The sequence below is a fragment of the Modicisalibacter ilicicola DSM 19980 genome (assembly GCF_900128925.1).
GTDB lineage: Bacteria > Pseudomonadota > Gammaproteobacteria > Pseudomonadales > Halomonadaceae > Modicisalibacter > Modicisalibacter ilicicola.
Genome location: NZ_FQUJ01000014.1, coordinates 1 through 109,227, shown reverse-complemented (window position 1 = coordinate 109,227; position 109,227 = coordinate 1). Strand labels below are relative to the sequence as shown.

100 protein-coding genes are annotated in these 109,227 nt (G+C 64.9%); 55 read left to right on the top strand and 45 right to left on the bottom strand.

The annotated features are described in order from the left end of the window. The first annotated feature begins 362 nt into the window (after nucleotides 1-362). The 4 genes from BUA41_RS14960 to BUA41_RS14945 are packed head-to-tail and all read left to right on the top strand — an operon-like array spanning nucleotide 363 to nucleotide 3,764. Nucleotides 363-1,241: an urea carboxylase-associated family protein gene (locus tag BUA41_RS14960; protein ID WP_072824288.1), complete on the top strand. Its 879-nt coding sequence runs from the start codon at nucleotides 363-365 to the stop codon at nucleotides 1,239-1,241. A gap of 11 nt (nucleotides 1,242-1,252) precedes the next feature. Beyond that, a complete protein-coding gene (locus BUA41_RS14955; protein WP_072824311.1) occupies nucleotides 1,253-2,020 on the top strand; it encodes a 5-oxoprolinase subunit PxpA in 768 nt (255 codons plus the stop codon). Continuing rightward, nucleotides 2,017-2,808, top strand: coding sequence for a 5-oxoprolinase subunit B family protein (locus BUA41_RS14950; RefSeq protein WP_217652832.1), 792 nt, complete (start codon nucleotides 2,017-2,019; stop codon nucleotides 2,806-2,808). Before BUA41_RS14955 ends, BUA41_RS14950 begins: the two co-directional genes overlap by 4 nt. Beyond that, nucleotides 2,805-3,764: a 5-oxoprolinase subunit C family protein gene (locus BUA41_RS14945; protein ID WP_072824286.1), complete on the top strand. Its 960-nt coding sequence runs from the start codon at nucleotides 2,805-2,807 to the stop codon at nucleotides 3,762-3,764. The genes BUA41_RS14950 and BUA41_RS14945 overlap by 4 nt, the downstream gene beginning before the upstream one ends. 22 nt (nucleotides 3,765-3,786) lie before the next feature. Here BUA41_RS14945 and BUA41_RS14940 read toward each other — a convergent pair whose 3' ends face one another. Both BUA41_RS14940 and BUA41_RS14935 read right to left on the bottom strand, forming a co-directional pair. Further along, nucleotides 3,787-5,004 carry an MFS transporter gene (locus BUA41_RS14940; protein WP_072824307.1) on the bottom strand — a complete coding sequence of 406 codons (1,218 nt, stop codon included), beginning with the start codon at nucleotides 5,002-5,004 and terminating at the stop codon, nucleotides 3,787-3,789. A gap of 6 nt (nucleotides 5,005-5,010) precedes the next feature. Beyond that, nucleotides 5,011-5,514, bottom strand: a complete 504-nt coding sequence (locus BUA41_RS14935) for a hypothetical protein (protein WP_072824285.1) — start codon at nucleotides 5,512-5,514, stop codon at nucleotides 5,011-5,013. Nucleotides 5,515-5,742: 228 nt separating this feature from the next. Between BUA41_RS14935 and fliD the strand changes: the two genes are divergently transcribed. The 23 genes from fliD to BUA41_RS14815 all read left to right on the top strand — a co-directional run bounded on the left by fliD (nucleotide 5,743) and on the right by BUA41_RS14815 (nucleotide 30,438). Further along, the gene (gene fliD / locus BUA41_RS14930) at nucleotides 5,743-7,119 is read left to right on the top strand and encodes a flagellar filament capping protein FliD (protein WP_072824284.1); all 1,377 of its coding nucleotides are present in this window, start codon (nucleotides 5,743-5,745) and stop codon (nucleotides 7,117-7,119) included. Between the two features lie 11 nt (nucleotides 7,120-7,130). Beyond that, nucleotides 7,131-7,514, top strand: a complete 384-nt coding sequence (gene fliS / locus BUA41_RS14925; RefSeq protein ID WP_175546989.1) for a flagellar export chaperone FliS — start codon at nucleotides 7,131-7,133, stop codon at nucleotides 7,512-7,514. A 57-nt stretch (nucleotides 7,515-7,571) separates the two neighbouring features. After that, nucleotides 7,572-7,892: a flagellar protein FliT gene (locus BUA41_RS14920; RefSeq protein ID WP_245791932.1), complete on the top strand. Its 321-nt coding sequence runs from the start codon at nucleotides 7,572-7,574 to the stop codon at nucleotides 7,890-7,892. Then, nucleotides 7,889-9,037, top strand: coding sequence for a flagellar hook-length control protein FliK (locus tag BUA41_RS14915; protein ID WP_072824281.1), 1,149 nt, complete (start codon nucleotides 7,889-7,891; stop codon nucleotides 9,035-9,037). The genes BUA41_RS14920 and BUA41_RS14915 overlap by 4 nt, the downstream gene beginning before the upstream one ends. Further along, nucleotides 9,034-9,318 carry an EscU/YscU/HrcU family type III secretion system export apparatus switch protein gene (locus BUA41_RS14910; RefSeq protein ID WP_072824280.1) on the top strand — a complete coding sequence of 95 codons (285 nt, stop codon included), beginning with the start codon at nucleotides 9,034-9,036 and terminating at the stop codon, nucleotides 9,316-9,318. The genes BUA41_RS14915 and BUA41_RS14910 overlap by 4 nt, the downstream gene beginning before the upstream one ends. Nucleotides 9,319-9,648: 330 nt before the next feature. Next, nucleotides 9,649-9,978, top strand: a complete 330-nt coding sequence (gene flhD, locus BUA41_RS14905; RefSeq protein ID WP_072824279.1) for a flagellar transcriptional regulator FlhD — start codon at nucleotides 9,649-9,651, stop codon at nucleotides 9,976-9,978. Nucleotides 9,979-9,981: 3 nt separating this feature from the next. Beyond that, entirely contained in the window at nucleotides 9,982-10,578 is a 597-nt protein-coding gene (gene flhC, locus BUA41_RS14900) for a flagellar transcriptional regulator FlhC (RefSeq protein WP_072824278.1), read from the top strand. 194 nt (nucleotides 10,579-10,772) lie between these two features. Next, on the top strand, nucleotides 10,773-11,645 hold the full coding sequence (gene motA, locus BUA41_RS14895) for a flagellar motor stator protein MotA (protein WP_072824277.1): 873 nt from the start codon (nucleotides 10,773-10,775) through the stop codon (nucleotides 11,643-11,645). Further along, nucleotides 11,642-12,604, top strand: coding sequence for a flagellar motor protein MotB (gene motB, locus BUA41_RS14890; RefSeq protein ID WP_072824275.1), 963 nt, complete (start codon nucleotides 11,642-11,644; stop codon nucleotides 12,602-12,604). The genes motA and motB overlap by 4 nt, the downstream gene beginning before the upstream one ends. 3 nt (nucleotides 12,605-12,607) lie before the next feature. Beyond that, nucleotides 12,608-14,821, top strand: coding sequence for a chemotaxis protein CheA (gene cheA, locus BUA41_RS14885; RefSeq protein ID WP_072824273.1), 2,214 nt, complete (start codon nucleotides 12,608-12,610; stop codon nucleotides 14,819-14,821). Then, on the top strand, nucleotides 14,818-15,336 hold the full coding sequence (locus tag BUA41_RS14880) for a chemotaxis protein CheW (protein WP_072824271.1): 519 nt from the start codon (nucleotides 14,818-14,820) through the stop codon (nucleotides 15,334-15,336). The genes cheA and BUA41_RS14880 overlap by 4 nt, the downstream gene beginning before the upstream one ends. A 321-nt stretch (nucleotides 15,337-15,657) precedes the next feature. Next, the gene (locus BUA41_RS14875) at nucleotides 15,658-17,829 is read left to right on the top strand and encodes a methyl-accepting chemotaxis protein (protein ID WP_072824269.1); all 2,172 of its coding nucleotides are present in this window, start codon (nucleotides 15,658-15,660) and stop codon (nucleotides 17,827-17,829) included. A gap of 98 nt (nucleotides 17,830-17,927) precedes the next feature. Further along, nucleotides 17,928-18,752, top strand: coding sequence for a CheR family methyltransferase (locus tag BUA41_RS14870; protein ID WP_245791935.1), 825 nt, complete (start codon nucleotides 17,928-17,930; stop codon nucleotides 18,750-18,752). A 64-nt stretch (nucleotides 18,753-18,816) separates the two neighbouring features. Beyond that, a complete protein-coding gene (locus BUA41_RS14865; RefSeq protein WP_072824267.1) occupies nucleotides 18,817-19,878 on the top strand; it encodes a protein-glutamate methylesterase/protein-glutamine glutaminase in 1,062 nt (353 codons plus the stop codon). 45 nt (nucleotides 19,879-19,923) lie between these two features. After that, nucleotides 19,924-21,657 carry a methyl-accepting chemotaxis protein gene (locus tag BUA41_RS14860; protein WP_072824265.1) on the top strand — a complete coding sequence of 578 codons (1,734 nt, stop codon included), beginning with the start codon at nucleotides 19,924-19,926 and terminating at the stop codon, nucleotides 21,655-21,657. Nucleotides 21,658-21,702: 45 nt separating this feature from the next. Continuing rightward, a complete protein-coding gene (cheY, locus tag BUA41_RS14855; protein WP_072824263.1) occupies nucleotides 21,703-22,092 on the top strand; it encodes a chemotaxis response regulator CheY in 390 nt (129 codons plus the stop codon). Nucleotides 22,093-22,111: 19 nt separating this feature from the next. After that, complete coding sequence (gene cheZ, locus BUA41_RS14850; protein ID WP_072824261.1) at nucleotides 22,112-22,777, top strand: protein phosphatase CheZ; 666 nt, start codon at nucleotides 22,112-22,114, stop codon at nucleotides 22,775-22,777. Nucleotides 22,778-22,968: 191 nt separating this feature from the next. Beyond that, nucleotides 22,969-24,132, top strand: a complete 1,164-nt coding sequence (flhB, locus tag BUA41_RS14845) for a flagellar biosynthesis protein FlhB (protein WP_072824259.1) — start codon at nucleotides 22,969-22,971, stop codon at nucleotides 24,130-24,132. Then, a complete protein-coding gene (gene flhA / locus BUA41_RS14840; RefSeq protein WP_072824257.1) occupies nucleotides 24,129-26,210 on the top strand; it encodes a flagellar biosynthesis protein FlhA in 2,082 nt (693 codons plus the stop codon). Before flhB ends, flhA begins: the two co-directional genes overlap by 4 nt. After that, a complete protein-coding gene (flhF, locus tag BUA41_RS14835) occupies nucleotides 26,210-28,531 on the top strand; it encodes a flagellar biosynthesis GTPase FlhF (RefSeq protein ID WP_072824255.1) in 2,322 nt (773 codons plus the stop codon). The genes flhA and flhF overlap by 1 nt, the downstream gene beginning before the upstream one ends. Next, nucleotides 28,528-29,022: a hypothetical protein gene (locus BUA41_RS14830; RefSeq protein WP_139249143.1), complete on the top strand. Its 495-nt coding sequence runs from the start codon at nucleotides 28,528-28,530 to the stop codon at nucleotides 29,020-29,022. Before flhF ends, BUA41_RS14830 begins: the two co-directional genes overlap by 4 nt. Then, nucleotides 29,019-29,456: a flagellar protein FlhE gene (locus tag BUA41_RS14825; protein WP_072824251.1), complete on the top strand. Its 438-nt coding sequence runs from the start codon at nucleotides 29,019-29,021 to the stop codon at nucleotides 29,454-29,456. Before BUA41_RS14830 ends, BUA41_RS14825 begins: the two co-directional genes overlap by 4 nt. A gap of 280 nt (nucleotides 29,457-29,736) precedes the next feature. Continuing rightward, the gene (locus tag BUA41_RS14815) at nucleotides 29,737-30,438 is read left to right on the top strand and encodes an RNA polymerase sigma factor FliA (RefSeq protein ID WP_072824247.1); all 702 of its coding nucleotides are present in this window, start codon (nucleotides 29,737-29,739) and stop codon (nucleotides 30,436-30,438) included. 9 nt (nucleotides 30,439-30,447) lie between these two features. On the opposite strand, the gene fhuF is transcribed toward BUA41_RS14815, so the two are convergent. From fhuF to BUA41_RS14745, 14 genes are all read right to left on the bottom strand, one after another. Beyond that, nucleotides 30,448-31,218 carry a siderophore-iron reductase FhuF gene (gene fhuF, locus BUA41_RS14810; protein ID WP_072824303.1) on the bottom strand — a complete coding sequence of 257 codons (771 nt, stop codon included), beginning with the start codon at nucleotides 31,216-31,218 and terminating at the stop codon, nucleotides 30,448-30,450. A 186-nt stretch (nucleotides 31,219-31,404) separates the two neighbouring features. Next, on the bottom strand, nucleotides 31,405-33,528 hold the full coding sequence (locus tag BUA41_RS14805) for a TonB-dependent receptor (protein ID WP_072824245.1): 2,124 nt from the start codon (nucleotides 33,526-33,528) through the stop codon (nucleotides 31,405-31,407). Between the two features lie 123 nt (nucleotides 33,529-33,651). Continuing rightward, on the bottom strand, nucleotides 33,652-35,628 hold the full coding sequence (gene fhuB, locus BUA41_RS14800; protein WP_084671666.1) for a Fe(3+)-hydroxamate ABC transporter permease FhuB: 1,977 nt from the start codon (nucleotides 35,626-35,628) through the stop codon (nucleotides 33,652-33,654). Continuing rightward, nucleotides 35,621-36,571 (bottom strand): ABC transporter substrate-binding protein, encoded by a 951-nt coding sequence (locus BUA41_RS14795; RefSeq protein WP_084671651.1) that lies wholly within the window; start codon nucleotides 36,569-36,571, stop codon nucleotides 35,621-35,623. Before BUA41_RS14795 ends, fhuB begins: the two co-directional genes overlap by 8 nt. Nucleotides 36,572-36,600: 29 nt before the next feature. Beyond that, nucleotides 36,601-37,368 carry an ATP-binding cassette domain-containing protein gene (locus tag BUA41_RS14790; protein ID WP_072824241.1) on the bottom strand — a complete coding sequence of 256 codons (768 nt, stop codon included), beginning with the start codon at nucleotides 37,366-37,368 and terminating at the stop codon, nucleotides 36,601-36,603. 25 nt (nucleotides 37,369-37,393) lie between these two features. Further along, entirely contained in the window at nucleotides 37,394-38,179 is a 786-nt protein-coding gene (locus BUA41_RS14785) for an energy transducer TonB (RefSeq protein WP_072824239.1), read from the bottom strand. Next, entirely contained in the window at nucleotides 38,176-38,583 is a 408-nt protein-coding gene (locus BUA41_RS14780) for an ExbD/TolR family protein (RefSeq protein WP_072824237.1), read from the bottom strand. The genes BUA41_RS14785 and BUA41_RS14780 overlap by 4 nt, the downstream gene beginning before the upstream one ends. Then, nucleotides 38,576-39,133 (bottom strand): MotA/TolQ/ExbB proton channel family protein, encoded by a 558-nt coding sequence (locus tag BUA41_RS14775; RefSeq protein ID WP_072824235.1) that lies wholly within the window; start codon nucleotides 39,131-39,133, stop codon nucleotides 38,576-38,578. The genes BUA41_RS14780 and BUA41_RS14775 overlap by 8 nt, the downstream gene beginning before the upstream one ends. Continuing rightward, complete coding sequence (locus BUA41_RS14770; protein ID WP_072824233.1) at nucleotides 39,114-40,487, bottom strand: MotA/TolQ/ExbB proton channel family protein; 1,374 nt, start codon at nucleotides 40,485-40,487, stop codon at nucleotides 39,114-39,116. Before BUA41_RS14770 ends, BUA41_RS14775 begins: the two co-directional genes overlap by 20 nt. Further along, nucleotides 40,484-41,260: a DUF3450 domain-containing protein gene (locus BUA41_RS14765; RefSeq protein ID WP_245791931.1), complete on the bottom strand. Its 777-nt coding sequence runs from the start codon at nucleotides 41,258-41,260 to the stop codon at nucleotides 40,484-40,486. Before BUA41_RS14765 ends, BUA41_RS14770 begins: the two co-directional genes overlap by 4 nt. 179 nt (nucleotides 41,261-41,439) lie before the next feature. Beyond that, a complete protein-coding gene (locus tag BUA41_RS14760; protein WP_072824231.1) occupies nucleotides 41,440-42,756 on the bottom strand; it encodes a DEAD/DEAH box helicase in 1,317 nt (438 codons plus the stop codon). Nucleotides 42,757-42,933: 177 nt separating this feature from the next. Continuing rightward, complete coding sequence (locus BUA41_RS14755) at nucleotides 42,934-43,527, bottom strand: PqiC family protein (RefSeq protein ID WP_072824229.1); 594 nt, start codon at nucleotides 43,525-43,527, stop codon at nucleotides 42,934-42,936. Nucleotides 43,528-43,568: 41 nt separating this feature from the next. Beyond that, nucleotides 43,569-45,209 carry an intermembrane transport protein PqiB gene (pqiB, locus tag BUA41_RS14750; protein WP_072824227.1) on the bottom strand — a complete coding sequence of 547 codons (1,641 nt, stop codon included), beginning with the start codon at nucleotides 45,207-45,209 and terminating at the stop codon, nucleotides 43,569-43,571. Next, nucleotides 45,202-46,512, bottom strand: a complete 1,311-nt coding sequence (locus tag BUA41_RS14745; RefSeq protein WP_072824297.1) for a paraquat-inducible protein A — start codon at nucleotides 46,510-46,512, stop codon at nucleotides 45,202-45,204. The genes pqiB and BUA41_RS14745 overlap by 8 nt, the downstream gene beginning before the upstream one ends. A 272-nt stretch (nucleotides 46,513-46,784) precedes the next feature. Between BUA41_RS14745 and BUA41_RS14740 the strand changes: the two genes are divergently transcribed. From BUA41_RS14740 to BUA41_RS14715, 6 genes are all read left to right on the top strand, one after another. Then, the gene (locus BUA41_RS14740; protein WP_072824225.1) at nucleotides 46,785-47,765 is read left to right on the top strand and encodes a calcium/sodium antiporter; all 981 of its coding nucleotides are present in this window, start codon (nucleotides 46,785-46,787) and stop codon (nucleotides 47,763-47,765) included. 164 nt (nucleotides 47,766-47,929) lie between these two features. Then, complete coding sequence (locus tag BUA41_RS14735; RefSeq protein ID WP_072824223.1) at nucleotides 47,930-49,336, top strand: cytochrome ubiquinol oxidase subunit I; 1,407 nt, start codon at nucleotides 47,930-47,932, stop codon at nucleotides 49,334-49,336. Between the two features lie 3 nt (nucleotides 49,337-49,339). Next, complete coding sequence (cydB, locus tag BUA41_RS14730; protein ID WP_072824221.1) at nucleotides 49,340-50,341, top strand: cytochrome d ubiquinol oxidase subunit II; 1,002 nt, start codon at nucleotides 49,340-49,342, stop codon at nucleotides 50,339-50,341. Between the two features lie 163 nt (nucleotides 50,342-50,504). After that, nucleotides 50,505-52,220 carry a thiol reductant ABC exporter subunit CydD gene (gene cydD, locus BUA41_RS14725; RefSeq protein WP_072824219.1) on the top strand — a complete coding sequence of 572 codons (1,716 nt, stop codon included), beginning with the start codon at nucleotides 50,505-50,507 and terminating at the stop codon, nucleotides 52,218-52,220. Then, a complete protein-coding gene (gene cydC / locus BUA41_RS14720; RefSeq protein ID WP_072824217.1) occupies nucleotides 52,207-53,937 on the top strand; it encodes a thiol reductant ABC exporter subunit CydC in 1,731 nt (576 codons plus the stop codon). The genes cydD and cydC overlap by 14 nt, the downstream gene beginning before the upstream one ends. A 25-nt stretch (nucleotides 53,938-53,962) precedes the next feature. Beyond that, nucleotides 53,963-54,958: an adenosine deaminase gene (locus BUA41_RS14715; protein ID WP_072824215.1), complete on the top strand. Its 996-nt coding sequence runs from the start codon at nucleotides 53,963-53,965 to the stop codon at nucleotides 54,956-54,958. Nucleotides 54,959-54,987: 29 nt separating this feature from the next. Here BUA41_RS14715 and guaD read toward each other — a convergent pair whose 3' ends face one another. Genes guaD through xdhA form a run of 4 tightly spaced genes read right to left on the bottom strand, consistent with a single transcriptional unit; the run spans nucleotide 54,988 to nucleotide 61,105 of the window. Further along, the gene (guaD, locus tag BUA41_RS14710) at nucleotides 54,988-56,298 is read right to left on the bottom strand and encodes a guanine deaminase (RefSeq protein WP_072824295.1); all 1,311 of its coding nucleotides are present in this window, start codon (nucleotides 56,296-56,298) and stop codon (nucleotides 54,988-54,990) included. Next, complete coding sequence (xdhC, locus tag BUA41_RS14705) at nucleotides 56,298-57,194, bottom strand: xanthine dehydrogenase accessory protein XdhC (protein WP_072824213.1); 897 nt, start codon at nucleotides 57,192-57,194, stop codon at nucleotides 56,298-56,300. Before xdhC ends, guaD begins: the two co-directional genes overlap by 1 nt. Next, nucleotides 57,181-59,640 carry a xanthine dehydrogenase molybdopterin binding subunit gene (gene xdhB / locus BUA41_RS14700; RefSeq protein WP_072824211.1) on the bottom strand — a complete coding sequence of 820 codons (2,460 nt, stop codon included), beginning with the start codon at nucleotides 59,638-59,640 and terminating at the stop codon, nucleotides 57,181-57,183. Before xdhB ends, xdhC begins: the two co-directional genes overlap by 14 nt. After that, nucleotides 59,624-61,105: a xanthine dehydrogenase small subunit gene (xdhA, locus tag BUA41_RS14695; RefSeq protein WP_072824209.1), complete on the bottom strand. Its 1,482-nt coding sequence runs from the start codon at nucleotides 61,103-61,105 to the stop codon at nucleotides 59,624-59,626. Before xdhA ends, xdhB begins: the two co-directional genes overlap by 17 nt. 160 nt (nucleotides 61,106-61,265) lie before the next feature. On the opposite strand from xdhA, the gene BUA41_RS14690 reads away from it, so the two are divergent. After that, a complete protein-coding gene (locus BUA41_RS14690) occupies nucleotides 61,266-61,904 on the top strand; it encodes a TetR/AcrR family transcriptional regulator (protein ID WP_072824207.1) in 639 nt (212 codons plus the stop codon). A 216-nt stretch (nucleotides 61,905-62,120) separates the two neighbouring features. Then, the gene (locus tag BUA41_RS14685) at nucleotides 62,121-62,672 is read left to right on the top strand and encodes a YceB family lipoprotein (protein ID WP_072824205.1); all 552 of its coding nucleotides are present in this window, start codon (nucleotides 62,121-62,123) and stop codon (nucleotides 62,670-62,672) included. Nucleotides 62,673-62,679: 7 nt separating this feature from the next. Here BUA41_RS14685 and BUA41_RS14680 read toward each other — a convergent pair whose 3' ends face one another. The 15 genes from BUA41_RS14680 to BUA41_RS14610 form a co-directional block, all read right to left on the bottom strand. Then, entirely contained in the window at nucleotides 62,680-63,336 is a 657-nt protein-coding gene (locus BUA41_RS14680) for a L,D-transpeptidase family protein (RefSeq protein WP_175546988.1), read from the bottom strand. Nucleotides 63,337-63,487: 151 nt separating this feature from the next. Next, complete coding sequence (locus tag BUA41_RS14675; protein WP_072824201.1) at nucleotides 63,488-63,751, bottom strand: cytochrome C oxidase subunit IV family protein; 264 nt, start codon at nucleotides 63,749-63,751, stop codon at nucleotides 63,488-63,490. Nucleotides 63,752-63,762: 11 nt separating this feature from the next. After that, a complete protein-coding gene (locus BUA41_RS14670) occupies nucleotides 63,763-64,437 on the bottom strand; it encodes a cytochrome c oxidase subunit 3 (protein ID WP_217652831.1) in 675 nt (224 codons plus the stop codon). Continuing rightward, nucleotides 64,400-66,028 carry a cytochrome c oxidase subunit I gene (gene ctaD, locus BUA41_RS14665; protein WP_072824199.1) on the bottom strand — a complete coding sequence of 543 codons (1,629 nt, stop codon included), beginning with the start codon at nucleotides 66,026-66,028 and terminating at the stop codon, nucleotides 64,400-64,402. The genes BUA41_RS14670 and ctaD overlap by 38 nt, the downstream gene beginning before the upstream one ends. Then, nucleotides 66,025-67,068, bottom strand: coding sequence for a cytochrome c oxidase subunit II (coxB, locus tag BUA41_RS14660; protein WP_072824197.1), 1,044 nt, complete (start codon nucleotides 67,066-67,068; stop codon nucleotides 66,025-66,027). The genes ctaD and coxB overlap by 4 nt, the downstream gene beginning before the upstream one ends. Next, nucleotides 67,065-67,856, bottom strand: coding sequence for an SCO family protein (locus BUA41_RS14655; RefSeq protein ID WP_072824195.1), 792 nt, complete (start codon nucleotides 67,854-67,856; stop codon nucleotides 67,065-67,067). Before BUA41_RS14655 ends, coxB begins: the two co-directional genes overlap by 4 nt. Then, nucleotides 67,853-68,293 (bottom strand): hypothetical protein, encoded by a 441-nt coding sequence (locus BUA41_RS14650; RefSeq protein WP_072824192.1) that lies wholly within the window; start codon nucleotides 68,291-68,293, stop codon nucleotides 67,853-67,855. The genes BUA41_RS14655 and BUA41_RS14650 overlap by 4 nt, the downstream gene beginning before the upstream one ends. Continuing rightward, nucleotides 68,280-69,377, bottom strand: coding sequence for a hypothetical protein (locus tag BUA41_RS14645; RefSeq protein WP_072824190.1), 1,098 nt, complete (start codon nucleotides 69,375-69,377; stop codon nucleotides 68,280-68,282). The genes BUA41_RS14650 and BUA41_RS14645 overlap by 14 nt, the downstream gene beginning before the upstream one ends. Beyond that, complete coding sequence (locus tag BUA41_RS14640) at nucleotides 69,377-69,931, bottom strand: c-type cytochrome (protein WP_072824188.1); 555 nt, start codon at nucleotides 69,929-69,931, stop codon at nucleotides 69,377-69,379. The genes BUA41_RS14645 and BUA41_RS14640 overlap by 1 nt, the downstream gene beginning before the upstream one ends. Beyond that, the gene (locus tag BUA41_RS14635; RefSeq protein ID WP_072824186.1) at nucleotides 69,928-70,464 is read right to left on the bottom strand and encodes a DUF3341 domain-containing protein; all 537 of its coding nucleotides are present in this window, start codon (nucleotides 70,462-70,464) and stop codon (nucleotides 69,928-69,930) included. Before BUA41_RS14635 ends, BUA41_RS14640 begins: the two co-directional genes overlap by 4 nt. After that, a complete protein-coding gene (gene nrfD / locus BUA41_RS14630) occupies nucleotides 70,461-71,816 on the bottom strand; it encodes an NrfD/PsrC family molybdoenzyme membrane anchor subunit (RefSeq protein ID WP_072824184.1) in 1,356 nt (451 codons plus the stop codon). The genes BUA41_RS14635 and nrfD overlap by 4 nt, the downstream gene beginning before the upstream one ends. Next, nucleotides 71,813-74,890, bottom strand: coding sequence for a TAT-variant-translocated molybdopterin oxidoreductase (locus BUA41_RS14625; RefSeq protein ID WP_072824182.1), 3,078 nt, complete (start codon nucleotides 74,888-74,890; stop codon nucleotides 71,813-71,815). The genes nrfD and BUA41_RS14625 overlap by 4 nt, the downstream gene beginning before the upstream one ends. Next, the gene (locus BUA41_RS14620; protein ID WP_072824180.1) at nucleotides 74,878-75,531 is read right to left on the bottom strand and encodes a cytochrome c3 family protein; all 654 of its coding nucleotides are present in this window, start codon (nucleotides 75,529-75,531) and stop codon (nucleotides 74,878-74,880) included. The genes BUA41_RS14625 and BUA41_RS14620 overlap by 13 nt, the downstream gene beginning before the upstream one ends. A 130-nt stretch (nucleotides 75,532-75,661) precedes the next feature. Beyond that, entirely contained in the window at nucleotides 75,662-77,416 is a 1,755-nt protein-coding gene (ligB, locus tag BUA41_RS14615; RefSeq protein ID WP_217652830.1) for an NAD-dependent DNA ligase LigB, read from the bottom strand. Nucleotides 77,417-77,465: 49 nt separating this feature from the next. Continuing rightward, nucleotides 77,466-79,517, bottom strand: a complete 2,052-nt coding sequence (locus tag BUA41_RS14610; protein ID WP_072824178.1) for a carboxy terminal-processing peptidase — start codon at nucleotides 79,515-79,517, stop codon at nucleotides 77,466-77,468. Between the two features lie 243 nt (nucleotides 79,518-79,760). Between BUA41_RS14610 and BUA41_RS14605 the strand changes: the two genes are divergently transcribed. Beyond that, nucleotides 79,761-81,062 carry a M18 family aminopeptidase gene (locus BUA41_RS14605; RefSeq protein WP_072824176.1) on the top strand — a complete coding sequence of 434 codons (1,302 nt, stop codon included), beginning with the start codon at nucleotides 79,761-79,763 and terminating at the stop codon, nucleotides 81,060-81,062. A 101-nt stretch (nucleotides 81,063-81,163) separates the two neighbouring features. Here BUA41_RS14605 and rne read toward each other — a convergent pair whose 3' ends face one another. Then, nucleotides 81,164-84,310, bottom strand: a complete 3,147-nt coding sequence (rne, locus tag BUA41_RS14600; protein WP_072824174.1) for a ribonuclease E — start codon at nucleotides 84,308-84,310, stop codon at nucleotides 81,164-81,166. Nucleotides 84,311-85,003: 693 nt separating this feature from the next. On the opposite strand from rne, the gene rluC reads away from it, so the two are divergent. The 3 genes from rluC to sppA are packed head-to-tail and all read left to right on the top strand — an operon-like array spanning nucleotide 85,004 to nucleotide 87,731. Beyond that, the gene (gene rluC, locus BUA41_RS14595; protein ID WP_072824172.1) at nucleotides 85,004-85,951 is read left to right on the top strand and encodes a 23S rRNA pseudouridine(955/2504/2580) synthase RluC; all 948 of its coding nucleotides are present in this window, start codon (nucleotides 85,004-85,006) and stop codon (nucleotides 85,949-85,951) included. A 25-nt stretch (nucleotides 85,952-85,976) separates the two neighbouring features. Beyond that, a complete protein-coding gene (locus BUA41_RS14590; protein WP_072824170.1) occupies nucleotides 85,977-86,627 on the top strand; it encodes an HAD-IA family hydrolase in 651 nt (216 codons plus the stop codon). 24 nt (nucleotides 86,628-86,651) lie between these two features. Continuing rightward, on the top strand, nucleotides 86,652-87,731 hold the full coding sequence (gene sppA / locus BUA41_RS14585; RefSeq protein ID WP_072824168.1) for a signal peptide peptidase SppA: 1,080 nt from the start codon (nucleotides 86,652-86,654) through the stop codon (nucleotides 87,729-87,731). Here sppA and BUA41_RS14580 read toward each other — a convergent pair. Continuing rightward, nucleotides 87,716-88,321 carry a Maf family protein gene (locus BUA41_RS14580; RefSeq protein ID WP_072824165.1) on the bottom strand — a complete coding sequence of 202 codons (606 nt, stop codon included), beginning with the start codon at nucleotides 88,319-88,321 and terminating at the stop codon, nucleotides 87,716-87,718. The genes sppA and BUA41_RS14580 overlap by 16 nt on opposite strands. 116 nt (nucleotides 88,322-88,437) lie before the next feature. Here BUA41_RS14580 and BUA41_RS14575 point away from each other — a divergent pair, with 116 nt between their 5' ends. The 16 genes from BUA41_RS14575 (at nucleotide 88,438) to BUA41_RS14500 (ending at nucleotide 102,132) form a co-directional block, all read left to right on the top strand. Continuing rightward, nucleotides 88,438-88,965 (top strand): YceD family protein, encoded by a 528-nt coding sequence (locus BUA41_RS14575; RefSeq protein WP_072824163.1) that lies wholly within the window; start codon nucleotides 88,438-88,440, stop codon nucleotides 88,963-88,965. 30 nt (nucleotides 88,966-88,995) lie between these two features. After that, on the top strand, nucleotides 88,996-89,166 hold the full coding sequence (rpmF, locus tag BUA41_RS14570) for a 50S ribosomal protein L32 (RefSeq protein WP_072824161.1): 171 nt from the start codon (nucleotides 88,996-88,998) through the stop codon (nucleotides 89,164-89,166). 36 nt (nucleotides 89,167-89,202) lie between these two features. Beyond that, a complete protein-coding gene (plsX, locus tag BUA41_RS14565; protein ID WP_245791933.1) occupies nucleotides 89,203-90,291 on the top strand; it encodes a phosphate acyltransferase PlsX in 1,089 nt (362 codons plus the stop codon). Nucleotides 90,292-90,303: 12 nt separating this feature from the next. Beyond that, entirely contained in the window at nucleotides 90,304-91,266 is a 963-nt protein-coding gene (gene fabD / locus BUA41_RS14560) for an ACP S-malonyltransferase (RefSeq protein WP_072824157.1), read from the top strand. Nucleotides 91,267-91,283: 17 nt separating this feature from the next. Next, nucleotides 91,284-92,030, top strand: a complete 747-nt coding sequence (gene fabG / locus BUA41_RS14555; protein WP_072824290.1) for a 3-oxoacyl-ACP reductase FabG — start codon at nucleotides 91,284-91,286, stop codon at nucleotides 92,028-92,030. 96 nt (nucleotides 92,031-92,126) lie between these two features. Further along, the gene (gene acpP, locus BUA41_RS14550) at nucleotides 92,127-92,360 is read left to right on the top strand and encodes an acyl carrier protein (protein WP_011506901.1); all 234 of its coding nucleotides are present in this window, start codon (nucleotides 92,127-92,129) and stop codon (nucleotides 92,358-92,360) included. A gap of 170 nt (nucleotides 92,361-92,530) precedes the next feature. After that, nucleotides 92,531-93,769, top strand: a complete 1,239-nt coding sequence (fabF, locus tag BUA41_RS14545; protein ID WP_072824155.1) for a beta-ketoacyl-ACP synthase II — start codon at nucleotides 92,531-92,533, stop codon at nucleotides 93,767-93,769. Nucleotides 93,770-93,775: 6 nt separating this feature from the next. Next, nucleotides 93,776-94,579: an aminodeoxychorismate lyase gene (gene pabC / locus BUA41_RS14540; protein WP_072824153.1), complete on the top strand. Its 804-nt coding sequence runs from the start codon at nucleotides 93,776-93,778 to the stop codon at nucleotides 94,577-94,579. A 14-nt stretch (nucleotides 94,580-94,593) separates the two neighbouring features. Beyond that, entirely contained in the window at nucleotides 94,594-95,595 is a 1,002-nt protein-coding gene (gene mltG / locus BUA41_RS14535) for an endolytic transglycosylase MltG (protein ID WP_072824151.1), read from the top strand. Between the two features lie 12 nt (nucleotides 95,596-95,607). Continuing rightward, nucleotides 95,608-96,267: a dTMP kinase gene (tmk, locus tag BUA41_RS14530; protein ID WP_072824149.1), complete on the top strand. Its 660-nt coding sequence runs from the start codon at nucleotides 95,608-95,610 to the stop codon at nucleotides 96,265-96,267. Continuing rightward, nucleotides 96,264-97,241 (top strand): DNA polymerase III subunit delta', encoded by a 978-nt coding sequence (locus BUA41_RS14525; RefSeq protein ID WP_072824147.1) that lies wholly within the window; start codon nucleotides 96,264-96,266, stop codon nucleotides 97,239-97,241. Before tmk ends, BUA41_RS14525 begins: the two co-directional genes overlap by 4 nt. A gap of 25 nt (nucleotides 97,242-97,266) precedes the next feature. After that, nucleotides 97,267-97,602, top strand: a complete 336-nt coding sequence (locus BUA41_RS14520) for a PilZ domain-containing protein (protein WP_072824145.1) — start codon at nucleotides 97,267-97,269, stop codon at nucleotides 97,600-97,602. A 51-nt stretch (nucleotides 97,603-97,653) separates the two neighbouring features. Beyond that, nucleotides 97,654-98,481 (top strand): TatD family hydrolase, encoded by an 828-nt coding sequence (locus tag BUA41_RS14515; protein WP_072824143.1) that lies wholly within the window; start codon nucleotides 97,654-97,656, stop codon nucleotides 98,479-98,481. Between the two features lie 49 nt (nucleotides 98,482-98,530). Further along, entirely contained in the window at nucleotides 98,531-99,091 is a 561-nt protein-coding gene (locus BUA41_RS14510) for a DUF1285 domain-containing protein (RefSeq protein ID WP_072824141.1), read from the top strand. Next, nucleotides 99,088-101,295, top strand: a complete 2,208-nt coding sequence (locus tag BUA41_RS14505; protein ID WP_072824139.1) for an ATP-dependent helicase — start codon at nucleotides 99,088-99,090, stop codon at nucleotides 101,293-101,295. Before BUA41_RS14510 ends, BUA41_RS14505 begins: the two co-directional genes overlap by 4 nt. 75 nt (nucleotides 101,296-101,370) lie before the next feature. Continuing rightward, on the top strand, nucleotides 101,371-102,132 hold the full coding sequence (locus tag BUA41_RS14500; RefSeq protein WP_245791930.1) for a sulfurtransferase: 762 nt from the start codon (nucleotides 101,371-101,373) through the stop codon (nucleotides 102,130-102,132). A gap of 23 nt (nucleotides 102,133-102,155) precedes the next feature. Here BUA41_RS14500 and BUA41_RS14495 read toward each other — a convergent pair whose 3' ends face one another. The 8 genes from BUA41_RS14495 to BUA41_RS14460 form a co-directional block, all read right to left on the bottom strand. Next, nucleotides 102,156-102,935, bottom strand: a complete 780-nt coding sequence (locus BUA41_RS14495) for a hypothetical protein (RefSeq protein ID WP_084671639.1) — start codon at nucleotides 102,933-102,935, stop codon at nucleotides 102,156-102,158. After that, entirely contained in the window at nucleotides 102,932-104,290 is a 1,359-nt protein-coding gene (locus tag BUA41_RS14490; RefSeq protein WP_072824137.1) for an amidase, read from the bottom strand. The genes BUA41_RS14495 and BUA41_RS14490 overlap by 4 nt, the downstream gene beginning before the upstream one ends. Nucleotides 104,291-104,301: 11 nt before the next feature. Further along, nucleotides 104,302-104,976 carry a DUF2848 domain-containing protein gene (locus BUA41_RS14485; RefSeq protein WP_072824135.1) on the bottom strand — a complete coding sequence of 225 codons (675 nt, stop codon included), beginning with the start codon at nucleotides 104,974-104,976 and terminating at the stop codon, nucleotides 104,302-104,304. 32 nt (nucleotides 104,977-105,008) lie between these two features. Then, nucleotides 105,009-106,292, bottom strand: coding sequence for a TRAP transporter large permease (locus BUA41_RS14480; RefSeq protein ID WP_072824133.1), 1,284 nt, complete (start codon nucleotides 106,290-106,292; stop codon nucleotides 105,009-105,011). Further along, nucleotides 106,289-106,885 (bottom strand): TRAP transporter small permease subunit, encoded by a 597-nt coding sequence (locus tag BUA41_RS14475; RefSeq protein WP_072824131.1) that lies wholly within the window; start codon nucleotides 106,883-106,885, stop codon nucleotides 106,289-106,291. The genes BUA41_RS14480 and BUA41_RS14475 overlap by 4 nt, the downstream gene beginning before the upstream one ends. Nucleotides 106,886-106,944: 59 nt before the next feature. Beyond that, nucleotides 106,945-108,006, bottom strand: coding sequence for a TRAP transporter substrate-binding protein (locus BUA41_RS14470; RefSeq protein WP_072824129.1), 1,062 nt, complete (start codon nucleotides 108,004-108,006; stop codon nucleotides 106,945-106,947). 52 nt (nucleotides 108,007-108,058) lie between these two features. Beyond that, nucleotides 108,059-108,862, bottom strand: a complete 804-nt coding sequence (locus BUA41_RS14465; RefSeq protein WP_072824127.1) for a putative hydro-lyase — start codon at nucleotides 108,860-108,862, stop codon at nucleotides 108,059-108,061. A gap of 273 nt (nucleotides 108,863-109,135) precedes the next feature. Continuing rightward, nucleotides 109,136-109,227 (bottom strand): 4Fe-4S dicluster domain-containing protein (locus tag BUA41_RS14460; protein WP_139249141.1); only part of this gene is annotated, 92 nt, incomplete at its 5' end.

Below are 109,227 nucleotides of genomic sequence, written 5' to 3'. Positions count from 1 at the left end.
CGATGGTGACCCGACTATCGCCCGGTAAACCGGGCTCCTACCACCCCGGTGGCTCTGGTTTTTGGGAGCTCGCTTCAGCGAGCGATGGTGACACGACTATCGCCCGGTAAACCGGGCTCCTACTACCCCGGTGGCTCTGGTTTTTGTAGGAGCTCGCTTCAGCGAGCGATAAAAAAGCATCCTCATCGCCCGGTAAACCGGGCTCCTGCCACTCCGGTGATTTTATCTATCGAGACCACCCAGTTTGTCTCATGCCTTCATCCTGGCCCCCGCACTTGTCGGGCAACACAAGTACGACTTCAATGAGCATAGAACACAACCCGTGTGATGCGCATGGGGACCGTCTTCGAAGGAGTGCCGCCATGACCGACGTTGCTGCCGCCTACCGGGCGGCCGAAGGATCGATACTCGATATCGATCAGGCCTTCTACCGTCGATTTGTCGAACGACAGGAGGCGCGCCATCTGATCGCCAGCCATACGGTGCCCATCCGCGATGGCCTGGCCTGGGAGGTGCCCGCGGGTCATGTCTTTCGCATCGTCGTGAGCGAAGGCCCCCAGGTCGGCGATCTCAACCTCTGGAACCTGCACAACCCTCGGGAACGCTTCTGGGCCTCGCGCACCCGCCAGTTGCAGCGCGCCCACGTCTCGACCTTCGACCGGCTCTGGTCGACGCTGCCATACCTTCGCCCCATGGCGACCATCATCGACGATAGCCTGGCGGACTACGGCATGGACGCCGAAGGCGGGCGGGTGCACGATCTGCTCGGCACCCGTTGCGACCCTTACGTGAACCGGTTGCTGACCGGCGAGGACTTCGATTTCCACTGCCATTCCAATCTGGTCCGTGCGGTGATGCCTCACGGTCTCGACGAGCGGGACGTGCACGACGTGCTCAACGTCTTCCAGTGCACCGGCCTGAACGACGACGATCAGTACTTCATGAAGGCCTGCCCGGCGCGAAAGGGCGATTACCTGGAATTCTTCGCCGAGATCGATCTGCTCTGCGCCATGTCCTGCTGCCCCGGCGGCGATCTTTCGGTCGATCTGTGGGGGCCCGAGGCCGCCGATCCTCTCCAGACCTGTCACCCGCTGGGGGTGGAGGTCTATGCTGTGGATGATGCATTGCTCGAGGGCTGGTCGTCGCCGACGCCTGCTCCCTATCGAGGCGGTCATGGGTTGCAGCGGCCGCAGGTGGACTGGGCGGCGATCAAGGCGGTCAACGAAAGCAACGGCCAATGAGGGAGGATGCCATGCCAACCTTGCTGCTGAATGCCGATGTGGGCGAAAGCTTCGGTGCCTGGACGATGGGGAACGATGAAGCCGTCATGCCTTACATCGACCTGGCCAACGTGGCCTGCGGTTTCCATGCCTCCGATCCGGTCACCCTGCGCCGCACCGTGCGTCTGGCCGTGACGAATCATGTCGCGGTCGGGGCGCATCCTGCCTACCCCGACCTGGTGGGCTTCGGACGCCGTTCCATGGATTGCTCGCCGGAAGAGATCGAGAACCTGGTGCTCTACCAGATCGGGGCGCTGGCGGCCATGTGCGAGGCGGAAGGCACCCGGCTGCGCTACGTCAAGCCCCATGGCGCACTCTACAACGACATGATGCGCGACAGCGTCAAGCTGGCCGCGGTGATGCGTGCGGTGGCGGCCTTCGATGCCGCCTTGCCGCTGATGGTCATGGCGACCCGCGATCCCGCCCCGGCGCGGGAGCTGGCCGATGGGCATCTGATCACCCTGTGGTTCGAGGCCTTCGCCGATCGCGCCTACGACGGCGAGGGCAGGCTGGTATCGCGGCGCAAGTCCGGGGCGGTCCATCACGATCCCCGGACGATCGTCGATCAGGCCCTGCGTATCGCCAAGGGCCAGCCGATCACTGCCAGCGATGGCAGCGAACTGGTGCTGGAGGCTCAGACGCTGTGCGTGCATGGTGACAACCCCGAGTCCATCGCCGCGGTCAGGGCCATTCGTCAGGCCCTTGGCGAATGCGGGATGAGCGCCCAGATAGAAGCATGAGCGGGCAGCGAGGCGAGAAGGCGTTCGTCCCGGTGTTGCCGCGCCTGGAGGTGGCGGGTGTCGATGCCTGGATGGTGAGGCTGTTCGATCGCATCGACGAGGCCAACATGCCCTGGATCACCGCGTTGCTGCGTCGCTGCGAAGCGGCGTTTGGCGAGGCGCTGGTCGATCTGGTGCCGTCCTACACCACGCTGCTGGTGCATTACGACCCTTGGCGCCTCACGCCCGGCGAGGCCCGCTCGCGTCTCGGGGCGGTGCTTGCCGATCTCGAGCCGGACGAGGAGGGGGGCCTTGGCGAAGGCGCTTCAGGTAACGTCAAGGAGCTGGAGGTCTGGTACGACGACAGCGTGGGGCCGGAGCTTGCCCTGCTGCAGCAGGAGAGCGGGCTATCCCGGGAGGCGGTCATCGAGGCGCACAGCGGGCACGAGTATCGGGTCTTCGCCCTGGGCTTCGCGCCGGGATTCGCCTTCATGGGGAGCCTGCCCGACGAACTGGTATTGCCACGCCTGGACACCCCGCGCAAGCGCGTGCCGGCCGGCAGCGTCGCGGTCGCCAATCGCCAGACCTCGGCCTATCCACGGGTCTCGCCCGGCGGCTGGAACCTGATCGGGCGCACCAGTGCGCGCCTGTTCGACCGTGATCGCGAGGGGTTCAGCCTGCTGCGTGTCGGCGATCGGGTACGCTTCGTGGCGGTGGATCGCGATCGCTTCGAGGCGGCCGGCGGCGACACGAGCCCGGTCGAGGAACCTGATTCAAAAGGGAAAACGTCGAACGGGAAGAGTGCATGAGTGTGGCCGGCAAAGGTGAAAAAGTGCAGTTGCGGGTGGAGCGTGCCGGCCCACTGGCCCTGCTGCAGGATGCCGGTCGCTTCGGTGTGAGGCGTCTCGGGGTGACCCAGGGCGGCCCCGCGGACCTGCATGGCTGGGCCTGGGCCAATCATCTGCTGGGCAATGCCTGGGGCGCGGCGGCCCTGGAAATCACCTTCGGCGGCTTGAGCCTGATCGCCGAGGGCGAGACCAGCCTTGCCCTGGCGGGGGCCGATCTCGAGGCTACCCTGGACGACGAACCTGTCGAGCCCTGGTCGCGTTTCGAGCTGCGTGCCGGCCAGCGTCTGCGTTTCGGCTCGCCGAGACAGGGACTGCGCGCCTACCTGGCCGTGCCGGGCGGCTTTCTTGCCGATCCGGTACTGGGCAGCGTCTCGAGTGTCGTCAGGGAAGGCCTGGGAGGCCACGATGGCCGGGGCGGCAAGCTACAGAAGGACGATACCCTGATCTTCCAGGGCGAAAGTCGCAAGAGTCGGGATCTGCCCAGGCCGCCACCTGACGAAGAACGGCCGGATTACATACGGCCGCCGCGGCTGGCGCTGGTGCCCGGGGCCCAGGTCGCCGACTTCGACGGGACTAGCCTGTTCGAGGTCTTCAATCGCGGCTGGCAGGTCGATGACCGCACGGATCGCATGGGGGTACGTCTCACCGGCCCTGTGCTGAAATGCGCCGTGACCAGCATGATTTCCGAGGGCATCGGTCTCGGTGCCGTGCAGGTGCCGCCGGACGGTCAGCCGATCGTGCTGCTCAACGACCGCCAGACCATCGGCGGCTACCCGCGCCTGGGAGCGTTGACGCCATTGGCCTGCTCACGGCTGGCGCAGTGCCTGCCCGGCCATGACATCCACTTCCGTGCCCAGGGGGTGAATGCGGCTCAGGCGGAGCATCGCCGCTTCCTGGCATGCTTTCGAACCGGCTGAGCCGTGGCGTGGCACTTCGCAATCAATGGCGTACCGTCACCAGCCTGCCCTGGTCGTCGATATCGAGTCGGCGCCGGCGCCCTGCCAGCAGCGCAAAGGTGGCGGCCAGGGTCACGTAGGTCAGCAGTACGGCGACCAGCAGCGTCATGTTTTGGCTGTATTCCAGCAGGATGCCGACCAGTAGCGGTCCGGTAGCCGCCAGGAGATAACCGAACCCCTGCGCCATGCTGGAAAGCTGGCTCGCCAAGGCATGGGTGTTGCTGCGCAGGACGATCAAGGTCAGCGCCATGCTGAAGCTGCCGCCCTGGCCCAGGCCCAGCAGTACCGCGCCGAGCCAGCGCCAGGCAAGCGGTGCCGCCAGCAACAGCACGATGCCCGAGGCGGTCAGGGTCATCAGCGCCAGGATGGTCGGTCGCTGGTCACGGCCCAGACGCGCCAGCCAGGGGGCGCCCAGTGCCGTGGCCAGCTGGCAGGTGATCGAGGTGGCGAGCAACCATCCCGCCTCGCTCTCCCCGAGGCCGCGATATTGCAGCAGTACCGGCAGCCAGCCGAAGATGATGTAGGCCAGGGACGACTGGCACCCCATGTACCCGGTGACCTGCCAGGCCAGAAGGGAGCGCATCAGTTGCGGCCTGGCGCCCTGTGTCGGGACGTCGTCTGGCGTGCTCCGTGGTGGGTGGGGCATGCTTGATCGCCAGGCCAGCAGGGCGATCAGGGCCAGCACCGCCCAGCTGCCCAGGCCGAACCGCCAGTCACCCAGCAGGTCCGCCAGGGGCACGGTGAGCCCCGCGCCGAGGGCGCCGCCCAGGCACAGCGCCATGGTATAGACGCCGGTCACCACGTCGGCTCCTTGCGGAAGCTCGCGCTTGACCAGCCCCGGCAAGAGTGTCCCGGCGATGCCGATGGCGGCCCCGGCGAGCAGGGTGCCGAGATACAGCAGCGGTGTGTAACTGTTGGCCCGCAGGACCAATGCGATCGTCAGCAGCAACAACCCCAGGCTCAAGGCCCGTTCCGCCCCCAGGCGGCGGGACAGGCGAAGCGCCACGGGGGCGAAGGCCCCAAGACAGACCACCGGCAGGGTGGTCAGCGCCCCGATAGCCGAGGCGGAAAGCCCCAGGTCCTGCTGTATGCGCATCAGCAGTGGCGCCATCGACGAAAGCGCGGGGCGCAGGTTGAGTGCCACGAGAATCATCAGCGCGATGAAAAAGAGCGGGTGCCGCCGCAGGACTGTCGATGGCATGGGCATTTATTTCAGATGTTCCTTCAGGTCACCGCGCACGCTGTCGAGGAAGGTCACGAAGCGGGTGTCATGCTCGTCGTCGTGCCGGTCGATGCGACACCCCATCGTCATGCTGCGCTTGATCAGGATCTCGTCGTAGATCTCCAGGGTGATCTTTCCCGCCGGCTTGTCGCCGGGTTCGATGATGCCCTCTTCGAGGGTGAAGCTCTCCAGCAGGGTGGCGCGCACCCGGGTCGTGCCACCCTCGGCGAGCACCCGGCGCACGAAGAGCCAGCCCTCGCAGACCAGCGCTTCGCCGTTGTCGCGGCCACGCAGGAAGAGAGTTCGGTAACAGGCGCCTTCCTTGGCGCCCTTGTCCGCCATGCTGCGATAACCCTCGGTGACCCGGGACGCCATCGCACGGAACTCCGCCAGCTTGCGCAGGGCGGCGGCGTGTTCACGCTCCAGCCGGTCCTGGTGCTGGAAGCGCTGCCAGCGATGGTAGTCGGAAAAAAGCGTAGTCGAGTCCATGACGATGTCCTTGAGGGTCAAGAGGCTTGGGGCGGGGCCGATGGTACTGGAGGGCACCCGTTCAGAGGGGGATCATGATGGCTTACCTGACCATGCCTTGCCAGTCACGACCCTCAAGTTCGCGGTCCATATGCCGATACGTCGAATTGAACGCCTATAGCCGGTCTGTTTGGAGCGATGATCCCTCCTGGGGCTGGTAAAAAGGAACACGGATTTCAGGGGATCGTCATGGCGAGCATTTCTTCATTGGGCATCGGGTCGGGCATGGACCTCAATGGTCTGGTCGATCAGCTCGAGTCCGCGGAGCGTCAGCAGCTGGCACCAATCGTTCAGCAGCAAAGGAGCTATCAGGCCAAGATCTCGGCGTTCGGCAAGCTCGAGTCGGCCCTGGACAAGTTTCAGGAAGCGGCTGCCAAGCTCAATGATGCCGACACCTTTCATGCCGTCAAGAGCAGCATGAGTGGTGACAGCATGACGGCGGCAGCCGGTTCCAGCGCGGTACCAGGTAGCTACAGGATCAAGGTCGAGCAGCTGGCTCAGGCACATTCCCTGGCCACGACCGGCATGCAGGAGAAAACCGACAAGCTCGGTGGAGGCAGCCTGAGCATTCAGGTCGGCGACGAGAACCTGGCCATCGATATCACCGAGGACGAGAGTTCCCTGGAGTCGATCCGGGACGCCATCAATGCCCAGGAGGGCGGCGTGACCGCCTCGATCATCAACGATGGAAGCGACAAACCCTATCGCCTGGTGCTGACCTCCAAGGATACCGGTATCGACTCGCAGATGACGGTCACGGCGAGCGGCGATGCCCGGCTGCAGGACCTGCTGACCCACAACGCGCAAGACAGCACCATGGTGCAGACGACCGAGGCGAAGAATGCCGCGCTGAGCATCAACGGGATCTCGATTTCCAGCCAATCCAACCGGGTCGAAGAGGCGATCCAGGGCGTCACTCTGAATCTGGAGAAAACCACCGGTAACGAGGAGGAAACCTTCACGGTTTCCCAGGACAGTGCAGCGATTGCCAAGAATGTCCGAGGGTTCGTCGATGCCTATAACGCCTTGCAGGAGACCATGGGCTCCCTGACCTCCTACAACAAGGAGACCAATACGGCTGGACAACTGCTCGGCGATAGCACCATGCGCGGCGTGGAGTCGCGGCTGCGCAACCTCATGGGCACCCCGTTGGGTGGCGAGGGCCTGCAACGGCTCGCCGATGTGGGCATCGAGCTCAAGCTCGATGGCAGCCTGGAAGTCGATAGCGAGAAGCTCGACACCATCATTGCCGACTCCCCCGAGAGCTTGAGTCGCTTCTTTGGCGGTGACGATGCCACGGAGGGGCTCGCGGACATGATCGAGACCTCCGTCACGGCCATGCTGAATGAGGGAGGCTTGCTGAGCAACGCGACCAGCGGTCTCGAGAATCGCATCGACTCCCTGAGCGATCGCTACGACCGCATGGAAAGCAGTATTGATGCCACCGTGGCGCGCTACCGCAAGCAGTTCGCCCAGATGGATACCCTGGTTGCTCAGATGAACTCGACCATGAGTTACCTGGGGCAGCAGTTCGATGCCATGAATGCCCAATTGGGCCGTGAGTAATGGAGTCTAGAATGAGTGCAATGCGTGGTGCCCATGCCTACGCCCGGGTGGGCGTGGAAACCGGGGTGATGTCCGCCTCTCCCCATCAACTGATCGTCATGCTCTTCGATGGCGCCCTGGCCGCGATGCGCGCCGCTCGCTTGCACATGCAGCAGGGCAACGTGGTAGAGAAGGGCAAGTCGATTTCCAAGGCGATCGATATCGTCAACAACGGTCTCGCGGCAGGGCTCGATTACGAACGCGGTGGTGAGGTCGCCGAACGTCTCGGATCACTCTACGAATATGTCGTAAGTCTGCTGCTTCAGGCCAACCTGAAAAGCGACGAGAAGCCTCTCGACGAGGCATCGAAGCTGCTCGAGAACATTGCATCGGCCTGGCGCGAAATAGCGCCGTAAACACGGAGTTTGTATTGAATGATGCCGGCAGATAAAGTGCTTGCAGGATATGAAAAATTGCTCAAACGCTCCGCCAGGATGCTGAATTCGGCGCGGGAAGGGGAGTGGGCGCATCTGGTGCATGAGGAGTCGACTTATGTCATCGAGGTCGAGGATCTAAGGCAGTTGGAGATTCACTGCGAGCTGGATGCCGACGCGATGCGGCGCAAGGCCGACCTGCTGGAACGCATCCTCGAGCAGGACACGGAGACCCGTCAGCGTCTGGAAAACCGGCGCAACGAGCTCAGTGAACTGATGGGGAACAGCCGCCGGCGTCGCGAGCTGTCGCGTACCTATCAAGCCCCGGATATCGCTCGCGCCCGCCAAGGAGTTCGGTGAGCGGGATCATCACCCCGTTGATCGACACGCTGCTGCACCAGGTGCTGGGCAAGCGTGTCGACAGCCCGGCGGGGCGCGAGATTCTGGAGCCCGTCAAGCCGCTCTCGCCGGGCCACGCCCCGAGAGCGGTTCACAGTGATTCCCGCCTGAATGCCGAACGCAGCGCCGCCTTTTCCCGGGCAAGTGTCGGCGATGCCGCCGAGAAGGCTCCCGCGGCAACCTCTTTCACCGCGCCGACTCCCGCCTCGGCCAGCACCCATTTCAGCCCCGCTGCGCGCAGCATCGCCGACATCCTGTTCAAGTTTCCCGCGCCGCCCTCGGTGATCAGGCCGGCGGCGTCGCTCCTGACGAGCGACCCTGCACGAGGGGGCATCGATGTTTCCCTGCTGGCCGGTCGCTTGCAGGGCAGCATCGAGACCAGCGGGTTGTTCTACGAATCGCATCTGGCCCGCTGGTATCGTGGCGAGCTTTCCCGGGCGGCGCTGCTGCGCGAGCCGCAGATGCGATTTCAGCCCGCAGACAGCACACCTTCCGGCAATGTGCGCTGGACGCTGACGCCTCTGCCGGGCGGGGCACCATCGCCATCGCCGCTGGCGCCCTTGTCCCCCGCCCAGGCTGCCGGCGCTTTCGTGTCGCCTCGCGAATTCATTCGAGCCGGCGAGTTGCCTGTCGATCCGGTTCAGGGAGCGCCTGTAGCGGGCAAGGGTCTGGTCGACGATTCCTTGCAGGGTATTCTGCGGCATCAGCTCGAACTGCTTGTCGCCCCGACCCTGCGCTGGGAAGGGGACCTCTGGTCTGGGGTGTTCATGTCGCTGCTCATACAGGTTCCCGAGCAACTGGCCGCCCACGACGAGCATGAGCCAGGGCAGGGGCAGGATGAGAAAGGTCAGGATGCCGTATGGCACAGTCAGCTAAGGCTTGAACTGCCTCGTCTGGGCGAACTGGAGGTGCAGCTGCATCTGCGCAGCGCATCTCTTCGCCTGACGATGCACAGCGAAAGTGCGGCCTGCACCAGCCTGCTCAATGCCGGGCGAGAAGCCTTGGAGGCGCAGCTCCTGGGATGCGATTTCGAAGAGGTGCATGTCAGCGTGCTGACCAGGGAGCTACCCTCGGAGGACAGGCCTGCGGACGAGAGCGCATCATGAAAGAGTCGTCGTCATCCCCCGGAAAGGGTCGTCGTCGGGCCGTGGCACTGGCTTATGGCGATGGCGGGGCCGCGCCCACGGTACTGGCCAAGGGCTATGGCGAGCTTGCCGAACGTATCGTCGACGAGGCGCGTCGCCAAGGGCTTCAGGTGCACGATGCCCCGGAGCTGGTGGCGCTGCTGATGCAGGTCGACCTGGATGCCCAGGTACCCCCGGTGCTTTACCAGGTGGTGGCCGAACTGCTGGTCTGGGTCCACCGCATCGATGCCGACTCGGTGTGATTCCCTCTCTTTTTCGTTGAAAAGCCTTGGGCGTTATCAACGATCGCATGGGGCCGCTGGCCTCTGTCCCCCGCATGGCGCGGCCTGCGCGAAATTTGTGAAAATATAAACACCTGATTACACAAGCACTTAGGAAGGAAAATTGATCCTAGTCAGGTTGGGTGAAGGTAGTCGGTGTTTTTCTTCTTGAGAAAGTTGCAATGCTTCATAAAAACGCCTCAAAATGAGCTTATTATAAAGCATTAGAACCTGGCCGATTGTGGCATGGGTTCAATAAAAGAATGGCCGACAGAGCCATCTATTACATACGCAAACGCAGGGAATGACACTATGACCATCGATAGCCTCCTGGATGACATCCAGGACATCAACCTCTCGTACCTGCTGCTCGTGCAGCGCCTGTTGAACGAAGATCGCGCGACGGCAATGTTCCGTCTCAAGCTGAGCGAGTCCATGGCCGATCTTCTTGCTTCCTTGTCTGTCAAGCAGCTGGGCCAGCTCTCTCGTACCAACCAGCTGCTCTGCCGCCTGTGCTTCGACGACCCCGAGCAGCTGATGAGGCTGACCAACGACCCGCGGGAACAGGGCCTCGGTCAGACCCATGCAGCGCTCCTGATGGCTTCGGTGCCGACAGCTTCGTTCGCCAGCGCGGAGGGATGAGTCATGGCCGACAAAAGCCTGGTCACCGAGATGCATCAGGTACAGATGGCCATCGAGCTGATCGAGCTCGGTGCCCGTCTGCAGGTGCTGGAGACCGAGACGGACCTCAGTCGCGCACGGCTGATCAAGCTCTACAAGGAGGTTCGCGGCATGTCCCCGCCCAAGGGCATGCTGCCATTCTCGACGGATTGGTTCATCACCTGGCTGCCGAACATTCATTCGTCGCTCTTCTATAACATCTACCAGCGGCTGGTGGAGGATCATGGTTGTGAGCGCATGGAAGCCTTCGTCAGGGCTTTCAAGCTCTACCTCGAGCAGCTGGCGCTGGAAGAGGCGGAACCCGTGCTCGGTCTGACCCGCGCCTGGACGCTCATACGCTTCTTCGAGAGCAATCTGCTCGAGCTTTGCAAGTGCACCGGGTGTTCCGGTCATTACGTGGTACACGCTCACACGCCGTCGCGGGATTTCGTCTGCGGCATCTGCCAGCCGCCTTCCCGGGCCGGCAAGACGCGCAAGCGCCGCGCGGAGGTCAAGGACAGCCCCAAGGCGGCTGCCGCCGACGACCGTGCCAGTCAGCTTCTGGTCAAGCGACGCGCCTAGCCTCGGAAACCCTGGATTGAAGGCCTTCGGTCCACACGATGTGATCACCATCAGCCGCAGCGCCATCGCGCCGCGGCTTTTTCGTGGTTGTCGAATAAATATGACGCAAGTTTTTTAGCCGTTGCCTCAAGCTCGCATCCCCACTGCCGATAACTGGTTACAGGTCCCATTGTTCATGGCAAGGATGTTCTCGCGTGCTGATTTTCCTAGGCTACATCGTTGTGATCGGCTCGGTCTTCGGCGGTTACGTGCTGATAGGCGGCCATCTCGGTGCGCTCTACCAACCCGCTGAGATCCTGATGATAGGCGGGGCGGCGGTGGGGGCCTTCATCGCGTCGAACAATGGCAAGACGATCAAGGCCACCCTGCGAACGTTTTCCAAGCTCAAGCGCACCAAGAAGTACAACAAGGCCATGTACATGGAACTCATGGCCCTGCAGTACAAGCTGCTGGCGAAGGCTCGGCGCGATGGCATGCTGGCCATCGAGCGGGACATCGACGCGCCGGAGGAGAGCGCGCTGTTCGCCGAGTACCCCATGCTCTTGAGCGACCCCATGATCATGGCCTTTCTCACCGACTATCTGCGTCTGATGGTCAGCGGCAACATGGACCCCTTCGAGATCGATGCGCTCATGGAGCACGAGATCGAGACCTTCCAGCACGAGGCCGAAGTGCCGGCCCATGGCCTGCAGAACGTCGGCGATGGCTTGCCGGCCTTCGGTATCGTCGCTGCGGTCATGGGGGTGGTGCACGCTTTGGGGTCTGCCGACCAGGGGGCCGCCGAGATGGGCATCCTGATCGCTCATGCCCTGGTGGGCACCTTCCTGGGAATTCTGCTGGCCTATGGTTTCGTCAACCCCGTGGCCGCTCGCATCCTCCATCAGGTCGCCGAGGCGGTGAAGATGCTGCAGTGCATTCGCGTCACGCTGATGGCCAGTCTCAACGGTTATGCCCCTCAGCTCGCCGTGGAGTTCGGTCGCAAGGCGCTCTATACCGCGGAACGTCCCACCTTCAATGAGCTGGAAGAGCATGTGCGGTCCACCAGGAATTCGGCGGGTGGCTCATGAGCGGTGCGCATCGTCCGATCATCGTCAAGCGCAAGAAGGTGTCGAAGGGAGGCCATCACGGGGGCGCCTGGAAGATCGCCTATGCCGATTTCATGACCGCGCTCATGGCCCTGTTCCTGGTGCTCTGGGTCCTCTCTTCGGTGAGCGAGGAGGAGCTCAAGACCATCGCCGAGTATTTTCGCACTCCCTTGCCCGTGGCGCTTGCTGGGGGGGAAAAGAACACAGCCAGCACCAGCGTGATCCCCGGAGGCGGCCCGGACCCGGCGCATATCAACGGCGAGGAACAGCGTGTCGACCGTCGCGAGGAGATCCGGCCCAGCGATGAGCAGCGTCGCCTGATCAACCTCGAGCGGCGCATCGAGGCGGTCATCGAGAGCCGGCCTCGCCTGCGCGAATTGCGCTCCCAGCTGCGCATGGCCATGACGTCCGAGGGGCTGAGAATCCAGCTGGTCGATTCCGAGCGGCGTCCGATGTTCGAGCGGGGGAGCGATCGTGTCGCGCCCTACATGCGCGACATACTGCGCACCATCGCGCCGGTGCTCAATGAACTTCCCAATCGCATCAGCCTGAGCGGGCATACCGACAGCGTGCCTTACGTCAACGGCGAAAAGGGTTACAGCAACTGGGAATTATCGGCGGATCGCGCCAACGCTTCCCGGCGGGAGCTGGTCGCCGGCGGGCTCGATTCGGAACGATTGCTGCGAGTGGCGGGCATGGGTTCTCGGGTAAACCTGGAGGGGACCGAGGCCAATGACGCCACCAATCGACGCATCAGTATCGTGGTGCTGGACAGGCGTGCCGCCGCGATGATCGAGCGTCAGAGCGTTCGCACCTGGCCGCAACCTGCGGAGGCGGTCGAGGCACCTCCCATCCCTTCGGAAGAAGGGGATGTATCACCAAGTGCAGTATCGCCGGCGACGGTCGCCCCAGCGATGCCCTTTGAGACTCAACTGGACTAGCGCATGGATATCACAGATTTCTATGACACCTTCTTCGAGGAGGCCGAGGAACTCCTTGGCGACATGGAGCGCCACCTCCTGGAACTGGATGTCGATGAACCGGATCCCGAGCAGCTCAACGCGATATTTCGTGCCGCTCACTCGATCAAGGGGGGCGCGGGAACCTTCGGTTTCCTCGTGCTGCAGGAGACCACCCACATCCTCGAGAACCTGCTCGATCATACGCGGCGGGGCGAGCTGGCCTTGCGCCGGGACATCGTGGACACCTTCCTGGAAGCCAAGGATGTGTTGCACGATCAAATGGATGCCTATCGCAATGGTGAGGAGCCCGATCCCGAGGCCTTCGAGCGCATTCGCGAGACCTTGCAGAAGATAGCCCTGAACGAGTTGGGTAAATCCCTGGGCGGCGATGCCTCGGCTGCCAAGGCCAAGCCTGAGCCGGCCCCAGAGCCCGAGCCGGCTCCTTCCCCCGCACCGACTTCGGCACCCCAATCGACCACGCCGCTTGATCCGATGGATCAGTTCATCGCGGCGATTTCCCCCGATGACGCCGTCGGCGAAACCCAGGACCCCACCCTGTGCGTGGCACTGCTCGGTGTGAACGAGAAGGATCGCGCCCTGCTGGTCGAGGAGTTGGCGCAACTGGGCTCGGTTCTCGAGCAACATGGTGACGAGAAGCGCTACGAGGTCACCCTCGAGACTTCCGTCAGTCGCGAGGATATCGAGGCGGTGATGTGCTTCATCATCGAGTCGGAGCAGCTCGAGATCGGCACCGGCCAGAAGAGTGGCACGGCCGCCCGCTCAAGCGAGGACGAGACGGTGGTACCTCAGCCGGAGCCCCAGGAGGTTTCCAGGCCGCAGGCCAGCGAGCCGGAACCGCAAGCCGAAACCCCGGCGCCGCAGGCCGCTCCCACGCCCGCCAAACCGGCAGAGGCCGCACCAGCGAAGGCTGCCAAGCCGCCGGCAAAGCCCCAGGGTGGCAAGGCCAAGACGAGTGGCGAATCCTCGCTGCGCGTGCCGGTCGACAAGGTCGACCAGATCATCAATCTGGTGGGCGAGTTGATCATCACCCAGTCGATGCTCGACCAGACCGCCAGCGAGATCGATGGCGTGACCCATAGTGCCCTGTATAACGGCCTCAATCTACTGCAACGCAACGCCCGGGATCTGCAGGAAGCGGTCATGTCGATTCGCATGATGCCCATGGACTACGTGTTCAGCCGCTTTCCGCGCCTGGTGCGCGACCTCGCGGCCAAGCTGAACAAGGACGTGGAGCTGGTCACCGAAGGCAAGTCCACCGAACTCGACAAGAGCCTGATCGAGCGCATCATCGACCCGCTCACTCATCTGGTGCGCAACAGTCTCGATCACGGGATCGAGCTGCCGGATCAGCGCGAGGCGGCGGGCAAGCCGCGGGGCGGCAAGCTGACTCTCTCGGCCCAGCACCAGGGCGGCAATATTCTCATCGAGGTGATCGATGACGGCGCCGGCCTCAATCGCAACAAGCTGCTGGCCAAGGCCGAGGCCAACGGCCTGGCCGTGTCCGACAGCATGAGCGACGACGAGGTGTGGCAACTGATCTTCGCTCCCGGGTTCTCCACGGCGGAACAGGTCAGCGACGTTTCCGGTCGAGGGGTCGGCATGGACGTGGTCAAGCGCAATATCCAGTCCATGGGCGGGCACGTCGAAATCCTCTCCCGGGAAGGCCAGGGCACCACCACCCGTATCGTGCTGCCGCTGACCCTGGCGATACTCGACGGCATGTCGATCAAGGTCGGCGAGGAGGTGTTCATCTTGCCCCTGGGAGCGGTGCTCGAATCGCTTCAGCCCTGCCAGGCAGATCTCTACACCATGGCCGGCGACGACCAGCTGCTCAAGGTGCGCGACGAATACCTGCCGGTCATCGCGCTGCATCAGGTGCTCGACATCGAGAACGCGCGCACCACGCTCACCGAATGCATCGTGGTCATCGTGCAGGCGGAAGGGCGACGCTATGCACTGATGGTCGACGACCTGGTCGGTCAGCAGCAGGTCGTGGTCAAGAACCTGGAAACCAATTATCGCAAGGTGCCGGGGATTTCCGCGGCCACCATCCTTGGCGATGGCAGTGTGGCGTTGATCCTGGATATCGCCGACCTGCATCGACTCAGCCGGCGCAAAACCGCTCGTCAGGCAAATAAATCAATCAAGCCCACTCAGGAGGCGCTACTGTCATGACCACCGTCACCCAGGCCAACAACCAGTTGCAGCAGGCCAATTCCAACGCCCTCGATACGCACAGCCGCGAGTTCCTGGTGTTCTCGCTGGGCGAGGAAGAATACGCCGTCGACATTCTCAAGGTTCAGGAGATCCGCGGCTACGAGAACGTCACGCGCATCGCCAATGCCCCCGACTTCATCAAGGGGGTGACCAATCTGCGTGGCGTCATCGTGCCCATCGTCGATCTGCGCATCAAGTTTCATCTCGCCAACGTCGAGTACGGCGGCCAGACCGTGGTGATCGTCGTCAATGTCGGCGAGCGTGTCGTGGGCATGGTGGTCGACGGCGTATCCGATGTCATGTCGCTCACCCCCGACCAGATCAAGCCGGCCCCGGAGTTCGGCGTCACCATGTCTTCGGACTACCTCAGCGGCCTCGGCAGCCTCGAGGACCGCATGCTGGTGCTGGTCGATATCGACAGCCTGTTGACCAGCGAGGAAATGGCGCTGGTCGAACACACTACTCATCAGTAAAAAAGAACGAAGGGCGATGAATTTTGCCGTTCATCGCCCTTCGTTCTCCTGTCGAGACCTCATCTTTCTTGACATGTCTGCAAGATCGGCCTTCTCTCCTCTGGCTACTCCACCCCCTTCGGAAAAATTCGACCGGCATTACCCCACGGCTATCAATAAATTCCTTGTGTCTGCCGATAGAGCAGATGACGACCTGACAAAGAAGCGTTGTCGGCGGTTGGCAGTCGCCAAATGAACCGACATGTCCGCCCTGGCCACCCGCCGCGTTCAATAAGAAAGCGCTCCGCAATGGGGCCAACGATACAGTGGGGAAATTGATACATGCGTAATAATCAGCCTGTCACCCGACGCGAGTATGTGCTCTCAGAGGATCAGCATCTGATCTCTCGGACCGACATGAAAGGCCGCATCACCTACGCCAATCCGGCGTTCATCGAGGTCAGCGGCTACAGCTACGAAGAGTTGATCGGTGCACCGCACAGCATCATCCGTCACCCGGACATGCCCGAGGCCGCCTTCGCCAACCTCTGGAAGACCATCGAAGCCGGGCACGCCTGGAGCGGGTTGGTCAAGAATCGCCGCAAGAATGGCGATCATTACTGGGTGCAGGCCAATGCACTGCCCATCGTCGAGGACGGCAAGGTGCTGGGTTATGTCTCGCTTCGGGTGAAGGCTTCCCCGAAGGAGTGCGAGTATGCCGAGCGCATCTACGCCCAGGTACGCGAGGGGCGAGCGCGCGGCGTGAAGCTGAGCCGTGGGCGTATCGTGCCTACAGGCATACGTGGCTGGGTGGGGCGTATTCGCCTGCGATCCCTGCAGGGGCGCATGGTGACCATGATTGCATTGTCCCTGGCGCTGCTGTCGGTCAGCGGTGGGCTGGGCATGGTGGGGCTCGAGGCCGCCAGCCAGCGACTCGCTGCGCTCAACCAAGATGGCCTGGAGGATGTAGCCCGCCTGCAGCGTATCGACCAGCTGGTGACCCAGGGTCATCAGAACCTGTCGCGACCCGAACCGCTGGCGTTGCTGAACGAACGGCAGGCCCATGCGAAGGAGCTCGAGACCCTCTCCACTCGCCTGGCGAGTTTGTGGTCCGAGTACAGCGCTCGCTCGGTCAATCAGACGGCGGTGACCGCCGAGTTCGGTAAGCAGCTCGATGGCTACATTCAGGAAGGCTTGCTCTCTGCCTCCAGGATTCTGGGGGGCGAGGATCAGTTCGAGGCCTTCGTCGCCGCCAAGGAGTTCATCCCCAAGCTGCAAGCCGCCGGAGGCGAAATATCACAGCAAGTGTCAAGGCTGGTCGAGGGCAAGCAGGCCTCGGCCCAGGTCATGGCGCAACAGGCGCAGGTTCAGCAGCGTAACATGCTGCTCCTCCAGGGCGGGCTTCTGGGGTTGGGGCTGCTTTGTCTGTGTGTAATGGGGCTTGTCACCATTCGGGCCATTCGCCGTCCGATTCGTGAGTCCATGCACTTCACCCAGCAGATCGCCGCCGGCAACCTGGGCGCGACGCTGCCCAGCCAGCGCGACGATGAGCTAGGCCAGCTGATGCAGACGCTGGATGCCATGCGCAAGAGCCTGGGCAGCATCGTCAAGGACGTGAACCATAGCGTGGGCGTGGTGCGTCCCGCCTCTCGCGACATCGCCAGGGGCAACGAGGATCTGTCGTCGCGTACCGAGCAGCAGGCCGCCTCCTTGGAAGAGACCGCCTCGAGCATGGACGAGATGACTACCACGGTGCGCCAGAACGCCGCCAACGCCGGTCAGGCCAGCAGCCTGGCAAGTGGCGCGACCCAGGCGGTGCGCGACAGCGGCGAGGTCATGAAGCAGATGGTCGACACCATGGGCAATATCACCGCCAGCTCGAAAAAGATGGCCGAGATCATCGGCGTCATCGACTCCATCGCCTTCCAGACCAACATCCTGGCGCTGAATGCGTCGGTCGAGGCCGCACGGGCCGGCGAACAGGGGCGGGGGTTCGCCGTGGTTGCCGGGGAGGTGCGCAACCTGGCCGGGCGCTCCTCGGACGCCGCCAGCGAGATTCGCGCGCTGATCGATGGTTCGGCTAAAGAAATCGATGGTGGAGCCGAATTAGTCAAGCAGGCCGAGGCGTCCATCGAGCAGGTGGTTGCGGCGGTACTCAAGGTCAATGACATCATGGGCGAGATCGCCATGGCCTCGGACGAACAGACCCAGGGCATCGAACAGGTCAACTCGGCGATTGCCCAGATGGGCGAGGTGACGCAGCAGAATGCGGAGCGCGTTCAGTCCTCGTCGCGGGCAGCCAACAGTCTCGATCAGCAAGTGAACCAGATGGCCAATGCCATTGCCGTGTTGCGCCAGGGCGGTAGCGGCAAGGAGGCGGTGTCTCGCGAGGTTCGCTTCCAGGCCGCCGCGGCGCGTCGGGAGCCTCATGCCGGTCAGTCGACAGAAAAAAATGCCGTGATGCACCGAGATACTGAGCATGTGTCATCCAATAGTGAATGGGAGACCTTCTGAGCATGACGATTCATCGGTCCATCACCGAAAACGCCATCGCCAAGTCGAGCGTCGATCGCCCCGACGCCTGGGTCGGGAGCCTGGAGCGTGATCTGGTGATGACCGATGCCGATTTCGAGCGGGTACGCAAGCTCATCTATGAGCGTGCCGGCATCGTGCTTGCCGAGCACAAGCGTGAAATGGTCTACAGTCGATTGGCGCGACGCTTGCGCCTGCACAAGCTGACCCGCTTCACCGATTACCTGGCACGCCTGGAACAGCATCCCGACTCCAGGGAGTGGGAGTCCTTCACCAACGCCTTGACCACCAATCTCACGGCCTTCTTTCGCGAGATGCATCACTTTCCACTGTTGGCCGAACACGTGTCCCGGGTCAACGGCCCGGTACGCATCTGGTGTGCGGCGGCTTCTACCGGGGAAGAGCCCTATTCCATCGCCATGCAGTTGAGCGAGACCCTGGGAAGCCGGGCGCCGGACTCGCGGGTCGTCGGTACCGATATCGACACCGACGCTCTGGCCAAGGCCCGCGAGGCAGTCTATCCCATCGATCAGGTCGCCAAGCTGGATGAGGCAAGACGCAAGCGCTTCTTCCTGCGCGGCAGTGGCCCTCGCTCGGGCCAGGCCATGATCAGGCCGGAGATATCTGCCATGGTCGAGTTGAAGCAACTCAACCTGCTGGCGTCGAAATGGCCGATAGAAGGGCCCTTCGACGCGATCTTCTGCCGTAATGTAATGATCTATTTCGACAAGACGACCCAGGCGCGAATCCTGGAGCGCTTCGTGCCCTTTCTCAAGCCCGATGGCCTGCTGTTTGCGGGCCACTCCGAGAATTTTTCGTTCATCAGCCAGGCGTTTCGTCTGCGCGGTCAGACGGTCTACGAACTGGCTAATCCAGCCTCAAGTCAACCACCTTCCGGCCGATAAACTTGGTAATGACAGTCACTATGCTTGCCTCCCGTGAGGCAAGGCGTTGGAAAGGAGAGGGCTCTTGAGCGCACCCAAGATCAAGGTGCTATGCATCGACGACTCGGCGCTGATTCGTGACCTGATGAGCGAGATCATCAATTCCGAACCGGACATGGAGGTCGTGGGAACGGCGCCGGACCCCCTGGTGGCGCGCGATCTCATCAAGCGCACCAATCCCGATGTGTTGACGCTGGATGTCGAGATGCCGCGCATGGATGGGCTCGATTTCCTCGAGCGCCTGATGCGCTTGCGGCCCATGCCGGTGCTGATGGTGTCGTCGCTGACCCAGGCGGGCTCGGAAATCACCCTGCGCGCCCTGGAACTCGGTGCGGTGGATTTCATTTCCAAGCCCCAGATGGGCATCCGCAGCGGCATGCTCGAGTACTCCTCGATGATCGCGGACAAGTTGCGCGCCGCCGCACGCTCGAGGCCCCGGACCGCTCGCCGCAAGGATACCCCTCCGCCGGCACCGATCAAGGCGCCGCTCATCTCGAGCGAGAAGCTGATCATCATCGGCGCCTCGACCGGCGGCACCGAAGCGATTCGTACCGTGCTCGAGCCGCTGCCAGCCAACAGCCCGGCGATCCTCATCACCCAGCACATGCCGGGAGGCTTCACCCGCTCCTTCGCCGAACGGCTCGACCGCCTGTGCCGTATCACCGTCAAGGAAGCCGAGGAGGGCGAGCGTATCCTGCCCGGGCACGCCTATATCGCCCCGGGGGATACGCACCTGAAGCTGGGACGAAGCGGCGCCAACTACGTGGCACGTCTCGACAACGGGCCACCCGTGAACCGGCACCGCCCCTCGGTGGATGTGCTGTTCCACTCGGCTGCCCAGCAGGCCGGGCGCAATGCCATCGGGGTCATCCTCACCGGAATGGGCAAGGATGGCGCGGCGGGGCTGCTCGAGATGCGCCAGGCCGGGGCGCATACGCTGGCGCAAAGCGAGGCCAGCTGCGTGGTCTACGGCATGCCTCGCGAAGCCGTGGCCCTGGGAGGGGCCATGGAGATCGTCGACATCGACCAGATGGCCGGGCAGATCGTGCATCACGTGGCTGCCTCGGGACGCGCCCAGCGTGTCTGAGAATTATTAAAACCAATCAATGACGACCATTACGTGAGGGACAATATGAAGGGACTGTTCGGACGCTTTTCGATCAACGCCTTGTTGACGGCTTCATTGGCGTGTTGTGCCGTTTTCTTCCTGGTGCTGGCCGGGCTGGCCTATACCGGCGGCAGCGCGGGGGAGAAAACACTCGATACGATCACTCGCATCAATGTCGAGCAGCTCAACCGGATTACCCGGGCCGATGCGTTGCTGCTCCAGGCGCGTCTGAACATGGACACGGCAGTCAACGCCAGCATGTTCGGCTATCAGGAGAAGGCCAGCAAGGCCATCGATGCAGCTTCGGCCCAGTTGACGGAGGCCCGGACCCTCTTCCAGCGCTTCCAGGCGGTACCCAAGACCGAGGCGGGCAAATCTCTCGCCGAGCCGCTTGAAGCCAGCTTCGCCGAGGTGCTCGAACACCTGCAAGCCCAGCACGCCGCCTTGGCGGACGGGAGCCTGGGCGAGTACGACGGGCTGAAGTCGGACATGGCCGGGGTCGTCCTGACATTGAGCGAGGCCATGAGCGAATTCGTGACCTATGCTGGCGAACGTGGCGAGACCCTCATCGCCCAGTATCACGACCAGACGCGGTTGTTCGTTGTCATCGAGGCAGGGGTTCTGGTGCTGGCTCTGATGTTGCTGCTCGCGGTGCGCTTCGGCCTGCAGGTGATGATCGTCAGGCCGCTCAATCTGGCGGTGGAGCATTTCGAGCGTATCGCTCAGGCGGATCTTTCCCAGGAGATCAAGGTGCGTACTCGCAACGAGATCGGCAAGCTCTTTTCCGCAATGCGGGACATGCAGCAGAGTCTTTCGAAGACCGTCGGCACCGTGCGTGAAAGCAGCGAATCGATTCACAATGGTTCCCAGGAGATCGCCAGCGGCAATGCCGATCTCTCTTCGCGTACCGAGCAGCAGGCCAGTTCCATCGAGGAAACCGTCGCCAGCATGGAGCAGCTCACTTCCACTGTCAGGCAGAATGCGGACAACGCGCGCCAGGCCAGCACCCTGGCCAACGATGCCTCGTCGACCGCCACTCATGGCGGGGAGGTAGTCGATCAGGTCATCGACACCATGCGTACCATTTCCAATAGTTCCAGCAAGATTTCCGACATTACCGGGGTCATCGATTCCATCGCCTTCCAGACCAACATCCTGGCGCTGAATGCCTCGGTGGAGGCTGCGCGGGCCGGCGAACAGGGCAGAGGCTTTGCCGTGGTGGCCAGCGAGGTGCGCAACCTGGCCAGCCGCAGTGCCGAGGCCGCCAAGGAGATCAAGGCATTGATCGACAGCTCGGTGGTGCAGGTCCAGCAAGGTTCGACCCTGGTCGAGGAGGCGGGCACCACCATGCAGGACGTGGTCACGGCGGTGCGTCGCGTGACCGACATCATGGATGAAATCTCCGCCGCTTCCCAGGAGCAGAGCGCCGGTATCGAAGAGGTCAATGGCGCCATTACCCAGATGGACCAGGTGATCCAGCAGAATGCCGCGCTCGTTCAGCAGGCCGCGGCGGCCGCCGCCTCCCTGGAACAGCAGGCCAGTCGTCTGGAGCGGGCCGTGGCGGTGTTCCGCCTGTCGCACTACAGCACCGGCTCGGTGGCGGCAGCGACAATATCGGGCACCAAGCAGGAGCCAGTCTCGTCATTGCGCTCCAGCCGGGGCGCCGCCGACCGGGCGACGGCCGGCAAGAGCTTGCCCGCGACGAAGGCAACCACCACGCCTCAACCGGTTTCCGAGGATGAATGGGAAGAGTTCTGAGGCAGTAACAACCACTCTATTTGACGAATGAAGGTAGGACAGAAGATGGCCGACAAGAACCTGAGCATTTTGGTGGTGGATGACTTTCCCACCATGCGACGCATCGTGCGCAGTCTACTCAAGGAGTTGGGCTACACCAACGTCGACGAGGCCGAGGACGGTCAGGAAGGGCTGAGCAAGCTACGCTCCGGGGGCTTCGAATTCGTCGTCTCGGACTGGAACATGCCCAATCTCGATGGCCTCGAGATGCTCAAGCAGATTCGCGCCGACGAGACATTGAAGTCGTTGCCGGTGCTGATGGTCACGGCGGAAGCGAAGAAGGAGAACATCATCGCGGCTGCCCAGGCGGGTGCCAACGGCTACGTGGTCAAGCCTTTCACCGCGGCAACGCTCGAAGAAAAGCTCAACAAGATCTTCGAGAAACTGGGTCAATAAGCCTTGAGGAGGAGAAGTCATGAGCGGTGATGCACAGCAGAACGTCTATTTGCAGTCCGACGATCTCATCCTGAGGATCGGACAATTGACCCGAATGTTGCGGGACAGCATGAAGGAACTGGGACTCGACAAGGAAATAGAGAAGGCCGCGGAGGCGATTCCCGATGCCCGGGATCGCTTGAACTACATTGCGACGATGACCGAGCAGGCCGCGGAGCGCGCGCTCAACGCCATCGACCGGGCCCAGCCGATCCAGGATACCCTCGAGACCCGGGCGAAGGAGCTCGACAAGCGCTGGGAGGGGTGGTTCAACGAGCCGACGGGACCGGATCACGCCAAGCAGCTGGTTGTCGAGACCCGTGAGTATCTCGCCACGGTGCCGGTGCAGACCCAGGCCACCAGTGCCGAGCTGCTCGAGATCATGATGGCCCAGGATTTCCAGGACCTGACCGGCCAGGTGATCAAGAAGATGATGGATGTCGTCAAGCAGATCGAGAGCCAGCTGGTTCAGGTGCTGCTCGATAGCGTTCCCGACAACGAGGAGGACCGCAAGGAGCTACGCCGGATCATGGACAGCGAGCGCGGCAGCTCGTTGGTCAACGGCCCCCAGGTCAAGTCGGAAGGGGCCGATGTGGTCAGCAATCAGGACCAGGTGGATGATCTCCTCGACTCGCTGGGCTTCTAGGAGACGCGCTCCTTCGAAAAAGACCCACGGCGCCATGTTCATCCCTTGAAGCGCCATGCCCCTGTTGCCTCCTGCGCGACAATCGTGGATTAGCGCCCGATTAGTCGCGCTTTTTGCGTGATCGTTTTTCGCGTTCGCCGCTCAGAATAGCCCTCGTTCGTTTACTTTTGACCGCCTTTGCGTGGTACCCCATGGCCGACGACAGCAGCGACGAGGAAAAGACCGAAGAGCCTACGCCGCGACGCCTCGAAAAGGCGCGGGAGGAAGGCCAGGTTGCCCGCTCCCGGGAACTGTCCACGTTCATGATGCTGATGGCAGGGGTGGCGGGCCTGTGGACGACGGGTTCGCTGCTTTACGACCAGCTGGGCACGATGATGGAGCAGGCGTTCCTGTTCGATCGCGGGATCGCCTTCGACGGCACCCTCATGCTGGCGAAGCTGTGGACGCTGGGCACGCATACGCTGGTGGCACTGGTGCCGCTCTTCCTGCTGCTGACGGTGGTCGCGCTGGTGGCGCCGGCGTTGCTGGGAGGGTGGCTGATTTCCGCCAAGTCGCTCAAGCCGCAACTCTCCAAGCTCAATCCTTTCAAGGGATTGAAGCGCATGTTCTCCAGCCAGGCGCTGGCGGAGCTGGCCAAGGCGATCTCCAAGTCGGTGCTCACCGGCAGCGTGGCGGTGGGATTCCTGTGGCTGAAGCGCGGCGAGTTGATGGCCCTGATGGAGCAGCCGCTGCAACAGGCCCTGTTTCATGCCCTCGAGCTGGCGGCACTGTGCTGCGGGCTGATCATACTCTCCCTGGTGGTGGTGATCCTCATCGACGTGCCTTATCAGCTCTGGAGCCACAACAAGAAGTTGCGCATGACCAAGGACGAGATCAAGAAGGAGCACAAGGAGTCCGAGGGCGATCCCCAGGTCAAGGGGCGCATTCGCCAGCAGCAGCAGGCCATGGCCCGGGGACGCATGATGAGCAAGGTGCCCGAGGCGGACGTCATCGTCACCAACCCGACCCATTACGCGGTCGCCTTGAGCTATCGCGACGACATGGGCGCGCCGCGCGTGGTCGCCAAGGGCGCCGATGCGGTTGCGGCACGCATTCGCGAGCTGGGTGAAGAACACGCCATCCCGAGACTCGAGGCGCCGCCCCTGGCCCGGGCGCTCTATCGCCATGTCGATCTGGATCACGAAATACCCGCGACGCTCTACACCGCCGTTGCCGAGGTACTGGCCTGGGCCTTTCGCCTGAAGCAGGTACGCCGCGAGGGTGGCGAGATGCCCGATACCCCCCTTGACTTGCCGGTGCCCGCCGAGCTGGACGACGCCAGCCGACCCGATTCATCCGCCGAGGATTCCCGATGAACCTGCTAGACACCCTGGGACGACAGAATTTCATGGGTGATGCCCGAATGAAGCTCCTCGCCGGGCCCATTCTGATCATCATGATCCTGTCGATGATGATCCTGCCGTTGCCGCCCTTCGCGCTGGACATGCTGTTCACCTTCAACATCGCGCTCGGGATCATGGTGCTGTTGGTCAGCATGTTCACCCAGAAGCCCCTGGACTTCGCCGCCTTTCCGGCGGTGCTGCTGTTCACCACCTTGCTGAGGCTGTCGCTGAATGTCGCCTCCACCCGGGTCGTGCTGATGAACGGCAACGAGGGCGGGGACGCGGCGGGCAAGGTCATCCAGGCGTTCGGTGAATTCCTGATCGGGGGAAACTTCGCCGTGGGGCTGGTGGTGTTCCTGATCCTGGTGATCATCAATTTCATGGTCATCACCAAGGGCGCCGGGCGCATCGCGGAAGTGGGGGCGCGCTTCATGCTCGACTCCATGCCCGGCAAGCAGATGGCCATCGATGCGGATCTCAACGCGGGGCTGATCGGCGAAGAAGATGCCAAGAAGCGGCGGGGCGAGATCGCCCAGGAGTCCGATTTCTACGGTTCCATGGACGGTGCCAGCAAATTCGTGCGTGGCGATGCCGTGGCCGGGCTGATCATCATGGTGGTCAACCTCATCGGTGGCCTGCTGATCGGCGTGCTGCAGCACGACATGAGTTTCGCCAGCGCGGCACGCACCTACACGCTGCTGACCATCGGCGACGGCCTGGTAGCGCAGATCCCCGCTCTGGTGATCTCCACGGCGGCCGGCGTCACCGTGTCTCGGGTCAACACCGACCAGGACGTCGGCCAACAGATGATGGGGCAGTTGTTCAACAACCCCCAGGTGCTGGTACTGGCAGCCTGTGTCATGGGATTGCTGGGGCTCGTTCCGGGGATGCCCAATCTCGTGTTCCTGCTGTTCAGCGTCATGCTCGGCAGCCTCGCCTGGTGGCTGACTCAGCGCAATCAGGACAAGCTCGCCGAGGAGGCGCTCGACAGCGCGGCACCGCCTCCCACCCAGGAGGCTCCGGAGGCCAGTTGGGACGATGTGCAACTGGTCGATACCCTGGGGCTCGAGGTGGGCCATCGCCTGATCCCGCTGGTCGATCATCGTCAGGACGGGGAACTGCTCGGGCGCATCAAGAGTGTGCGCAAGAAGTTCGCCCAGGAGGTCGGGTTCCTGCCCCCGGTGGTGCATATCCGCGACAACCTGGAGCTGGGGCCCAACACCTATGTCATCACCCTGAAAGGCGTCGAGGTAGGCCGTGCCGAGGCCTATCCGGGCAAATGGCTGGCCATCGATCCGGGTCAGGTATCGGGCCATCTCGAGGGCACGAATACCACGGACCCGGCCTTCGGGCTGCCGGCGGTATGGATCGACGGCTCCCAGCGCGAACACGCCCAGGTGTACGGCTATACCGTGGTAGACGCCGGCACCGTGGTTGCCACGCATCTCAATCATCTGCTGCATCGTCATGCCGGCGAGATGCTGGGACGTCACGAGGTGCAACAGCTGCTCGACAAGCTGGGTGAAGAGAACAAGGCCCTGGTCGAGGACGTGGTGCCCAAGCTGGTGTCTCTCACCACGTTGCAGCGCCTGCTGCACAATCTGCTCGAAGAGGACGTCTCGATCCGCGACTTGCGCACCATCCTCGACACCCTGGCGGAGCATGCGACGCCCCAGAGCGATGCCCATGAGCTCACCGCCATCGTGCGCATGGCCCTGGGACGCGCCATTACCCAGCACTGCTTCCCCGGGCAGGAGGAACTGCACGTGATCGGTCTCGACGCCAATCTCGAGCAGGTGTTGAGCCAGGCCATGAACGGGGGCGGTGCCCTCGAGCCGGGACTGGCAGATACCCTGATGCGCGAGGCGGAGGCGGGCGTGGCACGTCAGGAAGCGAGTGGCGAACCGGTGGTGCTGGTCGTTCAGCACGGCCTGCGAGCGTTGCTCTCGCGCTTCCTGCGCCGCCGACTGAGCCACCTGGCGGTGCTCTCCCAGGCCGAGATCCCGGATGACCGGACCCTGCGCGTCACGACTCTGATTGGAGGTCATTGATGAGTGTCAAACGCTTCATCGGCGTCAACAGCCGTGATGCCATGCGCCAGGTGCGCGCGGCCCTCGGGGACGACGCCCTGGTGTTGTCCAATCGCAACGTTCACGAAGGCGTGGAAATACTGGCCATGGCCGACAACGAGCATGGGCAGATGATCGGTCGGCAAGACGAGGCGACGCATTCCCCGCCGGAGTCTTCGAGGCCGACGTCGGCATCGCCGGTGGCCCAGGTGACTGCAAGCGCTCGTTCGACCCCCAAAGACACCAGGCGTGCTGAAACGGGCTTTCGAGCGGAGGCCGATTTCGCCGCATTCAGCCAGCGTGTGCTGGGCGAGATGCAGGATCTGCGTACCCTGCTGACAGGCCAGATGCAGAACGTGTCTGCCGCGTCGCGCGATAGCGAAAACAGCACCCTGGCACGATTGCAGCGGCGCCTGCTGGGGGCGGGGTTCGGTGTGCGGCTGGTTCAGGAGCTGCTCGAGGCGCCCCCGGTGGAGCTGATCCACGCCGCCGACGAGATGGCCCTCGACTGGTCAAGGCGTCAGCTGGCAGCGCGCTTGCCGGTGCTGGAAGACGAAGCGGCGTTGCTGGATGAGGGCGGAGTGTTCGCCCTGGTGGGGCCGACCGGTGTCGGCAAGACCACGACCACGGCCAAGCTGGCCGCCCGCTACGTGATGCGGCACGGCGCCGACGGGGTCGCGCTGGTGACCACCGACAGCTATCGAATCGGGGCTCACGAGCAACTGCGCATCTACGCGCGGCTGCTGGGGGTCGAGGTGCACGCCCTGGAAGCCGATGCGCCGCTGGATGGCCTGATCGCCCACCTGGCTCACAAGCGCCTGATCATCATCGATACCGTGGGCATGAGCCAGCGCGATCAACGCCTGGCGGGGCAGATTGCGATGCTGGGCGAGGAGCCGTCAGGCAGGCGATCGGCACGACCGATCCGACGCCTGCTGTTGCTCAATGCCGCCAGTCACGGCGATACGCTCGATGAGGTCGTCGACACCTATCAGCGCGCCTCGCGGGCAGCCGGCGCACCGCTCTTCGGCGCGATCCTGACCAAGCTCGACGAGGCGCCGCGCCTGGGGGCGGTAATGGATATCGCCATCCGCCATGGCCTGCGGCTTCACTACGTCTCCCACGGTCAGCAGGTGCCCGAGGACCTGGATCTGGCGAACCGCGAGGCGTTGCTCGACCAGGCGTTGAGCGCTCCGGGCGATTCTTCCTTCGCGGCGCAGCCGCCAGCGTCTTCGGGCTCCTCGTCATCGCGGCGGATGCAGTCGCTGTCTCGTGGCCTGCTGGGCCAGGGCAGGGCGCTGGTGACCGCCTTGGCCACGTTGCGAAACGAGATAGCGGGTTTCGCGCTGCTCGAGCAGGCCTGGTCACTGCTGGGCTACCCCCTCGAACGGCAACAGGCGCTCTTGACGGCGCTGCTCGATGCAGGGTCGCGACGGCAGCACCTGGATGGCAAGGAATCCACCCACGCTCTGCTTTGGTCGCCTGCCAGGCCTGTCGCCGGGGTCGATTGGGCGATGCCCGTGTTGTGCCTGAACGAGGCCGGTCAGATGCAAGCACTGCCCTGGCTGGCGCATCGCCTGCCGACGGGCGAGGAGGCGCGTCTCGACTGGGCCAGATCATGCTTGAAGGTCCGCTGGCAGCTGATGAATCGTTGCCCCGGTGCGGCGACACGCCGCTATCTGGCCGAGAGCGATTCGACCTGGCTGGCCACGGTCCAGGCCGGCTCACGGATCGTCACCGGGGGAGAGCACCATACCCTGGCCCAGGCGAAGGCCACCGCTGCACCCTGGACGGAGCTGACCTGTCGCTATCGCGGTCGCGACGCGCACCTGGCACTGTCTCATCTGCCCGGCACCCTGGCCGATGGCGAGCCCGTGACCGCCTGGTTCGGTACCCTGAGCGAGGCTGACAGCTCTCGTCAGTTGGCCCGCCGCTACTGGCTGGCCCCCCGTGACGGAACACCCAATCAGGCGTTTGCCGAGGCGCTGGTCGCACAGTTGGTGCATGATGACCTGCCGGTGCTGACGCGCCGTGCCTGGCAGTGTCTGGAGGAGATCGGTCCCAGGCTCGATCCCGAGCTTCGCTTGCTGGTGGCATCGGCGCTTGCGTCCGTGGCCAGCAGGCTCGACCAGGAACGTTCCGACTGGGCCATGGATGTCAGGGCCTTGCTGCTGGGGCTGTTGGGCGGGCGTCGTGCGCGCTCCCCGAGCGTACTGCTGGATGCCTTGCTGCATCTACTGACGGCCCGGGACGTGTTCGTGATGGTCGGTGGTGACGGGTTGGCCGAACAGGGGGCGTGGTGAGTCAGGTCGATCAGGCGGCAGGCTTGCGACGCTGGGCCGAGACCCAAGCGCCGCCTCGCCAGGCGGCCACGACGGGGTCGCCATCCCGGGTCCTGGTGACCCTGGGTCTCCCCCGGGGCGCCGAGGCGGATGTCACGCCGGTCGGCGAGGCGCTCATGCGCTGGCACGAGCAGGGTCAGCGCTGGGTTGGCGATCCCGCCACCTGGCGCATCGTGGCACTCTCGGTGAACAGTCCGCATTTCTCGACCCTGGCCAGCCAGCAAACGCGTTGGGCGCTGTGGGTCGGCGACGACCCGGACGGCTTTCGCCGCGGTTATGCAATTCTCAAGCGCATGGTTCAGCAAGGCGGTCCCAGGCGCCTGCTGCTGGTCCATCCTACCTTGCCGTCCCGAGCGGGCTTGCTCGATAACCTGCAGCAGGCTGCCGCGCTCTTCCTGGGGGTGCAGTTGCTGGTGATCGCGCCGCCCAAGTCACGCCGCGCCTGCCCATGAAGCGCTGTTCAGCGGCTCGTCACTCTCTGCTTGCACTGCTCCTGGGACTGCTGATGCTGCCTCCTGCCCAGGCCGACTCGGGAAGCTGGGTGGGAGACGCGCCAAGCGTGCGTCTGTTCACCCCGGGGCGTGTGGCGAAATCGGCAGCCATCGCGCCGCCTGGGCGATTACCCTCCGATGCACGCATCCGTCGCGTGGCCTGGCGCTTCGAGCCGCCGGTCGATCAGCCCTTGCTCGAGGCGTGGCTGTGCCACCGGCGCTGCCTTCCGCTTTCCATGGCACGAGGCGCCAGCGAAGCATTGGCGGGATTGGCCGCCGATCAACCGCTGTACTTCCTGTTTCGTCTGCCCGCCGAGGCCCATGCCGACACGCCATTTCGGCTTCGAGGCCTGCAGGTCATCGTCGATTACCGTTCGAACGCCGATCTCCCCTAAGGAATTGCTGAATAAATCGCCGAGCGAAATGAAGTGCAAGGCGCACGGAGCGCAGAAAGCGAGACATAACATGAGGTTAGGCGAGTTTTCGAGCACCGCGCAACGCAGCAATTCGTTCGTGTAGGCATTTATGCAGTGATTCCCTAAAGCATGAATAGCTTGCGCCTTCATGGGGTATTTGTCGCTTGGTGGAGACTCGCGGGGCGCAATAATAGCACCATCGACAGTGACCCTATGCGGTAGCGGGGCTGTCGCCCTTCGACAGTTCGAGGCATGTGGGATGTATACGGCACAAGGCAAAATCGACCAACGCGCAGTACTCGATCAGTATCTACCCATCGTGCGGCGGCAGGCGCTGTCGCTGCAGGTCAAGCTCCCGGCCAGTGTCGAGCTCGACGATCTGATCCAGGCAGGCATGGTAGGGCTGCTGGACTGCCTGAATCGCGACGATGCCTGCCAGGGGGCCAGCTTCACCACCTATGCCAGCCAGCGCATCCGCGGCGCGATGATCGACGAACTGCGCAGCCGCGACTGGGTACCGCGCAGCGTGCGCCGCAACGCCCGAGAAATCGACGAGACCCTGCGCCGTCTGGAACAGGAACTCGGCCGGCCGGCGGAAGAGCGGGAGATTGCCGAAGCCCTGTCGCTGAGCATGGAAGAGTACCGCCAGCGCCTGGCTGATACCAACGGTGGGCATCTAATCGGCTACGATGACGTGTTTCTCGATGGTGAAGAGCCGGACGGCGGCCCTGGAGCCCCGAAATCGCCCTTCGACGCCCTGGTCAGCAGCGAGCAGCGCGACCGCCTGGTCGCGGCGATCGAGCGCCTGCCCGAGCGCGAGAAGCTGTTGCTGGGTCTCTATTACCAGGAAGAGCTCAACCTCAAGGAGATCGGTGCGGTACTGGGCGTCAGTGAATCCCGGGTATGCCAGTTGCACAGCCAGGCGGTGGCACGCCTGAGGGGCAAGCTGGCGGCAGCGTAAGGGTCGCCATCAACGCCCGCTTCTGCACACCCTTGCGGGGCGGTGAGTCAGCGGGCAGTTGCCGCAGTAGTCGAGCTCGGGGATCAGGTAGCGAATGCAGCACAGGCGGCGTTGGCGACTGGTAGTGCCGTCCGGCTGGGTGACGTAGCGCACCGGTCGATACAGGGGATTGCGCCTGCCGTCCGTCAGGCATGATCGTTCGAGCAGGTGACGGGCTGGTTCCGTAGCGCCGGGATCGGCGTCGGGATGCTGCTCCAGCTGATTCAGGATGTTTTCGAAGACATTGCCGGCGTTGCTCCAGAAGACCCGGGGCGAGGCGCCGGAGAGCATCGATAGGGCCTCGATGAGCGGGGCCAGGTTGTCATCGAGCAGCGCGATGAAGCGCTGCCCGCCCACCGCACCGGGCAACGATCGACCCGTGTCGCCCAGGCACAGGCGCTCGACCCGGCCGTCATCGGTCAGCAACAGGAACAAGCGCTCGAGCGCCAGGGGCAACTCACGGCGCAGCAGAAGATCGGCAAGCAGCGCCGGCACCAGAACGGCTGCGAAATACCACTTGGACCACTGGCTCGCGACCCCGCGGATGTCCTGCTCGGCATACCCCTTGCCGAACCGCCCCAGCAGCTGCGCCAGTGCGTGAGGATCGAGCAGTTCCGCCGCCGGAATGGCTTCCGACGGCGGCGAGATCGTCATGGCCGGAGGGTCGGCCGCGGCGAAGGGCCCGGTATAGCACTGCGCAAGCGTCTTGGCCGATTCGCGCTGGCTATTGTCCTGGGCCATCTTCGGCATCTCCCCTCGGCTTCAGCGTATTTCAGTAATTCCTCAGAGGGTGTTTACAAAACAGGCGAACGAAGGCAAGACAAGGCGAAATTGAACGAAAAAGCGCAGTTTACGCGGGGTAAATGAGCATTTTGAGGCCAATTTCAACGTTGTATTGCCGAGTGCAGGCATTTTGTAGACACCCTCTCAGTAGTCCATGGACCAGCTCAGGCTATAGGTACGACCACGACCCTGATAGTCGTAGAGATATTCCGGCCCGTAGTAGGGCGAGTAGAACATCGCCGCGCGCTGTCCCCATACGGTGGAATACTCCTTGTTCAGCAGGTTCTGCACGCCGAGGCTCAGCTTGCCGAAGCCCGTCTGCTGGCTCAGCGCCAGATCCAGGGTGGTATAGCCGTCGATCTCGCGATCCTCGTCGTCTTCCAGGTCGAAGGCATGGTTGGCTTGCAGTCGCGCCGAGCGCTCGAAATCCGACCAGCCGACGAAGGCGGTGGCCGAGGAGAGTGAGGCATAGCGCGCGTCACGTTTCTCCCAATCACCTTCTTCGTTCTCCTGCTCGGAGCGCACCAGGTGCAAGGTGCCGCCGGCCTCGAAACCGTTGTCGAAGTAGCGGGTGGCAGCGCCCTCGAAGCCGTAGTCGCGCTTCTTCTGATCAATCACGCTGACGTTCAGATTCTCGTCATTCTCGATGGCCTTGTCGGACCAGGCGTAGTAGATGGCGGCCTGGGTCGACCAGTCGGCGCCGTTGTAGCGCCAGCCGAGTTCCACCTGGTCGGTCTTGATCGCATCGAGCGGGTTCTCGCTGACACTGACCTCCGGGCTCTTGCCGTAATACTTGGCCGGGTCGGGCAGCTCGAAGCCCTGACTGAACTGCAGCCAGTTCTGGTGGCCGTTGCCGAAATCGTAGAGGGCCCCGGCGTTGACCAGGGTGGCATCGTAGTCGTTCTCGCCACCGGGGATGCCCTGGAAGTCATCGATCTCGACGTCCATGTGCTGACGACGCACGCCGGCGGACAGCTTGAGGCCTTCGGTCACCTGCCAGTCGCCCTGGGCGAAACCGGAGATGCCATCGACCTGATAGCCGGGGTAGCGCGGCTCGATGCTGGCTTCTTCCTGCACCAGGCCGCCGCTGGCATCGCTGAGCCCTTTGTCAAAGTACATCTGGCTGGCATCGAAGCGTTCACGATCCACGTCCAGGCCATAGGTCAGATCGATCGTGTCGGTCAATTCGGCGTCGAACAGTGCCTTGGCACCACTCAGGTCGGTGTTCTGCTTGGAGGCGCGAAACTCGCTGCCCTCCGCCACCGGATAGGGGAAGGCCTGGAAGCTGGCTTCCTCCTCGCGATGATAGGCCTGCAGATAGAAGTTCTGTCCCAGCAGGTTCGCATGGTGGTACTGCAGGTTGGCCATCGTGCGGTCTGTCGCCGGGTCGCGGTCGGAGCGATAGCCATTTCTGATCTCGGCATCTTCCAGATTGGGCTCTGCCGCCTCCAGGTTGGGAAAGTAGACGCCGCGATCTCCTTCGTATCCCGAACGATAGAGTTGCGTGGTCAGCTCCAGGGTTTGATCCGCATCCAGATCGAAGGTCAGCTTGCCCAGCACGTCGATGCTGCGATTGTCCTGCAGGTCGGTCTGGGCGAGGTCGGGGAAGATCTCGTCACCGTTGGCATCGTAGTGACGGCCGTTGTCTTCGTAGGCCACGCCGAGATAGGCCCGCAGGCGATCACTGCCACCGCTGACGGATTGGGCGATACGCTTGTCCAGGTCGTCGCTGTCGTTGAAGCCGCTGGTGACACCGGCCTCGGTGCGCCAGTCGGGGCCTCCGGACCGGCTTTTCCTGGTGACGATGTTGATGATGCCGCCGGTGGCGCCGCCGCCGTAGAGGCTGCTGGCGCCGGAAAGCACCTCGACGCGCTCGATGTTGAAGGGATCGATGGAGTCGAACTGCCGCGACAGCCCACGGGAGCTGTTGAGCGATACGCCGTCGATCAGTACCTGGGCGCTGCGCCCGCGCAGGTTCTGGCCATAGTTGGTACGGCCCTGGGGCGCCAGGTCGAGACCGGGCACCAGGCGACCCAGGGCGGTCTTGAGATCCGCGCCGGTATCGATCTGATCCCGCAGCTGCTCCTTGTCGACGACCCACACCGCGCCGGGAATCTGGCTGATCTGCGTCGGGGTCCGCGAACCGACGACCACCATGGTGTCCTGGGTGTCTTGAGCGCTCCCGGCGTCTCGAGCGTCCTGGGCATGCAAGCCCACGCTGGCTGAACTTGCCGCCATGGCCAAACCGACGGTCAGGCGTATCTTCATCCTGTTTGTTCCTTGTTGGTGTTACGAAGTCGGGAAAGGTTTCGGAACAGGATGGTATCAGTGCGGAAATAAATATCAATGATAAATATTCGCATTAATATTGAGGGGCTCAGAACGCTGCGCTTACAGCCTGCGCAGCCCCCACATGAAATAAGCCCCCCCAAGCAGCGACGCGACCAGGCCGGCGGGAATCTCGTCAGGAAACAGCAACTGACGGCCCAGCCAGTCGGCGACGATCATCAACAAGGCGCCGATCAGCGCCGCGCCGATCAGATGGGCGCGGGCCCGGGTGAAGCCCACCAGCCTCGCCATGTGCGGCGCCAGCAGGCCGACGAAGCTCAAGGGGCCGACCACCAGGGTGGCGCAGGCAGTGAGCAGGGCAACCGCCCCCAGCAATACCAGGCGCGATCGCAGGATGCCGACCCCCAGGGCACTGGCGGTGGGCGTGCCCAGGGGCAGCAGGTCGAGCCAGCGGGAGAAGTAGCGGGCGCCCCAGGCCAGCAGGATGGCGAGACCGGCGACGATCAGCGCCGTGGGCAGGTCGACGTAATAGGTCGAGCCTGACATCCAGGCGATGATCTGCTGACCACGCGGATCGCCGCCGGCAAGCACGACGCTTCGGACGGCATCGAACAAGGCGGTAATCGCCACGCCACAGAGCAGCAGCCGCTCGGGGAGAAAGCCGCTGCGCCAGTTGAGCAGGACAAGCACAGCCAGGGTGATCAGTGCCCCCAGGGTGCCGATGCCGATCAGTGTCAGCTGTCCGGCGCCCGGCAGCAGAAAGAGCGCCAGGATCAGCGCGATGGCGGTGCCGCCGCTGATGCCCAGCACCTCGGGACTGGCCATGGGGTTGCCGGTGATGCGCTGGATCAGCGTACCGGCCAGGGCCAGCATGACCCCCGCGCCGCCGGCGGCGAGCATGCGCGGCAGGCGCCACTCCAGCGGCGTATTGTTGCCAAAAGGCGAAAGCCAGTGCCAGCCGTCACTCGCCTGGCCGAGATGGAGCGCAACGATCATGGCCAGCGGCAGCGCCAAGGCCAGGCCGGCGGCCAGACGTCGCCCCGCGGGCCGGGTTCGGCCGATGCCGGTCGTCGGCCGGGAGCCTCCCAGCTTGAGTCGAGGGATCAGCCACAGCAGAAGCGGCGCACCCAGGGCAGCGGTGGTCGCGCCAGTGGGAATCAATGTCGGCAGGGCCGAGGAGAAGCGCTGCAACAGCAGGTCGGTGGCGGTGAGCAGCAGCGCACCGAGCAGCGTGGCCCAGAGCAGCCGCTCACCCAGTCGCCGGGCGCCCAGCAGGCGCACGATGGCGGGGGCGGCGAGTCCGATGAAACCGATCACCCCGACCACGCTGACCACGCAGGCGGTGACGAATACCGCGAGCGCGAGGCTTGCCAGGCGCAGGTACTTGAGGGACACGCCCAACCCGCGGGCCTGGTCATCATCGAGTTCGAGCACCGCCAGCGGCTTGAGCAGCAGCACGGCGAGCAATGCGCCCAATGCCAGACGCGGCCCCAGGAACATGACCCCGTCCCAGTTGTTCTGAGCGAGCGAGCCGGCGCCCCAGATCAGCAGCCCCTTGAGCTCTTCCTGGTGAAACAGCAGCAGCACCGTACCCAGCGCCCCGCAGTAAAGGTTGATCACCAGGCCCGCGAGTACCACGATCATCGGTGCGAGCCCACGCCGCCAGGCGAGGAGGAATACCAGTCCCATGGCCAGCCCGCCCCCGAGCAGCGCAACCCATTCGCGACCGTAGGCCAGCAGGCCGGGGGCCAGCAGTGTCGTGGCCAGCAGCGCCAGGTTGGCGCCGCTGGCCACGCCCAGGGTCGTAGGTGCCGCCAGCGGGTTGCGCAGCACCTGTTGCATCAGCACCCCCGCCAGGGCCAGGCCGCCGCCGGCGAGCAAGGCGATGCTCAGCCTTGGCCACCAACTGTAGTGAGCCACCAGCTGCTCGATATCACCTTCCGACGGTGCGAATAGCGCGCTCAGAGCATCGACGAAAGCAGGCTGGCTATCCAGTGCCAACCAGACGAGCACCAGTGTGAACAAGCCCAGCACTCCGCAGGCTCGCCCTGGATTCAGGCGGGAGGTCAGATCAGTCATCGGCAATGCCCTCGCCATGAAGGCCGCCGGACGACGCCACGCGCTCCTCCGTCAGCGCCGCGACCAACGTCTCGGCAAAGCGTCGTGCGGAGGGCAGAGCACCGAAGCTCCAGACCGGCGGCAGATAGGTCACCCGCTGCTGACGAACGGCACGCAGGCTCCGCCAGAGGCCGTTTTCGTCCAGTTGCTCCCGTACCCCCACGGGCAGGGGCTCGATGACCACCAGTCGCGCATCGAGTGTCGCCAGGGCTTCCAGTCCGACCAGCGAGAAACCCCAGCGGTTGGTGGTGCCCTGCCAGGCGTTGACGAGTCCCAGGTGCTCCAGCACCGCCTGATAGAGGCTGTTCGCGCCGAACACGCGAACATGGCGTGCGTCCATGAACTGCACCAGCAGCAGGGGTGATGTGGATGCCGGCAGGTGCCTTCGTACCCGCGCCAGAGCGGTCTCGGTGCGCTCTATCAGCCGTTCGCCGGCCTCGGGGCGGTCGACCAGGGCAGCCACCTCGCGAGTCGCCTCGACCAGCCCCGACCAGCGCTCGCCATCCGTCATGTAGATGCCGATCGAGGTGACCGGAGCAATCCTCGACAGTCGAGGCTCGAGGGCGGCGAACATGGGGGTGATCAGGATACGGTCGGGGTCGAGGCTTGCCAGCAGTTCCAGGTTGGGCTGGCTACGCAGGCCGAGATCGGCCACGCTGTCCGGCAACGCGGGCGAGCCCACCCAGTCGTGATAGGCCTCTACCTGAGCCACGCCCTGGGGAGTGACCTCCAGGGCCATCAATGTCTCGGCCAGTGTCCAGTCGAGGGTGGCTACCTCGGTGGCGGCGCGCAGGGGCGAGGCAAGCACCAGCAGCACGGCGATGATCGTTACCGACAGCCAGCCTCTCAGCGACGGCGTGGGCAGGTGTTTGCGCCGGCGAGGCGGATGAGTTCTGAAATGCATATAGGATGGCGATCGGTGGAATGACGGAGTCAGTGGATCACGGCGATGGAGTGCTCGCCCCCGGGATGCGTCATTACCTGCATGGGGATGCCGTAGATGGCTTCCAGCGTGGTGGAGTCCATCAGTTCGCCGGGTGGACCCTGGGCCAGTAGCCGACCGCCATGCAGGGCAACCAGGTGATCGCAGTAGCGGGCCGCCATGTTGACGTCGTGCAGCACGATGATCACGCCCAGTCCCAGCTCGCGACAGAGTTTGCGGACCAGCGCCAGCACGTCGACCTGGTGGGCGATGTCCAGCGCCGCCAGGGGCTCGTCGAGGAGCAGGAAGCGACTGCCCTGGGCCAGCAGCATGGCCAGCCAGACGCGCTGGCGTTCGCCGCCGGAAAGGGTATCGACCAGACGCTCGGCGAAGGCCTCGGTATGAGTCAGGGCGATGGCACGCTCGATCTGGGCATGGTCCTCGCTGCCCAGGCGCCCCAGCAGGCCATGCCACGGGTAGCGGCCGAAGCCGATCAGTTCACGGGCGGTAAGGGTGTCTGCAGCGGGCAGGTGCTGCGCCAGGTAGGCCACCTGGCGAGCAAACTCGCGACTTCCCCAATTCGCGAGAGGGCGACCATCGAGACGGATCTCGCCGTGACTGACGGGTTGTTGACGAGCGAGCAGCTTGAGCAGGGTCGACTTGCCGGAACCATTATGGCCGATTAGCCCGTAGACCCGGCCCTCGACGAACTCGAGGTCGACGGGGCGCAACAGGCACTTGTCGCCGATCAGGAAGCTGGCGGTATCGACTTCGAACATGCAGAACTCCTAACAGTGGGTACCACTACCTCAAGCGAAATTCCAGACGCTGGCGGGCGCGTCGGGTCTCGCCGGTCGACTCGAACCGCCATTTCGCTATTGCCTGCTTGGCAGCCCGGGCAAAGACGTTGCGCGGCTGGGCCTCGGTCACCTGGATGGAAGAGCGATCGACACTCCCATCGGGTCGAATCAGGAAGGTCAGAACCACATGACCTTCTATGTTTCGCCGCTGGGCCCGGGCCGGGTATTCCGGCGGCACCTGGCTGACCGGCGTTGCCTGGCCCACGTCCCGAGGCGCCGGGTCCGACTGGCTACCGCCGCTGGAGGACGGAGCACTGTTTGCCAGCGCATCATAGGCCGATGGCGCTGCCTCGGGGCTCGCCCGGGGGGAGGGAGGCTCTCGGGCCGGTTCGGGCTCGGGCTCAGGCTCGGGCTCGGGCGGGGGCTGCGGTGTCGGCGAGGGTGCTGGTTCCGGTTTCGGTGCGGGTTCTGGCTCCGGTGCAGGTTCCGGTGTGGGCTCGGGTGGCGTCTGCTCGGGCACGCTCAGTTCGGCATCGGGTGCCGGCGCGGGTTCCGGTGTCGAAAGCCTCGGCGGTGTCTGGAGGGGCGGCGCCGGCAGCGGCGCTGTCGAGGGGGCGCTGGGGGCCGCTGCCGGGGCCGCTGTCTGGGGCATATCGCTGACGCCAAGTGGCATGGCCATTTCCCGTATCTCGACCGGCGCTTCCGGCGGCACCACCAGCATTGCCAGCAACCAGAAGAGTCCCAGTGCCAGGGTCACGCCGCCCAGGAGCGATAGCGGTGCTCGAATCACGATCCACTCCGGGTAGCGGCCACGGCGATGTCCTCCACGCCAGCCTCGCGCAGCCGGTCCATCACCTCGATCAGCAGGCCCGTGGTCGAGGCACGATCCGCCTGGATCACCACACCGCCATCGTCGCTGACCAGCTCGGCCACCTCGGCACCCACGCGGTGGGCATCCACCGGCTGGCCATCGACCCACACGGCACCCTCGGGCGTCAGGGCCACCATGACCTGGGCGTCCGGTCGCGGGCTGGCGGCGCTCGACTCGGGACGTTCGATCTCCACGCCGCTCTCCTTGATGAAGCTGGTGGTGACGATGAAGAAGATCAGCATGATGAAGACCACATCCAGCATGGGGGTCAGGTTGACCTCGCTGGTTTCGTCGCTGTTGGCCTGCAGACGGCGTCTACGCATGGGGAACCTCCGAGATGCGTGCCATGCGATCGTGCAACCGCTGGTCCTCGCGCCGGATGACGTGTTCCAGCCGGCTGGTGAACAAGAGTCCTGCCACCGCCACGGCCATGCCGGCCAGGGTGGGCAGTGTCGCCCTGGCCACGCCATCGGCCATCGCCCTGGCCTGGCTGGTCTCGCTGACGGCCAGGCCGTCGAAGACGGCGATCATCCCGGTCACGGTGCCCAGCAGGCCGAGCAGGGGGCAGAGCGCAACCAGCAGCTTCATCCAGGGCAGGGGGCGGCGCAGTCGGGCGATCAGCTCCCGGGTCCATGTCTCGCGCAAGGTCAGGGCGCTCCAGCTCAAGTGATCTTCCCGTTTCAGCCAGCACTGCACCAATGCATGGCGCTGTCGACGCCAGGCCACGCGGAAGTACCACCAGCGTTCCAGTGCCAACGAGAACAGCACGATGGCCACGCCGGCGATGGCCACCAGCACCGCACCGCCTGCCTCGAACAATCGGGGAAGCGGCTCGAGCCAGACCAGGGGAGCCTCAAGCCAGGGACGAGGCATGTTGAACCTCATGGCGAGTGTCGTGGGACGGGCGCGTCTCGAGATGCTCGGCCAGGAAGGCGCTCGCCTGACCCTCCAGCACCCCGGTGAGCCCACGGCTACGGCTGGCGAGGGCAGTGTGCGCGAACAGCAAAGGCACCGCGGTGATCAGGCCCAGCACCGTGGTGACCAGTGCCTGGCTGATGCCGCCGGCCATCAATTGAGGATCGCCGGTGCCGAACACCGTGATTGCCTGGAAGGTGACGATCATGCCGGTCACCGTGCCCAAGAGCCCCAGCAGGGGCGCGACGGCAGCCAGCAGCTTGACCAGTGGCTGGCCACGCTCGAGCCGCGGATACTCGGCGAGCAGCGCTTCATCGAGCCGGGCTTCCAGCGCTTCGGGCGCGAGCCCGGGATGCAGTGCCTGGAACTTGCCGAGCACGCGACCCAGCGGGTTGTCCCGCCGCAATCGATCCAGTTGCCCGAGCTGGCGCCGCAGGCGCAGGGTGACGATCAGCAGATAGAGGTATTGAACGAGCGCCACCAGCAGGCCCAGCCCACCCAGGGCCACCACCACGTAGCCCACGGCGCCGCCCTGGTGGAACCGATCGAGCAGCGACGGCTGCTGGGCCATGGCATCGATCAATGTTCCCCGGGTCGGGTCGAGCGTCAGCGCTCCCTGCTCGCCACGGGCGAAGGCGCTCAGGGCTTGCTGCGCCTTGTCGGGCGTGTGCCCGATCATCGCCGGAGGCATGTCGCCACTTTCCTGGCGTAGCCAGTGGCCGTCGCTGAACGCCATCATGTCGCCCAGACGTATCAGTTCCCGATTCGTCACCTCGCCGCCGACGCCGGCCACCGGAACGCTGAGACGGGAGATGCGTCCGGATTCGCGGGTCAGGGCCATCAGCGTGTCGGCCACCGTTTCCAGGCGTTGCGGGGTCAGTGGTTCTTGCGCATCGGCTCTCTCGGGGAGGCCGAGATCGCCCAGGGTCAGCCAGCTATCGGCCAGGTCATCACGCAACGTCCCGATGTGTTCCTCGAGCACGCCTGTCACTGCATCCAGATCCTCGCTTCGCTGCGCTTCCTGGCGGGTCGCAAGCTCCTCGAGACGGCTGCGCTGGTCGGCATGGCGCTCCTCCAGGTTCTCGCGCCGGTCACGGGCGTCGGAAAGGCGCTGGCGGGCTGATTCGAGGGCGGCGTTCAGGGCTTCGGGATCGTCGGCAAGCGTGGCCAGGCGCACCACGTCCTTCGCGGCGGTGGCTTCGCGTTCGGCGCCGAAGGAGGGCGCCGGCTCGACCGATTGGGCGAAAGCGAGCGGAGACGCAAGCCAAAGCGCGGCCAGGCACCCGCGCAGGAGAAGGTGTCTTCCTATCATGGGGATTCCTCGTCGCCGTCGGCATCCGTCAGCGGTTGAGAAACAGGGAGTGTCAGCAGTTCGGGGGCACGCTGTTCCTGGGCGATGCGCAGACCACGCTGCACGTCGCGGCGTGCATCCTCGCCCAGGGGTTGCCATTCGGCCTGGGTATCTCGCCATACACCCCCCTGGCGACCGTCCGGGGTCAGGTAGTAGAGCCCGACCCGGCCCAGGCGCAGGAAATCGACCTCGCGGTTCTCGTCGAGCATGCCGCGCCAGGCGTCGAGTTCGCGTCCGTACTCCAGCTCGGCGCGCCACGCCGAGAGGATGCGATCCAGCCGTTCGGCCTTGTCGAGCTCGGGGTTCACCAGCATCTGCTCGAGACTGGCGACCCGGGCCTGGCGTTCCTCACGCAGGAACGGCATGTCCCCGGCGACCCAGGTATCCAGACGATTCACCATGTCGCGTAACAGGGGAGGCAGGGTCTCGTCGGTCACGCTTTCGGCGGCGAGAGTGGTCTTTCGTCGCTCGAGCAGGTCGGCCTGATGCCGGACCATGCGTTCCAGTTCGTCGTTGTAGGCGCTCAGCCGTCGTGCGTTGCCCTCGAGCCGGCGCAGTTCGGCCAGCGATTCGCGGGTCTCGTCGTCGGCGGCATCGAGCCTGGCCTGTTGTTCGGCGTGGCTGGGCCGCGACTGTCCCGAGGCCTCGCCTGACGCTTCCTGAGCGTGAGCGCCGTTCATGATCAACCATCCGAGCATGATGCCGAGAAGGCCGCGAAAGCGAATCCTTTCCACGCTGGGTCTCCCGTAGCGGTGTGGTCGAAAAGGAGCTCACCATGCCACCGATGCAAACAATTATCAATAACGGAGTGGTGCTCATGCCTCGGGAGCAAGGCTTGGCAGTTTTACTCGGGACATAAAAAAACGCAGCCCGCGTGCGGGCTGCGTGTCTGGGGTCGTTCACGCCCTGGGCATCATGCCTGGCGGCTGCGCTGCGGCCGGCGCCGGCGAGCGCGATCGACCTTGTCGCCATCCTGTCGAGTCGATGTGTTGCGCGAACGGGCGTCGGGGCGATTCCTCGCAGCGTTTCCACCATTGCCGCGATTGCTGCCGCGCTTGCCTCCCCGGCCATTCTCGATGGGTTCGGGCTTGGCGTTGGGGTCGGGTTCGAAGCCGGGCTCGACGTGCTTTGGCAAGTCGCGCTTGATCATGCGTTCGATGTTGCGCAAGAGAGCATGTTCATCGACACAGACCAGCGAGACCGCCTGACCTTCGCTGCCGGCGCGTCCGGTACGACCGATGCGGTGCACGTAGTCCTCGGCCACGTTGGGCAGCTCGAAATTGACCACATGGGGCAGTTCGCTGATATCCAGCCCACGCGCCGCGATATCCGTCGCCACCAGCACCTGCAGGCTGCCATCCTTGAATGCCGAGAGGGCACGGGTACGCGCCGACTGGCTCTTGTTGCCATGAATCGCCATGGCCGGGATGTCCTGCTTGCCGAGCTGCTCGGCGAGACGGTTGGCGCCGTGCTTGGTGCGGGTGAAGACCAGTACCTGATACCACTGGTGCCGCTTGATCAGGTGGGCCAGCAAGTCACGCTTCTTCTCGCGGTCGACCCGGTAGATCGCCTGGTCGACGCTCTCGGCGGTGGTGTTGCGCCGAGCGACCTCGATGAGGGTAGGGCGATCCAGCAGTTTGTTCGCCAGCTGCTGGATCTCGTCGGAGAACGTCGCCGAGAACAGCAGGTTCTGGCGCTTCTCGGGGAGAAGCCGCAGCAGTTTCTTGATGTCGTGGATGAAGCCCATGTCGAGCATGCGGTCGGCTTCGTCGAGCACCAGCGTCTCGACCCTGGAGAGATCCACGTGGCGCTGCTGATGCAGATCGAGCAGTCGTCCGGGTGTGGCGACGAGGATATCCAGGCCGGGACGAATGGCATCGACTTGCGGCTGTTGACCCACGCCACCGAAGATCACGTGGGAGCGCAGCTTGAGATGGCGACCATAGCCGGCGACATTGTCGCCGACCTGAGCCGCCAGCTCGCGAGTCGGCGTCAGCACCAGGGCGCGAATCTGTTTCGGTTGCGGTCGTGGGCCCTCGGCCAGGCGTTGCAGCAGGGGCAGGGTGAAGCCGGCGGTCTTGCCGGTGCCGGTCTGGGCGCTGGCCAGCAGGTCGCCGCCCTTGAGCACGGCAGGGATCGCCTGGCGCTGGATCGGGGTCGGGGTGGTATAGCCCTGTTCTTCGACCGCACGCAACAGTTCGGCGCGCAGGCCAAGTTCGGAAAAGCTCATGCAAACTCCGGGTCAAACGCACTCGCCGCTCGCCATGACAAGGCGTGCGTCCCGGGCCAATGCGTGAAAATTGGAAAACGACGGAAAGGAGCGCGACAGAGGGACTAAAAGCCGCGCGACTCATGATGACAGAAAAAGGCGCTCGATGCACTGGTCGGCGCAGATGCCCGCTGGTGCTCAGCGCTTGGCCTGGATCGCCGCGGCGATATTGCTGGCCACCTTGTCCCAGCTGCGTCCCAGTGCCCGGACCAGCGCGGGGTAGCCGTCGCTGTCCAGCGCCTCGGTGACACCGAAGGATTCGAATGCCAGCAATTCCCCCTCGGCGTCATGCAACTGCCAGCGGCCGCTGGCCACGGCCACCCCGTCGTAACGTCCCTGGAACTCATCGACGTTGACCCTCAGGTGCAGGGCGTCGGCGCTGGTGCCGCCGCCGAGCACACGGGTGTCGGGAAGTCGGTTGGCGAGGCGCTGGCGCAGGCCGCGGTCGAGCTGACGGTTCAGCGCCTCGGCCCAGAGATGCGAGCTGGCCTCGCGAAGACGGATGTCATCGCTTTGCAGGATGATGCCCTGACTTTCCAGGAAGCTTGCCAGCTCCACGCTGTCCACGATCAGGGTATGCTGCGGCGACGTCTCGCTCGTCTCGACGCGCCTGGCGTCGGCGTCGAGGCTCCCGGCTGGCAGGGTGTAGCGCTCGGTCGAGGACGAGCCGGTGGCACAGCCCGCCAGCCATAGCACCAGTGCCGGCGCGAGCAATAGGCGTATCGGTCTCATGGGTCCTCCCTGGCAGTGGGTCCGAAAATACGCGAAGGTCCTCATCGATCGGGTGCCCGGGGTATGGGATCGGGCCCACCGCTACGATCGAAGATCAGGGCATTGGGCTGATCGCGAAGCGTCTCGGCAACCGGTTGCAGGTCTCGGACCAGTTTTTCCATGCTCTGCAGGGTCTTCGTCAATTCCTTGTAGACCGGCGAGTCGGGGGACAAGCCTTTCATAGTCTGGCGCAACTCGCGCAGGGATGCATTGAGGTTGGCCGGAATCTCCCGGGTCTTGGGGTCCTCGAGCAACGACCTGAACGATTCGGTGGCCGCACGTACTTCCTCGAATGTCTTCTCGGTGGTGGCCAGGTTGCGATCGAGCTTGCCCAGGATCGGCTCGATCTCCAGCGCGTTGAGCTTGTCGAGCAGATTGGAGACCTTCTGCTCGATCTGCGCGAAGCCACCGGAGGTCGTGGGAAACACCGGCTTGCCGTCGAAGGTTTCCGGCTGATAGTCCGCCACCTCTTCCTGGAAATTGAGGTCGACGAACAGCGCCCCTGTCAGCAGGTTGCCCGCCTTCAGGGTCGCTCGCATGCCGAAGCCGAACATGCGGTCGAAGCGTGCGCGCCACTCGTCCAGATCGATCTCTTCTTCCTTGTCGATCAGGCGCTGAGGTTCGATGCGAATCAGTACCGGGATGGCGAAGCGCTGGCGCGTCTCGGGTTGGGGAGCGCTGAAGTGCCAGGGTACGTTGGTCACGGTGCCTACCCGCACGCCGCGGTACTCCACCGGCGATCCCTTGGCCAGGCCGCGTACCGTGTCATCCACCAGCAGCACGTATTCCAGGTTGCGGGTGAAGGTGCCCTGCACGGCACTCTCTTCGTTGGGGAACAGCTCGTAGGTATCGCCGGCACTCGCCTTGGCACCCATGGGCAGGTCCTTGGGAACGGCGAAGGTCACACCGCCGCCGATCAGGGTCTCGATCGACTCGATGTTGACTCGAAAGCCTTCGGAATCCAGACCCAGGTCGATGCCCGAGGCGGTCCAGAAACGGGTGCTCTCGGTAATCAGATCGTCGTAGGGGGACTCGATGAACAGGCGATGATCCATCTGTCGCTCCTCGGGGTCGAACTCGGCATCCTCGACGCGCCCCACGGTCAGGCCCTGGTAGGTGACCGGGTCGCCCACCCGCAGCGAGCTGCCGATCTCGCTTATCAGGTTGATACGGATGCCTTCCGCGCCGGGGGGCGCCACCGGCGGATGTTCGAGCACCTTGAAGCGATACTGGCTCTCCTCGCTGTCGCCGGGCTGCAACTGGATGTAGGCCCCCGAAAGCACGGTGTTCAGGCCGCTGATGCCTTCACGACCGATGCGCGGCTTGACCACCCAGAAACGGCTTTCCTCGTTGAGCATGCGGTCCACGTCCTGGCTCATGCGCGCGGTGACCAGCGTATGGGTGAGATCCTCGGAGAGCTTCACGCTCTCGACGCGGCCCACCTGGACGTTGCGGGTCTTGATGAGGGTCTTGCCCGCCTCGATGCCCTCGGCGTTGGGCATCTCGAGAATGACCTCGGGACCCCGGCGCGAATAGTTGTCGTAGACCAGCCAGAGCCCGATCACCACCGCCACCAGGGGAACGATCCAGATGGGCGATAGGCGAGACTGTCTGCCGCGCTTGGCGCGATGCGCTTCAGGCATGGGAGAGTTCCTTGGCGGTCGAGGACGGTTGCCACAGCAGGCGTGGGTCGAAGGTGATGGCGGCCAGCATGGTCAGGATCACCACGCTGGCGAACGCCAGGGCCGCCGGCCCGGGGGTGATCGACATCAGCGCCTCGGCGCGGATCAGGGCAACGAGAATCGAGACGACGAAGATGTCGACCATCGACCAGCGACCGATGAATTCGGTCAGTCGATAGAGTCGGGTGCGCGTGTCGGGATGATGCCCGGTGCCCCGCCTGGCGATGATGCATAGCCAGGAAAGGGCGACGAGCTTGCCTACCGGCACCAGGATGCTGGCGATGAAGATCACCATGGCCACGGGGATGGAGCCTGCCTCCCAAAGTTCGATCACGCCGCCGATAATGGTCGAAGGGTCACTGTCGCCCAGATAGGTGGTGGTCATGATCGGGTAAAGATTGGCCGGTATGTACAACAGTGCCGCGGCGAACAGCAGAGCCCAGGTCCGCTGCAGGCTGTGCGGCAGGCGGTCGTGCAACGGTTCGCCGCAACGTCGGCAATGACCACGCCCCCGCGCGTCGATGCGATTGACCAGGCCGCAGGTCGGGCACCCGCTCAACCCCTGCTGCGCCGCAGGGGCGCCGGTCCTGCTGCCTTCCGGGGCCAGGGGTTCGCCGGCGAGAGAGAACCACATCCAGTCGGTGTCGAGGGATTGGGTCGTCAGCAACAGCAGTAGCGCAAAGGCACAGAAGGCCCAGAATGCAATGCCCAGGGAAACCTCCGCCAGACTGGCCACCTTGATCAGGCTCACCAGGGCGCCAATGACGAAGACGTCGGCCATCATCCAGGGGTGCATGTGTGACAGGGCGCGGGCGATGCCCCGGCTGGCGGGAAGGGGGGCGCGCTGCAGCAGACCGAAGTTCAGCCACACCACCCCCAGAAGATAGAGCGCCGGAAGCACGGCGATGGTCAATATCTCGCAGATGGCCACCAGCAATTCGTCGAAACCGATCAGGCTGGTCGCGGTGTCGAGCAGTTCGATACGGTTGCTGACGCCGCTGATCTCGAAACTGACGAACTCGAAGGACGCGGCGATGGCCAGGGCAATCAAGGTGGCGATGGCCAGGGCCAGGCTGCGCTCCGCGGGATGATGGTGGCGTTGTGCCAGCACATGGCCGCAGCGCGGACAGCGAGCGCTCTCGCCGGGCGACAGCGCCGGCAGCGCCGAGACCCAGTCGCACTCGTGACAGGCGCGCAGGCGCCGTCGTGTGCCCGGAGTCTGCACGCCGCGGGGGCGCGCTGTCGATTCCCGCTCTGCCGACATCGGCGTCGGCGTCACACTCTCGCTCACCGGTTGGCGTGTCCTTGTCTCAGAGCCGTCATTGGGTGGTGCCTGGTCAGTGTAACCTCAATGGGAGGCGGTTCGAACAGCGTTCTGTACGATGCCCCCTGTCCCGGGCGGCCATCCAGGCGTCGCGGCCCCGAGACAAGCACATGCCGGCTGGCGTGTCTGCGTCGAGTCGGGCATGATTCGCGGGCGCGCCGATCGAGGCGCCCGACACCGCAATCGCCTACCGTCAACAAGGAGATGGACACGTGCTATTAGCCACCGCCGCTATCGTGGCAGGCTTGATTCTGCTGGTCTGGAGTGCCGACAAGTTCGTCGATGGTGCCGCCGTGACGGCGCGCCACCTGGGGGTGTCGACCCTGCTCATCGGCATGCTGGTGATCGGTTTCGGCACCTCGGCACCCGAACTCATGGTGTCGGCCCTGGCCGCCGGTCAGGGCAACCCGGGATTGGCATTGGGCAACGGTTACGGCTCCAACATCGCCAACATCGGCCTCATCCTGGGGGCCGTGGCATTGCTCAGCCCGCTGACGGTGCATTCCCAGGTCGTCAAGCAGGAGTTGCCGCTGCTGTGTCTGGTGACGCTGTTTTCCGCCTGGCTGTTGCTCGACGGCGATATCGCCCGGCTGGATGCTGGCCTGCTGTTGCTGCTCCTGGCGGTGGTTCTCGGCTTGAGCATCTGGCGTGCCAGCGGCAACGGCGATGACGCCCTGGGCCTGAACAGCGCCGAGAGCATCGCCGAGGAGACCATGACGTTCAAGGCCAGCGTGACCTGGACGCTGGTGGGACTGATCGTGCTGATCGCCAGTTCGAGACTGCTGGTGTGGGGAGCCGTTTATATCGCCGAGGCGTTCGGGGTCAGCGATCTGATCATCGGCCTGACGGTGGTCGCCATCGGGACCTCGTTGCCCGAACTCGCCTCGTCGATCAGTGCCCTTCGCAAGAACGAGCACGACCTGGTGCTGGGCAACGTCGTGGGCTCCAATCTCTTCAATACGCTGGGTGTCGTCGGCCTGGCGGGGGTGATCGCGCCGATCGACGCGGGCAGCGAAGTGCTTTCCCGGGATTGGGTCGTCATGGCAGGCATGACCCTGGCCATGGCTGTGTTCGCCATCGGCTGGCGGGGCCAGGGACGCATCAACCGTTTCGAGGGGGGGGCGCTGTTGGCGGTATACATCGCGTATACGAGCTATCTGGTCTATACCATAGTGCAGATTAGGGCTGGCTGAAGTTCGACTGCTTCTTCCGGTGTGATGCGCTGACGACCGGGAGGGTCGTCCTGCGGCAACACGACACACCGGGAGCACGGCGTATTTTTTCGCACTCGGTGTCACACCCTTGGCATGCATGTTTCGTGCACCCCTGATGTCTAGGATGGTCTCAAGGAGTCGCCATGGAACTGGATCCCCTGTTTCTCTCGCGTATACAGTTCGCCTTCGTCGTCGCGTTTCACGCGATATTTCCCGTGTTCACCATCGGCCTGGCCTCCTACCTGGCGCTGCTGTATGGCCTGTTCGTCAAGACGGGCAACACGGCCTGGGAGCGCCTGGCGGAGTTCTGGGCCAAGGTCTTTGCCGTGGTATTCGGCATGGGGGTGGTCTCGGGCATCGTCATGTCGTTCCAGTTCGGCACCAACTGGAGCAACTTCTCCCAGGCGACGGCCAACTTCCTCGGCCCGATGCTCAGTTACGAGGTGCTCACCGCCTTCTTCCTGGAGGCAGGGTTTCTCGGCGTACTGCTGTTCGGGCGCGGCCGCGTGTCGCCGGCGGTCCATCTGTTCGCCGCCATCATGGTGGCGGTGGGAACCTTCATCTCGTCGTTCTGGATTCTCTCCACCAACAGCTGGATGCACACCCCGGCCGGGGTCGAGCTGCGCGATGGCACCTTCCACGTCACTTCCTGGCTGGAAGCGATCTTCAATCCCTCCTTCCCGTACCGCTTCCTGCACATGGGGCTGGCGTCCTTTTTGGCCGGTGGCTTCGTGGTGGCCGGGGTGAGCGCCTGGTATCTGCTGCGCGGGCACGAGATCGAGGCCAATCGCAAGGCCTTGTCGATGTCGCTGTGGATGTTGCTGATCGCCGCGCCGGCTCAGGCGGTGGTGGGGGACTTCCATGGCGTCAACACCCTGGAGCACCAGCCGGCCAAGATCGCTGCCATCGAGGCCATCTGGGAAACCGAGAGGGGCGCCCCCCTGGCGCTGTTCGCCATCCCCGACCAGGAGAATCAGACCAATCACTTCGAGGTCAGCATTCCCAAGCTGGCGAGCCTGATCCTGACCCACGACCCCAACGGGGAAATCATGGGCCTCAAGGAGGTGCCGCGGGACGAGCAACCCCCGGTCTGGTTCACCTTCTTCGGCTTTCGCATCATGGTGGGGCTGGGGTTCCTGATGATCGCCTTCGCCGTGGCGGGGCTGGTACTGCGTCGCGGTGGCCGGATCTATACCAGCCGCTACTTTCTCCAGGGTTTGCGCCTGATGAGCGTGGCGCCCTTCGTCGCCGTGCTGGCCGGCTGGATCGTCACCGAGACCGGGCGCGCGCCCTGGGTGGTCTACGGCATGATGACCCAGGCCGAGGGCCTCACGCCGTCGCTGACCGGGGGCATGGCGTTGTTCACCCTGATCGGCTACGTGGCGGTGTATGCGGTGGTGTTCGTTTCCGGTGTCTATTACCTCACCCGGGTGATTCGCAAGGGAATGGGGGACGAAGAGCGGGATCTCGACGAGATCGAGCGGCCCATGCGACCGATGTCCGCCTCCCATGTCGCCTTCGACGATGACACCGCAACGGCAAGGAGTTGAGGCATGGAGACCTTCGATCTGTCGGTCATCTGGGCGATCGTCATCGCCTTCAGCATCATCATGTACGTGCTGATGGATGGCTTCATTCTCGGGCTCGGCATCCTGTTTCCCTTCGCGCCGGACGAGGAGGCGCGCGACGTCATGATGAATACCGGCGCGCCGATCTGGGACGGCAACGAGACCTGGCTGGTGCTCGGTGGCGCCGGTTTACTGGGGGCCTTCCCGCTGGTTTACTCGATCCTGCTGCCGGCCCTGTACATCGGCGTCTTTCTGATGCTCGCCGGTCTCATCTTCCGCGGCATCGCCTTCGAGTTCCGCTTCAAGGCAAAGCGTTCGCGCAAGTGGTGGAATGTCGCCTTTGCCGGCGGCTCGATGGTCGTGGCCTTCGCCCAGGGCGCCGTGGTGGGGGCCTATATCCAGGGCTTCGAGACCCAGGACCGGGTCTTCACCGGCGGCGCCCTGGACTGGTTGACGCCCTTCAGCATCATGACCGGTCTGGGCATGATGTGTGGCTTCGCGCTGCTGGGCGCTACTTGGATCATCATGAAGACCGAGGGCCATGTTCAGGAGTGGGCCTACCGCCTGGCGCCCAAGCTGCTGTGGGTGGTGCTGGGTGTGTTCGCGCTGGTCAGCCTGTGGACGCCCTACGTCAATGCCAGCGTGTGGGACCGCTGGTTCAGTCACATCCAGGTGATCTGGGTGCTGCCGGCACTGGCCGTGGCCAGCGCCCTGGTGCTCGTCCTGTCGATTCGGGCCAACCGGGCGCGGCTGCCATTCTTCGCCACCATGAGCATGTTCCTGTTCACCTACCTGGGGCTGCTGGTCAGCCGCTGGCCCTATGTCGTGCCGCCGGACTACACCCTGTGGGACGCGGCGGCGGCGCCGGGGTCGCAGCTCTTCCTGCTGGTCGGCACCCTGATCGTCCTGCCGGTCATCCTGGGCTACACCGGCTGGGCCTACTGGGTGTTCCGGGGGAAGGTTCGTCCCGGCGAGGGTTATCAATGAGGAATCACCGTATAAATGCCTGCACGGACGAATCGCTGCGTTGCGCGGTACTCGAAGATATCGCCTAACCCCATGTTATGTCTCGCCTTCTGTGTGCCGTGCGACGTAGCGACGCCCGCTTCATTCCGTTCGGCAATTTATCCAGCAATTCCCTGAGGCACCGATGCCACCCACGCCTGCGGCAGAGGATGAGTTGACCCCGCGCGCCTGGCTGCACCTTCAGGCACGCGAAATACGTGGCTGGCTGTGGCTGTCATCCGTGCTGGGGGTGCTGGCGGGGCTCATGACCTTGCTGCAGATGGCCCTGCTGGCCTGGGTCGTCAGCCGGTTGATCGATGGCGAGGCACCACCGGGCACCCTGACCACCGCCTTTGGCGCCCTGGCGGGGGTGATCGTCCTGCGCGCCCTCGCTCAATGGGGCCAGGAGAGCGCCGGCGTGGAAGCCAGCTGGCGTGTGCGCCGGCGGGTCAGGGCGATGCTGCTCGATCACTTGGCCGCCCTGGGGCCGACAGGCCTGAGCGATCGCCACCCTGCCGGCCTGGGGGGGCAGCTCGTCGAGCAGGTCGAGGCACTGGATGGCTACTTTGCGCGCTTCCTGCCGCAATTGCGCCTGGTCATGGCACTGCCCCTGGTCCTGCTTGGCGTGGTGCTATGGCTCGACTGGCTGGCAGGGGTTCTGCTGCTGCTCGCGGCGCCGTTGATTCCGCTGTTCATGGCCCTGGTGGGCATGGGGGCCGAGCGACTCAATCGCGAGCAGTTCGTCGCCGTGACGCGGCTGGCGGGCCATTTCCTCGACCGGGTGCGTGGCCTGACGACGCTGCAGTTGTTCAATCGGGCCGAGCGCAGCGTCGAGGAGGTCTTTGTCGCCGCCGACGACTATCGTCGTCGCAGCATGCGCACCCTGCGACTGGCCTTTCTCTCCTCGGCGGTGCTGGAGTTCTTCGCCTCCGTGGCCATCGCCATGATCGCCATCTACATCGGCTTCGGTCTGCTGGGCTACATTCGATTCGGTCCGGCGGACGAGCTGACCCTGTTCAGCGGTCTGCTCATCCTGTTGCTGGCGCCGGAATTCTTCCAGCCCCTGCGTACCCTGGCCCAGCACTATCACGATCGGGCCGCCGCCCTGGGGGCCGCGGACGGTCTGGTAACGCTGCTCAATCGCCCCGTTCCCGATGGCACTGAAAGAGAAGGGTGGCCCATGCCGGGCGCCTTCGATACCCCCGGGGCCCGCATTCGACTGAGCGAGGCGAGCGTGGCGTATCCGGGGCGGGAAGGCGTCCTGGGCCCCTTGAGCCTGGCTCTCGAGCCGGGGCAGTGCCTCGCGGTGGTGGGACCCTCCGGTGCCGGCAAGTCGACGTTGCTGCGACTGCTGGCGGGATTCGCGCACGCCGAGCAGGGCCGGGTGGAGGTCGTACCTGCCGCACCGATCGCCTGGATGGACCAGCGCCCTTGGCTGGTGCAGGGAAGCCTGGCGGACAACCTGCGACTGGCGGCCCCGGAGGCCAGCGACGAACAGCTGGGCGCGGCGCTGTCCCGGGTCGGCCTGGATGGCCTGCTCGCCACGCTGCCCGAAGGCCTGGCGACCCCCCTGGGCGAGCGCGGCCTGGGGGTGTCCGGTGGCCAGGCCCAGCGTCTGGCGCTGGGCCGGGTGTTCCTCTCCGAGGCGCCGCTGGTACTGCTCGACGAACCGACCGCGAACCTCGATGAGGCGAGCGAGGCCCAGATCGTGGCCTCCTTGCGAGACTTGAAGGCCCGGGGGCGCACCCTGGTGGTGGCTACCCATCACCCTGCCTTGATCGCCCTGGCGGATCGCGTGCTGTCGATCGAACGCGGCATGCTCGGTGAGCGCACCGCCCGGAGTCATGATGCAACGCCGTGACGAAACGACACTGAACGACGATTTCCGACCCTGGCTGCGCCAGCTGAGCCATCGCCAGCGGCGCTTGTGGCTGGGGGCGCTGCTGATGGTGTCGACCGTGGCGGCCGCCATCGGCCTGTTGGCACTGTCGGGCTGGTTCATCACCACCACGGCCATTGCCGGCGCCTTGCTTGCCGCCGGCGTCTCGGCCAGCGTCGATATCTATCGGCCTGGCGCCGGGATACGCTTCTTCGCCATCGCACGCACCGTCTCCCGCTATGTCGAGCGCCTGTACAACCATGACACGGTACTGCGCCTGCTCGCCGATCTGCGGGCGAGCCTGTTCGCCGTGCTGACGCGCCTCGATGGTCGCACGCTCGGACGACTGCGCGCCTCGGAGTGGCTCAACCGACTGACCGCGGACATCGACACCCTGGACAGCCTCTATCTGCGTCTGCTGGCCCCGCCGCTGGTGGCACTGCTCGCCATTGCCGGGATCGGGGGGCTGTTGGGCATCCTGGTGCCCGGCATCGGCTTGAGTGTCGGGGGGCTCCTGCTGCTGGTCTGGGCGTGGCTGGTGGTCGGGCAGGCCGGCCTGGGCATGGCGGCGAGCCGGCGCCGGGTCGCCACCCTCGACCGCCTGCGCTCGCGGACCATCGAGCAGATCGAGGGCCTGGCCGAGCTGAGCTGCTATCGCACGCTGTCGGTCCATCGTCGGACGTTGCACGATATCGAGCAGCGACTCTACGACGATCAACGCCGCCTGGGGCGCCGTCAGGCGCTGGGCAGTGCGCTGGCGGGGGCAGGGGTGAGCCTTGCGGCGCTGCTGGCGCTGTGGCTGGGCGCCCATGCCTACATCGAGGGCGAGCTCTCCGGACCCTCGATGGTGCTGATGCCCCTGGCGGTGCTGGCGATGAACGAGGCGCTGGCCGTGCTGCCCGGCGCCTTCACTCATCTGGGCGCGACCCGGGCGTCGGCACGTCGCCTGAATGACCTGGCGGCCAGCCGAGGCAACCTCCCGGAGACCTCGGACGCAACCGTGCCTGCCCCGGGTGCCCTGGAGGTGGCCTTGCAGGGGGTCATCCTGGATTACTCGGTGCCGGGTGCCGGCAACCTCGCGCCGGCCCTCGAGGAGGTGTCGTTCACGCTGCATGCCGGCCAGCGTGTCGCGCTGCTGGGCGCCTCCGGTGCCGGCAAGTCCAGCGTCGCCCAGCTGATCGTCAGGCTGATCGACCCGAGTCGTGGCCAGGTCAGGGTGAATGATCGGGATGTGCGCACCCTGGCCCTCGGGGCGTTGCGTTCACGAGTCGGCTACCTCACCCAGCACACCGAACTGTTCCACGACAGCCTGGCGGCGAACCTGCGTCTCGGTCGTTCTGATGCCACCGACGAGGCACTCTGGCAGGCACTCGAGTTGGTGGACCTGGCCGACTGGGCCCGAGAATTGCCTAGGGGGCTCGAGACCTGGGTCGGCGAATCCGGGCGGCAGCTCTCCGGTGGTCAGGCACGCCGGGTGGCACTGGCAAGGGTGATTCTCGCCGATACGGATCTGGTGATGCTCGATGAACCCTTCTCGGGCGTCGACGAGGCGACCGCCGAACGCATCGCCGCGCGCCTGGACCCCTGGCTAGCGGGGCGCACGGTGCTGTATCTTGCCCATGACGAGGCGCATTTACCCGGCGTGACCCGCCGGTTGTGGCTGCGCGACGGGCGGCTCGCCGACGGTCGCGGCCACTGAACGGCGACAAGCAAGGGAGGCCAGGATGAAAGCGTGGTTGACGACACTGCCCAAGGTCGAACTGCATCTGCATATCGAGGGCTCGCTAGAACCGGAATTGATGTTCGCACTGGCGGCGCGCAACGCTGTCGAACTGCCCTACGCGTCGGTGGAGGAGGTGCGCGCCGCCTACGACTTCAGCGATCTGCAGTCCTTTCTCGACCTCTACTACCAGGGCATGGCGGTGCTGCGCACCGCCGATGACTTCTTCGACCTGGCCATGGACTACTTTCGCCGCGCCCAGGCGGAAGGTGTCGTGCACGTGGAACTCTCCTTCGACCCCCAGGCCCACCTGGCTCGCGGCATCGAACTGGGCGTGCAGTTCGAGGGGCTGACCCGGGCAATGCGCCAGGCCGAGCGCGAATGGGGGCTTTCCACGGCCCTGATCATGAGCTTTCTCCGCGATCGATCGGCAGCCGAGGCCATGGAGGTGCTCGAGCGGGCGAGCCCCTATCTGGAATTGCTCGATGCGGTGGGGCTGGACAGTGCCGAGCAGGGCAATCCGCCCGGCAAGTTTGTCGAGGTGTTCGCCCGGGCCAGGCTGCTGGGGTTGCCGCGGGTGGCGCATGCGGGGGAGGAGGGGCCGCCGGCCTATATCCGCGAGGCGCTGGACCTGCTGGAGGTGTGCCGTATCGATCACGGCGTGCGCTGCCTGGAGGACCCCGAACTGGTGGCCCGGCTGCGTGACGAGCGCGTGCCGCTGACGGTCTGTCCGCTCTCCAACGTGCGCCTCAAGGTGGTCGAGCGCATGCATGACCACCCCCTGCCACGGTTACTCGACGCCGGCCTGGTGCTGACCCTGAATTCCGACGATCCCGCCTATTTCGGCGGAGGCGTGCTGGACAACTACCTGGCCTGCCATGACGCCTTCGGCTGGTCGAAGGAAACCTTCGCGGTGCTGGCGGAAAACGCCATCCAGGCGGCCTTCATGAGCGAGGCCCGCCGCAAGGAGCTGCGCGAACGGCTGAACGCTTGCCGTTGACCGCGAGCCAGGCACTTTTCAGATAATGCCTAGGCGCGTCGATGCTGGCACTTTCCTCCCGCCCAGGTCTCGTAGATCGCGCGATCGTCTCCCAGCATCATCAGGGCGAACAGGCGCTCCCCGAGGCTGTTCGCGCGGGCGGTGCGCCTTGCCAGCAGTGGCGTCGCCCGGGGGTCGAGCACCACGATGTCGGCCTCGGCGCCTTCACGCAGGCTACCGATGTGGGCATCGAGCTGCAGCGCCCGGGCATTACCCAGGGTCAGGTGATAGAAGCCTTGCCAGGCGGTCAGGGGCTGACCGAGCAGTTGACCGACCTGATAGGCGGCCTTGAGGGTGCCGAGCCCGCAGAGATCGGTCCCCGCGCCGACGTCGCTGGCCAGGGAAACGGCGAGCCCGGCCTTGCGACAGGCCAGCCGATCGAACAGCCCGCTGCCCAGGAACAGGTTGGACGTCGGGCAGAAGGCGATATTGGCCCCGGCATCCGCCAGTCGCGCACGAGCGTCCTGGGTCAGGTGAATGCCGTGGGCGAAGGTGCTGCGGGGGCCGACCAGGCCGTGTCGCTCGTAAACGTCCAGGTAGTCGAAGGCCTCGGGAAACAGCTCGGCGACCCAGTCGATCTCGCCACGGTTCTCGGCAAGATGCGTCTGCAGGTACAGGTCGGGGGCATTGCGCAGCAGGCTTCCCGTGGCGTCCAGCTGTCGCCGGGTCGAGGTCGGCGCGAAGCGCGGGGTCAGGCTGTAGCTCAGTCGTCCCTTGCCGTGCCAGTCGCCGATCAGGCGCTCGGTGTCGCGAATACCGCCGAGCGCGGTATCCGTCAGCGCCTCCGGAGCGTTGCGGTCCATCAGCACCTTGCCGGCCAGCATGCGCAGGCCACGCCGGTGGGCCGCGACGAAGAACGATTCCACCGAGACGGGGTGCGAGCTGCAGAACACCTGGGCGGTGGTCGTCCCCGCCCGCAGCAGCTCGTCCAGGAAGGCCTCGGCCACCGGTTCGGCATAGTCGCGTTCGGCGAAGCGGCACTCCTCGGGGAAGGTGTACTCGTTCAGCCAGTCGAGCAGCTGGCGGCCGTAGGCCGCCATGATGTCGAGCTGCACATAGTGCACGTGGCTGTCGATGAACCCCGGCATCATCAGCTTGCCGGCATAGTCCACCACCTCGATGCCCGCCGGCAGACGGGGCGCCAGGCGAGTGTAATCGTCCACCGCGCGGACATGTCCATGATCGAGCCACAGGGCGCCATCCTCGAGATACAGGATGCTGCCGGCCTCGGGCTGGTCCTCGCCGCCCGGGTCTTCCCGGAAGGTGAGCAGCGGGCCACGCAGTACGCGAGTTTCAGTCATCATTCTCTAGAACCCATCCGTTCGTTCTTGAATGCGTCGCGCAATGCCCGGGGCGCGACCCCCCGCTGATCACACCGTTCGACAGCGGGTTTGAAGGTCAGCAACTCGGCCATGACCGCCAGCGCAATCTCGTAGGGATGCTTGCCCCTGGCGCCGGGGATGCCGATGGGACAGCGCACCTGCCCCAGTGCCGCCTCGGCATGGCCGGCATCGCGCAGGCGGCGCTGGAAGCTGGCCCACTTGCTATCCGAGCCGATCAGGCCGATGGAGGCGCAGTCGCCGCGAGCGAGCAGGGCGTCGATCAAGGCGCGGTCTTCGCCGTGGTCGTGGGTCATCACCAGAACGTGGGCTCCCGGCGGCAGTGCCGCAACCGCCGCGGCCGGGTCTGGGCCGGGAAGACATTCGAGGCGTGGCTGGCCTTCCGCCCAGGCCGGGAAGGCGCCCGAGCGGCTGTCGTGCCAGAACACCCGCCAGGGCAGCGGCGTCATCAACGCCACCAGGGCCTGGCCCACATGACCGGCGCCGAACAGGGCGATGGTCATCTCGGCGCCGGCGAAGAGCTCGATCAGCACGTGCACGTAACCGCCACAGCACTGCCCCGAGCGCCCCCCCAGGGCGAAGGCTTCCAGGCGTGGACCGTTTTCCCCGCGACTCAGGGCCTCCCGGGCGCTATCGATCACCTGGTACTCGAAGGTGCCGCCGCCGAGGGTATCGAAGACCTCGTTCGCGGTGATCACCATCTTGGCGCCGGGTTCGCGAGGGGTGGAACCTGCCGTGCCCACCACGCTGGCCAGCGCATGGGGAAGCGCCGCTACCTGATGGCGATGCAGCGCTTCGTGCCAGCTCACGACACCGGGCCGGGCACCGCCAGGCCAGGGCTCCTTACACGGGGTCATCGCTCGTCTCCGGCTGCGTGCTTCCCGCCCGGGTGGAATCACGCAGCGCTTCGGCGACCATCAGCACGCGCTCCGGGGTGGCCGGGGTGTCCAGACGCGGGCAGTGGCGGTAATCGACCAGGCTGGCCAGGGCGTCGCGCAGCGCCGACCACACCGAGATGCCCAGCATCAACGGCGGCTCGCCGACCGCCTTGGAGCGATAGATGCTGGCTTGCGAATTCGGATGGCCTTGCAGCAGTTCGACGTTGAACACCGGCGGCAGATCGCCGAAGGCGGGAATCTTGTAGGTGGAGGGGCCGTCGCTGATCAGCCGCCCCTTGTCGTCCCACTTGAGTTCCTCGCTGGTCAGCCAACCCATGCCCTGGATGAAACCGCCCTCGACCTGGCCCATGTCGATGGCCGGATTCAGCGAGTCGCCGACGTCGTGAAGGATGTCCACCCGGGTCACGCGGTATTCACCGGTGAGGGTGTCGATCATGACCTCGGAGACGGCAGCACCGTGAGCGTAGTAATAGAAGGGTCGGCCCCTGCCGGTGGCGCGATCGTAGTGGATCAGCGGCGTGGAGTAGAACCCCTTGGCAGAGAGCGAGATGCGTCCCAGATAGGCCGCCTGCACCAGTTCGCCCCAGGCGATGCGCCGTTCGCTCTCGCCATGACCGGCGATCAGTTCGCCATCCTCCAGGCGCATGCCCTCGCGATCGAGAGCGTAATGTTCGGCGGCGAAGTCGAACAGCCGCTCACGGACCTGACTGGCGGCGTCCCGAGCGGCCATGCCGTTGAGATCGGCACCGCTGGAGGCGGCGGTGGGCGAGGTGTTGGGCACCTTGTCGGTGCGGGTGGCAGTGATGCGCACCTGCTCGAGATCGAGGCCCAGTTCCCGGGCCGCCACCTGGCAGACCTTGGTATGCAGGCCCTGGCCCATCTCGGTGCCACCGTGGTTGATCATCACGCTGCCATCGGTATAGACGTGCAGCAGCGCGCCGGCCTGGTTGAGGTGCTTGGCGGTGAAGGAGATGCCGAACTTCACCGGGGTCAGGGAGAGCCCCTTCTTGAGGACCGGATTCCGGGCATTGTAGTCGCTGACGTCCCGACGACGCTGCCAGTAGTCGCTGCTCTCTTCCAGGCGTTCGATGATCTCCGCCAGCAGATCGAGCTGTTCCACGGTCTGGCCGTAGTGGGTCACGTCGCGACCGGGGCGGTAGAGGTTGCGCTTGCGTACCGTCAGCGGGTCTTCGCCGACATGGCGGGCGATGTCGTCCATCGCCGCCTCGACGATCATCATGCCCTGGGGGCCGCCGAAGCCGCGAAAGGCGGTATTCGAGGCGGTATGGGTGCGGGCCCGAATGCCGGTCACCCGGGCATCGCCCAGGGAGTAGGCGTTGTCGGCATGGAACATGGCGCGATCGACCACCGCCTCGGAAAGATCCGGGGAGTAGCCGCAATCGCCGATCACGGTGACATCGCCCCCCTGGATCACGCCCCGGCCGTCGAAGCCCAACCGGTAGCGATTGTGGAAGGGGTGGCGCTTGCCGGTGGCGCGGGTGTCCTCGGCCCGGGGCAGGCGCAGGCGCGCGGCGCGGCCGGTGCGCCGGGCGACCAGCGCGGCGATGCAGGCCCAGGGCGAGGCCTGGGTCTCCTTGCCGCCGAAGCCGCCGCCCATGCGCCGGGTCTCCACGGTCACCGCATGAAAGGGCACGTCGAGTACCTCGGCCACCAGCTTCTGGGTTTCGCTGGGGTGCTGGTTGGAGGTGTAGACCACCACACCCTCATCCTCGCTCGGGGTGACCAGGCAGGCCTGGCCCTCGAGGTAGAAGTGTTCCTGACCGCCGACGAACTGCTCGCCTTCGAGCACGTGAGGCGCGTCGTCCAGCGCCCGTTGCCAGTCGCCGCGCTGCTGCACGTGAGTGGGGCGCACGACGTCGCTGGCCTCGGCGGCGGCGAGTGCATCGAGGCTGGCCGGCTGCTCGTCGATCTCGATCACGGCTTCCTTTACCGCCAGGCGCGCGGCCTTGTAACTGGTGGCGGCAACGGCGAACAGGGTCTGGCCGACGTAACTGATCTCGTCGTCGACGAACAGCGGGTCGCCGGGAAACACCGGGCCGATGTCGGTGTGGCCGGGCACGTCGACGATGGTGATTGCGTCCACCACCCCCGGGGCACGCTTGACCCTTTCCAGATCGAGACGGGTCAATCGGCCGTGGGCCACCGGAGAGAGGCCCAGGGCGACATGCAGGGCATCGCCCGGGGCGGGGATATCATCGATATAGGCGGCGCGGCCGGTCACGTGCTTGATGGCACTTTCGTGGGCGCGAGCATGACGACGATTTTCATCCCGATTCGCCTCGGCCGTCGTGTCTCGGGCCAGGGGGCCATCGCCCTTGTTGGCATCCTGTTGTTCGCGACGTGCCTTGGCGGAGTCTCGGGAAATATCAGTGAGCGTACGCATCGAGACACACCTCCGCGTGGGGTTCGTGGTCGGTATCCAGGCATAGTCGCAGGCGTTCAAGCAGATTGCCGGCGGCCAGCAGGCGGTATTCGCGGGAGCCGCGCACATCGCTCAGAGGCTGGAACTCCCGGTACAAGGCCGCCAGGGCCGTCGTGAAGGCAGGCTGGCCGGGAGCCTGCCCCTCCAGGGCGGCCTCGGCCTGGGCCGCGCGCTTGGGGATGGCGGCCATGCCGCCGAAGGCGAGATGCACGTCACGCATCTTCCCGTCCTCCAGACGCCAGGCGAAGGCGCCGAGCACCGCGGAGATGTCGTCCTCGCGACGCTTGGAGAGTTTCCAGACCTTCAACTGACGGTCGTTGTCGAGGCGTGGCAGGAAGAGCGCGCGGAGGAATTCGCCCTCCTTCAGTGCCGTCTTGCGGTAATCCAGGAAGAAGTCGGCGATGGCGATCTCCCGCGGCCCCCCGGGGCCGTCCAGCTGCAGCCTGGCGTCCAGCGCCAGCAAGACCGGCGGCGTGTCGCCGATGGGCGAGGCGTTGGCGACGTTGCCGCCCAGGGTGGCGCGGTTGCGGATCTGGGCGGAGGCAAAGCGGTGCATGAGGTGCGCGAAGGCCGGGTAGTGCTCCGCGAACAGCGGTTCGAGGCGACTGAAGGTCACCGCTGCACCGATCCAAAAGCCTGCGGGGGTCTCGTCTATGGTGGTGAGTTCGGCCACCTGGCGCACGTCGATGAGGTCCTCGAGGGGCTTGAGCTGCTGGGTGGTCTCCAGCCACAGGTCCGTGGCCCCGGCCACCAGGCGTGAGCCAGGGCGCTCCTTGCGAAGCTCGCGCAGGGTGGCGATATCGGTGGGTGAGTCGAAATGGCCGACCGCCTTGCCCGGGCTAGATCGGGCCGGGATCGTCGTGGCGTCCCTGTCGAGCGCCTCGACATTGCCCGCCAGGTCGGGATCATCGGCCCAGAGCGGATGGGTGTCCGGATAGTCCGCCATGCACAGCGCGGCGTCGCGAATCGGTCGATAGCCGGTACAGCGGCACAGGTTGCCGCCCAGTGCCGACTCCAGGCGTTGCTGGGTCAGGGGGGCGGGGTGCTGGCGCTGCCCCTGGTGCAGGGTGAACAGCGACATGACGATGCCCGGGGTACAGAAGCCACACTGGCTGGCGTGGCAATCGACCATGGCGGCCTGGGCAGGGTGCAGGGCATCGCCCCGCGCCAGGCCCTCCACGGTCACCAGATGGCGCCCTTTGAGCTGATGAGCCGGCATGATGCAGGCATTGGCGCTGTGATAGGAAAGGTTGCCCCGGCCATCGGGCTCGCCGATGGCCACGGTGCAGGCGCCGCAGTCACCCGAGGCACAGCCCTCCTTGGTGCCGGTCTGGCCGAGCCGAAGGCGCAGCAGCTCCAGTACGCTGGTATCTGGACTCACGTCGGCGCACTGCTGGCGCCGGCCGTTCAGGTAGAAGTCGATCATAAGGGAAGCGCTCGTTGTTATTGGGTCACGAGGCGGTGCATCGATACTTGATAGCACCTGACCAAATGGTCAAGATGCATTTAGCGTGGCGCAAAGTGCGGGCGAGTGCAAGATCCGACGCGCCAGATGGCCTGAGCGAAGCCGCAAGCGAGTAATGACAATGACGACCCTTGTTTCATCGGACAGCACCCACGCGCGCCAGCGCAACGAGCAGGCGATCCTCGCCGCGGCGGAACAGGTCTTCGCCTGTCATGGCTACCGGGGAGCCAGCGTCCAGGGCATCGCCGAGGCGGCGGGGTTGCCCAAGTCCAACGTCCTGTACTACGTGGGCAGCAAGCGCCAGCTCTACGTGACCCTGCTGGAGCGCATGATGGCGCGCTGGAATGCCATGCTCGACGACATAAGCATCGAGGACGACCCCGCCGAGGTCCTGGAGGCCTTCATTCGCAGCAAGATGGAACTCACCCGTCGCCATCCGCAAGGTTCTCGCCTGTTCGCTGCGGAGATACTCCAGGGCGCCCCTTTTCTTCAGGAGTATCTGCGCGGCGAGCTGCGCGAGTGGGTCCAGGCTCGGGCCCGGGTATTCGAGCAGTGGGCCGACAAGGGGCTGATGGACCCGGTGGATCCGGTGTGGCTGATCTTCCTGATCTGGTCGTCGACCCAGCACTACGCCGATTTCGAGGCTCAGGTACTGGGCATCACCGATCGGGAGGCGCTCAGCGAGACGGATTACCGGCGAATCACCGATTTTCTCTGCGGCGTGATCCTCAAGGGGTGCGGCGTTTCGGCTGGCCCATGAATAAAAACTATTGTACAAAACTTGTACGAGAAAGACTTATGGGTTAACTTGTAATTGTTCGATGATTTGTCCCGTTCGAACACCTCACTATTTACCGACCTCTCCCCCCCGAGGTCGGTTTTTTTGTTTCCGGATAACGTCGCTTGCGTAACCCCTGGCCTGGCCTCCCACGCTGAGGCAAGATGCACGGACATGCCGTCTCGATTGGAATTCACTATGCGTTGGTCGAAGAGGGTGCTGCTGGCTGGCCTGATGCTGCTGACCGGCTGTGCCAACATGATGTCGTCCTCGGTAAGCGAGGCCACGCTGGAGCGTCATCTGCAAAAGGCCGTGGCGGATTTCGACCGCGAGCAGCTGCGCGCGGGATCGCCGCTGTCGCTCACGCTGGACTCCACGGACATCACGGTGGGGCCGGAAGGCCGCGACACCGTACTGCTCGAGGTGGCCGGCCAGGCCACTTTCAGTGCGCTGGCCTCACGGCTTCCTGCAGATATCGAATTGAGTCTGGAAGGAACGCCCTACTTCGACGCCGAAGAGGGGGCCATCTACATTCGTCGGTTGCAGCTGCTGGACAGTCGTGTCAACGCCCCCTGGATGCCCATCGATCTGACTCCTGTGACGCAGATGGCCGCACGACTCGTGGCCCAGCGGCTGGAGACCGTGCCCGTGTATCGGCTCGACGAGGCCGGCTGGGGGACCCGGGCGCTGGCCCGGGGCATGACGCTGCGCACGGAGCCCGGGCGGCTGGTGTTCGCCCCCGGACGATAGTGTTCACCTAACCGCGAATCACCACCTTCGTGCCCACATCCAGCCACTTGTCGAGAGCCTGGATCTCGTCGTTGGTGACCGCGACGCAGCCGGCGGTCCAGTCGCGCTTGCGATGGATCCACAGCGGGCTGCGTCCGAGCCCGTGGATGCCGATGTACCCTCCCAGCGGTGTGTCCGCCGGAGCGACGCCATAGCGCGCCCGGTAATCGAGATAGTACTGATATTGCTCGTCGGACAGGATGCCGTCTTCCCAGGCGCTATGGGCGACCTGCGGCGTCGGGTAGTCGATGCCGAAGAACAGGCGGAACTTGCTTTGCCGATTGATGCGCCGGATGGCGAATACGCCGGTCGGCGTCTGCTTGCTGCCGCGCAGGCGGACTTCCTCGGCGCCCGCGGCACCGTAGGCCAGATAGGGAATGCTCTCGAGACGTGCGCCATTCCGAAAGACGGAGAGCTCGCGCTTGAGCAGGTCGATATACACCCAGGGCTCGTCCTGGCTCACATCGAGCGGGCGTGCCGGGGCGTCGAGAGATTCCCAGAGCGACTGAAGCGTGGAAAGCCCTGGCGTTGCCTGTGATTCCGAAGCGTCGATATCGGCCAGGGAGGGGGTGACAGCCGAGCCCAGGAGACCGGCCAGAAGCATACAGGCGAGCCATTTCTTCATGAGGGGGTTCCGAGAAAATTGCCGTGTCGACATTTTCTCGAAAACCCGCGATTTCAATTCGAAGGAAAGGCTGCGTTTTCAAGCGCAAATAGCACAATGCCAGCGTGGATGCACTGATGGCGCAGAGGCCCTTGCCGAAGAAGGCCGTCATTCAGCGGGTCAGGTAGTCCGCCAGGGTCAAGGTGATCAGAAAGGCCAGCCAGAGAGTGGCGCCGGTGGCGTATACCCGGGTCAGTCCGCGGCTGTGCTTGAGGTCCATGAACAGGACCAGGATGAGCAGGATCATGCTCAGCGCACAGGCGGCGACGGCCACCAGGCTCCATGGGAGCGACAGCATCACCACGCTGGTGACGGAAATGCCCAGCAATACCAGCAGGCAGAGCCAGGTAACGAAAAGGGTGGTCACGACCCTCATAAGCGACTCCTTCAGACTCGCGACAGATACAGCAAGGAGAAAACGATCACCCAGATGACATCCACGAAGGCCCAGTAAAGCCCGCTTATCTGCACCTGGCGAGCGATGCGGGGAGGGTTGCGCCAGCGCCATGCCACTGTGGCGATCACGCCCAGTACCCCCAGCCCGACCAGCATGTGCAGCGCATGCAGACCGGTCATCACGAAATAGAAGTTGAAGAAGAGTTCGGCCTGCTCCGGCTGCTCGCCCGGGTAGGAGAACGGCAGCCCCAGCACCGGCATCAGCTGCTCCTGGTACTCCTTGTACCATTCATGGCCCTTGATAACGATGAAGAGCGCGCCGATGGCGATGGTGGCGACAAGCAGCCAGAAGGTGGCCTTGGGACGTGCAGCCCTGGACATCTGCTCCGTCAGTGCCATGGTCAGCCCGCTGGTCAGCAGCAGGGCGGTGTTCAGGGCGCCGAGGGTCAGATCGAGGTGGCCTGCCGCCTCGGCGAAGCCTTCCGCGTGGATGACGCGATAGGTCACGAACGCACCGAACAGCCCGCCGAACAGCAGAAGCTCCGTGCCCAGGAACATCCACATGCCCAGGCGGTTGGCATCGCGCTGTTGCCCCATGGTCTCGAACTGCTCGGCCACCGGGCCCTGGTCACCCAGTGGTTTCCTGGTCTTGGTTGCGGTAGGCATAGGGAGGCTCCGATACCCGGGGAATCTGCACGAAGTTGTGTTTCGGGGGCGGCGAACTGGTCTGCCACTCGAGCCCGGTGGCGCCCCAGGGGTTGGCCCCGGCGGGCTTGCCCCTGAACAGCGACCAGGTCAGGTAGACCAGTGGCAGCAGGTAACCGATGGCCAGCGCCCCGGCACCCAGGGAGGACATGACGTTGAGCAGCTGGAAGTCCGCCGGATATTCATGGTAGCGCCGGGGCATGCCCAGGTAACCGAGGATGAACTGGGGGAAGAAGGTCAGGTTGAAACCGATGAACAGCGCCAGGGCGGCGACCTTGGACCAGAGTTCCGAGAACATCCTGCCGGTCATCTTCGGCCACCAGAAATGCACGCCGCCGAGGTAGGCGGTGACCATGCCGCCGACCATGATGTAGTGGAAATGTGCCACCACGAAGTAGGTGTCGTGAACGTGCACGTCGATGGCCATGGCCGCCAGAATGATGCCGGTCAGCCCGCCGATGGTGAACAGTCCGATGAAGGAGAACGCGTAGAGCATCGGTGCGGTGAGCAGGATCCGGCCCCGATAGAGCGTGGCGGTCCAGTTGAAGGTCTTGATGGCGGAAGGCAGTGCCACCAGGAAGGAGAACAGCGAGAACATCACCCCGGCGTACATGCTCTGACCGGCGACGAACATGTGATGACCCCACACCAGGAAGCCGAACAGGGCGATCGCCATGATCGAAATGACCATGCTCTTGTAGCCGAATACGCTGTTGCGAGCGAAACAGGTGATGAGTTCCGAGACCACACCCATTCCCGGCAGGATCATGATGTAGACCGCCGGATGGGAATAGAACCAGAACAGATGCTGGAAGAGAATGGGATCGCCGCCCAGGGCCGGGTCGAAGATGCCGATGCCGAAGAGCCGTTCCACGGCGATCAGCAGGAGGGTGATGGAGAGCACCGGGGTCGCCAGAATCATGATCAGGCTGGTGGCGTAGGTGGCCCAGGCGAACAGTGGCAGACGCATCCAGGACATTCCCGGGGCGCGCATCTTGTGCAGGGTGACCATGAAGTTGATGCCGGTGAGGATGGACGAGAAGCCCACCACGAACACCCCGGTGGCCGCGGCCAGCACCGCGGTCTCGGTGAACAGGGTGGAGTAGGGCGTATAGAAGGTCCAGCCGGTATCCACCGCGCCGAGCAATACCGTGAGCACGACGAAGAGGGCGCCGATGGTATAGACATGCCAGGAGAGCAGGTTGAGCTTGGGAAAGGCCAGGTCCCGGGCACCGATCATCATGGGGATCAGGAAGTTGCCCAGGGTATTGGGAATCGAGGGAATCAGGAAGAACCACACCATGATGATGCCGTGCATCGAGAACATCTGGTTGTAGGTGTCCGGGCTGAGCAGGTCCCCCCCGGGCGTGATCAGTTCCAGGCGTATCAGCAGCGCGGCGATGCCGCCGATGAAGAAGAAGAAGGTAATGGAGGCGAAGTAGAGCCAGCCGATGCGCTTGTGGTCCGTGGTCAGCAGCCAGTCGCGCAGGCGAAAGCCGCCGCTCAGGTAGTGGTCCCGGGGCCAGCGCTGTTCCAAGGACGGGGTGCTCATGGTGACTCTCCTTGCGCCGTCCCTTCCGGCATCGCGCTGCCTCGGGTCGTGTCGGAGGGATTCAGCGCCTGATCCTCCGGCTCCAGGGATTGCAGGTAGGCGATGATCGAGAGAATCTCGCCCTCGTCGATTTGCCCCGAATAGCTCGGCATGATCGGCGAGAAGCCGGCCACCACGTGCTTTTGCGGTTGCAGGATGGAGTCGCGCAGATAGGCCTCGTCCGCCATCACCGTGCCGCCGCTGGCCAGGGGCACCGGTCGTCCGTAGACACCGGCGAGGCTCGGTGCGCGCACGTTCGAGCTGCCCAGGTGACAGCCGCTGCAGCCATAGCTGCGAAACAGGCTGGCGCCACGCACTTCCGGCGTTTCCCGTTCTCCCTGGTCGTCCAGCCAGCGTTGATAATCTGCGGGGTCCAGGGCGATGATCTTGCCGCGCATCCGGGAATGGTAGCTACCGCAGTACTCTGCGCAGAACAGGCGGTATTGCCCGGGCTTCGTGGCCTCGAACCATAACTTGCGGTAGGTGCCCGGCACCGCGTCGTGCTTGATGCGATAATCCGGAATGTAGAAGCTGTGGATGACGTCTTCCGAGGTCAGGCGCAATTCGATGGTTTCCCCGACGGGGACATGCAGGGTGTTGATCTCCCGTACCCCATCGGGGTGCTGCACCTTCCACATCCACTGCTTGCCCACCACGTTGATGGTCATGGCGGCTTCCGGTCCGCGGTAGAGGTCGAGATACAGATGCGTGGACCAGGCGAAGAGCCCCATGAAGATAACGAACATGGCACCCAATACGCTCAGCTCGATGCGATGGCTGGTCCGGGCGCTGGGCAAGGCCTCGCGGGGCTTCTGTCGGCTGGCGTGATAGCGGTAGGTGAAGGCCACGATCAGGCCGAACACCAGCAGCGTCATGACGGCACACACGGCTACCAGGCCGATGAAGAGAAAGTCCAGGTCCCCGGCGAAGGTGGAGGCTTGTTCGGGAAAGAAGCGCAAGCCTTCCTCGGTGTCCGGTAGATAGCCTTTCTGCGCGCTCATGCGACTTGCCTCCTGCGCATCCACAGCACTGCCAGCAGCATCAGCAGCACCGTGGTCACGCCGGCGACCTGCAGCAGCCGCGTTACTGCCAGCGTATATTGGCCGGTGGCGGGATCGAATCGGTAACAGCGCACCAGGACCTTCTGCAGCGGGCTGCCCAACTCCCCCGTGCTGCTCTCCACCAGGGCCAGCTTCAGGTCCGGTGCCTGGGGGCGCATGCCCAGCAGGTAATGGGTGATGCGTCCGCCCCCCGAGGCAACGACCACCCCGGCCGGGTGGGCGTAGTTGCCGGATTCGGGATCATAGGCATAGCGAAACCCCGCCGCCTCGGCCAGCGCATCGATGGCCGGCTTCTTGCCGCTGAGAAAGTGCCAGTTGTCGATCACCCCGCCGTGACGATTGCGCAATTCACGACCCAGGCGATCGGCATCCTCGGGCCCTTCGTCCGGGGCGATGCTGACGATCACTACCCGGTAGTCGTCCTGATCGAAGGGCAACGTCTGCGTGGTATCGGCGAGGCGATCGAGCAGCATCGGGCACAGCATGGGGCAGTTGTACCAGGCCAGGCCAAGCACCGTCGGCTTGCCCGCGGTCAGGGAGGCGATGTCCACGAGTTCGCCGTTCGCGTCTCGAAAACGCAGCGCTCCCGGCAGCCGATTACCGATGCGCTGCTCGTAATCCACCCGGTCGAGAATCGCCTCCTGCTGGGCCGGGGTCTGGCCCCAGGCCGGCATCGCCAGCCACAGCATGCCGGCCACCGTGAGCCCGAGGCTCGCCTTCCAGTTCATTGCCCCTCCTTGGGTTGATCCTGCTTCGGCAAGCCCTGCTCCAGCAGACGCTCCTTGGCCACCGCAATGGGCACCCGTACCGTGCCGGCCTCTCGATCGACCCAGCCGTAGGTATTCAGGTGGCGTGCCATCCGTTCGCGAAAGATCGTGTAGTCCTGCACCGGGCTTGTCTGCAGGCGAGGCGGCGGCGTTCGTATCTGAGGGCTGTCGAAGGGACTCGGCGGCCGCGCGGGCTCCTGCCAGACCGTGTTCATCAGCCCCCATAGCAGCAGCAGGCATAGCGGCACGAAGCCCACCATGAAGAGGATGGCCTTCACCAGCGTGGAAGAAGAGAGATCCCGGTGCTCGAAACCCCGATCCGCTCCTTCGCCCTGGCCAGGGTTCTGCGGTTTGCCTTCCGGCGTGTCCGAAAGCTCGTGATGCTCATGGGTTCTCATGGCGCACCTCCTGGCGAACGGACAGCGTCGCTTCATCGGCGCCTTGGCTGGCTTGCCGGGCGGGGGCGAAAAGGGCCTGTCGATGGCTCGCCCCCAGCCCCAGCAGGCAGAACGCGACCAGCGCGACAACGGCCGCCGGCGTCAGGAGCCAGGCCCAGGCGGTGGCAGGCAGCGAGGGCCAGATCAGCCACTGGCTATGCAGCAGGTAGCCCGTCAGGGTGATCAGCGCTGCCGCCCGCAGCCAGCCGGCGCGACGCTTGGCCTGGGTCGGCAGCAGCATGGCGAAGGGGATCACCAGGAACAGCAGCACGCTCGCGCGGCCTACCCAGCCCCAGGCTCCCGCGCCGCGTTGTAGATACCAGAGAATCTCGTCCGGCATGTTGCCGGACCAGATGATGATCAACTGGGCGAAATTGACGAAGGCCCAGCCCAGCAGGGTGGCCAGCCAGAGATTGGCCAGGTCCAGGCGCACCCCGCTGCGCAAGGGCTTGGCGCCCAGGGCCAGGCCCAAGGCCATGGCGCCGCCGACTCCGAACACCATGCGCTCGATGCCGAAGATGTCGGAATAGAACCTGGGCTCCAGGGACATGATCCAGTCGTAGCTGAAGAAGGTCACCGTCAGCGCCCAGAGGATCAGCCCCGGCGCATGCCAGCGCCGTGCCGGGCTGGGGCGGACGAGCCACCAGGCGAGCAGGCACCAGGCGGTCAGATAGAAGAGGGTGCGTCCAATGAAGAAGGGCGCGTTGAGATAGAACTGCTTGTGCCGTACCACCTCGGGCAGCGTCTCTGCCGGTGCCATCCAGGGAAAGAGCCCACCGAGGAACAGCAGCAAGGGCAATAGCGCCAGCGCCAGCAGCGGCGTGGCGGCGGCCAGGGCTTTCCAAAGGTGCTTGCTTTCATTGCCCCAGGCGCCGCCGGTCAGCCCATGCACCATCAGCAGTGCCATGGTGCCAAGGGACAGGAAGCCCAGCGTCAGCCAGGCCGCCAGCCAGGCCTGGGCCAGCCCCTGGGGATCGAAGAAGCCGCCGATCAGGCACAGCCCCAGGGCCAGGCCGAGAACGAGGATCAGCACGCTTCGCGACATCAGGGCGCCTCCCGAGTGTCCGTCTCCAGACGGCTATGCTGGGCAGCGCTCAGGGTATCGTAAGGGATCTGCTGGGAAAGCTGCAGGGCACGAAGGTAGGCGGCGATGGCCCAGCGATCTTCCATCGGCACCCGGTCGCGATAGGAATACATCACCCCGAAGCCCTCGGTGATGACGTCGACGAAATGCCGTAGCGGTGCGTCACGCAGCCGCTCGCTATGCAACGAGGGCGGGGCGGGGAAGCCGCGCTGCACCACCATGCCGTTGCCGTAGCCGCTGGCCGCGTGACAGGGCGAGCAGAAGATCTCGTAGCGTTCCTGCCCCCGATCCAGCAGCCGGCGGTCAAGCGCCACGGGCAGCGTCCGTGCCAGGGGCTCGAGGCGCTGATCCCGCGCCACGGTGCCGGCCACGGGCTGGCGCGCGGCTTGGTTGTCCGGCCATCGAGCGGCCTCGTCATAGGTGCTGTATTTGGGCTGAAAACGCATCTCCGGCTGATCGCAGCCGGCAATAGCAACTCCCAGCGCAGCCATGACCAGGGCAGCGAGACGGCTCATGCCGGCACCTCCTGGATATCCAGGGCGTGCAGATCGTCGAGGCGCCGGCGCAGTCGCTCCACGTCTTCCGGGTTTCTTTCGAGGCGGATCAGGATGAAGAAGCCATCGTCCGAGGCGCGGGAGAACGCCGCCACGTTGAAGGCGGGGTGGTAGAGGCGCGGCAGCCGGTTGCCCATCAGCATGCCGACCAGCGCCACCAGCACGGCGGCGAGGATCGCCAGCACGAAGGCGAGCAGCAGAAAGGGTGGCCAGCTATGCAGCGGCTTGCCGCCCACCACGTAGGGATAGTCGATCACCGCGCTGTACCAGATCATTCCGTAGGTGGCCAGCGCGGTGAGCAGGGCGCCCACCAGCGCTGCGACGGTCAGCCAGCGGGAGCGCTCCCCCAGGGCTCGACTCAGCCCCTCCACCGGGTAGGGAGAGAAGGCCTCGAGTCGCGAATGACCCGCCTTGCGCAGCTCGGCGATGGCCTCGAGCAGAGCATCGGGATGCTCGAAGCGCCCCAGCACGCCATAGAGATCCGGGTTGCTCATGAGTCCCCCTCCTCTTGCTGGCGACTGGCGATCAGGGCGCGCATGTCGTGCAGCGAGATCAGGGGCGTCAGCTTGACGAACACCAGCAGCAGCAGGCCGAACAGCCCCAGGGAGCCCAGGTAGGCCGCCCAGTCCCAGCCGGTGGGCCAGATGGTGTCCCAGTTCGATGGCATGTAATCCGCATGGGTCGAGGTGAAGACGATCTGGAAGCGCTCCAGCCACATGCCCAGGTTGCTGGTGATCGCCAGACACAGCATGGCGATCGGCGAGCGGCGGATGCGCCTGAACCACAACAGCTGGGTGAGCACCACGTTGCAGACGATCATGCTCCACCAGATCGGCGCGTAGGGGCCGGTCCAGCGATCGAAATAGACGGTGCGGTAGTAGTCCTCCCCGGTGTAGAAGGCGGTGAAGATCTCCTGACCGTAGGCGTAGGCGACGATCAGCGCGAACAGCAGCATCATGCGGCCCAGGTAGTCCAGGTGCACCCGGGTGACCAGATCCTCGAGGTTGAACAGGCTGCGCAGCACCACGGCCAGCAGCGCCACGGTGGAGAACCCCGAGAACAGCGCCCCGGCGACGAAGTAGGGCGGGAAGATGGTGAAGTGAAAGCCCGGCACGACGGACACCGCCAGATCCAGTGAGATGATGCCGGTCACCGTCACCACGATGGGGGTGGCCAGGGCAGCCATGATCATGTTGGCCTTCTCGTAGCGTTCCCAGTGAGCGGCGCTGCCTCGCCAGCCTATCGCCAGGATGCCGTAGGCCCTGGCCCTCCACCCCCGGGCGCGATCCCTCAGCGTCGCCAGGTCCGGCAGCAGGCTCATGTAGAGAAAGCTCGCGGTAAACACCAGGTAGGTGAAGATGGCGAAGAAGTCCCACACCAGGGGGCTGCGCCACTGGGGCCAGAGCCCCATGGTGTCGGGGTAGGGCAGCAGGTAGTAGAAGAACTGGGGGCGGCCCAGGTGCATGATCGGATAGATGCCGGCGCAGACGATGGCGAACATCGCCATGGCTTCGGCAAAGCGGTTGATGCCGGCTCGCCAGGGTTGGCGGGTGATCAAGAGCACCGCGGAGATCAGGGTGCCGGCGTGGGCGATGCCGATCCACCAGACGGTGTTGAGGATCGGCATGCCCCAGGCTACCGGAATGGTGATGCCGAAGATGCCCACGCCGACGCTGAACAGCACCGACAGTGCCCCCACCAACAGCAGGGTCAGGGCCGCGCAGATCACCACGCCGATCCACCACCCCAGGGGCGCACGCTCTTCCAGCACCAGGTCGCTGATTCGCCGGGTCATCGAGGCGAAGGTGATGCCCGCGGGCAGCAGCCTGTCCTGGGTCGACGTCATGCGGACCTCCCCGGGGGCTGCTGGCGGAAGAATACCGGCGACTCCTGCTCGGACGCCTCATCCTGAGGGGAATGGATACCCACTTCGGCCCTGCCCGAAGGCGGGCGCTTTCCCGCCAGGGCAGGATTCGGATCGCGTACCGCCGCCAGGTAATGGGTGCGCGGGCGCACGTTGAGATGGGCGAGCATGCCGTAGTCCAGCGGATGGGCATGGAGCTTGCTGACCTGGCTGTCCGGGTCCTTCAGGTCGCCGAAGACGATGGCCTGGGTAGGGCAGCTTTGCTGGCAGGCGGTCTGGACATCTCCGTCCGCCAGGTCACGGTCCTCTATCTCCGCGGTGAGACGCTCGCGATTGATGCGCTGCACGCAGTAGGTGCATTTCTCCATCACCCCCCGGGAGCGCACCGTGACCTCCGGGTTGTAGGCCGGCTTGGGTGTCGCGTGGCCGCTGTCTTCCCGGGTGTAGTCGAACCAGTTGAAGCGGCGCACCTTGTAGGGGCAGTTCTGGGAGCAGTAGCGGGTGCCCACGCAGCGGTTGTAGATCATCTCGTTGAGCCCCTCCGCGGAATGCTGGGTGGCGCCCACCGGGCAGACGTATTCGCAGGGGGCGTTCTCGCAGTGCATGCAGGTCACCGGCTGGAAGACCATCTCCGGGCCTTCCAGGGGGCCCTTGAAGTAGCGGTCGATGCGGATCCAGTGCATTTCCCGTCCCATGCGCACTTCTTGTTCTCCCACCACGGGGATGTTGTTTTCCGCCTGGCAGGCGGTGACACAGGCGTTGCAGCCGATGCAGGCGGAAAGATCGATGCTCATGCCCCAGGCGTGCTGCGCGTCGCGAGGGGCGGGCCAGGGCTCGGGATAGAGGGACTCGGAAGGGCCTTCGTGTTGGGCGAAACGCGGGTTGTCGCGGTAGACCTCGAGGCTGGCGGTACGAATCAGGTCGCGACCCTCGATCGCGTGATGGTTCTGGGTGACGGCCAGGGGGTGATGGCCGCCGCTCTTTTCCAGGGTGACCGCCATTTCCCAGGCACCGTCTCGCGGCTGGAGCCGATAGGCGTTGGTGCCGACGCCGTCCGCCACTCGGCCTGCCCGGGTGCGTCCGCCCCCCAGCGGCAGGGTCACGGCGTCTTTCGGCATGCCGGGAAGGATATAGATCGGCGCCTCGAGGACCTGCTCGCCGACGCGGAGTGTCACCGTATCGCCGTTTTCCAACGCCTCGCGCTCCGCCAGGGCGGGAGCGATCAGCAGGGGCGTGGCCCAGGTCACCTTGGTCAAGGGGCGCGGCAGCTCCTGCAGCCAGGCATTGTTGGCGACGCTGCCGTCCCACAGCGAAGGATCCGGGCGCAGTTGCAACAGCAGGCCCTCCGGCGCCAGGGCGGAGCGCGGGAGCTCGTCCTGCCAGCCATTCTGCAGGCTGGCCTCCCGGGGTTCGAAGGCGCTATCCGCGACGAAGCCGCGACGCAGGCTATGCGCCCAGAAGCTGTCGAAATCGGCCCTGGCATAACGCCCCTGCCAGCTCTCGAGCAGCAGTTCCCGCGCCGGGCGATCGGTGCCGGCTTCCAGGGCGGCGAGAAACTGCAGTGCCGTCTTGCCGCCATGCAGGGGTTCGATCAGGGGCTGCAGGAGGCTCAGGGTGCCGTCGAAGGCCCGGGCGTCCCCCCAGGTTTCCAGCGGGTGAGTGGCGGGAACATGCCAGTGACAGAGCCGGGCGGTCTCGTCGTGGGTGTCGCCCCAATGGATTCGCCAGGGGACCTGCTCGCAGGCGCCGGCGAAATCCAGCGCCCCCGGGGCGCTGTAGGCCGGATTGACGTTCAGCATGACCAGGCTCGACACCTCGCCGGCCTGCATGGCGTCCACCAGCGCCTCCAGGGCGTCGTGCTCATGACTGGCATCCACCGGCGCAATGAACTCGACGGTGCTGCCGATGGCGCCCAGCGCCGCGTTGATCGCCTGGGCGATGGCATGCACCTCCGGCGACTGCTGATCCCCGGGAATCACCAGGGCGGCGCTGCCCTGGCGACGCAGATCCCCCACCAGCGCATCGAGCCATTCCGGAGGCAAGGGGGAGATTTTCGGCCCCTCGACCTCGATCCCCAGGGCGCGAGCCAACTGCCGCGCGGCATCCGCCATCCGGGCGCGATCGATGCTCTGGCGATGTTCTGCCATGGCCCCGGTGATGCTCGGCGTGGACTCGATGACATAGAGGCGCAGCAACTCGTCCGTATCCCGAGGGCGCCGCCGCTCGGCGAAGTCGTGGGCGTAGCGCAGAAAGCCCGGCTGGGCCTGCAGGAAATCCGCATCCAGGCTCAGCACCACCCGGGCCCGGTCGAAGCGGTAGATCGGCTCCCGGGGCGTGCCGAACAGCTGGCGGCTAGCGGCGTAGACATTGCCGCGCTCCACCGGGCTGTGCCGATACCAGCGCGCCTTGGGCCAGCGCTGCTTCAAGGCTTCGATACGCCGGGTCTCGCTGGGAGAGGTCCAGGGGCCGGTCAGGAAGGCGAGCCCTTCGCCACGGCTGTCGTCCCAGCGCTGTCGTTGCCGGATGATATCCCCCAGGAAGGCGCCGTAGCTCGAGGTTTCGTTCTTGTGGGTGACCGCGCTCTGCCGGTCCGGGTCGTAGAGGCTCAGGATCGAGGCCTGGGAGAAGCTGTCGCAGGCCCCCAGGGTCGCCGGATGCTCCGGGTTGCCCTCCAGCTTGAGGGGGCGCCCCTCGCGGCTCTGGGCCAGCAGGCCCTGGGCGTAGCCGTCGACGAGGTGGGACGTGGCGTAGTAGCGCGGCATGCCCGGTACCAAGCCTTCCGGCATGTTCACGTAGGGCACCAGATATTCCTGGGGCTGGCCGTCGCAGGCGGTCAGCCCGCCCAGGGCGAGACTCGCCGCCATCAGCTTGAGTACTCGGCGACGCTCGATGGGCGCTGACCAGAGCCCGCGATGGCTGGGGAGCTCGCCTTCGAGAAAGTCCGTGAAGGCAGGGTCCTCCACGAGTTCCTCGACGCTGCGCCAGTAGTCGCTGCCGCGCTTGTCGTCGAGTTCCCGGCGAATCTCCTGCCACTGTCGACTGCTCAGCGATGACATGTGGTGCACTCCGTCAATCGGTCCAACGGGGTCCCGTAATGCTCGATCAGCTCGCTGCCGGCGATACCCTCCTCGGCAGGCACGTAGCCCATGGCGGTGATGCGGTTCTCGGGACGCAGTTCGGGAGCCGGGTTGCGATGGCACTCAAGGCACCACTGCATGGTCAGCGGCTTTCTCTGCACCATCAGCGGCATTCGATCGACCCGCCCGTGGCAGGACTCGCAGCCCACGCCGTTGTTGACGTGGGCGCGATGGCTGAAATAGACGTAGTCTGCCAGGTTGTGCACCCGCACCCAGCGCAGGGGCTCCTCCCGGGCCAGGCTCTGGCGCACCGGGGCGAGCATTTCCGCGTTGGTCCACTCCCGGGAGTGGCAGGTCATGCAGGTATGGGTGGCGGGGATGCCGGCGAAGTCAGAGGTCTCGGCACTGGCATGGCAATACTGGCAGTCGATGCCCAGGCCGCCGACGTGATGCCGATGGCTGAAAGGGACCGGTTGTTCCGGTGCGTAGCCGACAGCGGTCTGGTAGGGGGAGCGATAGAAAAGATAGGCAGCGACAGCGAAAAGCACCGCCAGTGTCAGTACGCCCACTATCATGACGATCGCCAAGGAATTGGCCCGGGGGCCAAAGAGTGCTGCCATGCCACATCCCTGTCATTGCCTGTATCGTTGACCGACTCTCCTTGTCCTTGGCAACGGCATGCCGCCAGCCGGTGTCCACCCAGTATAGGTAGCGTTTGCGATGATATGCCAATGGCCGGACTGCCCGGGATCAGCGAGTGAGTACCCTCATGGCGACGAGTCGCTGCAAGAGAAGGTGCATGCCGGGGTGGCGGAAGAACCTCGAGAGTTGGGCCGCCCGGCTTGGGCCTATCCCGGGCCAGGTCTGCCACTCCTGCTCGCTGCGCTGGCGCAGGCGATCGAGGCCCGCGAAGTCGCCGCGCTCATGCAATGCGTCGCGGGGGACCGATGGCATGCCGAGGGCCTCGAGCCAGAGCGCAGGGGACCGTTCACGGCTGGCCTGGAAGGCAGCGTGCCATTGCCGCGCGCGAGCGTCGGCCACGCCAGGAAGCGTGCGCAGCGTGGCGCTACCGAGTGACGACCAGTCGAGCAATCCGCTCACCTGCCCGCCCTCCATCAGGGTTTGCCAGGCGCCTTCGCCGATGCCTTTCATGCCCAGCGTCCGGGAAAGCCAGACGAGCCGCGCCAGGAATTGCGCCTGGCAGCCGTCGACGAGTTCGATGCAGCTCAGCTCGTGGTACTCCTCCTGGCGTGGCACCTCGACGTTCCTCCGTGGCTCGGCGGCGAGCACGACTCTTTCCAGATACGGGATTGTCAGCCCGGCGAGGGTGATCAGCACCTGATCGCCGGGGCGCACATCGAGTTCTTGCCAGCGCCCCAGCGACCCCAGGCTCACGCGGCTGACATGTCGATCGTCGAGTTCGACCGGGGAGAGGTGCGCGACCGGGGTGATGCGCCCGGTACGGCCGACGGTGAACTCGATGCTGGTGACCAGGGCCAGGCTTCGGGTCGCCGGGTGCTTCCAGGCGATGGCCCAGTCGGGTGGCTTGGCCTGCCAGGACGCGGGTGGCGGTCGCTGCGCCTGGCGCACCACGATGCCGTCCGTGGCGAAGGGCAGCGCGTGGCGATACCAGCGCTGACGCCATTCGGTCACCTCGGCCATCCCCTTCACCGCAAGGGTATGGTCCCGGGTATCGAAACCCCAGCCGGCCAGTTGTTCGAGTCGTGCCGCCATATCGCCGCTGGTACTGTCGGGAGCGTCGGGCCAGTCCCAGACGAACAGGCCGATCCTCTCGCCATCCTCCGCCGACAGCTGCTTGCGGGCCATCAGGCCGATCATGTCCGCCCGGGCGCCGGCGGTGCCGTCGCGTGCCTGCACATGGCCAGGGCGGCGCAGATACAGTTCGCCCTGGAGTATCACCCGGTCCGGGGCATCCTGGAGTCGCCCGGGAATGGCCGGGATCCTGCGGGCGTGGGTCGTCCAGTCCTGGCCATGGCGACCGTCGCCGCGACTGATGACCCGGGATAGCGCGCCTGCCTCGTAGATCAGGGAGATGGCGACGCCATCGACCTTGGGCTGAATCCACAGTGCCTGGTCTTGGCGGGCCTCGAGCCAATCGCCCATGGCCTGGCGGGATTCGGCCTTGTGGAGTCCGGTCTGGGGCAGGGGATGGGCTAGCAACGCGCCATCGCGAGGGCGGGTAGAAGAAAGAGGCGCGTCAGGCGAGAGATCGAAGCAGCGTCGCCAGTGTCGCTGGCGTCGCTTGGCGGCATCGTAGACACCGTCGCTCACCAGGCGCTCGCCGCGTCGATAATAGGCGTCATCCCAGGCGTCGAGGCGTTCCTGCAGGCGCGCAACGGCTTCCCGAGCGTCGCCGGGCGCCCAGTCGGGGCAGGCGGAGTCCTCTGCCGGCAGCGGCGAGGCGGCCGACAGCAACAGCCAGGCCATGGCGGCAAGAAGTCGGGGGCAGCGAGGCATGCCGTGGTCGAGACCCTGATGACGCATCGGTGGCGCGCCCCCGCCTGATCAGCAAGGTGGGGCGGGGGCGAGAAGCTCAGTCGTTTCGGGTCAACAGGGCGTAGTCGAGAAGGATCTGCGCCCCTTCGATGATTTGAGCCCGATCGACGGGGGCCTCCTCTTCGCTGTCTCCTGGCTCCTCTTCCCGGGCGTCGATCCAGTCGTCGAGAGGTTCCAGGCCCAGGGCGCGGCGCCGCCGGTTCTCCAGGGCCAGCTGCTCACGCTCCTGGGCCTCCATCTCGCGCTTGCGTTGTTCCCGATTGAGACTGATGGTGGTCTGCTGCTCGCGCAGTTGCTTGGTCAGCGAGGCCTGACGCTTGAGATAGGTGAAGTTGGCATCCTCGGAGACCCGTTCCTCGTGCTTGCCCCGAAGGGTGTCGAGGTAGCGATCCGGGTTGCCGTAGCGGCGATACTGGACGGAACGGACGGTGTCCCAGGGCAGCGCGTTCTCGAGGGTGCTTTCACCGATCAGCTCGGGATCCACCAGGTTGGGGAACTCCAGGTCGGGGTAGACGCCGCGATGCTGGGTACTCTCTCCGGAAATGCGATAGAACTTGGCGCGGGTCAGCTTGATCTGGCCATGGTTCAGCTCGTTGAGGGTCTGCACCGTTCCCTTGCCGAAGGTACGGTTGCCGAGTACCAGGCCACGCCCGTAGTCCTGGATGGCGCCGGCGACAATCTCGGAGGCCGAGGCGGAAAGCCGGTTGACGAGCACTGCCAAGGGGCCCTCGTAGAGGCTGCCGCTGTCGGTGTCGCCGTACAGGCTGATGCGCCCCTCGGCATCGCGCACCTGCACCGTGGGGCCGCGGTCGATGAACAGGCCGATCAGTGAATTGGCTTCCTGCAAGGCGCCGCCGCCGTCGTTGCGCAGGTCGAGCACGATGCCTTCGACGCCTTCGCCCTTGAGCCTCTCGATCTCCTTGGCCACGTCGCGAGTCGTGCTGCGGTAGTCTTCCTCGCCGGCTTGCCAGGCGTCGAAGTCGACGTAGAAGGTGGGAATCTCGATGATGCCGATCCGGTGCTCGCCGCCATCGCGCTCCAGGGTCACGATCTCGCTGCTGGCGGCCTGGTCCTCGAGTTCTACCGTGTCGCGCACGATCTTGACGGTGCGGGAGCGGGTCACGTCCACCGCCTTGGCGGGAATGATGTCAAGACGCACGGTGGAGCCCTTGGGGCCACGGATCAGGTCGACGACCTCATCGAGACGCATGCCCACGACGTTGGTCATTTCGCCTTCCTCGCCCTGACCCACGGCGACGATGCGGTCTGCCGGCTGCAACACGCCGCTCTTGTCCGCGGGGCCACCGGCGACCAGGCTGGAGACCTTGACGTATTCGCCTTCCGACTGGAGGAGGGCCCCGATGCCTTCCAGGGAGAGCTTCATCTGGATGTCGAAGGATTCGCCCTGGCGCGGTGACAGGTACTCGGTATGGGGATCGACCGTGCTCGTCACCGCCGCCATGAACAGCCCGAAGACATCCTCGGCGTTGGTCTGGCGGACCCGCGACAACTGGCCTGCATAGCGTTCGCGCAGCGTTTCCTGGATCGCCTCGGGAGTCTGGTCGCTGAGCTCCAGCGAAAGCGCCGCATTCTTGAGGCGTCTTTCCCAGACGGCATCGAGAGCCTTCTGGCTTCTCTCCCAGGCCATCTCCTCGCGTTCGAGCATCAGTCGTTCGTTGCCCGTATAGTCGAAAGCGAGCCCGGCATCTATCTGGTCGATCAGCCATTCGAGGCGCGACTCCAGGCGATCCTGGTAGTGGCTGTAGAATTCGTATACCCGCTCGAGCTCACCCTCGTAGAGGGCATCGTCGAGGGTGGTGCGCAGATCGCTGAAGTCTTCGATGTCGTCCTTCAGAAGATAGGCTCGCTGGGAGTCCATGACATCGAGGAGTTGTTCGAAGGCGCGCCGCGACCAGGCGTCATCCAGCGTGATATCGGCGTAGTGCCCATATCGCAGTGACTCGGCGACCTCGGTGGCGGCCTGGCGCTGGGCATCCGTGGGGCTGGGGCCGGCGAAGGCCGAGGTACTCAACGCGACCAGTAGCGAGGCGACTAGGGCGCAGCACCGAGTGGCTGCAATCAGGCTCATTGATGAAGCACTCCAGGTTTCATGTAAACTTTGTTCCTCGGCTCTCTGTCCGATCGTGTCCCTCGTATCAAGCCTATCGAGTATCGACACGAACGCACCAGGAGAGCCGACAGGCGACGAGAGTTCCGTTTCTCGTTCGTCGATGTCCCAGTACAGCTTTGGGTGACCTGCGGATCTGGCTCACGCTGGACGGCCATTGTAGCAGCCTGTAATGCGATAAATAGACTCTTGACAAGGATTAGCATGCGCCACGACTCCACTCTGAAACGATTGTTGACGTTTCTGCAGCATTCCCCCACTCCTTGGCATGCGACGGCCAACATGGTCGAGCGCTTCGAGCAGGCGGGCTTTCGGCGTCTTCACGAGACCGCCGCCTGGGATCTGCGCCCCGGGGAGCGAGTCGTCGTGACACGCAACGATTCGTCGCTCATCGCCCTGCAGCTGCCGCAGACGCCTCTCGCGGCGCTGCGCATGATGGGCGCGCATACGGACAGCCCGGGCCTGCGACTCAAGCCCAATGCAACCATCGGCACCCAGGACTGGATGCAACTCGGCGTCGAGGTCTACGGCGGCGCGTTGCTGGCGCCCTGGTTCGATCGCGATCTTGCCCTGGCAGGGCGCGTGCACGTGCGTCGCGAGGATGGCCGACTCCAAGGTCTGCTCCTGGACACGCGCCATGCCGTTGCCATGGTCCCCAGCCTGGCCATCCATCTCGATCGCGAGGTCAACAATGGCCGGCCCATCAATCCTCAGACCCAGATGGCCCCGGTATTGTTGCAAGGCGCCGGCGAACGTCCGTCGCTCGACGACCTGCTCAAGAAGTGGCTGAAGGAGCAACATGCCCTGGAAGGCGTCGAGATCCTCGATTTCGAGCTGTGCCTGTACGATGCTCAGCCGCCCGCGGTGTTGGGTGTCAACGACGACCTCATCGCCGGTGCGCGGCTCGACAATCTGCTGTCCTGCTTCATCGGCATGGAGGCCTTGCTCGAGAGCGATGCCGCCCAGGGCGCCGTACTGGTCGCCAACGATCACGAAGAGGTGGGCAGCGCCAGCACCAGCGGCGCCCAGGGGCCCTTCCTGCAGGACGTGTTGCGCCGGGTCGTCGAGCAGCTGGGCGATGGCGGTGACGAGAGCTGGAGCCGGCTGATCCAATCCTCGCGCATGATCTCCTGCGACAATGCCCATGCCCTTCACCCCAACTTCGCGGACAAGCACGACGCGGGTCATGGCCCCGTCCTGAATGGTGGCCCGGTGATCAAGGTCAATGCCAACCAGCGCTATGCCACCAACAGCGCCACCGCCGCACTGTTTCGCGACGTCTGCCGCGAAGCGGGGGTGCCGGTGCAGGTCTTCGTCACTCGTGCCGACATGGCTTGCGGCAGCACCATCGGTCCCATCACAGCCACGGAGCTTGGCGTGCCGACGCTGGACGTGGGGGTCGCCCAGTGGGCCATGCACTCGATACGCGAGACGGCGGGAAGCCGGGACCCCGGTTACCTGATTCGTGCCCTGACGACCTTCCTCGATCGAGCCGAACTGTCCTGATGCACCTTTGAATCCGCCGAGACACAATGCGCCCGGAGGCGTTCGGCCCCCGGGCGCATTGTGTCAGCACGGGCTTGCTCTGGGCAGAGCACGCCCTGGCATCAGTTGCCGTCGTTCGCCTGGCCCGACTTGTTGTGACGACGCTTCTCCCGAGGGTCATTGTGAGCGCGACGGCGGCGGGCCGGTCGCTCGGTGTTCGCCGCGGGCTTGTCGGTTGCCTCTGGCCTGGCGTCGTCCTGGGCCGAATTCATTGGCGCCGCGGGAGCGGCCGGCAGGGTCTGCCGGCTTGCGGCCTCCTGCTGGCCTGACGACGTTTCGCTGAACTCGGGTGCGGTGGCCTGTGCCGCGTCGCCACCGGGCTTTTTCTCCGCTGCAGGGGTTTCGCCAGGCCCGCTCTCTGCCGTGGCGGCAGGGGCCTGGCCATCGACGGAGGCCTCGCTGCCGGGTTGCGACTCCGGGGTATCGCGGCCGGTATCAGTCGCCGCTTCTGCTCCGATAGGAGCGGTTGCCGGCTTCTCGTCCGCATCTCTCGCTGATGGCCTTGCCTCGGACGTACGGGGCTCGGCAGGAGCCTCGGATGCCGGATCGGCGTTTTCCAAGGCCACCTCGGCGACGGCGGCTGCCGAGTCGGATGGGCCCGTGGGTTTTTCCGCATCGTCCTTGTCGCTATCAGCAGGCGTGGTCGTGTCGGATGATGCGGCAGGTGCGGCCCGTGTGGACGCCTTTCGTCTGCCCCTCGTCGATGGCTTGCTGGCGCTTTCGGTCGCGGGCGATGCCTCTTGCGCCGCCTGGTGGGCAAAGGCGGCTCGCTCGGCGGTGGGGGCGACCTTGGGCCCGTCGGAGGCGGTATCCTGCCGGCGAGGCTGGTCGACGGCTTCGCTCTTGGCAGCCGGGGCCGGCTGCGCCTGCTCGGCAGCGTCACCGGAGGGTGTCTCGGCCACCTGGTTCGCTTCGCTGCGCAGGCGCTCCTGTTCCGCGATCGCCTGGGGGTTCAGCGCGTGCTTGCGGCTTCGCTGGCGCGGGTTGTTGCGGGTACGCTTGGGCTTGCCATCACCGTCATCGCCGGTCTTGCTCTCGTCCGCCGCCTTTTTCGGCTCGACTTTCTGCTCCGGCTGGGCCTGAGGCTTGCTGCCTTCCCGATTGTCGTCGCGTCCCTTGCGGTTGTCGCGACGCGGCTTGCCATCGGGCTTTTCGCTCTTTTCGCTCTTTTCGGCTTTGTCGGCAGGGCGCTCGGCCTGGGAGGCACCGTCGCCCTGACGCGGCTTGCCGCGTGCAGAGGGCTTGCCTTCACTCTTGGCATTACGGCCATCCCGGCTGGAGCGGCCATCCGATTCCTGGCGCTCGCCGCGCGAAGCCTTCTTGTCGTCATGCGGCTCGTCTCGGCTCTCCTCGCGTCGACGGCGTTGGCCGCCGTTGCTGCGATTGCCGCGCTCGCTGCGTCGGTCGCTCTCGCTGGATGCCGGGCTCGCACGGCGATCGTCCCGAGGCCGAGACGAGGGCGTCTCTGGCGTTTTCTGAGTAGCGGCGTCATCCGTGCTTCCCATCAGCTTGCTGAAGCCCTTGAAGAAGCGGCTCAGCAATCCCGAGGAGGGTGCCTCCTCCGCCTCGACGGCTTCGCTGGGGCGCTGCAGGGAGTCGGGGGCCGGTGCGGTATGGGCGACGCTCTTGACCGCCGCTTCGGTACGCTGCGCCGGCTTCTCGAAGCTGGCGTCGGGTTCCTTGCCCACTTCCGTGTCGATGGAGAGCTCGAAGCTGGATTTCGACTCCCCCTCTTCGCCCAGGTGATCGTCGCGCAGACGTTGCACGTCGTAGTGCGGCGTATCCATCTCGGGGCTGGGCAGAAGCACCACGCGAACGCCCTGGCGGTGCTCGATATCGGCCAGGGTGGCGCGCTTCTCGTTGAGCAGGTAGGTGGCCACCGGTACCGGCAGGATGGCGCGAATCTGGGCGCTGCGCTCCTTCATCGCCTCTTCCTCGATGAGGCGCATGATGGACAGCGAGATCGAGCGCACGTCGCGAATGGTGCCCTGGCCATCGCAGCGCGGGCAGACCACGCCGCTGGTCTCGCCGAGGGACGGGCGCAGACGTTGCCGCGACATTTCCATCAGGCCGAAGCGCGAGATGCGGCCGATCTGGACCCGGGCGCGATCGAGCTTGAGCGCATCGCGCATGCGATTCTCGACTTCCCGCTGGTTGCGGGCCGGCGACATGTCGATGAAGTCGATCACCACCAGGCCGCCGATATCACGCAGGCGCAGCTGCCGGGCAATTTCGTCGGCTGCCTCGAGGTTGGTCTGCAGCGCGGTTTCCTCGATGTCGCTGCCCCGGGTGGCCCGCGCCGAATTGATGTCGATGGAGACCAGGGCTTCGGTGTGGTCGATGACCACCGAGCCACCGGAGGGCAGCTTGACCTCGCGCTGGTAGGCGGTCTCGATCTGGCTCTCGATCTGGAAGCGCGAGAAAAGCGGCACGTCGTCGTTATAGAGCTTGATCTTCTGCTGATAGGAGGGCATCACCTGGCGGATGAAACCGAGCGCCTCCTGGTGCACCTCGGGATTGTCGACCAGGACTTCGCCGATATCCTGACGCAGGTAGTCGCGCATCGCGCGAATGATGACATTCGATTCACGATAGATCAGGAAGGGGGCAGGACGCTTGGTCGCTTCTTCGGTGATCGCTTCCCACACCTGGGCCAGGTAGTCGAGGTCCCACTGCAGTTCTTCGGTGCTGCGGCCGATGCCCGCGGTGCGCACGATCACGCCCATCTTGTCGGGCAGCGTGAGCTGGCTCATGGCCTCCTTGAGCTGGGCGCGCTCGTCTCCCTCGATGCGCCGCGAAATTCCGCCGGCACGCGGGTTGTTGGGCATCAGTACCAGGAAGCGACCGGCCAGGCTGACGAAGGTGGTCAGGGCGGCGCCCTTGTTGCCGCGTTCTTCCTTGTCGACCTGGACGATGACTTCCTGGCCTTCCTTGATCACCTCCTTGATGTTGGGGCGTCCGGAAGGCTCCTTGGAAAAGTATTCGCGGGAGATTTCCTTGAGCGGCAGGAAGCCGTGTCGTTCAGCACCGAAGTCGACGAAGGCGGCTTCGAGGGAGGGCTCTACCCGGGTGATCTTGCCGCGGTAGATGTTGGCTTTCTTCTGCTCTCGCGCTCCGGACTCGATATCCAGATCATAGAGGCGCTGTCCATCGACCAGTGCAACCCGGAGCTCTTCGGGCTGGGTTGCATTGATGAGCATTCGTTTCATGTTGTCTCGCTGTTAAAGGCGCGCCGGATGGCGACGACCCTCAAGGAGACGCTGTTTAAATGTCTGGCGGACGAGGCGGGGTTGGGCGCCAGTCGAAGACATTCAGGCTCGTCGGCATGGCATGTCCTCGGTGAAGCTCGGCCCGGCTTCATCCGTTCGTCGATTAAGTCAGCGATTCCCTGATGTCGGTGACGACGAACCGCTTCGTGCTTCGTGCTGTGCTCAGCTCATGTCGTGGATACGCAATCAGCATTCGTACAGTCGAGCGAATGCTACAAGATCATGTTGAGTACGCGGCGGTGGCAAGACATGTTTCGGCAGGATTTCGTCTGATCTTCCCCGTCCGGCCTTGCAGACTACCGCCAGACACCTGGCATTTGTTCGGTTCGCCGACGCCGGCCTCCGGCACGGTGTTGATGAACTCCCTGGCGTCGTGACCGCCCCGCATGAGGGCCGGCCTGGGACTCGGGCGTGGCGTAACATCGTTGCTGCTCGGGTGACAGGATCAAGCTCCTGCCCACCGTATTCGTGACTCTGGCCTGCGTGCTCGTCGTGCAGGCGCTGTGATGGGCTTTTCCGGCCCATCAGAGCAAGCGAGGAATATAACAGTAAAGCACCTTGACGGCAATTGACGCGCATGACTTCCCACTGGGGTAGAATGCCGGTTTTGCCAGGCATGATCGAGGAGAGGGGATGGCCGAGGGTCGCGAGGTACAATGGGCGGAGATCACCGACGCCCAGGCCGGGCAGCGCATCGACAACTTCCTGCGGACGCGCCTCAAGGGCGCCCCCAAGGCGTTGATCTACCGCATCCTTCGCAAGGGCGAGGTGCGCGTGAACAAGAAGCGGGTCAAGGTCGATTACCGGCTGGTGCCTGGCGATCTCGTGCGTATCCCGCCGTTGCGGCTGGCGCCGGAAGAGGCGGTTCGGGAGGTGAGCGACAATCTGCGCAATCTGCTGGCCGGCAGCGTGCTGGTCGAGGGTCCGGACTGGCTGGTGATCAACAAGCCTTCGGGGCTTGCCGTGCACGGCGGAAGTGGCGTCAAGATCGGTCTGATCGAGGCGCTGCGCCAGGTGCGCGAGGATCTCGACTTCCTCGAACTGGTCCACCGCCTGGACCGCGATACCTCGGGCTGTCTGCTGCTGGCCAAGTCGCGTGCGGCATTGCTGACCCTCAACGAGGCGCTCAAGCAGCGCCGGATGGACAAGCAGTATCTGGCGCTCGTCCAAGGGCGCTGGCCGGCACGACGCGACTTCGTCAGTGCCCGTCTCGACCGTTTCGAGGCAGGCAACGGCGAGCGCCGGGTGCGGGTCGACCCCCAGGGCAAGGTGTCCCGCACCCGGTTCGCGGTACGCGAGACCTTCGCCAATGCCACCCTGGTCGAGGCGGAGCCCATCACCGGTCGAACCCACCAGATACGCGTGCATGCCGCCCACGCCGGTCATCCGCTGCTCGGCGACGACAAGTACGGCAGCCGGGAGTGCCAGCGCCTGGCGACGGGGCTCGGCCTCGATCGTCTGTTCCTGCATGCGGCATCCCTGGCGTTTCCCGAACCCACCAGTGGTCGTCCGGTGCGCATCAAGGCACCACCGGGCGATGCGCTCGAAGCGGTGCTGGCGCGGGCGAGGGCCCGCAGTTGAGTCTTTATAGCGTTCAGGAGAAAGGATGCGATACCGGCTGGTGATCTTCGATTGGGACGGAACGCTGATGGATTCCGAATCGCGTATCGTGGCCTGCATGCAGGCGGCCGCCGCGGATGTGGGCTGGGGCATCCTCGATGCCGAACACGTGCGTGACATCATCGGCCTGGGGCTTCCCGAGGCGATCGAGCGCATGTGCCCGGGCATGCCTGCCGACCAGGCCGAGGCCTTGCGCCGGCGCTACAGCCATCACTTCGTCGATGCCGAACGGACGCCGTCGCGGTTCTTCCCCGGGGTGGAGGCCGGGGTCACGCGATTGCGCGGCAACGAGCGGCTACGCCTGGCGGTGGCAACGGGCAAGAGTCGGCGCGGCCTCGATCGGGCCTTCGCCTCCACCGGCAGTGGCGACTGGTTTCACGCCAGCCGGACCGCGGATGAAACGCTGTCCAAGCCGCACCCGAGGATGCTCGAGGAGTTATTGGCAGAGGTGGGCGTGGAGGCTAAAGAAGCGTTGATGGTGGGCGATACCGAATATGACATGGAAATGGCACGGGCCCTCGACATGGACCGCTTGGCGGTCACCTACGGTGTCCATGCGCCGGAGCGACTGGCCCGAAGCGGGCCGGTCTATACCGCTGCCTCCTTTTCTGAATTGATCGAATGGTTGCACGATTGATCGATCTGCTGACGAGATTGCCTCATGAGTGATGACGACAAACGCTACGACGAATGGACCGATGGCCCGGAACTGAGCCGCGATGAGGCCCGCAGGCGGGTCGAGGAAAAAGAGGTTTCGTCCGTGGGCGACGAGGACGCGGATGTCCTGCGGGAGCGCCAGCGCCTGGCACAGCTGGAGATGATGGATCGCTGGATAGGCGGGGTGCTTGCCGAACAGCGCCGCTCGAGGCGCTGGAAGCTGTTCTTTCGCTTTTTGTTCGCGGTGTTGATCCTGGGCATGCTGGCGACCAGCATCTACAGCCTGTTCTTTGCCGGAATGACGCCTTCACCCATCGGGCCCCACTTGGGGGTGGTGCGGGTCGAAGGCGTGATCGACAGCGAAAGCGAGGCCAGCGCCGAACGTGTCAACAAGGGCCTGCAGCGGGCCTGGGAGAATGCCGAGACCCATGCGGTGGTGCTGCACATCAACAGCCCCGGCGGCAGCCCGGTGCAGTCGCAACGCATCTTCGACGAGATTCGGCGCCTGCGTCAGGCCGGGGACAAGCCGATCCTGGCCGTGATCGGGGATATCGGGGCCAGCGGCGCCTACTACGTGGCAGCGGGAGCCGACGATATCTATGCGGCGCCGGCCAGCCTGGTCGGTTCCATCGGCGTCGTCTATTCCGGCTTCGGGCTGCAAGATGCCATCGAGCGTCTGGGTGTCGAGCGGCGCGTCTTCACGGCCGGCGAGAACAAGGCATTCCTCGACCCATTCAGCGATATCGCGCCGGATCAGCGCCGGTTCTGGCAGCAGGTGCTGGAGACCACCCACCGGCAGTTCATCGACGACGTCAAGGCAGGCCGCGGCGAGCGCCTCAGCGATGACCCCGCGCTCTTCACGGGCCTGGTGTGGACCGGGGAACAGGCCCGGGAGCTCGGGCTCATCGATGGCCTGAAGAGTCTCGACGAATTGGCCAGGGAGCGCCTCGGCGAGGCGCGGACCCGCGACTATACCCCGGCGCTGGACCCGTTCGAGCGCCTTTCGCGCCAGTTCGGTCGTGTCGCCGCCCAGTGGCTGGGCCTGCCTCAAGCCGCCTCGCCGGTGCGCTACGAGTTGCCCTGATAAAGCAGGGGGTCGAGCCCGGCTTCTCGAAGCAGGGCGCATAGACGGATCAGCGGCAAGCCGATGAGGGTGTTGGGGTCGTCTCCCTCGAGGCGCTCGAACAGGGTGATGCCCAACCCCTCCATGCGAAAGCTGCCGGCGCTGTCGAAGGGTCGTTCCTGTTCGACATAGCGTTCGATCTCGGCACTGCTCAGGTCGCGAAACACCACGTCGTAGCGTTCGTGGCAGACCCGGTGCCAGCCCTTTTGCGTGTCGATCAGCGCCAGGCCGGTCAGAAAGTGGACTCGCTGCCCCGAGAAGCGGGCAAGCGTGGCCCGGGCGGTGGAGGCGTCGCCAGGTTTGCCGAGAATGTCGTTCCCGAACAGGGCGACCTGGTCCGAGCCGATGATGAGGTGCTGGGGGTAGTCGCCGGTCAGGCGTTCGGCCTTGGCGAGGGCGAGGCGGTGGACCAGGGCCTCCGGGGGTTCGCCCGGACTGGGCGTCTCGTCGATGTCGGGGCTGGCCCATTCGAAGGGGATGCCCAGTCGAGCGAGGAGTTGACGCCGCCAGCGTGAGCCGGAGGCAAGAACCAGTCGTCGCTGTGCAGTCATGAAGCTGCCTCTTTCGGTTTCGTGACCAGGAGTCTGCCGCGTATCGGTATCGCTTGTATAGCTTGCCGGCCGGCTGCTTTGACAGCCCCATGGGGAATCCCTATCATTGCGCGCTTATGTTGACCACTAGACTTCCCATACAGGTCGAGCCATATCGATTGGCCGCCAGTGGTGAGCGTCTCGAGGGGGCGATGTCCCTCGACAAGATGGCGCGACTCCGCGAAGAAACCGGTGAACAGCACGGTGATGTCGACGTTCGCCTGGAATTTGGCCAGGATGCTCAAGGACGTCGCTTTATCGAAGGCTGGTTGAAGGCAAGCTTGCGGTTGGCCTGCAAGCGTTGTCTCGAGCCCTTGCCGGTTGACGTCGAGAGCCACTTCCTGCTGGGGATGGCGACCAGCGACACCACGGCGGCCGAGCTGCCGAATGCCTACGAGCCGGTGCTGGTGGAAAATGAACAGCTCGATCTGCAGTCGATGTTGGAGGACGAATTGATCCTCAGTCTGCCGCAGGTGGTCTATCACGATGAAGCGGAGTGCCCCGTTTCACCGGATCAGCTGAGCAGTGGTGAGCCTCTCGATCCCTCGGAGCAGCCCGCTGCGAGCCCCTTCGACGTGCTGCGCACGTTGAAGAAAAAACATTGATTCAATATCGACACTCTGGAGTGATTTCTCATGGCAGTTCAGCAGAACCGTAAGACCCGTTCCAAGCGCGGCATGCGTCGCAGCCACGATGCGCTGACCGGTCCCACCCTGTCCCAGGACAAGGAAACCGGCACCACTCATCGTCGCCATCACATCGCCCCGGACGGTTTCTACCGTGGTCGCAAGGTCATCGACGTTTAAGCGCGGGATGCTGTTGGCAGAGTATTGAGCCGCATGGTGCGGATCGCCATCGATGCCATGGGCGGGGACCTAGGTCCCCGCGCTACTGTCAGGGGCACGGTCGAGGCGCTGGCCGCCAATGCCGAGCTCCAGGTTCGGCTATATGGTCCGCGTGAGGCGCTGGAGTCCGAGTTCTCGCGACTGCCGAAGCGCCTGGGGGCGGATGCCGAGCGACTGGACATCGTGCATGCCTCCAGTGTCATCGCTCAGGACATGAAGCCGTCCAGCGCGCTCCGCGCTCGTCGTGACTCCAGCCTGTCGATGATGCTCGATGAGGTGGCCTCCGGGCAGGCGGCGGCCGGCGTCAGCGCAGGCAACACAGGAGCGCTGATGGCACTGTCGCGCCGGGCCCTGGGCACCGTGGCAGGCATCCCGCGGCCGGCGATAAGCACCGCGGTGCCGACCCAGCAGGGCGGACGCTGCTACATGCTCGACATGGGCGCCAATATCGACGCTTCGGCACAGCGGCTCGTCGAGTTCGCATTGATGGGCGAAGTGATGGCGCGCCGGGTGGATGGCCTGGCTCGACCCCGGATCGCCCTGCTCAACGTGGGGGTCGAGGCGACCAAGGGCACGGCCAGCGTGCGTCACGCCGATGCCCTGCTGAAGGAAATGGCCAACATCAACTATGTGGGCTTCGTCGAAGGTGACGGTCTGTTCAGCGGTACGGCAGATGTGGTGGTATGCGACGGCTTCGTCGGCAACATCGTGCTCAAGGCGAGCGAGGGCCTGGCGCGCATGCTGATCGAGCGGGTGCAAGCCACCTTCGCGGCCCACTGGGGGAGTCGGGTGGTCAGCCTGCTTGCCCGCCCGGCACTCCTGCGTCTGCGTCGCCAACTCGACCCGGTACGCTACAACGGCGCCAGCCTGCTGGGATTGTCGGGCATCGTCGTCAAGAGTCACGGTCGCGCCGATGCCTTGGGGTTCGCCTGTGCCATCGCTCGTGCGGTGCAGGAGGTCCGTATCGATTTGCCGAGGCATCTTGAACATGAACTGGGCCAGAGAGCCGCTACCGCGCCGGTCGCGCTGGACCGACGCGGTAGCGGGGTTTCACCCTGTGCGAAAACCGATGATTTCAATTCCTGAAAGGTGAATGTCATGACCCAATCCCTGGCCTTGGTCTTTCCGGGACAGGGCTCCCAGCACCTAGGCATGCTGCGAGAACTGGCCGAACGTTATAGCGTGGTGCGCACGACTTTCGAAGAAGCGGCGGATGCGTTGGGCTACAATCTCTGGCAGGTGGTGCAGGAAGGTCCTGAAGAAGCCCTCAATGCCACGGCATGCACGCAGCCGGCGCTGCTGACATCGAGCATTGCCATCTGGCGCGTCTGGCAGGAGCTCGAAGGGCCTCGGCCGGTCGCCATGGCCGGGCATAGCCTGGGGGAGTACAGCGCCATGGTCTGTGCCGGGGTAATGAGTTTTGCCGAGGGGGTGCGCCTGGTCAAGTTGCGTGGTGATGCCATGCAGGCCGCGGTCCCGGCGGGAGAAGGCGCCATGGCCGCCATCCTGGGGCTCGACGATGCGGCCGTGGAGCTGGCATGTCGCGATGCTGCCCAGGGCGAGGTGGTGTCGCCGGTCAATTACAATGCGCCCGGACAGGTCGTCATCGCCGGTCGGAAATCCGCTGTCGATCGGGCCATTGCCGCCTGCCAGGAAGCTGGTGCCAAGCGAGCCATGCCGTTGCCGGTTTCGGTGCCCTCGCATTGCGCCCTGATGGAGCCGGCCGCCGAGCGCCTCGCGGAAGCCATGAACGAGATCGAGATCAAGACCCCGCGCTACAAGGTGTTCCAAAACGTCGATGCTGCTGCCCACGCGGATGTTCCGACGTTGCGTGCGCGGCTCGTCGAACAGCTCTATCGCCCGGTGCGCTGGACGGATTGCGTCGAGGCGATGGTTGGCCAGGGTGCAGGGGTATTCATCGAATGTGGCCCCGGGAAAGTGCTCACGGGCCTCAACAAGCGCATTGCGCGAGGTGCCAAGGGGCTGTCGGCCAACGACCCCGATAGTCTAGCTGCCGCTCTCGAGCTGGCGCGAGAAGATGCAAGTCAACAAGATCAATGACTCATTCGGAAAACGCCATGACTACAAGCGAACCCAGAATCGCCCTGATCACCGGTGCGACTCGCGGTATCGGTCGCGCCATTGCTCACGAACTCGGCCGTCAGGGAAGGATCGTGGTCGGTACCGCGACCAGTGAGCAGGGCGCCGAGAAGATCGATGCCGACCTCAAGGCTCAAGGCATCGAAGGCGCTGGGCGCAGGCTCGATGTCACCGACCAGAGCAGTGTCGATGCGCTGGTCTCCTCGATCGGCGAGCAGTTCGGTGCTCCCACCATTCTGGTCAACAATGCCGGCATCACCCGGGACAATCTGCTGATGCGCATGAAGGAGGACGAGTGGGATTCGGTCCTCGATACCAACCTCAAGTCCGTCTATCGTGTCACCAAGGCGTGTGTCCGCGGAATGACCAAGGCGCGCTTCGGGCGTATCGTCAGCATCAGCTCGGTGGTGGCGACCATGGGGAACCTGGGGCAGACCAACTACGCGGCCGCCAAGGCGGGCATGGAAGGTTTTACCCGGGCCCTGGCACGGGAAGTGGCTTCACGGAACATCACCGCGAACGCCGTGGCACCCGGTTTCATCGCGACGGACATGACCGAGGGCTTGCCGGAAGAACAGCAGGCGACATTGCTCGGCCAGATCCCCCTGGCGAGACTGGGTCGGCCCGAAGAGATCGCTGCCGCCGTTGGCTTCCTGACCAGCGATGCTGCCAGTTACATCACCGGCGAGACGCTGCAGGTCAACGGTGGCATGAACATGCGTTAAGTTGTCAGAGGGCGCCTCGGTTGCGTCAACCAGAGGCCGACTATAAACTACCGGCAGTCTTGCCGACGGATATGTACCATTAGGAGTAGCAACGTAATGAGCACCATCGAAGAGCGTGTGAAGAAAGTCGTGGCCGAGCGCCTGAACGTCAAGGAAGAAGATATCCAGAACACGTCTTCTTTTACCGAAGATCTCGGTGCGGATTCCTTGGATACCGTCGAATTGGTCATGGCGCTTGAAGAGGAATTCGATACCGAAATCCCCGACGAGGAAGCCGAGAAGATCACCACCGTGCAGGAAGCGATCGATTACGTCGTTGCTCACCAGTAAGATGGCGTAAGCGCGGCCTGGACCGCCTGTATTCACGAAAGCCGTTCTGGAAACAGAGCGGCTTTCGTTTTACGCATCATTGGCCCATAGCGGGTATGCTTCGGGTATAATGCGCGCCACAGCGATGCGACATGCAAGTGCGCACGATTTTGACGTCTGGAGGAAAGCTGATGCCTCGTAGAAGGGTCGTGGTGACCGGACTGGGCCTGGTAACGCCGGTCGGGAACACCGTCAAAGAGAGCTGGGCCAACATCCTGGCAGGCAAGAGCGGCGTCGCCCCGATCGAGCACTTCGATACCAGCGGCTTCAACACGCGCTTCGGTGGATCGGTCAAGGACTTCGACATCAGTCCTTACCTGAACCCCAAGGACGCGCGCAAGATGGATCTCTTCATCCAGTACGGCATTGCCGCCGGCAACCAGGCGATCGAGGATGCCGGTCTTGAATGCGGCGAGCAGAACGCCCACCGGATCGGAGTCGCCATCGGTTCGGGGATCGGTGGCCTGCCGATGATCGAGCATAACCACAATGCCCTGAACAAGGGCGGGGCCCGGCGTATCTCGCCCTTTTTCGTCCCCGGGTCGATCATCAACATGATTGCCGGCAATCTGGCGATCCAGCACGGTTTCTGTGGTCCCAACATTGCCATCACCACGGCATGCACCACCGGAACGCACAACATCGGCTACGGTGCCCGAACCATCGCCTACGGCGATGCCGATGTGATGCTCTGTGGCGGGTCCGAGATGGCGACCACACCGCTGGGTCTGGGAGGCTTTTCCGCCGCCCGGGCGCTGTCCACTCGCAATGAGGCTCCCGAGCAGGCGAGTCGCCCCTGGGATCGCGACCGTGATGGCTTCGTGCTCTCCGATGGCGCCGGGGTACTGGTCCTCGAGGAGTACGAGCAAGCCAAAAAGCGCGGGGCCACCATCTACGCCGAAATCAAGGGCTTCGGCATGAGCGACGATGCCCACCACATGACGGCGCCGCCCGAGGATGGCCGTGGCGCGGCATTGGCGATGCGCAACGCCATTCGCGATGCCGAACTCGACCCTGCGCAGATCGGTTACATCAATGCCCACGGGACCTCTACCCAGACTGGCGACCTGGCCGAGAGTCGCGCCATCGAACAGGTCATGGGGGCAGCGGCCGCGTCGGTGGCGGTCAGCTCGACCAAGTCGATGATCGGCCACCTGCTGGGAGCGGCCGGTGCCGTCGAGGCGATTTTCAGCATTCTGGCATTGCGCGATCAGGTCGTGCCACCGACCATCAATCTGGACAATCCCCAGGAAGGCTGCGCGCTCGATTATGTGCCGCACACCGCCCGGCAAATGGCCTTGGATTACGCCCTGTCCAATTCGTTTGGCTTCGGCGGTACCAACGGGTCACTGATCTTCGGGCGCCTCTGATCGACCATGCATGATGGCAAGGTTCCAATCGACGACCGGGGATTCGCCTACGGGGATGGCCTCTTCGAGACCGTGCTGGTCCGCGACAATCGACCCCTACTCTGGAACGAGCACCTGATGCGTCTGGCACGCGGCTGCGAGCGGCTTGCCATCCCTTTCCCCGACCGAGCCATGCTCGATGCCCTGCCGTACCAGGCCGGCCCCGGACTGCACCTGCTGAAGATCATCGTCACACGGGGCAGCGGCGGCCGAGGTTACCTGCCTCCCGACGAGGCCGAGCCGCGTCTGCGCTGGCAGGTGATGCACTTCACTCCCGCCCCGTACCGTTGGCGTGAAGGCGTCAGGTTGCGGCTGTGCGAACTCCGGCTCGGCATTCAGCCGCGCTTGGCAGGGCTCAAGCATCTCAATCGCCTGGAGAACGTGCTCGCCCGCCAGGAATGGCGGGACGAAGGTATTGCCGAAGGTGTGCTGTGCGACAGCGAGGGTTGTGTGGTCGAGGCGACCTGCATGAATCTGTTCTGGCTGCAGGACGGGTGTCTGGAGACACCGCGGCTCGACCGCTGTGGCGTTGCCGGCACGCTGCGCGCGGCGTTGCTGGCGAGCCAGCCGATCGACGAGGTATCACGCCACGCCGATGAGCTGGATACGGTTCAGGCGCTGTGGCTGGGCAACTCGGTCCAGGGCGTGTGGCCGGTCACCCAGCTCGAGGCTGCGGACGGCAAGGTCATCAGACAATGGGCGCTGGGTCCCGCCCACCGCTTGCTGCAAATGAAGGCCCATGAATTACTGGGCTATCCGAGTACGTTTTAGAGGAAGGGCGAGACATGCGGTTGCTCAAGGCAGTGATCATCCTGCTCGTTCTGGGGGGCGGGCTGGCCTTTGCCGGTTACCAGTACTGGCAATTGCGCCTCGCGGCACCCATTGCCATCGAGGAGCCGACCCTCTACGAAGTGCCGCGAGGCGCCAGCTTCAATCGCGTGGTCAATGATCTCGCCGAACGCGGTATCCTGGCCGAGGATTGGTCGCTGCGACTGCTGGCAAGACTGTCGCCTGACAGCGTGTCACAGCTGCGCGCCGGAGAATTCATGCTCAAGCCGGGGATGAGCAGCAGGGAAGCCATCGCGCTGCTGGGAAGCGATGAGGTCGTGAGCTACCCGCTGACGATCCCCGAAGGCTGGACCTTCGGGCAGATGCGCGATCTGCTGGCCTCCGCTCCCAAGCTGTCCCAGCGTACTGCCGGAATGAGCGATGCCGAGGTCATGGCGGCATTGGGGCGCCCGGATCAGCATCCGGAAGGGCGTTTCTTCCCGGATACCTATCGTTATCACAAGGGCAGCAGCGATCTCGACATATTGCGCCAGTCTCATGCACGGATGGAATCGGAACTGACCGCGGCCTGGGAGGCGCGCCGCGGCGATCTGCCTCTGGAGTCTCCCTATGAGGCACTGATCATGGCGTCGCTGATCGAGCGCGAGACAGGCGCCGAGGGCGAGCGTCGCGAGATCGCCGGCGTCTTCAAGCGTCGGCTGGAGCGAGGAATGCGCCTGCAGACCGACCCCACCGTGATCTACGGCATGGGAGACAGGTATGAGGGCAATATCACCCGCGCCGATCTGCGCCGGCCCACCCCGTACAACACCTACGTGATCGATGGCTTGCCACCGACACCGATCGCCATGCCCGGCCGGGCGGCCCTGGAGGCGGCAGTGGATCCCGCCGAGGGGAACGCGCTTTACTTCGTCGCCAAGGGGGATGGAACGCATCACTTCTCGCGCAACTTGAAAGAACACAATGCGGCGGTGCGTCGCTACATTCTCAATCGATGAGTTCGGCACGCTATGTTGGATGAGAGTCGTTCGCCAGGACGTGGTCGCTTCATCACCCTCGAGGGCGGTGAAGGGGTCGGCAAGAGCACCAACCTCGGTTTTGTCTGCGAGTTCCTGGCACGGCGCGGGGTCGAGGTCGTGCGTACCCGGGAGCCCGGTGGGACGCCCCGTGCCGAGGCGATTCGACGCCTGCTTCTGGACCCCGCCGAGGAGGAGCCGCTGAGCGATGATGCCGAATTGCTGCTGATCTTCGCCGCCCGCGCCCAGCACCTCGAACGACTCGTTCGTCCGGCCCTGGCACGAGGGGCCTGGGTCGTCTGCGATCGCTTCACCGATGCCACCTTCGCCTACCAGGGTGGCGGACGCGGTATCGACAACGATGCCATCGCCACGTTGGAAACCCTGGTGCAGCGAGGACTGCAGCCGGATCTGACGCTACTGCTGGACATGCCGGTCGAGGCCGCGCAACGCCGGGTCAGCGAGCGTGGCAACGAGCGGGATCGCTTCGAACAGGAACGTGCGGACTTCTTCACCGCCGTGCGCAACGTCTATCTGCGGCGGGCATCCTCCCAGCCGGAGCGTTTCGCGATCATCGATGCCGCCCAGTCGCTCGAGGACGTTCAGCAGGCTATCGAAGCCTGTCTGCAAGACTGGTGGGGGGGCATGACGTGAGGCCGCTGCCCTGGCAACAGTCGTTGTGGACACGTCTGACTGGATTGCAGGAGGCCGGCCGACTGCCGCATGCCTTGCTGCTTTCCGGGCCGCATGGGGTGGGCAAGCAGGAACTGGCCGAGGCCTTGCTGGCCCGAACGCTGTGTCGTCGACCTGGCGAGGTCGCCTGTGGCGAATGCCATGACTGTCGCATGCTGCTGTCGGGCTACCATCCCGACCTGCTGCGGGTCTCTCCGGCGGAGAAGAGTCGCCAGATACGCATCGATCCGATTCGTGAGGTCAACCACTTCGTGGCACAGACGGCGCAGCAGGGCGGTTATCGCGTCATCCTTTTGCAGCCCGCCGAGGCGATGAACGTCGCCGCCGCCAACGCCTTGCTCAAGAGCCTGGAGGAGCCCGGGGAACGCACCCTGTTCATTCTGCTGGCGGATGTGCCCTCGCGCATGCTGGCGACTATCCGGTCCCGTTGCCAGCACTGGCCGCTTGGTGTTCCGGAGGCATCAGCGTGCCTGCCCTGGTTGAGCGACGCCCTGGGAGAGGGGGATGATGGGCAATTCTGGCTAAGGGTCTCGGGCGGATTGCCGTTACTAGCTAGAGAGCTGGCCAGTTCCGAATCCCGTGCGCTGCGCCAGGAACTGCAGGAGCTGTTCGATGCACTGGTGCGGGGGAGCGAACCGGTTGCCGAGGCCTCGCGTCTGGATCGCCAGGCCGTGGACCGCATCCTGTGGTACGGTATCACCTGGCTCGAGGATCTGATCCGCCTTGGCCTGTCCGGTGATACCGAACGCGTGCGCAACCTCGATCTGCTGCCTCTCTACCGTCAGGCGACCAAGAATGCGCGAGTGCAGGACTGGTTTCGCCTGCTCGACTATGCACGGGAGCAGCGGCGCCTGCTGGTGACGGGGAGCAACCCCAATCCGCAGCTGGTGCTCGAAGCCTGGCTGGTACGCTGGTCGGCGCTGCTGCGTTCCTAGAGCCCCTTGAGCCACGAGGCAACAAATGTCCGGAAAGAAAGCACTCTCCTTGAGTATCAAGAATACCCAGACCTTGCTCTCGGCCTACATGCCGATGCTCGAGCGAGGTGGCATCTTCGTTCCCACCCAGGAGCGTTACACCCTCGGCCAGGAGGTCTTTCTCCTCCTGACCCTGCCCGAGGAGAGCGAGCGTCTTCCCGTCACGGGGCAGGTGGTGTGGATCTCGCCCCCGGGGGTCTCGGGGCGCCGCATGCCGGGCATCGGCATCCATTTCAGTGCCGAGGACCAGGCGGTGCGCGACCGCATCGAGAGCCAACTGGCCGGGCAGCTCAACAAGGGAGCCCCCACCTACACGCTTTGAGCGCTGTGAAGGGGACACGTTTTCATTTCCTGACACGAGTGTTGTTTGCGCATGTTTGTCGACTCCCATTGTCATCTCGACCGTCTCGATCTCAAGGCGCATTCGGGGGATCTGAATGCGGCCCTGGACGCCGCCCGCGAGCGGGAGGTGCGCCAGTTTCTTGCCATCGCCGTCACCCTCGAGGATGTCGAGACGCTGGCCGGGATTGCGCGAGCACACGAGGACGTCGCCATCTCGGCCGGTGTCCATCCGCTGCACCGAGTCGCGCGCGAACCCAGTGTCGAGGAGATCAAGGCCTGCGCCGAACGCTTCGACGTGGTGGCCATCGGTGAAACCGGGCTCGACTATCACTACGACACCATCCCCCGAGAAGTGCAGTTCGAGCGTTTCAGGCGTCATCTCCAGGCGGCTACCGAGCTCGAGTTGCCGGTCATCGTGCATACGCGAGACGCCAGGGATGAGACGCTCTCGTTGATTCGCGAGCACACCGACCCGGCCGTCGGCGGCGTGCTGCACTGTTTCACCGAGGAACTCGACATGGCACGCCAGGCCGTGGCTCACGGCTTCTTCATCTCCCTGTCGGGCATCGTGACGTTTCGCAACGCCGAGGCGATTCGCGAATTGGCGCGGGCGATCCCGCTGGATCGGCTGCTGATCGAGACCGACAGCCCGTACCTGGCGCCGGTACCGCATCGCGGCAAGCCGAACGAACCCCAGTGGGTGGTGGAGGTTGCCGACTGTATCGCCCGGGAGCGAGGCATCAGCCTCGACGAGGTGGCGATGCAGACCACGGTCAATTTCTACCGTCTCTTTCGTGCCGCCGCGCCCCAGGCATCGGAAGAGATGCGACAGGCACTGACAGACGCTAATCTGATGTAACCAACTCGTTTAGGCATGTCGTCTGACCCATGTCAGTCAGGGAGGAGCCATGGCGCTGGAACCGTTACTGTCGCATGTCGAACCCGGTGGCAAGATACCGCCGGTCGATCAGTGGAACCCCGAGCACAGCGGTGACATGGACCTCGTGATCCGCAGTGACGGCACCTGGATACATGAAGGCGCGCCCATCCAGCGACCGCGTCTCTTGCGCCTGCTGTCGACGCTATTGCGTCGCGAGGCCGATGGGGCATATTGCCTGGTCACCCCGGTGGAGAAGATGCACATTCGCGTCGAGGACCGTCCCTTCCTGATCGTCGATGCCGAACCCGAGCAGTCGGGAGAGGTGACGCTCTGGCACCTCACCACCAACATGGGGGATCGGCTCGACCTGGGCCATGAGCATCGCCTGGTCGTCAGCCAGACCCCGGAAGGCGAGCCGGTGCCGGAAGTCAGCGTGCGCTTTGGTCTTGGAGCCCGCTTCAACCGCAACGTCTACTATCGCCTGGTCGAGCTCGCCGAGCATCGCCAGGTGAGGGACCAGACCGAACTGGGCCTCGTCAGCCAGGGCGTGTGGCAGCCCCTGGGCGTCCTCGACGCGGGATCGTCGTGAACCTGACGGCCGAACAGCACGCGGTGGTTGCCCATGAGCGAGGGCACGCGCGGGTCGCGGCGGTGGCGGGTGCCGGCAAGACCACCACCATGGTGGCCCGGGTCCTGCATCTGCTGGCCCAGGGGGTGCCGGCCCGGCGTATTCTGGTGCTGATGTTCAACCGCGCCGCCCGGGAGGACTTCACGTCCAAGCTCGCCGCGCTGGCACCTGCCGGGCAAGCGTTGCCCGAGGTGCGGACCTTCCACTCCATCGGTCATCGCCTGACCCAAAGCCTGACCCGCTGGGGACGACTCGCTCCCCGGGAATTGCTGGCGGACTGGCAGCGTGAGCGCCTGCTGCGTCAGGCCGCCATGCGGGCTCTGGAAACCGCCGAGGAGAGCGCGCGGGAGGCGGCCCTGGAGCCCGAGCGCCTCGAGGCGCTCAGCCATTTCTGCGAGCTGGTCAAGGCCGAGATGATGCCGCCGGCGACACTCTACGACCGGCTCGACTTCGGTCCGGACACCGGCCATTTCATCGACGCCTTCGAGCAGCTGGAGTCGCTGCTCGAACAGCACGGGCAGATGACCTATGCCGACCTGCTCTACCGTCCACTGCGCTGCCTCGAAGGCGACAGCGCGGTACGCAACCGCGTGCAGGGCTTTCTCGACCATGTCATCGTCGACGAGTATCAGGACATCAACGAGGCGCAACAGCGACTGCTGGCGGTGCTGGCGGGGCGCCAGGCCGATGTGATGGTGGTGGGGGATGCCAACCAGTGCATCTACGAGTGGCGAGGTGCCCGCCCCGATTACATGCTCGAGCGTTTCACCGCGAGCTTCGGCGCGGCCTCCGACTACCCGCTGTCGGCCACCTTTCGTCATGGGCACGCCCTGGCCCTGAGCGCCAACCACGCCATAAGCGCCAATCGTCGTCGACCCGATCAGCTCTGTGTGGCGGCCCCGGGCAATCCTCTCACCAGCATCGATACCGGGCAGGGCGGTGGACGCCTGATCGAGGAACTGACGAACTGGCAACGCGGCGGCCGTTCTCTGGTTCAGGCCTGTATCCTGGTGAGAAGCTGGTCCCTGTCGGTCTCTGTGCAGTTGCAGTTGCTGCGCGCCGGCATCCCCTTTCGTCTGTCCCGGGATGATCGCTTCGTCTTTCGCCTGCCGCTGGTGCAGGCCCTGGCGGGCTATCTTCGCCTGGCCCGCGAGCCTCGCCTGCTGCAGGACCCCGGGCATCTGTTGCTGCTGCTGTCGCAGCCCACTCCCTTCGTGGCCCGGGAGCGACTGCAGAGACTGGCACTGCGTCTGGCGGAGAGCCAACGCTGGCCCGAGCGTCACGACCCTCTGCTGGCAGGCCTCAAGCCGATGCAGCGGCGCAATCTCAAGCGCCGCTGGGAACTGCTCTGCGAACTGCCCAGGCTGGCGGCCCTGCCGCCGGCGCGCTTGCTCGAGCTGATCGTCGAACGTCTCGATGCCGAAAAGGTGCTCAAGCGAGCCGCGGCGCGCCGTGAAAAGGGCGAGGAGGACGTCCGCCTGCTCGATGTGCTGATCGAACAGGCGGACGAACTCGTCCAGGCGCCGGAAGATTTCATCGACCTGCTTCATCGCCCGGTCGAGAATCGAACCGATGGGGTGTTGATCACCACGGTGCATGGTGCCAAGGGATTGGAGTGGCCCTGGGTGGCACTGTGGGGCGCGAACGAGGAGGACTTTCCGCATTACAGCCGGGACAACCCCCTGGACGACGAGCGGCTGGAAGAGGAGCGCCGGCTGTTCTATGTGGCGATAACGCGGGCTCGGGAGCGTCTTCTGATGCTGCACGACGGCGGTGAACACCGCCCGAGCCGCTTCATCGCCGAAAGCGCCTGGGAAGATGGCAACCGCGTCGCCCGAGCGTTGCGCGATGGCACGACGACGGCCGTGGAAGTCGGGTCACCGGAACTCGTTGCTCGCTACCTCGCCGCGTCGGGAGCGACACTCCCCCTGGCGTCGGCGAGACAGGCAAGTGCCATTGCCGCGAGCAGTCGAGAGGGGGTCGACGATCTCTATACCCCCGGTCAGCGGGTGTTGCATGAAGTATTCGGTGCCGGCGAGATCGTGCTTGTCGAAGGCAACCCTTCCAATCCGGTAATCGAGGTGCGCTTCACGAATGCCGGGCGTCGTCGCCTGATCGCACGGCGTGCCCCCCTCAAGCGCCTGCAGGGAGAACCCATGCCATGACCGTCAACCTGACACCGTGGCCATTGATCGATGCGACGACATTGCACAAGGCCATCGCTTCGGGCGAGCCTCCATGTGTCCTGGATTGCCGGGCCCGCCTGGACGACACGGACGCCGGACGTCGTCTATGGGAAGCCGGGCACATCCCCGGCAGTCGGCATCTCGATCTGGATCGCGACCTGGCTGCCCGGCCCGGAGCAGGGGGGGCGACATCCATTGCCGACCGAAGCCGCCTTTACCGCTGTCTTGCAGCACCTGGGAATTTCACCGACGACCCCGATCGTCGTCTACGACGACATGGGCGGCCAGATGGCTGCGGCACGGGCCTGGTGGATGCTGCACTGCTGGGCGGGGCATCCCGGCGTACGCTTGCTCGATGGCGGCCTGCTGGCCTGGCAGCACGAGGGGGGCGAGATGACCCAGGCGACGAGTGACGTTTCACCCAGCGACTGGCGGCCGAACTTCGACGATGCCCGGCTGGTCGCTGCCGACACACTGCTGTCGACGTCCGATATCCTGGTCGATGCCCGGTCCCTGGAGCGCTTTCGCGGCGAGGCCGAGCCCGTCGACCCGGTGGCCGGGCATATTCCCGGCGCGATCTGCCGGCCTTGTGGAGCCAACCTGACCCCCAGCGGCTATTTCAAGAGCGCCGAGGAACTCGATGATGAACTGCCCCGGGAGGAACACGCGATCAGCTATTGCGGGTCCGGGGTGACCGCCTGTCACAACATTGTCGCCTATGCCATCGCCGGTCGTCCCTTGCCACGCTTGTACGCCGGCTCCTGGAGCCACTGGATTCGCGACCCGCAGCGACCCGTGGCCACGGCAGGAGGATAGAAGCATGGGGTCGACAGTCGCCTTCAGCGTTCGTGGCCCTGGCGAGTCGCCAGCAGAAGGAGTGCGCTCACGCCCAGCGAGGCCGCCAGGGCGAGATAGAAGGCAATGATGCCGCCGAGGGCACGCGCGGTGATCGCCTCGGTGGCGGCAAAGGCGACCAGGCTCAACATGCCGCTCTGGGCCGTGGTGACCGTGGCGCGGGCGACCGGTGCACCGAAGCGTTGATGAAGGGTGAAGGCGATCACCAGAAAGCCCACCGGGAAGCCGATCAGCATGCCTGAAACATCGGGGCCTGCTTGGGTGGCGGCGGTGGTGGCAACGCCGACAAGGGCGCCGGCGATCACACCGCGCAACAGCAGATCCGACCAGCGGGAAGGTGCACGCACCCTTGCCTGGGGCAGCCGAAGCCAGTACTTCAGCCCCAGGGCCAACGCAAACACCGCGGCATAGGTCACCAGGGCGATCCCGTAGCCTCCCGGCAACCGCGCGAACACGGCGGCGCCCGCCATCCAGGCGAGCAATGCCATGGAAAGGCTTGCCAGCGCAGCGAATCGACCCGCCGCCAGTACGTAGGCGATCGTGAACAGCAAGGTGGCCGCCAGCGCGTGCAGCGTCGAGACAGCGGCCTCGGCAATGAAAGCGGCTTCCTGTTCGCGCCCCAGGAAGAAGAACGCGGGACCCAGCACGATGGGAGTGCCGGCGACGATGCCGCCGAGACGCGGACCGACATGCGCCACGGTCAACGTGACGGCGATGACCACCACCGCGGTCAACAGCATCTTGATCACCAGGGCGATGATCACGGTGTCGCGTCTTGGGGCCTTCCTGACGAGGCCAGCACCGCTTCTACCCCCGCGGCCTGGCGCAGCAAGGCATGGTCCATGCCGTTGCGCGCCATCAGCATCAAGCCCACCGGCAGCTCGTCGGGCCAGTGGCAGGGCAGGGAGATGGCGCACAGATCCAGCAGATTCCCGGCCGTCGGATTGCGCAGCACCAGCAGGTTCGTGCGGCTGTAGTCCTCGTCCTGCTCGAGTGCCACGAACAGGGGCGGCACTACCGGTACAGTCGGCGAAACCAGGGCATCGACGTCCTGCAGCAGCCGATCCATCCGCGCGACCTGGAAGCGACGGCGGCGCTGGAGTTCCAGGTAGTCGGCGGCGGAGAGATCGGCGCCGCGCTGGATGCGCGATCCCACCCGCGGATCGTAGCGGTCGCAATGCTCGGCAAGCCAGTCGCGATGCACATGATAGCTCTCGGCGGCGGTGAAGCCGCCACCCTCGAGAAGCTCCGGGAGTTCAAGCAGTTGCGGCAGGGGTATCTCCCGGATCACCGCGCCTGCCGCGCTCAGGCTGGCGAGCGCACGCTCGAAGGCCACCGCGACCGTGCTGTCGATGTCCTCGAGCAGGTAATGACCGGGCACGGCGAGTCGCAGACCCTTGACCGAATCGAGCCCCGGCGCTGGCATCGGTTCGCCACTCAGGACCGCATCCAGCCGCGCGCAACAGTCGACCGACGGGGCGATGGGGCCGATCGAGTCGAGGGAACAGGAGAGAGGGAGCGCCCCCTCCAGCGGCACACGATACTGCGAGGGCTTGAACCCCACGAGCCCGCAGAAGGCTGCCGGGATGCGCACGGAGCCACCGGTATCGGTCCCCAGCGCTGCCGCGGCCATGCCTTCGGCAACGGCGACCGCGGCACCGGAGGAGGAGCCGCCGGGAATGCGACCGGGTGCCACGGGGTTATCGGGAGTGCCGTAATGCGGATTGAGGCCGAGCCCCGAATAGGCGAACTCGGTCATGTTGGTGTGCCCGGTGAGAATGGCGCCAGACTGGCGGAGCCGCTCCACGGCGCTGGCATCGCGGGTGGCCGGTGGGGCATCCGCCAATAGCCGCGAGCCGGCATGGGTCACCGCACCCGTGACGTCGAAAAGTGCCTTGATGGCGATGGGCAGGCCGGCCAGGGGCCCCTGGGGAAGCGCCTCGCGGTACAACCGGTCACATGCCTCGGCTTGCGCGCGAGCGCTCGCCTCGAACAGTGCCGTGTGAATGCGGCCGTCGTCGCGTTCGGCGATGCGCGCGAGGCAGTCGTCGAGCAACTCGGTGGCGTTGTGCTGGCGCGACTGGAGCCTTTTAAGAAGCGTGTTCAGCGTGGGATGCATGGCATGACTCGTCAGCTGATTATCGGCAGGGTTTGCACGGTATAGCGGTGTTCGATCCGCTGGCCTCGCACCGGATCGATCAGGGCCATCTCGAAGCGTTCCATCGCGCGTGGACCGCCGATCACCGGCAGCGTGCCGCAGAGCATGGCGACCCCCGGAGGCAGTGACACCGTGGATTGACCATAGCGGGCGAGCAGATCGGCAGGGGGCAGCAGGCTGGCGACACTGCCCTGCTGATAGAGCATGTGCTGCCCGTCGATCAGGGCATGGGATTCGAGTTGCAGGTCGTCCCAGTGCGGCAATACCTCCTCGAGGGGCCAGAGCATCCGTCCCATCGGCTTGGGGCAGACCTGCTTGGAATGCGCCACCGACCAGGTCTCGGCATCGCGATCCGTGTGATCCGAGGCGATGCCCACCAGCGTGCCCGCGTCGGTGCCGACCAGCAGCACCTCGGCCTCGCCACTGCTGGCGTTGCCGAGCACCTGGATGATCTCCTCGCAGGTACCCAGACTCGCGCCTACCCGATAGAAGAGCGGCGTCTCCGAGGGCGCCTTGACCCCGAGCGCCTTCAATTCCTCGATATGTTCCTGGATGGACGCGTCGTCGCGCCCGGACCACCCCGCGATGACGAGCTCTTCGATGTCGATGGACAGGGAACCGCTGTTGCCGACTGTGAAAGTGGTCATGGTGCTCTCCATTGTGTGGAAGTGTTGGGTCATCAGCCGAGAATCGACGGCAGATACAGGGCGATGCCCGGCAACAGCACGAGCAACATGGCGACGAGGATCATGATCACGACATAGGGAATGGCGCCGACCATGACATCATTGAGTACGCCGCGCTTGCGCACGCTCTGCACGACGTAGAGGTTCAGGCCCACCGGTGGCGTGATCAGTGCCATCTCGATCAGCAGGATCAGCAGGATGCCGAACCAGACGGGATCGAATCCCTGAGCGATGATGATCGGTGCCACGATGGGGATGGTAATGACCATCAGCGAGAGCGTTTCGACGAAGAAGCCGAGCACCACATAGAGCAGGATGACCATCATCAGCGTGCCGTAAGGGCCTAGTCCGGCACCTTCGATGAAAGCATTGAGATCGTCGGTGACTCCCGCCGACGCGAGCACGAAATTGAGAAAATAGGAGGTGATGATGATCAGCATGACCATCGCCGTGGTCCGCATCGTGCCATCGATGGCCTCTATCATGACGCGCAGGTTCAGGCGCCGCATGCCTGCCGCGATCGCCAGCGCGCCCACTACCCCCAGCGCAGCCGCTTCAGTCGGCGTGGCCCAGCCGGCATAGATCGATCCGACCACCAGCGCGAACAAGGTCAGCACCGGCACCAGATGACGCAACCCCCCGATGCGCTGGCTCCAAGTATGGTGGCGCTTCGGACCGCCGAGTGTCGGCCAGATCGCACAGAGCAGGGCGCTGCCCAGGATGAACAGCAGCGCAAGCAGGAGACCGGGAATCAAGCCGGCGGCAAACAGCCGGGGGATCGAGGTTTCGGTCAGAAAGCCATAGACGATCAGGTTGATCGAGGGGGGGATCATGATGCCCAGTGTCCCGCCGGCGGCGATGGAGCCGGCAAAGAGTCGCTCGTCGTAGCCGAGCGCCCGGGCCTGGGGCATGGCGACCGTACCGATGGTGGCGGCGGTGGCCACGCTGGAACCCGAGGTCGCGGAAAAGAGGGTGGCGGTCCCGATATTGGCATGCAGCAATCCCCCGGGCAGCCAGGAAAGCCAGGATTCGAGCGTTTCGTAGGTCGTGCGCGCCACGCCGGTGCGAACCAGTATCTCGCCGAGAAGAATGAACAACGGGATCGCGATCAGCAGGAAGCTGTCGGAGGCGGTCCAGAGGACATCGCCCAGGGCACGGTGCAAGGGGAACGCCGAGAAGAACTCGTCGAGAAACAAGGCAAGCGCCATCAGGGTGGCGGCCACGGGGATGCTCAAGAACAGCAGCACGAGCAGGACGATCAGCGCGATGGCGATCATGGCATGTCCTCCGCGGTTTCCGACTCGATCTGGTCATCCAGGGTCGGGCTGCCGGCAAGACGCTGCACCTGTTCGGGCTGGCGCGCCAGAAGTGCCAGCAGCACACGCAGCAGCAGCACGGTGACGGCGGCGCTGAACCAGAGCATGCCACCGGCCCACAGCCACTGCGGTATCCATAGCGGTGTCTGCAGTGGCGTGTTGGCGAGCGAGCCCTGAGCATAGGAGTGCGAGGCGACTCCCAGGACGGCGCCGGCCACGAAGACGCAGAATAGCCCCAGTGAGGCGAGGGCCACGAGATCGAGTATCGCCCGCGCGGTGAGAGGCAGGCGCAGATAGACCAGGTCGATGCGGATATGAGCCTTGCGGAACAGGGCATGGGCGAAGGACCAGCTGGCACTGATCGCCAGCACATAGCCGGAGAGCTCGGTCGAGGCGCCAAGGGAGCGCCCCCAGATGCCGCGCGAGATGACCTCGAGGGTGACCATGCCCACGGTGAGCAGGATCAAAAGCCCGCCGAAGCGGGCCAGCCACAGCGAGCCCGTGTCCATCACCGCTATCAGGCGATCGAGCCAATCGGTGAGTCGTGTGAGCATGGCGACTCCGGAGTCGGTGGGAGTTGAAAGGGGCCATCGCGACGTCTGCGTCCGGCCGATCACCGTTCGCTGGCGGTGACGCCGGTGACCTCGCCGATGGTCTCGTTCCAGCGGGCGACGTCGTCTGCATCGACGCGCCCGACCCAGGCGGGCAGCACCTGTTCCTCGAGCATGCGCTGCGCCAGGTCGAAGTCTTCCTCCGAGGCTTCCACCAGCGTCATGTCACCCGGCTCGCCTTGTGCGCACTCTCCGTTACCGGTCAGGCAGGCGATCCCTTCTTCGACTTCCCGGGCCGCGTTGTCCCATACCGGCTGCTCGTAGTGCTGCTCGACCTGCCGGAGCAGCCACTCCTGAAGCTCTGCCGCCATGCCTTCCCATGCCTCGCCATTCATGGCGGTGACCACGTAATCCCAGCCACCGACCGGCAATGGGTAGAGATGAGTCGAGACCTCGTACCAGCCGGCGCTGTAGCCCGACAGCGACCCGGTGACGGCGCAATCGATGACACCGCGTTGCAGCGCACCCGGTACCTCGCTGAAGGCCAGGGTGATGCCCTCGGCGCCTACCGATTCGAGGAACTCGGCGGTGCTGCGGCCGCTCGCCCGGATCTTCTTGCCTTCCAGGGACGCCAGCCCATCGATCTCGGCGTTGCAGAACACCACCTGGGGCGGGTAGGGGACGGCCGCGATCAGCTTCGCCCCGCCGAAACGTTCGCTGAGGATATCGTCGAGCACGGGTTTGTAGGCCCTGACCACATCCCGCGCGTTCTCCAGCTCTGGCGCGATCATGGGCATGTCCATGCCCTCGAGCTCGGGAGCGTCGGAGACCGTATAGTCGCCCACCGTCGAGCCGATATCGAAAACCCCCTTGGAGAGCAGGCTGAAGACCTCTCCCCCCTTGAGTCCCATCTGGTCGAAGGTGGTGACATCGACCTGCACCTGGCCGTCGGAAGCCTCGGTGAGATGCTGCCCCCAGAACGGCTGCTCGAAATCCTTGTAGAGCGTCAGACTGCTCCAGCTGCCGACATAGGACAGGGTGGTCGAGGGTAGTTCCTGCGCCGGGATGGCGCCCGCGGCCAATATGGTGGCCAGGGTCAAGGTGCCAAGCAGGTGGGTCTTCATTGTTCGTCTCCCGAGTGAGTGGAGTTTGTTGTTGTCGATGTTGTTGTCAGTTCTAGAGTAGAGCAAGCTGCGTATCGTGCATGTCGGTGACCAGCATGTGGCCAGGGCTATGGGTGATGGCAAAGGGCAGGCGAGCCCGCTCCAACGCACGCTGCGGGGTCACCCCGCAGGCCCAGAAAACCGGAATCTCGTCTGACTCGATGGGCACCGGATCGCCATAGTCGGGTGCCGCGAGATCCCGGATGCCGATAGCCTCCGGGAAGGCCAGATGGATCGGTGCGCCGTGCACCTGGGGATAGCGCGTGCAGATCTGGATCGCTCGAATCGCGTCGGCGGGGCGCAGCGGTCGCATGGAAACCACCATGTCGCCCTCGAAGGGGCCGGCGGCCTGCAGGGGAATGTCGGTATGGTACATGGCGACGTTGCGGCCGAGCGTCACATGGCGCAGCGGGATGCCGTCGGCGATGAGGGCATGCTCGAAGGTGAAGGAGCAGCCCAGCACGAAGCTCACCAGGTCGTCGCGCCAGAGATCGGCGACGTCGAGAGGCTCGGACACGGCCTCGCCATCTCGAAACAGGCGATAGCGAGGGAGGTCGCGGGCGATGTCGAGATCGATGCCCACCCCGTCGATATGTCGCTCGCCGGGCTCGGAGACCGCCAGCAGCGGGCATGGACGGGGGTTGGCCTGGCAGAAGCGCAGAAACGCCATGGCATCGCGTTCCGGAAGGATCACCAGGTTCGCCTGGACGAAGCCCTGTGCCAGGCCGGCGGTCGGCCTGGCAAGCTCGCCGTGGCGTGCCGCCAGGCGAACACGGTGTCCATCACTTCGTCTGAGGCGGTGCTCGGTATCGACCATGAAGAGGTTCCTTCGTTTCTCCTCCTTAGGGAAATACTGAATAAAGGCCTGCGCGTCTCAATCACTGCGTTACGCGGTGCTCGGATTCCTCACATATATCGAATATGCTCCGGTTCCTGTGCTCCGGGCGCCTTGTGCTTGAGTCGCTCGTCGATTTATTCAGCACTTCCTTAAGGTTTAGGCCAGGATAACGATTAGAACCAATTCCATTGCGGATCGGGAAGGAGCGAAAACGCCGGACCATGTCACCATGGGCCGGCGTCGCTGCCCAGATTACATGTTGGGGTAGTTGGGCCCGCCGCCGCCCTCCGGCGCCACCCAGGTGATGTTCTGGGCCGGGTCCTTGATGTCGCAGGTCTTGCAGT

Coding starts and splice junctions, on each gene's coding strand:
- BUA41_RS14960 (WP_072824288.1), top strand. CDS start 363: ATGACCGACGTTGCTGCCGCCTACCGGGCGGCCGAAGGATCGATACTC.
- BUA41_RS14955 (WP_072824311.1), top strand. CDS start 1,253: ATGCCAACCTTGCTGCTGAATGCCGATGTGGGCGAAAGCTTCGGTGCC.
- BUA41_RS14950 (WP_217652832.1), top strand. CDS start 2,017: ATGAGCGGGCAGCGAGGCGAGAAGGCGTTCGTCCCGGTGTTGCCGCGC.
- BUA41_RS14945 (WP_072824286.1), top strand. CDS start 2,805: ATGAGTGTGGCCGGCAAAGGTGAAAAAGTGCAGTTGCGGGTGGAGCGT.
- BUA41_RS14940 (WP_072824307.1), bottom strand. CDS start 5,004: ATGCCATCGACAGTCCTGCGGCGGCACCCGCTCTTTTTCATCGCGCTG.
- BUA41_RS14935 (WP_072824285.1), bottom strand. CDS start 5,514: ATGGACTCGACTACGCTTTTTTCCGACTACCATCGCTGGCAGCGCTTC.
- fliD (WP_072824284.1), top strand. CDS start 5,743: ATGGCGAGCATTTCTTCATTGGGCATCGGGTCGGGCATGGACCTCAAT.
- fliS (WP_175546989.1), top strand. CDS start 7,131: ATGAGTGCAATGCGTGGTGCCCATGCCTACGCCCGGGTGGGCGTGGAA.
- BUA41_RS14910 (WP_072824280.1), top strand. CDS start 9,034: ATGAAAGAGTCGTCGTCATCCCCCGGAAAGGGTCGTCGTCGGGCCGTG.
- flhD (WP_072824279.1), top strand. CDS start 9,649: ATGACCATCGATAGCCTCCTGGATGACATCCAGGACATCAACCTCTCG.
- flhC (WP_072824278.1), top strand. CDS start 9,982: ATGGCCGACAAAAGCCTGGTCACCGAGATGCATCAGGTACAGATGGCC.
- motB (WP_072824275.1), top strand. CDS start 11,642: ATGAGCGGTGCGCATCGTCCGATCATCGTCAAGCGCAAGAAGGTGTCG.
- cheA (WP_072824273.1), top strand. CDS start 12,608: ATGGATATCACAGATTTCTATGACACCTTCTTCGAGGAGGCCGAGGAA.
- BUA41_RS14880 (WP_072824271.1), top strand. CDS start 14,818: ATGACCACCGTCACCCAGGCCAACAACCAGTTGCAGCAGGCCAATTCC.
- BUA41_RS14875 (WP_072824269.1), top strand. CDS start 15,658: ATGCGTAATAATCAGCCTGTCACCCGACGCGAGTATGTGCTCTCAGAG.
- BUA41_RS14870 (WP_245791935.1), top strand. CDS start 17,928: ATGACCGATGCCGATTTCGAGCGGGTACGCAAGCTCATCTATGAGCGT.
- BUA41_RS14860 (WP_072824265.1), top strand. CDS start 19,924: ATGAAGGGACTGTTCGGACGCTTTTCGATCAACGCCTTGTTGACGGCT.
- cheY (WP_072824263.1), top strand. CDS start 21,703: ATGGCCGACAAGAACCTGAGCATTTTGGTGGTGGATGACTTTCCCACC.
- cheZ (WP_072824261.1), top strand. CDS start 22,112: ATGAGCGGTGATGCACAGCAGAACGTCTATTTGCAGTCCGACGATCTC.
- flhB (WP_072824259.1), top strand. CDS start 22,969: ATGGCCGACGACAGCAGCGACGAGGAAAAGACCGAAGAGCCTACGCCG.
- flhA (WP_072824257.1), top strand. CDS start 24,129: ATGAACCTGCTAGACACCCTGGGACGACAGAATTTCATGGGTGATGCC.
- flhF (WP_072824255.1), top strand. CDS start 26,210: ATGAGTGTCAAACGCTTCATCGGCGTCAACAGCCGTGATGCCATGCGC.
- BUA41_RS14825 (WP_072824251.1), top strand. CDS start 29,019: ATGAAGCGCTGTTCAGCGGCTCGTCACTCTCTGCTTGCACTGCTCCTG.
- BUA41_RS14815 (WP_072824247.1), top strand. CDS start 29,737: ATGTATACGGCACAAGGCAAAATCGACCAACGCGCAGTACTCGATCAG.
- fhuF (WP_072824303.1), bottom strand. CDS start 31,218: ATGGCCCAGGACAATAGCCAGCGCGAATCGGCCAAGACGCTTGCGCAG.
- BUA41_RS14805 (WP_072824245.1), bottom strand. CDS start 33,528: ATGAAGATACGCCTGACCGTCGGTTTGGCCATGGCGGCAAGTTCAGCC.
- fhuB (WP_084671666.1), bottom strand. CDS start 35,628: ATGACTGATCTGACCTCCCGCCTGAATCCAGGGCGAGCCTGCGGAGTG.
- BUA41_RS14795 (WP_084671651.1), bottom strand. CDS start 36,571: ATGCATTTCAGAACTCATCCGCCTCGCCGGCGCAAACACCTGCCCACG.
- BUA41_RS14790 (WP_072824241.1), bottom strand. CDS start 37,368: ATGTTCGAAGTCGATACCGCCAGCTTCCTGATCGGCGACAAGTGCCTG.
- BUA41_RS14780 (WP_072824237.1), bottom strand. CDS start 38,583: ATGCGTAGACGCCGTCTGCAGGCCAACAGCGACGAAACCAGCGAGGTC.
- BUA41_RS14775 (WP_072824235.1), bottom strand. CDS start 39,133: ATGCCTCGTCCCTGGCTTGAGGCTCCCCTGGTCTGGCTCGAGCCGCTT.
- BUA41_RS14770 (WP_072824233.1), bottom strand. CDS start 40,487: ATGATAGGAAGACACCTTCTCCTGCGCGGGTGCCTGGCCGCGCTTTGG.
- BUA41_RS14760 (WP_072824231.1), bottom strand. CDS start 42,756: ATGAGCTTTTCCGAACTTGGCCTGCGCGCCGAACTGTTGCGTGCGGTC.
- BUA41_RS14755 (WP_072824229.1), bottom strand. CDS start 43,527: ATGAGACCGATACGCCTATTGCTCGCGCCGGCACTGGTGCTATGGCTG.
- pqiB (WP_072824227.1), bottom strand. CDS start 45,209: ATGCCTGAAGCGCATCGCGCCAAGCGCGGCAGACAGTCTCGCCTATCG.
- BUA41_RS14745 (WP_072824297.1), bottom strand. CDS start 46,512: ATGTCGGCAGAGCGGGAATCGACAGCGCGCCCCCGCGGCGTGCAGACT.
- BUA41_RS14735 (WP_072824223.1), top strand. CDS start 47,930: ATGGAACTGGATCCCCTGTTTCTCTCGCGTATACAGTTCGCCTTCGTC.
- cydB (WP_072824221.1), top strand. CDS start 49,340: ATGGAGACCTTCGATCTGTCGGTCATCTGGGCGATCGTCATCGCCTTC.
- cydD (WP_072824219.1), top strand. CDS start 50,505: ATGCCACCCACGCCTGCGGCAGAGGATGAGTTGACCCCGCGCGCCTGG.
- cydC (WP_072824217.1), top strand. CDS start 52,207: ATGCAACGCCGTGACGAAACGACACTGAACGACGATTTCCGACCCTGG.
- BUA41_RS14715 (WP_072824215.1), top strand. CDS start 53,963: ATGAAAGCGTGGTTGACGACACTGCCCAAGGTCGAACTGCATCTGCAT.
- guaD (WP_072824295.1), bottom strand. CDS start 56,298: ATGACTGAAACTCGCGTACTGCGTGGCCCGCTGCTCACCTTCCGGGAA.
- xdhC (WP_072824213.1), bottom strand. CDS start 57,194: ATGACCCCGTGTAAGGAGCCCTGGCCTGGCGGTGCCCGGCCCGGTGTC.
- xdhB (WP_072824211.1), bottom strand. CDS start 59,640: ATGCGTACGCTCACTGATATTTCCCGAGACTCCGCCAAGGCACGTCGC.
- xdhA (WP_072824209.1), bottom strand. CDS start 61,105: ATGATCGACTTCTACCTGAACGGCCGGCGCCAGCAGTGCGCCGACGTG.
- BUA41_RS14690 (WP_072824207.1), top strand. CDS start 61,266: ATGACGACCCTTGTTTCATCGGACAGCACCCACGCGCGCCAGCGCAAC.
- BUA41_RS14685 (WP_072824205.1), top strand. CDS start 62,121: ATGCGTTGGTCGAAGAGGGTGCTGCTGGCTGGCCTGATGCTGCTGACC.
- BUA41_RS14680 (WP_175546988.1), bottom strand. CDS start 63,336: ATGAAGAAATGGCTCGCCTGTATGCTTCTGGCCGGTCTCCTGGGCTCG.
- BUA41_RS14675 (WP_072824201.1), bottom strand. CDS start 63,751: ATGAGGGTCGTGACCACCCTTTTCGTTACCTGGCTCTGCCTGCTGGTA.
- BUA41_RS14670 (WP_217652831.1), bottom strand. CDS start 64,437: ATGCCTACCGCAACCAAGACCAGGAAACCACTGGGTGACCAGGGCCCG.
- ctaD (WP_072824199.1), bottom strand. CDS start 66,028: ATGAGCACCCCGTCCTTGGAACAGCGCTGGCCCCGGGACCACTACCTG.
- coxB (WP_072824197.1), bottom strand. CDS start 67,068: ATGAGCGCGCAGAAAGGCTATCTACCGGACACCGAGGAAGGCTTGCGC.
- BUA41_RS14655 (WP_072824195.1), bottom strand. CDS start 67,856: ATGAACTGGAAGGCGAGCCTCGGGCTCACGGTGGCCGGCATGCTGTGG.
- BUA41_RS14650 (WP_072824192.1), bottom strand. CDS start 68,293: ATGAGAACCCATGAGCATCACGAGCTTTCGGACACGCCGGAAGGCAAA.
- BUA41_RS14645 (WP_072824190.1), bottom strand. CDS start 69,377: ATGTCGCGAAGCGTGCTGATCCTCGTTCTCGGCCTGGCCCTGGGGCTG.
- BUA41_RS14640 (WP_072824188.1), bottom strand. CDS start 69,931: ATGAGCCGTCTCGCTGCCCTGGTCATGGCTGCGCTGGGAGTTGCTATT.
- BUA41_RS14635 (WP_072824186.1), bottom strand. CDS start 70,464: ATGAGCAACCCGGATCTCTATGGCGTGCTGGGGCGCTTCGAGCATCCC.
- nrfD (WP_072824184.1), bottom strand. CDS start 71,816: ATGACGTCGACCCAGGACAGGCTGCTGCCCGCGGGCATCACCTTCGCC.
- BUA41_RS14625 (WP_072824182.1), bottom strand. CDS start 74,890: ATGTCATCGCTGAGCAGTCGACAGTGGCAGGAGATTCGCCGGGAACTC.
- BUA41_RS14620 (WP_072824180.1), bottom strand. CDS start 75,531: ATGGCAGCACTCTTTGGCCCCCGGGCCAATTCCTTGGCGATCGTCATG.
- ligB (WP_217652830.1), bottom strand. CDS start 77,416: ATGCGTCATCAGGGTCTCGACCACGGCATGCCTCGCTGCCCCCGACTT.
- BUA41_RS14610 (WP_072824178.1), bottom strand. CDS start 79,517: ATGAGCCTGATTGCAGCCACTCGGTGCTGCGCCCTAGTCGCCTCGCTA.
- BUA41_RS14605 (WP_072824176.1), top strand. CDS start 79,761: ATGCGCCACGACTCCACTCTGAAACGATTGTTGACGTTTCTGCAGCAT.
- rne (WP_072824174.1), bottom strand. CDS start 84,310: ATGAAACGAATGCTCATCAATGCAACCCAGCCCGAAGAGCTCCGGGTT.
- rluC (WP_072824172.1), top strand. CDS start 85,004: ATGGCCGAGGGTCGCGAGGTACAATGGGCGGAGATCACCGACGCCCAG.
- BUA41_RS14590 (WP_072824170.1), top strand. CDS start 85,977: ATGCGATACCGGCTGGTGATCTTCGATTGGGACGGAACGCTGATGGAT.
- sppA (WP_072824168.1), top strand. CDS start 86,652: ATGAGTGATGACGACAAACGCTACGACGAATGGACCGATGGCCCGGAA.
- BUA41_RS14580 (WP_072824165.1), bottom strand. CDS start 88,321: ATGACTGCACAGCGACGACTGGTTCTTGCCTCCGGCTCACGCTGGCGG.
- BUA41_RS14575 (WP_072824163.1), top strand. CDS start 88,438: ATGTTGACCACTAGACTTCCCATACAGGTCGAGCCATATCGATTGGCC.
- rpmF (WP_072824161.1), top strand. CDS start 88,996: ATGGCAGTTCAGCAGAACCGTAAGACCCGTTCCAAGCGCGGCATGCGT.
- fabD (WP_072824157.1), top strand. CDS start 90,304: ATGACCCAATCCCTGGCCTTGGTCTTTCCGGGACAGGGCTCCCAGCAC.
- fabG (WP_072824290.1), top strand. CDS start 91,284: ATGACTACAAGCGAACCCAGAATCGCCCTGATCACCGGTGCGACTCGC.
- acpP (WP_011506901.1), top strand. CDS start 92,127: ATGAGCACCATCGAAGAGCGTGTGAAGAAAGTCGTGGCCGAGCGCCTG.
- fabF (WP_072824155.1), top strand. CDS start 92,531: ATGCCTCGTAGAAGGGTCGTGGTGACCGGACTGGGCCTGGTAACGCCG.
- pabC (WP_072824153.1), top strand. CDS start 93,776: ATGCATGATGGCAAGGTTCCAATCGACGACCGGGGATTCGCCTACGGG.
- mltG (WP_072824151.1), top strand. CDS start 94,594: ATGCGGTTGCTCAAGGCAGTGATCATCCTGCTCGTTCTGGGGGGCGGG.
- tmk (WP_072824149.1), top strand. CDS start 95,608: ATGTTGGATGAGAGTCGTTCGCCAGGACGTGGTCGCTTCATCACCCTC.
- BUA41_RS14520 (WP_072824145.1), top strand. CDS start 97,267: ATGTCCGGAAAGAAAGCACTCTCCTTGAGTATCAAGAATACCCAGACC.
- BUA41_RS14515 (WP_072824143.1), top strand. CDS start 97,654: ATGTTTGTCGACTCCCATTGTCATCTCGACCGTCTCGATCTCAAGGCG.
- BUA41_RS14510 (WP_072824141.1), top strand. CDS start 98,531: ATGGCGCTGGAACCGTTACTGTCGCATGTCGAACCCGGTGGCAAGATA.
- BUA41_RS14490 (WP_072824137.1), bottom strand. CDS start 104,290: ATGCATCCCACGCTGAACACGCTTCTTAAAAGGCTCCAGTCGCGCCAG.
- BUA41_RS14485 (WP_072824135.1), bottom strand. CDS start 104,976: ATGACCACTTTCACAGTCGGCAACAGCGGTTCCCTGTCCATCGACATC.
- BUA41_RS14480 (WP_072824133.1), bottom strand. CDS start 106,292: ATGATCGCCATCGCGCTGATCGTCCTGCTCGTGCTGCTGTTCTTGAGC.
- BUA41_RS14475 (WP_072824131.1), bottom strand. CDS start 106,885: ATGCTCACACGACTCACCGATTGGCTCGATCGCCTGATAGCGGTGATG.
- BUA41_RS14470 (WP_072824129.1), bottom strand. CDS start 108,006: ATGAAGACCCACCTGCTTGGCACCTTGACCCTGGCCACCATATTGGCC.
- BUA41_RS14465 (WP_072824127.1), bottom strand. CDS start 108,862: ATGGTCGATACCGAGCACCGCCTCAGACGAAGTGATGGACACCGTGTT.